The organism is Caballeronia sp. TF1N1 (genome assembly GCF_022878925.1).
Classification (GTDB): Bacteria; Pseudomonadota; Gammaproteobacteria; order Burkholderiales; family Burkholderiaceae; genus Caballeronia.
Map to the genome: position 1 here is coordinate 1 of NZ_CP084628.1, position 115,343 is coordinate 115,343.

The window sequence follows — 115,343 nt, forward strand, 5'->3', positions numbered from 1 at the left end:
AATGTAGGTCCCAAGTTCAAATGTCGTGTTTTAGCAAGATAGAAATGCCCGGTTTTGCCCTGCGAGGCGCACGCTTAAAACCACGCGTCTGCAAGTGACTCACCATGAACAAGCATGGTTTCATCACAGCGACTATGCACGAACTGGAAGTGAAATCAGCCCTCAATTCTGCAAAATCTTCGACCCTTTCATCACAATATCCCCACCCGCCTTCACGCTGATCTTGCCGCTGCCATCTATCGTGATGTCCTTACCCTTGATCTGAATCGTGCCGTCCTTCTTCATGACGATGCTCGCATCGCCCGTGAGCAGCGTGATCGATTCCTGCGCCTTGAGGGTGAAATTCTTGCCAACGCTCAGTGCATCGTCTTCCTTGATCGATGTCGTTCGCCCCTTCTCGACCGTGCTCGATTGCGCGCCCTTGATCGTCTCGCCCGCGTCCTTGCCCACGGTGACGGTCTGCCCGCCGGTGACATCGTTCGATTGATCGCCACCCACCGTCGTCGCTTGAGTTCCCGTTACCCGCACGGTCTGATCAGCGCCCACGGTCACGTTCTGATAAGCCATGACAGTCACCGCCTGAAACGCCCCGACCGTCACTTCCTGTGCCGCGCCCACGGTGATCGTCTCGTTGATGCCAACTGAATGCGTACGCTGCAGCAGCACGGTCGCCGTCTCCATCGCCTTGACCAGGATCGTGCGCTTGCCATCGATCGTGATGGTCTCGTTTCCACCCACGGTTTCGGTCCGGTTCGCACCAATCGAAATCTTCTCGTTGTTGTTCACGCGCTCGCCACGATCGACGCCAATCGTAATGGTTTCGTTATTGCCCACCGACTCGGTGCGATCGTGCTTCACGACGGTGGTTTCGTCGTTGTCGATATTCTTCTTGCGGTCATGTCCGACCCAATGCGTCTCGTCCTTCTCGACCTCGATATCCTGGTTGCGCTCCGCATGCAGCAGCACCTGCTCGGCGCCTTTCTTGTCCTCAAAGCGGAATTCGTTGCAATTGGCGCCGCTTCCGCCTTTGCTCGACCGGCTCTTGATGCCTGTCTGCGTCATGTTGGCCGGCAGATCGTAAGGCGGCATCTGCTCGGCGTTGTACACGCGGCCCGTGATGATCGGCCGGTCCGGGTCGCCCTCCAGAAAATCGACGATCACTTCCTGCCCCATGCGAGGAATCGCAATCGCGCCGTAGCCCTTGCCTGCCCACGGCTGCGACACGCGTATCCAGCAAGAACTGTTTTCGTCGCGCTTGCCAAGGCGGTCCCAGAAGAACTGCACTTTCACGCGCCCGTACTGGTCCGTGTAGATCTCGTCGCCGCCCGGTCCCACGACCACCGCCGTCTGCGGTCCTTGCACGAAGGGCTTGCGCGCCGTGCGGCCCGGCGCGAACGGCTGTTTCGCGTCGATCGCGGAGAACCAGCATTCGCAGCGATTCTGCTGCGCGCCGTCGAAGGCTTCATAGTCGGAAAAGTCGATCTCGTAGCGCGCACGCGTGACGAGATATTGCGTGTTCTGATCGGCGCGCGGATGCCGCGTGAGCTTGAGCAATGCCCCCGTGCGCACGCTCCTGCCATTGGTGCGCGCATCGATCCGATGCCAGTTGATGTCAGGATCTTCCGGCACGCTCGCCTCAACGCGCCATTCGTCCGCGCGCGACTTCGTGCGGCTGTCGCCGTGTCCGGCATCGACGAAGCCGCCCGGATAATCGAAGTTCTCCAGCTTGGCGAAGGCATCGAAGCCCGGTGTGTCTTTCGTCGCCTGCTTTTGCAACGGACGTGAAGGGTTCTTGAAGTCGTAATCGGTGAGGAGCCACTTGCGCGTCTCGATTGCATGATGCACGCGCCATTCGCTCACGTATTCGATATCCGGCGCGGCGGCCATCGCCGCGCCATAGGGCAAGGACTCGCAGCCAGCAACGCTCTCGTGCGATGCAGGCGTATCGGTCAGAATCAGGGATTCCATGCCGTCCTTGTCCTCGAACCAATAGTAGATGCCTTCGTCTTCGAGCAGGCGGCTTACGAAGTTGAAGTCCGACTCGCGGTACTGCACGCAATACTCGCGCGGCGGATGCGAGCGCGCATTCGCCTTCCATTTTATTTCGCCGAATTCGAGGCCTTGATAGATCGGGTCCGCGAATATTGATTTGACGATCTCCTCGACCGTCTTGTTCTGAAAGATGCGGCAGTTGCTGCGACGCGTAAGCAGCCATAACCATGGCCGCACGGCGGCCTCGTAGACATAGAGACGCCCGCGCATGCCCGTTTGCCGAAAGCCGGCCACGTAGCCGCCGAACACGCGCGGCTTTGCTTTCGGCACGGTGAGCGACACCGTCACGCGCTTGCCGAGAATGCGGCCAATATCGAGATCCGCGCGCTTCGACACGAGCGTGAGTTCGCAACGCGGCATGCGCCCGAGCTCCGCGCTTGCGCCAAGGTTCAGGAAACGCAGGTCGTCGCCAAGCGGCGTCTCGATCTTGACGAGCGGGTCTTTCGAAGCAACATCGTTGCCGGCCATCGTCGCACCCGGTCAGTGGAGGACAGCGTGATCGGCGAGCAACATCACCGCACTTCGGTGCTGCGCACGTCCCAGCCGAACTTCACGGCGCCGCCCATCGCGCCCTTGTCATCTTGCGGCTTGTACTCGAACTCGATATCCGCATACGCAAGGTTCACGCTCTCGTGCAGTTCGCCGCCCGTGTCGCCCTGCACGGTGACGTTGGACACGGTGACCTGCTTCATCGTGACCGTGAGGAATTCTTTCTGGCCTTCGCCTGCCTTGCTCGCAGTGAGCTTCGCATTTGCAATGTGCTTGCCGCTCGCGCAACTCTTGGCGAGTGTCGGAGAAGCCTTGTCGTAGAGATGCGAAAACGTGAAGAAGCCCGGATGCGCCTTGCCAACGCCACTGCCGCCGCCCACACCCGGATTGCTTGCGTTCTGCGCATCCCAGGCCCAGCTAAGCACTTCGATCTGCCCTTCCGCGCCCTTGTGTTTCGACTCGCCGTCGATTCCATCAATCTTGAGATAGCTGTCGATCGTCGCCATGTGGTCCTCCGTCGTGTTTCCGGCATCCGCCGCGTGTGCATCGCGCATGCGATCCATATGCGTTCCGCTAAGTAGAACGAATGCGCGACGGCCTTTTTAAATTCAAAAATCGCGCGGCATCGGCCGTCTTGTGTAGAGCTTCCCGCTCAACCGGACCAGAACGATGCCTAGCACCGATCATCGCGAGCCGCGCCCCGACAGCACTCTCTCGCTCGATGCGCTGCCGCTGTTCGAGACGCTCGCGCTGACGGAATCGGACGACATGTTTCTGCAGATCGTCCCGAAGCGCAGCAACACGCCGGTCAAGGGCGAAGCCAGCAAGCGCGGCGACTGGGACACGCCCATGCAGATCCAGGGCTGGCGCTGGGCGCAGGGTTTTGACGCCGCGCCCCACGCCGCCGCGCTCAATGCCAACGACATGCGCGTGACTGCGCTTGCCGTGATCAAATCGGTCGATTCGGCATCGCCCGTCATCGCGAAACTCTGCGCGCAAGCGGAACTGTTGTCGCTCGCGCACATCAAGTGCTTCAAGGCCGCAGGCCCCGATCACGACGTGCAGATCGAGTTCCTTTCCATGAAGCTCGAACAGGCGTATGTCCGCAACTACCACATTTTCACGAGCGCGCGCTTTCTCCGGCCGTGCGAAATCTTCGAGTTTTCCGCGCAGAAGCTGACGATGGTCTGCGCGCCGCAAACCGCGACCGGCAGCCGTGGCGCGGAAGTGACGTTCGCGCTCGATGTATCGACGCGCCGCGTGACTTGAGATGCGCCACGCCAGGGGAACGCGACGATGAACGAACCGCGCAACGACGAGCGCCTGCAGCCCACCCTGCTCGACCGCCTTCTCGACGACGATCCTTCGAACCGCAAGCCCGAAGCCGCGAGCGAGCGCTTCGTGTCGAATAGGCGGTTGCGCGCGGCCGTTTTGCGCGACGTGTCATGGCTCTTCAACACGACCGATCTCGGCGATGCCATTTCACAGGAACGGTATCCGCATGCGTACGCCTCGGTGTTGAATTACGGCTTGCCGTGCCTTTCGGGACGCTTTGCATCGACTATCGATACGGTGCTGCTCGAACAGGCGATCCGAAAGGCCATCGAGCGCTTCGAGCCGCGTATCGATCCATCGACGCTCGAGATCGAACCCGTGCTCGACCGCTCCGTGCTCGACATGCACAACCAGATCGCGCTGGTCATCCGCGGCTTTTTGTCGGCGCAGCCGGTGCCGCTCGAATTCGCGCTGCGCACGCAGATCGACCTCGAGGAAGGCGGCATCACCGTAACGGAACTTCCGCGCTGACCTGCGGCTCAATCGGGCAACCAACGGGCAACCAACGGGCAATCAAAGGGCAACGATAACGACATGGATCCACGCCTGCTTCGTCACTACAACACCGAGCTTGCGCATCTGCGGGAGATGGGCGCGGAATTCGCCGGGCACTTTCCGAAGATCGCGTCGCGGCTCGGCATGAGCGGTATCGATGTCGCCGATCCGTATGTCGAGCGCCTGCTCGAAGGCACGGCGTTTCTCGCGGCGCGTGTGCAGTTGAAGATCGAGGAAGAGTTTCCGCGCTTCACGCAGCAGCTTACACATGTGGTCTTGCCGCAAGCCGCCTGTCCGACGCCTTCGATGCTGATCGCGCGCTTCGCGCCCGATCTCGCCAATCCGAATCTCGCGGAAGGCTTCACGGTGCCGCGCCATACCGCGCTTATCGCGAGTCATCCGCCCGAAGCATTGACGCCGTGCGAATTCCGCACCGGCGCGGACCTGACGCTGTGGCCAATCGAGCTGACCAGTGCGCACTATCTCGCACAGGTGCGCGATCTGCCGCTCGCCGCGTCGTCGTTGACGCAGTCGCTTGGCGCACGGGTGAAAGGCGCGCTGCGTCTGCGCTTGACGACGCCGGATGGCATGTCGTTCGATGCACTGAGTCTCGATACCCTGAGTCTGTTTTTTGCGGGCGGCGGCGACACGGCGTCGCGGCTGCTCGAACTCGTCGCAGGCAACACGCTCGCGATCGTCGTGACGACGCCCGAGCGGCCGAGCCGGGCATTCGAGGTGTTGCCCGCCGATGCGGTTTCGCTGCCCGGCTTCGGCGACCACGAAGCGTTGCTGCCCGTGACGCCAAACGCGTTTCAGGGTTACCGCGTGCTGCATGAATACTTCGCGCTACCGGAGCGCTTTCGCTTCGCGCGCATCGAGGGGCTCGCCAATGTGCTGCGCGCATTCGCCGGCAGCGCGATCGAACTGACGCTGCTGTTCGGTTCCGGCGATGCATCGCTCGAACGCATCGTCACGAAAGAGCACGTGCTGCTCGACTGCGTCCCGGCGATCAATCTCTTTCCGAAGCAGGCGGATCGCGCGTTGGTGTCGGCAGGCGCGGCGCGTTTTCATGTGGTGCCCGACCGCACGCATCCGCTCGACTTCGAAGTGCATTCGGTCTCGGCCGTGTCGGGTTTCGGTGCGCACGACGACAGCGAGCAGACGTTTCATCCCTTCTACGCGGACTTTCTCTCCGATCGCCCAGGTGACAGCGCCTACTTCACGACCGAACGCGAGCCGCGCGTCGTGTCGGCCGGAAGGCGCAAGAGCGGTGCGCGCACCGAGTATGTCGGCAGCGAGACGTATGTGTCTATCGTCGATCCGAACGCGGCGCCGTTTCGCGGCTCGCTGCGGCAACTGTCCTTCACGACGCTCTGCACGAATCGCGACCTGCCGCTAATGACGCCGACCGGCAATGCGCGGGGCGACTTCTCGCTCGACATCGCCGCGCCCGTGACGGCCGTGCGCTGCGTGAGCGGCCCTTCGCGGCCCGCGCCCGCGACTTTCGAAGGCACACAGAGCTGGCGTCTCATCGACCAGTTGTCGCTGCACTACTTGTCGCTCTGCAACGGTCCCCGCGAAGCTGCCGCCGCGTTGCGCGCCTTGCTGATGCTGCATGTCACGCCCGTCGATCAGGCCGGACGCAGTCAGGTCGCGGGTGTCGTATCCGTCGATGCGCGGCCCGTCGTGCGACGCCTGCCCATGCCCGGACCGATCGCGTTCGGGCGCGGCCTGCAAATCGACATCGTCGTGGACGATCTCGCCTTCGAAGGCGCCAGCGCGTGGCTGTTTGGCTGCGTGCTCGATCGCTTCTTCGCGCGCTATGTGTCGATCAATTCGTTCGTGCAGACGGTGCTGCGCACGAGCGCACGCGGCGAAATCCTGCGTGAGACTCCGCGATGCGGCACGCGACAGATCTTCTGAGCGCGGCCTCGCGCGACGAGTTGCCGGCCGCGAATGCCGAGGCGGCGCCCGAGATCGACCGCGCGCGCGCGCTGCTCGATCTGTTCGATGCGGTCGCCGCCGCGCCTCATCAACACGACTTCTATCTGCTGATGCGGCATGTCGAGGCATTGACGCCGCATTTGCCGCGTCTGGGCTGCGGGGTGCGTCCCGCCGATGAAGCGCTGCGTCTCGCTCAGGATGTTTCGCTCACGTTCGCGCCCGCGCCGCTGGCCGCGCTTACCTGCGATGGCCGCGATCGTGCGCCGCGTCTCGCACAACGTTTCTTTGGCTTACTCGGGCCGAACGGTCCGCTGCCGTTGCATCTGACGGATTTCACGCGCGAGCGGGCTCTGCATCACGGCGACACGACCTTCGCGCGGCTTCTCGATGTGCTGCTGCATCGTTTTCTGCTGCTGTTCTATCGGGCATGGGCGCAGGGACGGCCGGTCAACGGGCTCGATCGTCCAGGACACGACCGCTTCGCGTTCTATACCGGCGCGCTGATCGGGCTGGCGGATGACACGCAGCATCGGCGCGACGCTGTCTCCCGCCATGCGAAGCTGCATTTCGCGGGCCTCTTGAACATGCAGACACGGCCCGCCGATGTGCTGCAGGCCATCGCCTCCGCCATGCTGCGTCTGCCCGTGCGGATCGAACCGTTTCGCGGACATTGGATGACCCTGCAACGCGACGAACGCACTGTCCTGCGCCAGCGTCCGCATGGCGCTCTCGCGGCGCGGCTCGGACGGGGCGCCGTGCTCGGTTCGTCCGTCTGGGATCGTCAGCACGCGTTTCGCATGGTCATCGGTCCGCTGACGCTCACGCAGTACGAATCGCTGCTGCCGGGCGGCGAGGCGCTGCGCACGCTGGTTGCCATCGTCCGGCAGCATCTGAACGGCGAACTGGCGTGGGATGCGCAACTCGTGCTCGTCGCCGATGAAGTGCCGACAGCACAGATTGGCCGCTATGGGCGGCTTGGCTATTGCGCGTGGCTCGGCCTCGAACGAAATCACGCCAACCGGGCCGACCTCGCCCTCGATGCCGAAGCGCGTGCCGTATGAAACGAGCATCGCGATGCGCCGTTGAAAAATCTCCGCATAGCGCCGTCTTATCCGATGAGGATGCACGCGTATCGATGAAGGAGTCGGACGATGGCCGAAATCAGTCGTGTGGCGCTGTTCAGCAAGCTGAACCGTGTCGGCTATAAGACCGTCGAAAGCGCGACGGTGTACTGCAAGATGCGCGGCAATCCCTATGTCGAGCTTGCACACTGGCTCATGCAGATTCTGGAGACGCCGCGCTCGGACGTGCAGCGTATCGTCGCCCACTATGGCATCGACGCCGCCGTGCTCGCGCGCGAGATGACCGCCGCGCTGGATCGGCTGCCGCGCGGCGCGACGTCGATCTCCGATATCTCCGAGCACATCACGGACGCCATCGAACGCGGCTGGGTCTACGGCACGCTGCTTTACGGCACGGCGACGGTGCGCACGGGACATCTTCTTATCGGCATGCTCAAGACGCAGCGCTTGCGCAATGTGCTCTTTAGCATCTCGCGTCAGTTCGAGCGTATCAAGCCGGAGGACTTGTCCGATAACTTCGCGCGGCTGGTCGCGGATTCGATCGAGGAAGAGGAAGCCGGGACAGAGCCACCGGCTAGTGCGGACGGCGACGCGCATCCCGCGCCCGCCAGCATGGGCAAGCAGGAAGCGCTGCGCAGATACGCGACCGATCTCACGGAGAAAGCGCGCAAGGGCGAGCTCGATCCCGTCACCGGGCGCGATGAAGAGATTCGCCAGCTCGTCGATATCCTCATGCGCCGGCGGCAGAACAATCCGCTTTTGACGGGCGAGGCGGGCGTCGGCAAGACCGCCGTGGTCGAAGGCTTCGCGCAGCGGCTCGTGCGCGGCGACGTGCCCCCGCCCTTGCGCGAAGTCTCGCTTTTGTCGCTCGATCTCGGTTTGCTGCAGGCGGGCGCGAGCATGAAGGGCGAATTCGAACAGCGGCTGCGCCAGGTGGTCGAGGAAGTGCAGGCGAGCCCGAAACCCGTGATTCTGTTCATCGACGAAGTGCATACGTTGGTTGGCGCGGGCGGCGCGGCGGGCACCGGCGATGCGGCCAATCTGCTCAAACCGGCGCTCGCGCGCGGCGACCTGCGCACCATCGGCGCGACGACGTGGGCGGAATACAAGAAGCACATCGAAAAGGACCCCGCGCTCACGCGGCGCTTTCAGGTCGTGCAAGTTCACGAACCGAACGAACAAAAGGCGGTGCGCATGCTGCGCGGCGTGGCGACGATGCTCGAAGCGCACCACCGCGTTCAGTTGCTCGACGAGGCGATCGAGGCGGCCGTGCGGCTTTCGCATCGCTACATTCCGGCGCGGCAGTTGCCTGACAAGGCCGTCTCGCTGCTCGATACCGCGTGCGCGCGCGTCGCCGTGAGCCAGCATGCGACGCCGCCGCAGGTCGACGATTGCCGCCGCCGTATCGACGCGCTCGATGTCGAAGCGCGGATCATCGCGCGTGAGGCGAACGTCGGCGTCGATGTCGGCTCGCGCGCGGCGGATGTCGAAGCGGCGCTAGCGCGCGAACGCGATGCGCTCAGCGGTCTGGATTCGCGCTGGCAAGAAGAGAAAACCGTCGTTGACGAACTGCTGACGCTGCGCGCGTCGCTGCGCGAGCAAGGCGAAGCCGTCGATACGGCCGGCAATGCGCGCTCAGCCGACGTCCCGCCGTCACGCGTCACGCGCCTGGCGCGTCTTGCCGAACTCAAAGCGCGCCTCGCGCAACTCCAGGGCGACGCGCCGCTGATCCTGCCGAGCGTGGATGCGGGCGTCGTTGCTGGCGTGGTCGCGGACTGGACCGGCATTCCCGTCGGCAAGATGCTGAAGAACGAACTGGCCGCCGTGCTCAACCTGGCCGATGCCCTCGACCGCCGCGTGATCGGTCAGCGCCACGCGCTCGACATGATCGCGAAACGCATCCAGACCTCTCGCGCGCGCCTCGACAATCCCGACAAGCCCATCGGCGTGTTTCTGCTCGCCGGCACCTCGGGCGTCGGCAAGACCGAGACGGCGCTTGCGCTCGCCGAGACGCTTTATGGCGGCGAGCAGAACGTCATCACCATCAACATGAGCGAGTTTCAGGAAGCGCATACGGTCTCGACGCTCAAGGGCGCGCCGCCCGGCTACGTGGGTTATGGCGAGGGCGGCATTCTCACCGAGGCCGTGCGCCGCCGACCGTACAGCGTCGTGCTGCTCGACGAGGTGGAGAAGGCGCACCCGGACGTCCACGAAATCTTCTTTCAGGTGTTCGACAAGGGCTGGATGGAAGACGGCGAAGGACGTTACATCGACTTCAAGAACACGATCATCCTGCTCACGTCGAACGTCGGTTCGGACGTCATCATGGCCGCCTGCCGCGACGCGGCTCACGCTCCCGCGCCGGAAGATCTCGCGCGCGCATTGCGCGGTCCTTTGCTCGACGTGTTCCCCGCCGCGCTCCTGGGAAGGCTCGTCACGGTGCCCTACTACCCGCTGTCGGACGCGATGATGGCCGACATCGTGCGGCTGCAGCTCGAACGCATCCGCCGCCGCGTCGCCGAGAATCACGGCATTCCGTTCGACTATGACGACGACGCGGTGCGGCTCATCGTGTCGCGCTGTACGGAAGCCGAATCGGGCGGCCGCGTGATCGACGCGCTCCTGACCAACACCGTGCTGCCGCGCATTTCAACGGAATACCTGACACGGCTCACCAAGGGCGGCGCGCTCACGCGCATCGGGCTGTCGGCGAGCGCGGGCGAATTCGTCTATGCGTTCGACTGACCCGGCTCTACAACCCGAACCCGACCGCCGATGCTCACACTCACGGTGATACGCCACAACGGCCAGCCGCCTCGTCATCCGCTCGCGGCGAGCTTCGACTTGGCGGGCGGCACAATCGGCCGCGCGGTGACGAACCGGCTCGTGCTCGACGACGCGGAGCGCACGGTGTCGCGCCTGCATGTGCAGATCGTATGGCGCGACGGACGGTTCAGCCTTATCGACCGGGGCAGCAATCCCGCGCTCGTGAACGGCGCGCCGCTCGATCCCGGTCAGGAAGTGCCGCTTGCCAATGGCGATGAAGTGCAGATCGGCGGCTATCAACTGCGCGCGGATGTGTCAGTCGACGACGACACCGTGACGAACGGCGAGCCGCCAGCGAACGCGCATGCGGACGATCCTTTCGCAGGACTCTTCGACGCCGCGCCTTCTCCTTCGTCTCCGCTTTCGCCCGCACCGCCATCTTCCGAAGCGGAAGATACGTTCGACGACCTGCTCGGCCCGCCGCCGCATCAGCCCGCGCCGGCCGTCCACACATCCGCCGATGACTTCGACTTCGGCTTCGACGATCCGGAGTCGAAGCGCTCCATCGACGAACTGTTCGGCCTCGATTCGGCGAAAGAGGTGCGCGGCGCTTCGCCCTTGCTCGATCCGCTCGTCGATCCACTGACCCAGCCCAATACCGCGCACGACGCCGACCCGTTCGCGAGCCTGACAGGCAATGCGCGCCCCGCGGTTCCGGCCGCGACGCAAGCGGACGCAGGTTCCGAGCTGCACGCCGCGTTCACGCCGCCGAGGGCGCGCGCGGTCGCGCAGCCTGCGCCCGCGCCGACGCCGACGCCGACTTCGGCGAACAACGGCGAGCAAACGCTCATCGACGCATTCCTGCGCGGTCTGTCCGCGCCCAACGTGCGGCTCGAAGCGCTCACGCCCGAACTAATGCAGCTCGTCGGCGAACTGTTGCGCGAGGCGACACAAGGCACGCTCGATCTGCTGGCCGCGCGTGCCGCTCTCAAACGCGAGATGCGCACTGGCGCGACCATGATCGCCGCAGCCGATAACAACCCGCTCAAGTTCTCACCGAACGCCGACGCCGCGCTCGCGCATCTGCTCAATCCGCCGATGCGCGGCTTCATGCCGCCCGCCGCCGCCCTCGACGATGCCTACACGGACTTGCGCGCGCATCAGGTCGGCGTCGTGGCGGGCATGCGCGCGGCGCTCGACGGCGTGTTCGAGCGCTTCGAGCCGCGTCATATCGAAGCGCGCCTGTCGGGACGTTCCTTGCTCGATGGCCTTTTGCCCGGCATCAACCGGCGCGCGCGCTGCTGGGACCTGTTCGCGGATATGTACGGCCAGCTCTCGCGCGAAGCCGCCGAGGATTTTCAGACGTTGTTCGGCCGCGCCTTCGTTGCCGCCTACGAAGCGCAGATCGACGAATTGAAGCGACGCAGCCGCGCCTGACGCGCGAATCGAGAGAGACGACATGCAACTGCAAACCGCAAGCGTAAGCGATGCCGGCGGCCGTTCGCGCAACGAGGACGCATACGGTCAATGGCGGCAAGGCGCGCTCTTCGTGAGCGTGGTCGCGGACGGCGCGGGCGGCCACGGCGGCGGCGATACGGCGTCGCGCATCGCGGTGGCTACCGTCATCGGCGAACTGACTCGTGTCGCGGCCGCGAGCGGCGTCGCGCTTACCGGGGCCAATCTGCTGCGCGTGCTGCTGCGCGCCAACGACGCCATTGTCGATGCGCAGGAACACGACCGCGAACTCGCGCAGATGCGTTCGACCGCCGCGCTGCTCGGCATCGACCGGGACACCGGCATGGCCGCGTGGGCGCATTGCGGCGATACGCGTCTGTACTGTTTCCGGCGCGGGGCGACCGTCGTTCAGACTCAGGATCACAGCCTCGTGCAAAGCATGATCGACGCGAATCTGCTCGACACGCGCGATGCGCGCGGTCATCCGCGCCGCAACGTGCTGTTCTCGGCGCTCGGCACGGCGGACGACCTGTCTATCGCGGCCTCGGACGACCCGTTTCCGGTCGCCGATGGCGACGCCTTCCTGCTGTGCACCGACGGTTTCTGGGAGTATCTGGACGAGTCCGCGATGATCGCGGCGATAGGCCGTGCCCAAACGCCCGCCGACTGGCTCGACGTCATGGTGACGCATCTGCGCGAAAACGCGCGCCCGAATCACGACAACTTCACGGCAAGCGCGGTGTGGATCGGCGATGCATCGCAGACGACTATATTGCAAATGCCCGCGGAGTGAGCGCGGGCATCGTCGTGAACAACTGCGAGATCAGGCGGCTTGCTTGGCCGACGGCAGCCGCGACACGAGACGCAGCGACACCGTGAGCCCTTCGAGCTGATAGTGTGGCCGCAAAAAGAACTGCGACGTGTAGTAACCCGGCGCGCCCGGCACTTCCTGCACCTTGACCTCGGCGGCCGCGAGCGGTTTCTGCGCCTTGGTGTGCTCGGACGAGTTCGCGGGGTCGCCATCGACGTATTGCGTGATCCACTTGTTGAGCCACGTCTCCATGTCGGAGCGCTCCTTGAAGGTGCCGATCTTGTCGCGCACGATGCACTTCAGATAGTGCGCGAAGCGGTTGCACGCGAACAGATACGGCAGGCGCGCGGCGAGCGCGGCGTTGGCGGTCGCGTCGGGGTCTTCGTATTCGAACGGCTTTTGCAGCGACTGCGCGCCGATGAATGCCGCGAAGTCCGAGTTCTTGCGATGGATCAGCGGCATGAAGCCGTTCTTCGCGAGTTCGGCCTCGCGCCGGTCGGATATCGCGATCTCCGTCGGACACTTCATGTCCACGCCGCCGTCGTCGGTCGGAAAGCTATGCACGGGCAAGCCTTCCACCGAACCGCCCGACTCCACGCCGCGAATGCGTGAGCACCAGTTGTAGAGCTTGAACGAGCGATTGATGTTCACCGCCATCGCATACGCCGAGTTCGCCCACGTGTACTTGCTGTGATCGGCGGAATGCGTGTCTTCCTCGAAATCGAATTCGTCGACGGGTTCGGTGCGCGCGCCGTAAGGCACCCGCGCGAGAAAGCGCGGCATCGCGAGACCAATGTAGCGTGCATCTTCGGACTCGCGCAGCGAGCGCCAGCTCGCATACTCCGGCGTCCCGAAAATTTTCGTCAGATCGCGCGGATTGGCAAGCTCCTGCCACGAATCCATCTGCAGGAGACTCGGGTCCGCCGCCGCGATGAAAGGCGCATGTGCCGATGCGGCGACCTTCGAGATTTCACCGAGCAGTTCGACATCCGGCGGCGTCTGGTTGAAGTAGTAGTCGCCGATCAGCGCACCATAGGGCTCGCCGCCGAGCTGACCGTATTCGTGCTCGTAAATCTGCTTGAAAAGCGGGCTCTGGTCCCACGCGACGCCCTTGAAACGCTTGAGCGTCTTGCCTAAGTCCTTCTTCGAGATGTTCATCACGCGAATCTTGAGCATCTCGTCGGTTTCGGTGTTGTTGATGAGATAACGCAAGCCGCGCCAGGACCCTTCCAGCTTCTGGAAATCGCCGTGATGCATGATCTCGTTGACCTGCTCGGTGAGCTTGGCGTCGATCTCGGCGATCATCGCCTGAATCGAACGGATCGCGTCGCCGGAGACGAGCGTGGTCTGCGCAAGCGCCTGTTGCGCGAGTGTCTGCACCGCGGCCTGCACGGCGGTTTTCGCTTCGTCGCTCTTCGGGCGGAATTCCTTGTTCAGCAGCGTGGAGAGTTCACTGCCTTCGAACATCGCGCTCTGTGTGTCGGGCTTCGATTCGGCAGACTGAGGAATGTCGGACATGATCGTTTCCTTGGTCGTTCCTTGGTCGTTCCCTGAGATCCTGCGTTCAGGGCCTGGTCGTGCGGGTCACTCGGCGGCCGCTTCGGGCGGCGGTTCGACGCCATCGGCGGGTTTGGCGGATGCGAGCGTCTGCAGCAGCGCGGGATCGTCGAGCACGCGCGCGATCAGTTCTTCCGCGCCCGTCTTGCCGTCCATGAAGATGACGAGATTGGCGAGTTGCGTGCGCGCTTCGAGCAGTTTTGAAAGCGCATCGACCTTGCGCGCGACCGATGCGGGCGAGAAGTCGTCCATGGTCTCGAACGTGATGTCGACACTCAGGTTGCCTTCGCCCGTCAGTTTGTTCGGCACCTGAAACGCGACACGAGGATTCATCGCCTTCATGCGGCTGTCGAAGTTGTCGATGTCGATTTCCTGGAACTTGCGCAGCTCGACCGGAGCCAACGCCACCGCCGGCTTGCCTGAGAGATCCGCCATCACGCCCATCACGAACGGAAGCTGGATTTTCTTTTCGCTGCCGTAGGTCTCGACGTCATACTCGATCTGCACGCGCGGCGCGCGATTGCGGCCGATGAACTTCTGACTGCTGGTTGCCATGACGCCTCCCTCCATCGCTTGAATGCGGGCTACGTTTGAAGACGATTGAGCGCCGGCGGAATTAAAAGCGCTTACGCCGCTGTCCGCAGAAGCCGTTCTTGACGCCGTGAGGGCGCGGCGCAATTGAAGAGCGCGCGGCCGGGCTCGATGAGACACAAATGCCGCGCGGCCGCCATGCGCTGCCGTTGATAACCGTCCTTCAACACGCCGATGCATTGCGTCTTCGCAGGCGCCGCGCCGCAGAGATGCCGCTCGCCTTCCCGGAAGCGCGGCGCATTCGCTTGCCACCATTGGGCGATCTTGTCGGCATCGGGCCAGGGCGCGCCTTCGTCTTCGTCCATCGCGACGCCGGTATCGGCGGGATCGTCGGCCGGGTTGGCCGGAAGCGCTTGCGGCGGCTCGCGGTCGAGATCGAGCCGCGCGAGGTCGGCGCCGGTAATGAAGCTGAAGCTCTCGCCGGCAAGCTGCGCGAGCCTGTCGTCGGACATGTGGCCGATGAGCCACGGAATGTAGTGCGGATCGCCCGCGTGGCCCATGGTGCGGATCAGGAGACGCTTGTCCGGTTGACGCGCGGCGATGGCTTCGAGCAGCGGATGCACGTGCGGCGACGGCAGCGCGCTCGCCGCGAGGGCCGCGGCTTCGGCATGCGCCGGCGCAAGCGCCTTGAGCGCGGCAAGCGACGCGCCACGGTCGCCAAGGAGCAGCGCGGCCCGGGCGGCCTGAAAACGGCAGGCGTCGTCAGCGTCATCCAGATGATCGATGCATGCCGCAAGCAAATCGACCCGGCCGACTTCTCCCGCGCAACGCAGGCTGCGCTCGCGCAGTGTCGTGTCGTCCGAGGCGATGCACGCATCGAGGAAACGTTTCGGATCGGCGCGATGCAGCGCGCATGCGACGATGCCCGCACGTCGCACACCGGGGACGCCGCTGGCGAGCCACGTGCCGACTGTCTCTTGCAGGCGGCTCGCGGATACCCAGCCGAACGCCGAGTAAAGGCCGTGCGCCGCATGCGGCACGGCTTCGGCAAGCGCAATGAGCCGCAGAAGCGCTTTCTCCGCACGTGCCTCGATGCAGCCGACCGCCACCGTGAAAAGCTCGCCGCACGCGGTTCGATCGAGCGCGCGCAAGCTCATCTGCGCGCCGACGCGTCCGGCTATCGCGATGCCATCGAGATGCGCCACGATGCGCTCGTCAAGGCGGGCGAGGTGCTTTAGCCTGACGTGCGGCGCGCGCACGAGCGACGTTCGGACGTTGCGAAGGCACGCGGCATCCTCGATATGTTGATCGAGGATCGGGAGAATGACGCGATTCTCGGCGCCCATGTCGGTCAGGTACGGAAGTAAAAAAATTAGTTGAGTTGCACCGAGCCGCCCTTGATGCGATTCACGCCCGAGGACCGGCTCGATACATACGTGCCGTTTATCAGCACTTTGCCGGCCTTCGTCAGTGTGATGCTCGCTTGCCCGCAACGCAGCACGATCTCTTCCTTCGCGACGACGACGAGTCGCCGGCCATCGGCATCGACCTCGACTTCGGCGGGAACGGTATCGAGCGGCCACGCTTCGTCCGTCTGCAGGCAACCGATGATGATCGGCCGCGCCGGATCGTTGGCCTCGAACATCAGCAGAACCTCGCGTCCTATATGCATGCCGCGAACATCGACGATGGTGCGCGCCGCGAGCGCGGCGTTGCCCGGCTGCCGCGGATAGACCACGAGCGGCCGCGCGCCATCGCCGGCAAAACCGATCAACTCGCCGATGCACACGCCTTCAATGGCCGGCGACATCGCCGGTTCCAGGAAATCCCGTCCGCTCATCGCACTCTCCCCTGTCTGACCGACCAAAGACGAACGACGCCCGCGTAATTGCAAAGGCTCATTGCGGACGCGTCCCCGCGATCAGGTGGATGTGCGACAGGCTGTCGGGCGCAAGATCCTGCATCACGGCCATGAAGTCCTTGCCCAAGAGCCCGCGTGCGCGGCGGATCAAAAGCGGCGCCGGGTTGGTCGGCTCGGTGCGTTCGAGGAAGGCGCACACGGCATCGAGCAGTGCGATGGCATCCTCGCGCGAGGCGAGCTCGCCGGGACGCGCCATCGCTCGATGCGGCGCGGGCGGAGAATCTTCGGGCATGGCGCCGGCTCCCGGCGAGGGCGCGTTCCGTGGCGCGGCGGCGCGGAATTGCGCGGCGATCTGACCGGCGGTTGCCGTCATCTGAATGAGCAACGGCGTGCGCTCGGCTCCGAGCCTGTCCGTCATGCATGCACCGAGCGCCTGCACCGCACGCGGCAGATCGAGACCCTCGACGAGCAGCGCGGCGTTTTGCGCAAGCGCGTCGGCGAGCACGCCTTCGACGCGCGACAGCGTCTTCACGCCTGCGCCTTCGGGCGGCGCGAGCTTGCCTTGCGCCACGAGGATGTCGCGCACCGTAAGGCGCTCCCCATGCACGCGGCAGACCTCGGACTCGCGCAAATCGTTGAGCAGCGTCTCGGCTTCGGCATACGGCGTGTAGGGATCGGCGAGCGGCGCGAGAGCATTGACGCGCAGCGCGGGATCGTTGCCCTCGTCGGCATCGAGCGGCGGATAAAGCGTGTCCCAGTAGCGCTCGAAAAGCCCCATCAGCAGACGCAACCCCGCATGAAAACCCGCCACGCCGTGCACATGCGACGCCGCGCGCGTGTACACCACCGCGATGCGCAGATCCTTCGACCGCTCCAAAAGCGCCGTTGCCTGTTCGAGCACGTCGCCCCACGGCGGCGCTTCGGCGAGCGTGTCGAACTGGCGCGCCGGCATGCCTCGCGCGAGCGCCTCGAATTCGAGAAAGGCTGCGTCGTATTCCAGATCGATGCCGGCGGGCGGCATCGTCCGGGTTGGCGCGAGTAGCGGTTCGATGTCGATCATCGCGGCTCCGTTCTCATGTCAGAATTCTCCGCAGCCGTGCTGCCCATTCACGACGAGGCAGTTATTCAGGTTCGGCCGCGAGCGCACGCGCTTCCATTCGGAGGCGAGCGAATCGGCCGGACCTTCGGACTGCTGCAACGCGAGGACCGGTTCGTTGGTGCCCACGCAGACGTTGATCGCGCCGAGGTTGCTCTCGTAGACGAAACTGTCTTCCTGCGCGGTGAACAACGGTTGCAGGCCGGAGCGCGCAAAGACCGCGCCTTGCAGCGGCATCGACGGGTCGATGGTGAGCGTGCCGGGAATCACCACGACCTTGTAACCGTCAGGCGACGTGAAGGTGCCCGTGATCGCGTAGCTTCCCGGGCCGGAGTTCGTCGTCGCCGTCGATCCGGGCGGACCACCCGCGAGCGATTGACCTTGAGTGTCGCCGTTTTGCAGGCCCGCCACGGTGAATGTGAATGCCGGGTTGGACAGACCCTGAGGCCGCTTCTGGTTGCCGACATTGATCGTAAGCGTGGGCTGCTCGGCGTAGACGAAGTGATTGCCGTTGTCCGTCACGACTACGTTCGACAACTGACCGTTCCAGCAATTGCCGCCATGGACGCAGCCATAGAAGTTGGGCCGCGCGCCGCCCGGTTCGATACCGCCGCGGGTTTCGTTGTCGCGATTCAGCGCCCACACGCGCCACGCGTTACCCGCGCTGATCGTGCCGCCGTTCGGGTTCTGAAACTGCGTGCCTTGCTGCACGAGATCGATGCTGCCGCTCGCCGTAAGATGCATCGGCGTGGCTGGCGTGCCAAGCGTGATGCCGCCGCTGTCGGCGATCACGGTGAGATCGCCGGTTGCCGTGCCCGGCTGGCCGCCGATCGGCGCGGCGTTGCCGCTTGCCGCATCGAAACCGGTGGCGCTGGCCGTGCCTATCGTCAAGGCGCCTGCATTGCGAAAGTTCACCGTGCCCGTCCCGGCGACGGCGAGCGTGTTCACGCTGTTGACATCCGGAAGGTTGAACACGCCGCCACCGGCAAGCAGCAGCGTGCCTGTCTGAATGCCGCCCGGATCGCTTGCCGTGCCATTCGTGTCGATGGCGAGCGTGGCGCTCAAAGGCATCGCAATGCCCGAGGGCAAGTCGACGCCCTGACTGCCCGCGCCCGGGTTCTGCAGCGTCAGGCTCGTCGCCACGAACGGCCGCGCCGCGCAATTCGTGCCGCCTGCGCACGGACCTTCGACGGTGATCTTCCCGGTCTGTGTGAGCGAGCCGAGCGCGAGCGTGCGGATGTTCGTCGAGAACGACTGGTACGTGGTGGCGTCGATCGACAAGCCCGGCGTTGCTGCCGTGCCGAACAGCGTGATCGGCATGCCGTTGCGCGGCGTGAGGGCGAAGCTCGTCGGATCGACCGATACCGGATAGATGCCGAGCGTCGCCGCCGAGATCGAACCCGGCGCGCCGCGCCCGATCAGACTGGTGGCGCTTGCGTCATTGGCCGAGCCGAGCACGACAGTGTCCGGTGCCGCGATGGTGAAGTTGCCGCCCGTCTCGCCCGTGGTGGCGATACCCACGCCCGCCGTCGCCGAGTTGCTGTAACCCGCGATCGCGACATTCCGGCCCGTAACCGAGCCGGAGCCGAGCAACACGCCATAACCGGTTGTGTTGGCGCTGCCGCGGATATCGGCAGTACCGTTCGTTGCCCGCACGGACGAGCCGTCAAGGACCGCGACGCCATTGTTGCCGCCGCCGCTCGCGCTGCCGAAGACCCGCACGGCATGGCTGTCGCTGTCGCTTGCGGTGGAAACGAGTTGCGTCGATGCGGGCTGACGAGCGGGCGCGGTGCCTGCATTGCGCAATACGACGCCGCCGCCAGGATCCGTTGCGGCGTTCAGGCTGCGTCCCGCCACTTCTATCTGTCCCGTGCCGCTAAAAATCCTGACGTCGTTCAGATCGACGCCGTAGGGCGTGATCGTATTCGGAAAGCTCGAACTGGCGAGCACTGCGGGCGTGGGCGCGATGCCGTGCAGCGTGACGTTGCCGCCGGCTCCGGATGCGCCGGTCGTGTCGATATCGACCGATTCCAGCATCGCCGACGCGCCGTCGTAGCCGCTCGCGCCACCGCCTTGCGTGCCCGCAACCAGCGACCCGCCGTTGGTCGCAAAGCGGATGCGGTACTCCGCCCCTTCCCCGGCATTGCCGAGCGCGATGATCGCGTTGCGCGCGTCTGCGGCGACGTCGAGCGCTCCCGCCGTCGATGTTATGTCGTTCTGCAGAAACAGCAGGTTGTTCGCGTGCAGCCCGAGCGTCGATACACCCGTGGCGTTTTCGACGACGGGCGCCGTGACGTAGATCGTGCCCTTCCCGCCTTCGCCGCCGTCGAGCGTCTGCACATTCAGGTTGCCGAGCAGGGTTGCCTGCGCGCTTTCCAGAGGCGTGACTTTCGCGGACGCGGAATCGAACGTCTGCCCGGCTACGCCCGTGATGCGAAGATCGCCCTGGCTTACGAGCGTCACGTTGCCCGTTCCGGCGAGACCGAGTGAACCGACAAAGTTAGCCGGATTGGTGAAATTGAAGCTGCCCGGTCCGACGAGATTCAACTGCCCGACCTGAATGCCGGAGGCGCCTTGCGTCACGATTCCGGGCGTCTGCAGCGTGAGCGTATCGACGTTGATGAGCGATGCAAGAGCGATGCCCTTGCTGCCCGTGCCCCCGCTTGCGAGCGTCAACCCGTCGAGCTGGCCGGTTCCAAAGAAAGGCTGCGCAACGGTTACTAGACCGCTATAGCTATTCGAACCGATTATGAGGTTCGACACCGCCGGCGCAATCGCACCGAGCATCGACTGCGTGACGCTGAAGCCCGCCGCCGTGCCGCCGACGTTGATGGGCGTGAGGTTATCCGCGGCAATGTTGAATGAGCCGGCATCGAACTTGCCGGGCAGCATGACCACGGTTCCCGACGGCGCGTAGAAAGTGCTGGCCGGGGGCGCGGGCGCGTCGACGGCGGCGGTCACGGCATCGTCGCCACGTAGATTGACCGCCTCGTCCAACACGGGCGGACGCGTCGCGGCGACCGTCTGGATTTGCGCCACGATGGGTGGCGTCGTGCCGTTGTTGTCGGCGCGCAAAACCACCGTGCCGCCCGTGTCGAAGAAGCCCGGAAAGAGCGCGGGATCGCGTCCCGCCGACAGCGTCGAGTTGTAGAGCGCGATGCCTGCCTGGCTACTAGGCGTGTAACCGGTCACCGACACGGTCAACCCCGAACCTTGCGCGGTGATTCCGGCGTTATCGAGTTCGACGCCCGGATAAAGGTTGCCCGCAACCGCGAGTCCGTTGTTGTAGCCGCGAATATCGATCGGGCCGCCCACGCTGTGAATGTCGATGTCCTGCGTGATCGTGTACGGAAAACCGCCGTTCATCGCGACGCCCTGATACCCGTTGCCCGAACCGGAAATCTGTATGCCTCCCGCGCCGGCCGAGATGGCGGTTGGCGTGGTGCTGCCTGAAGTGATCGTAACGCCTGCGCCCGGTATGTAGCCCGACGCCGTGGTTCCCGTCATGCTGAGCGCATTGCCCGCACTCAGTGTGGAACTATCGATGCCGACTCCGTCGCTCCTCCCGGCAAAGTCGCCGCTCATTGCCCGGGGCAGGCCCGGTGCGTTGCCGGTGATGAAGATGGAGCCGGTCTGCGTGGCAAGCGCGGCGCCGACGATGGACACGCCCGTACCGTCGAGCAAGTATCTGTCGGTGGTGTTGTTCACGTAAGGCGCCGTGCCCACGATACTGATGTTCCCCGACTCCGACTGCGCGATCTGGCGCCCGAGATCCGGCTGTATTGATACACCCACGCCCGACACCGTGCTGAGTGCGGCCGGCACGACGGCCGCCGCGCCGCTCACGCTGATGTTGCCCGAGACGGTCTTCAAAAGCGGCGTGGTCACGGTGCTCGCAGACGTCGGCGTGAGCGCTACACCCGTGGTGTTCAAGTTCGCGAAGTCATTCGCACGAGTGCCCACGGTGCCGTTGATGCCGATGTTCCCCGTCTGCGTGGCGATGCCCGACAAGCCGCCGATCGACACGGCGAGTGGCGCCGCTTGCCCGGCTATCGAGACATCGCCCGTCGATGTGGCGATGGTCGAGTCGATCATGGTGAACGCGGCGAGCGGAGTCGCGTTCGGAGCAACGACTGCAGCGAGGGCGCTGGGAAGCGTCGGCGCGCCTTGTCCGTTGAGCGTCACCGAACCGCCGGACTGCGCGCCCGGCAATGCCACGGTCGTGTCGATTTTCGTGTTGTTGCCGATCACGACCGCCGCGCCGTCGAATTGGGTGGCGGCGGCAGGCGTGCCCGCCGCTGCCGCGGGCACGCCTGCGGTGAAATAACCGCCGTTCGTGTCGATCACCGCGCGGTTGAGCACGATCCAGTTGGTCCCCGCCGCCGCTTTGCCCTGATTCGCATCGAGCACGACGTTCAGCGCGCCCACGGGCGCGTCGCCTTCCGCGGACGGACCGCCGATGGTCCCCTCCACCGTGATCGATCCTGCGGCGCTGAGCGTCAGCGTGGCGGGCGTCGTGGTTCGGGTCTTGGCCAGACGGACGCCGTTTTCCACGATGATGGCGCCCGTGCCTCGCTCACTGAGATTGCCGGCATCGGTCGAGAGCGTCACCGATATGCCGCTGCCGAGCTTGTTGCTGATGTCGTCGTCGACCACGACGCTGTTTGAGGTCGGACTCGACGAAAACGTCGCCACGTTCGGATTGCTGGTGGTCGTGGTGGAGATGCTCGTCCCGCTGTTGACCGTGGTGCTGGGTGTGGTGCTGAGCGTGGCCGGAATGACCGTCAAATTGGTTGGGTCCAGCAACCATTCTCCGCCGCGCCCGAGCGCCGCGGTCGCATCGATCGTGGCGCCGTGGGTATCGAGATAGCCGCCCGAGGTTTCGATCAGGCCGCCGTTGCCGCCGTGCGCGCCGCCCTTGGCCGACAACGTGCCGTAAATGCGCGCCGCTTCTGTCCCGTACATCACGATGTTGCCGCCGTCGCCGCTGACGAGCGCATCGGCGCCGACCTGCGCCGTGGGGCTCATCCACACCGCATCCGCATTGCGGATATCCGCCGCCTTCCCCGCCGCGCCGCCGCCGACCCGCACGCGCCCGCCGCCTGCCGCGCCGTTCGCATCGACGCGCGCACCGTCGTTTACCGCGACACGAAAGCCCGTCACGTCGATGCCGCCGCCCTTCATACCCGCGCCGCCCGTTGCATCGACGGCGCCCGCGACCTCCGTCACGCCCGCCGCGCCGCCATCGAGCACGATGCGCCCGTTGCGTTCCGCCACGCTCCGCGCGCGCACCGTGCCGGTCTGATTGAGCACAGTCGCGGCGAGCGCGTCGGCGGTTTGCACGGACATCACCACTTGCCCGCCGTCCGCCTGCACTACGCCGGAATTGCTCACGAGCGCCTGTGCCGCCGCGCCGTCCACCTTCAGCATCGTGAGGCCGTCGCCAGCGAAGTCGAGCGTGATGTCGCTGCCCGCGCCCATCGCGACCGTGCCGAGCTTGGCGCTCACCACGCCGCTGTTATCGACCTGCCCGCCCAGCAGCGCCACCGTTCCGCCCTCGCCTGCGGTAATCGCGCCTTGATTGACCACCTTGCCGCTCGCATTCGGCGAAGCGATGAAGTGATACTTGCCCGCCAGAAAGTCACTGTCCGAAATGCCCAGTGTCGATGCCACCAGCGAGCCGACATTCACCGACGCCCCCTTCGCGAACAACACGCCCGCCGGATTGACGAGAAACACCTGACCGTTGGCATTGAGCCGCCCGGCGATGGTGCTCGCATTGCTGCCGACGACGCGGTTCAGCAACACGGCCTGCGGCGACGGCTGCGTGATATTCACCGTCTCGTTGCCGCCGATCGAAAACGAATTCCAGTTGACGATGCCCTTTTGCGATCCTTGCGTGATCGCCATCGTACTGTTCGCAGGCGCGCCGATCGAGACGTTGCCGCTCACCACCTGAGCGCCTGTCGGAAACGCGAGCGCGCCGGGCGCCGCCACGAGCGCAATCAGCGGCAGCAGTGCCGCCGGACGCAGATCGATACCGGCATGACGCGCCGCGCGCCGCGCGAGCCGCCGGATCGCGCGCGCCCACGCCCGCCGGTCTCTGCGGGTCCGAAGGCTATGGATATCGCTCATGTCGACCTCCCTCATTGCTGCTGATTGCTGCATGGTTCGCTCGCGGCATCGCGCCGGCTAGAACGATTTGGAAACCTGCACGTACACGCGTGGCACCTTGTCGTCGCCGGTGGTGTCGGCGCGCGTGGTGCGCCACGCCACGCTCGCATCCACGGTGACGCCCCACGGCCCGTTCCAGAAAAGCCCAAGTCCCGCGCCGCTGCGCGTCACGGTGTTGGCGCCCTGGCCGGAAATGGAGCGCGCGTTGTAACGACCCACGCCGATATCGAAGAACGCGGACGCGGTGAGCGTCGGCAGCACGGCGTAGCGCAACGCGGCCGTGCCGATCAATCCTTCGTCGACCACCGATTCCGATGGCGAATAAGCCCGCACCGCACGCGGCCCGCCGAGCGTAATGCGCGACGAACTGTCGAGATTCTGATTCGCCCACTGCCCGGATACGCCCACGAAGAAACTCGTCTTCTGCGTGATCGCGTTCAGCCGGTTCGCCTGCATCGTCAGGCGCACGCTGTTGCCTTGCGTGTTGCGTCCGGCCGGTCCCTGATCGATGGCGGCCGCTACGCTCGAATCGATATTCAGATGCGCCAGCGCCAGTTGCACGTCCGCGCTGTTGAAGCCGCCGCCGAGAAACGCGTCGCGGCTTTCGTAGGAGAGTCCGACACTTGCCACATAGAGCTTCTGCGGGTTGTCGAAGCTCACGGTGTCGATCTTGTCGGTGAGCGAGCGATACTCGAACGCGCCGCGCAGCAACAGGTTCTGACTGCGCGAGCGGATCAGCGGATGCGTCACGGACGCGGTCACCACGTCGGCGTCGCCGTGCGCATTGAGCGAGGAGAAGTTCTCGCCGAGGTAGTAGTACAGATGCGAATACGCGATGCCCGCGCGCGTGCCGTATGCATTCACCGGCGCGTCGTAGCCGACCCGGCCGTAGACCGTATCCGCCCGTTCGGCGGCAAGCAGATTCAAGTCGAGGTTGTCGCCAATGCCGAATGGCGACGCGAGCCGCCCCACGGAGCCGAGCCGCCAGCGTCCGGCGGGTGCTGCGCCATAGTCATCGGCGGATACGGCGAAGTCCCAGCGCCGCGTGGGCTCGACGGTCACGGTCAGATCCACGGTGCCCGGCGCGCTGCCCGTCTCCAGCGCGGACGTGACGCGAATGCCCGGCAGATCGGACAGGAGCAGCATGGTGCGCTCCAGTTCGCCTTGCCTGAGCGGCTTGCCCGGTTCGATCGAAGCAAGCCGCGCGCGCACGAGCGATTCCTTGATCGGCGCGCCCGGCGCCATGGTCAGGCGAACGCGGCCGATCTTGCCTTCGAGCACGGTAAAGGTGACGTCGCCGCTCGTCACGTCCTGCGGCGGAATCACGACCTGTGCGAGCGGATAACCGCGATCGCGATACGCCTGCGCAATGCGCGCGCTCATCGCGTTGAGATCGTTGATCGAGACTTCCTGGCCGATCTTCTCCGAGACGAGCGCGAGCAACGTGTCGGTCGACAGCGTCTCGTTGCCCGCGAAGCGGATATCGCGCAACACGAACTTCTTGCCCTCTGGCACGGCAGGCGGCGCGGCGGGCGGCGCGGGCAGCACGTTTGCGCCGCCCGGCGCGGGCGCACCCGGCGACGGACGCGGTTGTTGGTTGAGCAGCGTGCCGGCGTTCGGCGTCTGTTGCGTGCCTGCGTTCGGCAAGTTCGGTACGGCCGGCAGCTGTTGCGCCCAGGCCGGCAGCGCACTCGCGCAGGCGAGGCCCACGCCCGCCACGCGCGCCGCGCCGGACACACGCGCCGCGCCGGCGACGCTTCGTCCACGGCGTTTGGCTACGCGTGAACTCAATGCGAGGAATGTCGTTGTCATGGCGTGATTCACTGCACCGTCCTCATCGGGACCGGCGACGGATCGGCGCCGGCTTCGTTTGCGTCATCGAAAGCGGACGCGCTGATCAGCGGGCCACCGAAAGCCGCCAGTTGCCCATCAGATCGAACGGCGCCCAGTAAAACGGATGAGCGAACTTGCTGTTCGAAAGCACCGCGAGCTGCGCGTCGCGCATCGCGTCGATGGCTTCTTCGCCCTTGGTCAGCGCACCGTAGAACGTGCGCATGGTGAGCGCGGTCGAGTCGTCGGCGACCGGCCACATCGACACGAGCAAAGCCGACGCGCCCGCATAGAAGAACGCGCGCGTGAAGCCCATGATTTCGTCGCCGCGTTCGACGCGCCCGAGCGCCGTCTCACAGGCGGACAGCGTCACGAGCGCCACCGAATCGAACTTGAGGTTGTAGATGTCCTCGGCGAGCATGGGATCGGGCCCGTCGGCGGGCTGGGCCGCGGGCGCGAGCAGCACGCGCGAATGCAGCGGATCGATGGTGTCCGCCTGCGCGTGCGTCGCCACATGGACGATGCGTCCTTCGGGCGCGTTGTCACTGAATGCCTTGCGCGTGACGTCGCCGCGCACGAAGGTCTCGTTCCTGGCGAACAACGGGCCGATCGCGCGGACTTCGGCTTCGGCGCCGGGCAGATCGAACTCGGGCGCAATACGCGGATTGCCGAAGGCGACCAGATTGCTCGCGATGCGCTGCTGCCGCCGCACGAGCTGCACCGCGACGCTTGCCGACGGCGCGAGCGCCAGCGCGTGCCGCTGGATCAGAAAGCCCTGCGCATTCCTGAGCGCCTGAAAGGGCATGTAGTGCAGCGCGCCGTTCGGCACGATGATGAGCCGCTCGTTCGGCCGCAAGTCGAGCGGCTGGATCAAGAGCGCGTCGAGCTTCGCGCCGTAAGTGAGCGCCTGCGGTCGTCCGCGGATGATCGCGTTGCGAAAGTCGGTCACGGCAAGCGTCATGTCGCGCCGTTTGATCGGCAGCGTGAAGCCCTGAAGACCGCCGGCGCGCACGACCCACGCGATCATGCGATCCGGCAGTCCGTGAAATTCGACGATCGCCTCGCCAGGCTTGAGCGTGCCGCGCACCTCGTCGAGCGAGAGCGTGCGGCCGTTGAGCTGCGCCTCGTCGACATTCGATGCAAGCCGGTTGCGCACGACATCGAGCAGCGCGCGGCTGCGGCTCTTCTCCGAGAGCGTCCAGCCGAGCGAGTAGTCGCCGTCCTCGACGACGAGCGCAATCGTTTCCTCGAAAACCGTCTGAACGTCGGAGAACAAGCCGGTCTTGAACTCGTCGCTGCGAAAGCGCGCGCGGATCGATTCGGAATCGTCGAGCGCGGCGAGCCATGCATCGCGCGCCTCTTTTCGCTTGCCGAGCGCGAGATAAGCGCGGCCCATGCCTTCGTGCGCCCACAGGTTGTCGTAGCTCGCGTCCGAGCCGCTTTTCACGGCGCTGGCGGCGAACGCGTCCAGCGCGGCTTGCGGATTGTTTTCCGCGAGCAGCAGATTGCCTTCGATGCGCTTGCGCAAGGGCGCCAGCAACGAATCGGTCAGGCCGCTCGTCGCTTCGAAGGTCGCGCGCGCGCCGGGCGCGTCGCCGTTGGCAATCTGCGCGTTGGTGATCGACAGCAGCACGAGCGGCCGATAACGCGGCGACGCCGAATCGAGCGCCGCGTGATATTCGATGAGCGCGGCTTTCGCATCGCCGCGTCGCGCCGCGATATCCCCGAGGACCTTGTGCGCCGGAGCGAGCACTTGCTGCGGATTTTTTTCGCCGGCGGCGATGGCTTCGCGCGCGTACTTTTCGGCATCGTCGAGATCGCCTGCGTAGCTGTAGGCAATCGCCAGATCGCGCCGCGAGAGCGCCGCGAGATTGGCGTTGTCGGTCTGACGCGCGACGACGAGCGCCCGTGACGCCGCCTCGATGCTCTCGCGAAAATCGCCGCGCTCGGCCGCCGCGACGGACATGCTGCAGTAGGCGTAACCGTCGAGCTTGACCTGATCGCGCGCCAGCAAGAGCCGCCCTTCCTGCGTCAGCGTGGCGATGGTTTCGGCATCGCGCACGCGGGCTTCGGCCTGGCGTGCCGCGGGCGTGAGGGATTCGTCGGCGGTGCTCGCCGGCGCTTGCGGCGCTGTGGCGGATCTGTTTTGCGCCTTTAGCGGGATGGACGGCGCCTTTCGCTCCGGCATCGCTTGCACGTCTTGTGTGCTTTGCGCACGCAGGCATGGCGTCGTCAGAAGCAGTGTCATTGCCGCGCACAGCGCGCACATCGCGCCAGGCCGTTTCGTAGCACCGCGCTTAAGCGCAGCAGCGTCGGCCTCGATGCGGGCCGACCACATCCGCTCTGTCGTTTCCACGAATGCGCTCCTCGATGACCATCGCCGCGCACCGGCGCAAGCGGTGTGGAGCCGCCGCGGTGCCACGACAAGACGAAACGTCGCGGCGCATTTGAAAACACGCGGCGATGGTTCGTCTGCCGCTGTGTTGGCACTCACACACATTGGTCATGCCAGGCATCGAATCGATCACTGACGGCGAACGCTCACCGTGGCGGATGCAGACGCGGTCGCGGCTCTGTGCGGCGCGCGTCGTCTTTCTGAGCGCGCTCTTCGTCGCTGCGTGCAAGTCGGCGCCGCCCGCGCCTCCGCCGCCGACCATCGTGCGCGTCAGCGTAAGCGCACTCCCAACCGCGAATCCCGATCACATGGGCCGGCCGTCTCCCGTGCTCGTGCGCGTGTACGAACTCAAGACGACCGCCGCCTTCGATAGCGCCGACTTCTTCACGCTCTACGGCAAGGATCAGGCGACGCTCGGCGGCGATCTCAACGCGAAGAACGAATTTCTGCTGAAGCCGGGCGACAGCCGCATCGTCGAGCAGCCCGTGCAGCCGGGCACGAAGTTCGTCGCGGTGGTGGCCGCGTATCGCGACATAGAACGCTCGCGCTGGCGCTCGACCGTGCCGGTGCCGCCGAATCAGACGACGTTGATCGACGTGCGCATCGATGCAGCGGACGTGAGCATCGGCGCCAGCCGTGCGCCGCCGCCAAAAGCCGCCAGGGAGTAGCGGCGGCGCCGCATCGGCACTTGCAAATTCGAACGCGTCGTTCGTTCTAGAAGCGCAGCGCCTCGTGTGCGCGATCCACGCGCGATTCACACGGCGCCGCGTCGAACCCAGAGGCGGATACGAGCCATGACCTGGCATCAACGCATGATCTGGTCCGAGGGACTGTTTCTCGAACCGCAGCATTTTCAGCAGCATGACCGCTTCATCGAGCATTTGGTGTGCTCGCATTTGCGCGCAACCGAAGCTTGGTCGTGGGGCTGGGCCGCCGTCATGCTCGACGAAGTCGCGCTCGGGCTCGGCAAGATCGCGCTCGCTTCCGCATTCGGCGTCTTGCCCGATGGCGCCGCGTTCTCGTTTCCCGACGATGCCGCCGCGCCTCCCCCGCTCGAAATCCCCGCAGGCACGCGCGACGAACTCGTGCTGCTCGCGTTACCTCTGGCCCGCGCGGGCGCGAAGGAGTTCGAAGCCGGCGGCCAGGCGGACGGCCAGGCCGACACGCTGCGCTACCGCACCGCCGACACCTCCGTCACCGATGTGACGACGAGCACCGACCGCATCGCGCAAATCCGCGTCGGCACGCCGAATTTGCGGCTCATGCTGGAGCGCGACGTCACCGGCGCCTTCGCGACCATTGCCGTGGCGCGAGTCCTCGAAAAGCGCGCGGACAATCGCGTGCTGCTCGACATGAGCTATATCCCGCCGATGCTCCACGCCCACGCCGATCCGCGTCTGCTCGGCCTGGCGCAAGAGCTTGCCGGCCTCTTGCATCAGCATGCCGACCGGCTTGCAAGCCATCTCGCCAATCCGGGGCGCGGCGGCGTTGCGGAGATCGCGGACTTTCTGTTGCTGCAGACGCTCAACCGCTTCGAGCCGCAATACCTGCATCTATTGCAAGTGCCGCTGCTGCATCCCGAGCGTTTGTATCAGACGACGCTCGCGCTTGCGGGCGACCTCGCCGCCTTCGATGAACGGCGCCGCGTGCTCGCGTATCCGCCGTATCGGCACGACGATGTAGCCACTTCGTTCGAGCCGCTCATGCGCGACGTGCGCCAGCTTCTCGCCCAAGTGCGCGAGCCGGACGCGGTATCGATCGAATTGCAAAGCCGCAAGCCCGGCGTGCGCGTCGCGCTGATCAACGATCTCGAGCTCGTGCGCAGCGCGGGCTTCGTGCTGGCCGCCAATGCGCAGATGTCCGGCGAGGCGCTGCGCACGCGCTTTCCGACGCAGGTCAAGATCGCGCCCGCCGAAAAGCTGCGCGATCTCGTCAATCTTGCGCTGCCGGGCATCGGCTTGCGCGCGATGTCGGTCGCGCCGCGGCAGATTCCGTTTCACGCCGGCTTCTCCTACTTCGAGCTGGACCGCGGCGGCGAGCTATGGAAGGAGCTGGAGCAGACCGGCAATCTGGCCATGTATATCGCCGGCGAGTTTCCCGCGCTCGAGCTCGAGTTCTGGGCCATCCGTCACTGAGGCGCGGACATGACGAACGACGACGATCCCTTCGCCGGATTCGAATCCGATTCGACGATGATCAAACCCAATCCCGGCGCGCGCCGACGCGCCGGAAAAGGCGCGACGGAAAACCCGCACATGGCGGACGCAGCGGGAGGCGGCGACGCGCGCGCCATCGACGCCGCGTTCGCGCAAGGCGGCGCGGTTAATCCGCTGGTCGCGGCTTGCGCGCCGCTTCTGCAACTCGCGCCGCGCATCCGCACGATGAGCGCTTGCGCCGACCCGGCCGCGTTGCGCGAGTCGCTCGCGGCCGGCGTGCGCCGCTTCGAGGCGCAAGCGCGCGCGAACGGCGTCGCGACGGAACAAGTGACGGCGGCGCGCTACATGGTCTGCACGATGCTCGACGAAGCCGCCTCCGGCACGCCTTGGGGCGCGGGCGTGTGGGCGCGTCAGAGTTTGCTCGTGACTTTTCATAACGAGGCATGGGGCGGCGAGAAGGTCTTTCAGTTGCTGGGGCGGTTGGCGCAAAAGCCCGCGTTGCATCTGCATCTGCTGGAACTCGCGAGCATGGTGCTGGCGCTCGGTTTCGAGGGACGTTATCGCGTCGCGGCGCAGGGCAAGCAGACGCTCGACGCAATCCGCGCGCGGCTCTATCAACTGATCCGCAAGGAACGCGGCGAACCGGAGCGCGCGCTGTCGCCGCATTGGGAAGGCGCACCGACCGCGCGCCGCCGCGCAACCGACGTGTTGCCGGTGTGGGTGGCCGGCGCCTTCGCGCTGCTGGTGCTCGCCAGCGCCTATTTGGCGATGAGCTTTCGCCTCGGCCAGTTGTCCGATCCGGCGTTCGACACGCTGGCATCGATCCGCGCGGGCGTGCAGCGGCCGTTCGTCGTGCAGCAGGCGGCGAAACCGCGTCTCGCGGAGTTTCTCGCATCCGAGATTCGCGACGGCCTGGTATCGGTCGACGATCGGGTCGACCGTTCCGTCGTCACGCTGCATGGCGATAATGTTTTCAAGCCCGGCAGCGCGGAAGTATCCGCGCAAGTGCGCCCGCTGATCGACCGGATCGCGCAGGCGCTCAAGGCCGTGCCGGGCAACGTGTTGGTGACGGGCCATACCGACGACCGGCCGATCCGCTCGGCGCGTTTTCCGTCGAACTGGGAGCTGTCGCAGGAACGCGCCGCGAATGTGCGCGACTTGCTCGCGTCGAGCTTGCCGCCTGCGCGCCTCAAGGCCGAAGGCAAGGGAGACGCCGACCCGGTCGCGCCCAACGACTCGCCCGCCGGACGCGCGCAGAATCGCCGCGTCGAAGTGGTGCTGTTCGCCAGGCCGGGCGCGTGATCATGAAGAAGATTCTGTCGATCGTCTTCCATCCGCTCCTGTTGCTGATCCTCGGACTGGCGCTGGTCGCGGGCGCCATCTGGATCGCCGGACCGCTGGTGTCGTTCGCGGGCACGTATCCGCTCGAGCCGGGCATGGCGCGCTTCATCGCCATCGGCTGCATTGCGCTGCTGCTGGTGCTGCGGCACGTGTGGGTCGCGTGGCGGGCGAAACGCACGCAGGCCGCGCTTGTGGCCGGACTCGCCGCGCATGACTACGCGCCGCGTCGCGAAGCCGCCGCGCCGAGTGCCGGCGAAGCCGAAGTCGCGACGCTCGGCAAACGCTTCGAGGAAGCCCTTGGCGTGCTGCGCGAGGCGCGCATCGCCGCATCCGGCAGACAACCCGGCTGGCGCGACTGGCTCACGCTTTCCGGCAAGCAGTATCTCTACCAGTTGCCTTGGTACATGTTCATCGGCGCGCCGGGTGCGGGCAAGACGACGGCGCTCGTGCATTCGGGCTTGCGCTTTCCGCTTGCCGAGCGCTTCGGCACGGACAAGATTCGCGGTGTCGGCGGCACGCGCAACTGCGACTGGTGGTTCACCGACGAAGCCGTGCTCATCGATACCGCCGGCCGCTACACCACCCACGAAAGCGACCGCGACGCTGACCAGACCGCGTGGCAAGGCTTTCTCGCGCTGCTGAAGAAGACACGTCCGCGCCAGCCGATCAACGGCGTGATGATGACGCTCGCCGTGCCCGATCTGCTGAACGCGTCGCCCGCGTCCGGCGAGGAAATGGCGGCGACGCTGCGCGCCCGCATGCGCGAACTGATGCAGGCGTTCGGCACGCGCTTTCCGGTGTACGTGCTCGTCACCAAGACGGATCTGCTCGCGGGCTTCACGGAGTTCTTCGCGGATATGTCGAAGGACGAGCGCGCGCAGATTTTCGGCTTCACGTTTCCGTACGACCCGAAGCGTCCGCTCACCGAAGCCGAGTTCGGCGCACGTCTCGAGGCCGAACTGGACACGCTCGAAGCGCATCTCGTGGCGCGCCTGCCCGACCGCCTGAACGCCGAAACGGGCCTCGCTCAACGCGCCGCGATTCTGAGCTTTCCGCGGCAATTCGCGGCGCTCAAGCCGCTCGTCGCCGAGGCGCTGCGCGCGACCTTCGTACAGTCGAAGCACGACGATATCCCGCTCGTGCGCGGCGTCTACTTCACGAGCGGCACACAGGAAGGCACGCCGATCGATCGCGTGATGGGTTCGCTCGCGCGTGCGTTCGGCATCGAGCGGGGCATAGAGCCGCCGCGTCCTTCGAGCGGGCGCAGCTATTTCATCCAGCGCCTGCTCACGCAGGTCGTATTCGCGGAGCAAGGGCTCGCGGGATCGAATCTGCAATGGGTGCGGCGGCGGCATCTGCGGAGGCTCTCGGCATATGCGGCGCTCGCGGCCGTCGTGGCGTGCGTACTCGCGCTGTGGAGCACAAGCTATTTGCGCAACCGCGCCTATGTCGAAAGCGTGGATCAGACCGCGCGCGCCGCGAAGCAGATCGTTGCGGGGACTTCCGCCGCGAACACGAGTCTCGTCGCGCTGCTGCCGGTGCTGTCGGCGGTGCGCAAGCTCGCATACACACCGCAGGTCGATGCCACGAATCCGCCGCTCGCGATGAAATGGGGCCTGTGGCAAGGCGCGAAGCTTACCGCCGCCGCGAACGACGCTTACGAGCGCCTTCTCACCGACCTGTTCCTGCCGAAGCTCGCCGCGCGTATCGAGGAACAGGCTCGCAGCGCGAACGCATCGAACCCCGGCTATGCCTACGAAGCGCTGAAAGCGTATCTGATGCTCAACCAGCCCGATCGTCAGGACCCGGATGCGCTCAAAACGTGGATCGTCACCGACTGGGACCGCACCTTGCCGCGCGACATCGGCAATGCGGAACGCGTCGCGCTCGCCGGTCACCTCGACGCGCTGTTCGCGCGTGGCGTCGTGCATCCGAATCTTCCGTTCGACGAGCGCCTCGTCGCCAGCCTGCGCGCGACGCTCGCCGCCAGCACGCTGTCGCAACGCGTCTACGGCCGCGTGCGGCAGCAAGGTGTCGGCGCGGAGTTTCCCGAGTTCACGGCCGCGCGCGCGGGCGGACCGAACGCGTCGCTCGTGTTCGTGCGGGCGAGCGGCGCGCCGCTCACGCGCGGCGTGCCCGGACTTTATTCGTTCGACGGCTATCACAACGCGTTCATCAAGGCGGTCGATCAGGTCGCGCGGCAGCTCGCCGAGGAAGAACCGTGGGTGCTCGGCGTTCGCGATCAAAGCGGCCTGCCGCGTGGCGATCCCGCGAGGACGCAGCGCCTCACGGAGGACGTGCGGCTGCTCTACTTGCAGGACTATGCGCGCATCTGGACCGAGTTTCTGGCCGATATCCGCGTCGTGCGCGCAGACACGCTGACGCAATCGGCGCAGATCGCGCGCATTCTCTCGGCGCCGGATTCGCCGCTCGCGATGCTTGCAAAAGCGGCATCGCGCGAAACGACGCTCGGCACGCGGCCGGAGAACGAAACCACGGTCGTCGACCGCGCCAACGACAAGATCAGCGCGGCGCGTGAACAATTGCTGAAGATCATCGGCGGGCCGGACCCGACGAAGATCGCGCCGGTCGCGCCGGGCGCACGGCTGGAGAGCATCGTCGACGACCGATTCACGGGGCTGCGCGCGCTGGTGACGAGCCCGGGCGGCGGGCAGCCCGCGCCGATCGTGCAGACACTCGCGCTCATCAACGATGTCTACACGAACCTGAGCGCCACCGACGAAGCCTTGCAGCAGAAAACGGCGCCACCGCCTTCCGATGCTCCCGCCAGGCTGCGCACGCAGGCTGCGCGTCTGCCCGAACCGATCCGGACAGCGCTGCTCGACCTCGGCAGTCAGGGCGCGGCGCAGACGCAACAGGCACGGCGCGTGAATCTGTCGGCGGACCTGAAGGAATCGATATCCGCATTCTGCGAGCGCGCGTTGAACGGACGCTATCCGTTCACGCCGAACGCTGCGCGCGACGTGCTGCCCGAAGATTTCGGCTCGCTTTTCGCGCCGGGCGGCAAGTTCGACGACTTCTTCCAGAAGAACCTCGCGCCCGACGTGGATGTCTCCGCGAAACCGTGGGCCTTCAAGAAGTCGGATTCGTCGGCGTCGCAGATCAGTCCGGCGGGGCTCGCGCAGTTCGAGCGTGCCGCGACCATCCGCGGCGTGTTCTTTCGCGCGGGCGGCAAGACGCCGGGGCTGGCGCTCCAGTTCAAGCCGCTCGACATGGACCCGACGATCCTTTCCTTTACGCTCGATGTCGACGGCCAGATTCTCACCTATGCGCACGGTCCGCAGATCGCGACGGCCATCCAGTGGCCCGGCACGCGCGGTTCTCAGCGCGTGAGCTTGCAACTGACGCCGCCGCCGTCGAGCGGCGCGGCCAACCTTGTGTTCGAAGGACCGTGGGCGCTGTTCCGTATGTTCGACCGGCTCGACGTGCAGCCCACCGACGAGCCCGAACGCTTTATCGTGACCTTCGAGGTGGAAGGCCGCAAGGCGCGCTTCGAGGTGACGGCGAACAGCGTGGAAAACCCCTTCCGGCTCTCGGAACTGCGCGCGTTCGCCTGTCCGGAGCGCCTATGAGCGACGCCCTCGGCGATAGCTTCGGCGACGACGGCGCGGCTATCGCCGGCTGGTACGGCAAGCTCCCGTCGCTCGGCGATTTCGCGGCACGACGCCTGTCCGATGCGTTCGTCGCGCCGTGGGATGCGTGGCTCGCGCAGCGCGTCGCGGAGACACAGCACGCGCTGGGCGCGGACTGGCTGTCGCTGTATCTGACGTGCCCGGTGTGGCGCTTCTTCGCGATGCCGGGCGCCATCGCGCCGACGCTCGCGCATTGCTGGACGGGCGTCGTGATGGCGTCGGTGGATCGCGTCGGCAGGCATTTTCCGTTGACGATTGCGGCAGCGCTGCCGAACGCGCCCGCGACCGGCAGCGAGATCGCCGCGCTGTGGGAATGGCTCTCGGCGATAGAGAGCGTGGCGCTCGCCGCGCTCGATTTCGATCACACCGTCGAGCGGCTCGATGCGCAGCTCGCCGCCCTGCCCTTGCCGCTGCCGCCGTCCGCGCGCGAGGTCGCGCCCGCGGCGTTCCTGCGCGAGCCCTGGATCGTCGGCTCGGCCAGCGCGCTGCCGGACGCGCTCACACGCCTCTTTGCGCCCGTCTGGCAGGCGGAGATTCACGGCATGAGCATGTGGACGTCCGCGCAAGCCGCGCCCGATCCTCCCGATCCTCCCGATCCTCCCGATTCACTCGTGCCCGGCACGCCACCGCCTCCCTCCGCGCTCGACACCGCGCCGCGTCCGTTCACGATCTGGCCGACCTTCGGCCTGCCGGACACCGCTCTCTTCACGACCATGCTGCGGGACGGCGCACCATGACGGCCAACGGCGATCCTTCGCACGACGACCGCACGAGCGCTGCCGGCAAGGCCGATGACATCGGCGAGGACGACAAGACGGTGATCGTGGGCGGCGCGCGTGTCTCGGGCAATGCCGCCGACCCTGCACTCTCCGGCCTCGACGACAACCGCGCGAGCCGCAACATTCTGCCGCCCGGCACGCGGCTCGGCGAATTCGAGATTGTCGAGCTGATCGGCGAAGGCGGCTTCGGCATCGTCTATCTGGCGTTCGATACGTCCTTGGACCGGCACGTCGCGCTGAAGGAATACATGCCGTCGGCGCTGGCCTCGCGCATCGGCGCCACGCAGGTGCAGGTGAAATCCGAGCGCTACGAACACATGTTCCGCGCGGGTCTCAAGAGCTTCATCAACGACGAAGCGAGGCTGCTCGCGCGTTTCGATCATCAGTCGCTCGTGAAGGTGTACCGATTCTGGGAGGCGAACGGGACCGCGTACATGGTGATGCCCTACTACAAGGGCACGACGCTCAAGGACACGCTACGGGCCCTGAAGAAGCCGCCCGACGAAGCGTGGCTGCGCGCGCTGCTGACGCCGCTCGTCGATGCGCTCGCCGTGTTGCACGCGTCGGACTGCTTTCACCGAGACATCGCGCCGGACAATATCATCCTGCTGGACGAGAGCCAGCGTCCCGTGCTGCTCGATTTCGGCGCGGCGCGGCGCGTGATCGGCGACATGACACAGGCGCTCACGGTGATTCTGAAGCCCGGCTATGCGCCGATCGAACAGTACGCCGAAGTGCCGTCGCTCAGGCAAGGTCCGTGGACCGATCACTACGCGCTCGCCGCGATGGTGTACTTTGCGATCGCCGGGAAGACGCCGCCGCCCGCGGTCGGCCGCATGGTGAGCGACAGCTATCAGCCGCTTGCAAAGCTGGCGGCGGGCCGCTACTCCGAGCGCTTTCTGAAGGCGATCGATCACGCGCTCGCGGTGCAGCCGTCGAACCGGCCGCAGACTGACCGGCAATTCGCCGCCGAACTGGGTATATCGCTGCACGATGGTTCGTCCGGGCGCAACAAGGGCGACGGCGCCGCCGCGGTAAGCGGCGCGAGCGGACTAAAACGCGTTGGCCGGATAGCTGGCGTGATCGTGGCAGCGGCTGCGCTCGGCGTGTTGCTGCCCAGGTATCTGCCGCATGCGCCATCGGCCGTGCAGGAAGTGAAATCGGAACGCGCAGCGGCCTCGTCCTCCGTGCCGTCGATTCCTGCTCCCGCGGCGCCTGCAATCGCGCCCGCAAGCGAAACACGCCCTGTGCTGCCACCCTATACGCCCGCCGATGAATTCGCACGCATCGCCACGTTCGCCGACCCGTCCTACGCGGTCAAGGTCGACGTGCCCGTCGCGCGCGCGGTGGTCGACCGCGACCGGCTTCTGTTCTCGATCACGAGCAATCGCGATGGCTACGTGTACGTCTTCGTCGTCGATCCCGCGAATCAATACTTGCAGCTCTTTCCGAACGAACTGGACCGCGACAATCGCATCGGCGCGAAGAAACGGCTGACGCTGCCGCGCGCAAAGTGGCCGATGCTGGCGGGCGAACCGCTTGGCACGAATCACTTCGTCGCCATCGTATCGGCGGCGCCGCGCGATTTTCCGGCGCTCGACATGACGCACGATTCCGTGTTCGGAAGCGTGTCGTCCGAGGCTCAGGCAAGCGCTGCCGCCCAGCGGACCGCGACCGCCTCGCCGTTCGCGGGCGTTCCGGCATGTGACACGAAGACGTCGTCGTGCCCCGTCGCTTATGGCGCCGCCACCTTCAAAATAGATGTCGTCCGTTCGTCTAAATGATGCACAGCGCATCGCCTGCATGGGGATGCGTATCGCAAAGGCAAGACGCTAGCGCGCAAGCAGTGCGAGGACACACCATGGCACCACGAACGAGCGGCGTCGCGGCGCAGCCGGACAGCACGCCTGGCCAGTTCATTTCGAAATCGGGCGAACGCGTGCCGTGCGCAACAAGCGCAGTAAGCGCATCGAAACGCGCAACGAAACCTGCATCGACGCCCGCGGCGGCATGGGCGAACTCCACCATGCGCGTGCTCTGTGTGCTGACAGCCGGCGCCATCGCGGCTTGTGCGAGCGCGCCCGATGCCGGGACGCAAGCGAAGGACGCAACGCGCGAGCCGGTCATCGCGGCCGCGCCCGCGGGAGCCGTCTTGGCACTGCCTGGCGAACAAGGCCTGGAAGAGGCGCGCATGGTCAGTTCGGCGGCTTCGGGCGCCGAGCCGGGCGTAGCCAATCCGCTGCCCGCGAGTCCATCCGCTTCGCTCGCGGGCACAGCCACGCCTTTCGCCACCAAAAATGCGCTCTACACGCCCGTTGCCTTTGCAAGCGTTCCGGGCTGGGCAACCGATAACGTCGCCGAGTCGTGGGATGCGTTTCGCCGCAGCTGCGGCGTGCTTTCAGCCAAGCCTGCGTGGGCCGCGCCGTGCGCGGCATCGCGCGGCATCGACGCGAGCAACGGCGTCGCGGTGCGCCGCTTCTTCGAAGACAACTTCACGGTCTATCAAATCCGCAATGTCGACAAATCGCCGCGCGGAGTGCTCACCGGCTATTACGAACCCATATTGAAAGGTAGTCGCCGCTTTGGCGCGCCGTATGTCTATCCCGTCTACGGCGTGCCGCGCGACATGCTGTTTCTGGATTCGCGCAGGCTTGCGCCGGACGCGCGGTCATCGGCGATTGCAGCGCGAATCGACGGCCGCTCGGTGATTCCGCTCACGACGGTCCCGATGGGCGGCGCCAAGGGTGTGTATGCGCTCGAACTCGGCGACAGCCTTCCCGATATCCGCGACAAGCGGCTGCGCTTGCGGCTCGAAGGCAACCGTATCGTGCCGTATTACTCGCGCGCGGAAATCGAGCGAGGAAAGCTCAATGCGCCGATTCTTGCCTATGTGGAAGACCCCGCGATGCTCTATTCTATGCAGTTGCAGGGCGCTGGAAAAATACGCCTGCCGGATGGCGCAGTCATGCGGCTCGCGTACGCGGAACAGAACGGGCTCGCCTTCAATCCGCCCGTTGCCAGCGCGGGCAGCAAGGGCCGCAAAGTCCTGGTTCGGGGCGTCGAGATCGACCTGGAAGAAGGCACCGTGAGTACGCAAATGACGCAAGCCGACGCGTCGGCATCCGACGATGCCCCGCAATCCGCGCTTCTGCGCGGAGCGCAGGAAGATGCGTCGCCTGATGGCGCATCGGCGCCCGCGGGCGGCGACGCAGGCGCGCAAGCCGATTCCGAGGCCGCTTCGCCCCTTTTGCGCGGCTTCAATCTCGCGAAGGGCGCAACGCCTGCCGTGCGGCCGGCACGTGTGAGCGCGCCATCGTCGATGGTTTCATCCGCACATGCCGACAATAAACCCGGTTCCCTTGCCGGCACGCCGCCGCTTGGCTACACGTTCGCCTCGTCCGATCCAAGCTACGTCTTCTTCCGCGCCATCCCCGATTCGCCGATGGGACCCATCGGCGCGCTGGGCGTGCCGCTGTCGGCGGGGCGCTCGGCCGCCATCGACCCGCGCACGACGCCGCTCGGCGCGCCGGTGTTCATCAATGCGAGCGACGGCGCGGCGCAGGCCACGTCGGTGACGCGTCTTCTGATGGCGCAGGACGCAGGCGGCGCGATTCGCGGCGCCGTGCGCGCCGACTATTTCTTCGGTACGGGCCCGCAGGCGCAACAGCAGGCGAGCCGCATGAAGCAGCCCGCGCAGATGTGGGTGCTGTTGCCGAAGGGACTGCGCATCTCGGCGAGAGAAAGCGGCGTGCGTGTGCGCGGCGGCCCTTCGTTGCCGAGCGCCGATTGCGTCGTCTCCGATCCCGATCTGTGCGTGGACGAAACTCCATGAAACCGCGAGAGCAACCATGAAGTTCCTCGTCGCGGACGATCACGAACTGATCCGCCGGGCGGTCAAGTCACTGTTGCGCGGTATCGACCCCGACGCGCAGTTCGACGAAGCCGACAACTGGGACACGCTCGCCGCCGCCGCGCGGCCCGAGGCGAATCACGATCTCGCTATCGTCGATCTGCGCATGTCGGGCATGGAAGGCGCGGCGTCGCTGACCGCGCTGCTGAAAGCGCATCCCGCGCTGCCGCTCGTGGTGCTCTCCGCGGAAGAGTCTGTCGAGGAGATGCGCGCGGTGCTCGCGGCCGGCGCGCTCGGTTTCGTGCCCAAGCGAGAGCCTGCCAACGTCATGCTCAAGGCGATCGAACTGGTGTTGTCGGGCGGCGCGTATGTGCCTATCGAGGCGCTGTGTCTGGTCGAGCCGCATACCGCCGCGCCCGCGCGCGCGCCGGCCGCCGATCGTGCGCGTCCTTCCGTCAGCGCGCCACCCGTCGCGCTGGCGCCGCATCATATGCACTTGATGAAAAACCTTTCGCCGCGTCAGCGCGAGATCATGCGGCTCGTGCATCGCGGTTGCACGAACAAGATGATCGCGCGCGAGCTTCTAGTGGCGGAAGGCACCGTGAAGGTCCATTTGTCGGTGATCTTCCGGGCGCTGGGGGTGCATAACCGTTCCTCGGCCATCGCGCTGATCAACGGGTGGCTGGAGACGGGGCGCGAGCTGTGAGGCAGCGCGAGCGTCGCGTGTCCATCGCCATGCGTTCTGGTTTTTTATCGAAGCCGCGCACGCTCGATGACGTGCCCGGCTTTCCGACGATACGGGCGCGTGTCCGCATGCGTGGCTTGTCCGCGGCTACTTCGACAGAGAGCAGCGTTCCAGGTCAAGCCGCCGCATTCTCCCCGTGCGGTTGAAGCAGCGAGTCCAGTGTGCGGCGCAGACGCGTCGCGGTAACAGGCTTGTGCAGCACCGGCACGCCCTCGGCGGCGAGCGCCGCGAGTTCCGGCGATGCCACATCGCCCGTCATCATCACGCTGACAAGCTGCGTATGGCCGCGCCGCCGCAGCGCCTCGCGCACGGCGCGCAACGCTTCGATGCCGGTTTGACGACGGTCGATCTGGTAATCGCATAACAGCACGTCCGGCATGAACCCTTCGGAGATCGCACGCACCGCGGCTAGCTCGTCGCGGCAAACGCGCACGACGCAACCCCAACGCGCAAGCAACGCACCGAGCGCCTCGAGATTGGCGGGGTCGTCGTCCACACACAAGATGCGCCGATGCTCGATAAACGCGCTCATCGAGAGCGGCGCCGTGATGCTGGACGTGATGAGACGCTCATCGCCTGTCGTCAAGGGAATGCAAACGGTCGTGCCGCGTCCGGTGTCCGAGCGCAGCGACGGTTCGCCGCCAAGAAGACGTGAAAGACGTCGCACCGTCGAGAGACCCAGTCCGTGACCGATCTGGCGCGATTGAGGCCCGAGCGGCACTTGATAGAAGTCCTCGAAGATGAGTTCGTGCTCGTGCGGCGCGATGCCGATACCCGAATCGCGCACCTCGATACGACAACGCGCGGGATCCGCGTTATGTCGCACGCCAACCCAGATCGAGCCGCGCTCGGTGTAACGCACGGCATTCGACACGAGGTTCATGAGCACACGCTCGAGCAAGACGGGATCGGTATAGGCAATGCAGGTCGTCGGCGCGACACGCAATGCAAGCCCCTTCGCGGCGGCGGCCGGACGGAACTGCCGCTCGATGCGCATCAGCAATTCGGACATACGGAAGTGCTGCGAGATCACCTGCGTCACGCCGCTCTCTATGCGCGCCAGATCGAGCACCTGATTGAACAAATGATTCAGCGATTCGATATTGTTGATAATGTGCTCGGCGGTTTCATCGCGCTCCTGCGCACTCGTGGTCCGGTCTGTCAGCACATGTGCCAGCAGGCCGATGGCATGCAGCGGCTGACGCAGATCATGACTCGCTGCCGCGAAGAAACGTGTCTTCGCGAGGCTCGCTTCCTCGATTACGACGTTCTGCCGCGCCACCGTTTCAGCAAGCCGTTCCTGCGCGACGCGCGCCTTGACGATGCCGCGAAATAGCCCGCGATATTGCGCCGAGAATAGGTAGATGCCAACGATGAACACCGCCAGCACGACACCCAGCGCAAACCCGTTGTGCCGCGGCTGCAAGAGATGCAGCACAGTAGCGGGCAACAGCAGCGTGGGCACCGCGCCGGACAAATTAGCGAGACTCAGCCCGTTGGCGACGTAGGCGAGTGCCGCGAGCGCGACGAGCAGCACGGTATGCGCGGTCGCGAGGTCCGTGGAATCGTTCTGAAAGGCAAGCCAGATGGAGAGGCCAGGCGCGCTGTGCAGCGCCAGGTTTCTCATGGCATGCAGATCGATCCACCGGCGCGCGGAGAATGCCAGCGGCTTGTAGCGGCGCCAGGCCCATAGCGCGATCGCCAAACAATTCGCAATGCCATGGAAGGCCACGTAAAGCACTGCCAGCGCGCCGGCGCCAGGTCGCGTCAGATAAACCGCGCCTAGCAGTGCAACCGAAAATCCATGCGCCAGGAAAGAGGCGGGATCCGCCGCGTAGAGCGCGCCTGCGAGATCGTTGTCGATCTCCCACTGCCCTTGATCGCCTTGCATTTTGTCATCCCCTGCTTATGTTGAAACTTCGGGCGACATCAGGAAACGACGGACGGTTCGACTCGCACGACGGCTATCCGCGCGCATACGACCGGTAAGACCGGTCAGCTGTCCGAGGTGGTTTACCCGAAAGTTAGACAACGGCTATGACTAAATCAATATTGGCCCTTTCGTCCGAGAAAACCATACTCACCACGTTGCCACCGCATTGGGGGGATTGACAACATGGAGACCTTAACGATCGACGCCGCAGCACAGGCCGGCGCCACTTCCACGCTAACCGACCTGTGGAGACGCCGCACGCATCTGTCGCATGACGAAATGATCTCGATCTACAACCTCGTGAAAGGCGCGTTGCGGACCTATCATCCGCCCGAGCTGCAGTCGCTTCGCGAGGACAAGGAGGAACTGGTTGCACAGTTCATCTACTCGAAAGTGCTGCGCCTGGAGCCAGGCCACACGGAGTCGCACGCCAGCGAGCAGAGCGCGCCGTCGAGCGGATATGCGGTGTGTACCTACTTCAGGCGATTTCTGATCGACTGCCTGCGCAGCGCGAGTTTTCAGCGCGATGTCTCGATGGAGATCGAAGGTATCGGACAACAGGTCGATGAGCACGCTCACGCGGTCGACGATCCGATTGAATCCGTGCTGATGCAGTACGGTCTCGACGAAGCGCGCGTGCGGCATCGCGCGCGCGCGTTTATCGCTTCGCTCGACAAGTACGAGCAACTCGTGCTTGCGGGTACGCTCGGCTGGTGCTCCGGCGGCAAGGGTGGCTTGTTCGGCATCGCCTCGCGGCATCACATTCCGTCGTATCACTATCGAGCGGTGAAGCTCGGCGTGACGCTCAAGAAGTCCGCGCAAAGCGAGGACTTCGCGATGACCAAGATCGGCCGCTGGATCGCCGATACGCTCGGCATCGAGATCAGCGCGGACAACCAGGTCGCGATTCTGCTCGTGCTGAATCTGCTCGCGCTGGAGTCGAGTCAGACGACGGTTTGAGTGCGAACGTTCATGACAGCACTCGTCAAGTTGTCATGGCCGCTTGCGGCACGCAAATCGATCCGGATGTTTTGTCGAATCTGAACACGCTGTTGGACGATATGAGGCGATAAGGAGGGGACTTGTGCCGCGTGATCCGGACCGCGCCGACGCGGGCGAGGAAGGGCCAGAGGTTCATTCCGCATCCGACGCTCGAACTGACCGCCCTTTCTCATCGGCCTGGTTCGCTCTTGCGCGATGGACGAAACGCGTCGTTGCCGTTGCCACGGTTTGTTCGTCAGCGATATTCGTCGTCTGGCTTGGCGGCTTGCTCGTCTCGTCCACGCTGCGCGAGCGAACGCTCGACCTGCAACTCATCTCCGTACCCAAGGCCCTTGCGGACGATGGCTACACCTCCTCCGTCGTCACCGACCGACTGAGCGACGCGATCAATGCGATCTACAGACACACGGGTGAGCGGGCAGCACGCTCGGCGCTTGTATTGCGTCAATCGCCTCCCGAGATCGCGATCCCGAAGGCCGGCATATCGATAGAAGGACTCGCGAATTGGATGCGCGGCATGTTGCCATCCGCATGGCGCCACGACATCGCGGGCGAATTCACGCAATCGGGCCGCACGCTGACTCTGCGAGTACGGTTGAACGGCAACGTGCTGTTCTCGGATTCGGCAAGCGGAGAAAGCGCTGTCGACACGTTGATCGATAAAGGCGCGTTTGTGCTGGTCGATAAAACTCAACCCGTTTTGAGCGCACTGTATTTTTATCTGGGTGCTCATGATTTCGCACGCGCCGAATCGGCGAGTGAGCAGATCATTCAGGCGCCCTCTTCCGATCGATTGTCGGTCTCGGTCGCGCATTCGTTGAAGGCGACGATTGCCGATGATCGGTATCGCTCTGATCAGCGCAGCAAATACCAAAAGGAGCGCATGGCGTATCTGACGACCGCCATCGCCGAGTGGCGTGAGGCGATCTCCGCGGCACCCGACTATCCCGTGGCGCATGTCGGTCTGGGCAACGAGTGGCATTCACTCAGACAGGACGCCACGGCGCAGTCCGAATATCGTGAGGCGATACGGCTGGACCCTGCGTATTCGCTGGCACATACCGGTCTTGCCAACGTGTTGGCGCAGATGGACCGAAAGGACGAAGCTATCGCGGAGTACCGCAGGGCCCTTGCTCTTGCTCCCGACGACGAGAATCCGCATCTGGGTCTTGGCGACTTGCTGCATAAGATGCTCAAGAATGATGAGGCGCTCAACGAATATCGAATCGCTACGAGACTTGCGCCGCAGGAGGCATCACCTCATCAAGGTATCGCGATCGTCCTGGGAGATTTGAACAGGCAAGATGAAGCGATTGCGGAATGCAAACTGGCGATCAGTCTCGCCCCGACGCGTGCTTCGCTGCATGAAACGTTGGGAGAAGCCTTGAGAAAGATGAAGAGATTCGATGATGCGCTCAAAGAGTTTCGCACCGCGATGTCGCTCGACCCGGACGCGTCTTCGCCACATGTCGGCATGGGTGCGATTCTTTACGACGAGGGTAAGCGGGAAGACGCGCGCGCTGAATATCTGACGGCGTTGCAACTCGATCCCGCGGATATCAATGCGCATATAAACATGGGCATTCTCGAGTACGCGCAAGACAAGATAGACAAAGCTCAGGCAGAAATCCTTGCCGCATTAGCGGGCGATCCACGTTCCGCAAAGGCACACAATGCCCTTGCGCTGATCGATGAACGCACGGGCAAGACAGACGCCGCCGCAGCCGAGTACCGCACGGCGATCATGCTTGACCCGAATGACGCGGAGGCGCAAAACAACTTCGGCCAGTTGCTGCGAGACGAAGGCCGCGACGACGAAGCGATGGAACATTTCCGGACGGCTATCGCCTTTGCCCCGGCCTTTGGAGAACCGCACAATGGCCTTGGCAGCGTCTGGGACGATAGAGGCAGAAGCGATCTTGCCATCGAGGAATACCGTCAGGCAATCCGTCTTGAGCCCGCCAATGCAGGGGCACATAACAACCTGGGTAATGCGCTTCGAAAAGACGGACGGCTGGATGAAGCCGTGGTGGAATTCCTCACATCGGAGCAGCTTGCGCCCAGCATGGCGGAGCCGCACGACGGGCTTGGCCTCGTGCGCGCAGATCAGGGGCGGCAGCAGAGCGCCATCGCCGAATATCACACGGCAATTCGCCTCAACCCTCGCCTTGCGTCCGCACATAACAACCTCGGCAATATCAGGCTTCAACAGGGCAACATCGACGGCGCGGTGGCCGAGTACCGGGTTGCCATCCGGCTTAAACCAGGGCTTGCTGCGCCGCATAACGGGTTGGGCAATGCGTGGCATGCGCTAGGCATGGATGAGGACGCCATCGCTGAGTACAAGCGCGCGATTCAACTCGATCCGATGTCGGTCGATGCGCATACGGGTCTGGGAATCGTCCATGGGGCGCACGGTAGGACGGACGCTGCAGCGGGCGAATTTGAATTAGCTATCCGGCTTGCACCGCGCAACGATCTGGCGCATTACAGCCTGAGCCTCGTCTATCAGGAACAGGGGAAGTTTGACGCTGCCATCGTGGAATATTGCACGGCGGTGCGTTTAAACCCGAAGTGGGCAAGGATGCGAATGAGTCGATATGCGTTTCGCGGGGAATAAGTGTTTTTGCGCGGAGTTTCCGTGAGCGCTTCAGTTGTAGTGGGTCGAGGTCGGGAATGCAGAACGTTTTCATAGCGATGATATTGAAGAGAGGTGTCACGCTACAAAATCAAAGCAATGTTTCTAACGTAATACGCCAAAAACTTAATTTTACTCAGGGCTTTGTTTGACATTAACATCATAATGTCGATTGATATATGGCGGTATCTTGAGGGAAATCGTTAGCAAAGACCATCTCTACCAACTTGACAAAGCCGTCCGAAGCACAGGCGCCCATTCTCGATAGTGTGACCGGCGGAACGAGCGGCGTTTTCTCCGAGAACGATCTGCTCAACGGTCCTGGGGCGCGGACGCAACTCGGCTGGGTCGGTGGACGAATCGTCGCCGAGGTCATTTACGGCGTCCTTGACTCGGACACGCAGTCTTTCGTGCGCAACATGAAGGTCCCGGAGTGGAAGCCGCGCTTCGCGCCAACCGGGCCGATCTACATGAAACGTTTGCTCGATTTCATTAAACCTTAGGCACACGCGCACTCGCTTGTCTTGCGGGCGAGTGCGGATTGATCTTGTTGACACGTGTACTCTTTCGACCTTTCATGCGTGGGTGAAGCCGGCGTCGGCGATGCCGCTTCACGAAGCCGTTTCTGGTTCCGCTTGTTGCGCCGGAACATCGGCATCCGTCAGCGATGCGCGCAGCGCCGATTCAAGAATCACCGAATACCCGCAAATTTTGTCCGCCTGGTCCTGTCCGTTGATAATGCGGCGCGCGCCCAGATAGTCCGCGCCATTCGCATTGATAAAGTCGGCGAGTTTCTTGCGCGTGAAGAAGCCCTTGCGCATGCCGAGCGACATGACGCGATAGGCTGTCAACGGATCGAGCGCGCGGTCGGGATCGTCGATCAGCGCGTTGCCGAGGCCCATTTGCGATCCCATCGACGCATAGTTCGCGCGTCCAGTGAGTTGCACGTACCCCCGGCCCTTGTAGCGTGCGCCGTCGCCAGGCTGCGTATTGCCGAGCCGTTTCGCTTTGGCGGACGGCATTTCGTATTGCTTGAACCAGGTGTCATTCCCGCGTTCTGGTATGGGCTGCCATGTATCCGCGCATTCATGCTTCACCGTGGCAAACATGTAGGCCACCCATCTCACGTCGAATACGTCCGGGTCGAGTTGCACGAAGCCAAGCAGCCGATCAAGTCCGGAAACTTGCGGCGCCGAGAGCCGAACATTGAAGCCGTTTTCGTACTCGGTGAAAAACGTTTGATGATTGAACCACATGATGCGACTCTCCTTCGAATTCCGCTCGCTCGATCATTCAAGCGAACCGCGCCGCATACGCAGATCGGTCCGCTTAAAGGTTAGGCGTTGCTCGAAGGGATGCCGGAAAAAGACTGAGGATGTGTGTGAAAACGCACATGCTATGGCGGACACAATGTTAAGCGCTTATTTCACCCGCTTATTGGTGCAAGTGCCTGCGAAGACGGTTCTTTCCTCCTCCGCTGCCTTGACTTCATCAAGGCGCCCGCCTGCGTTGAAGTGCATAAGCCGAGCAACGCCGTTCAACTCGTCATCGCTTCGAGCAGGTTTGCTTACCGCAATCGGCAAAAGCCTGGACTGCGTCCGACCGACGTCGGCGTAGTGATGACCATTTACGCATGGACGGTGTCCGTCGCGTCATTACCGTTGACCTTGTTCGTCCGCGAAGTAGAACGCCGCAACCCTGCTGATGCGCGTCTTTATCGTGTTCATACTCAGTCATATCGTGACTGGACTAGCGCCGAACTTCGAGATATTTGTACTGGGTAAAACCGGCATTGCGTTTGCACATGCGGTCTTTTGGTCGATGCAAGCCTCACTCCCTCCCCTGAACCCGTCGCATGATCCGGTCAAGCGCCTCCGAATAACTTGCGAAAGCCCCCTTCTGCTGCAACTCCGCGTGAAGCTGCTCGTTGATGCCGCCGGGCGTGCTTGACTCCTTTATCATCTTCGAGAACGGTTGATCGCCTCGCGTCGTATCGTGTGCCAAGCCGACGTGATAGCCCGACAAAAACGATCGGGCCGCCTCATACGGCAGCCCTTGGCGAACGAGCCATGCAGCCTGCTCTTCCAATAGCGCATAGAAACTGGCCATGGTTGCCGTGACTGCCGACAGTGCATCGAACTGATGTTCGCTGTCTACATCGACCGCCTTACCCAATGGTCCAAAGAGCGCTCGCGCGAGTTCGCTCGGCGGACAGATGGCCGTGCTGCCCTTGCCTTCCGCGACGGCCGGCAAAGGAACCGCGCGCGCGACACTCGCGGCCGTGCGCACCATGTTGAATACTCGCTCGATCGACACGCCCGCCATGAAGCTGATGACCTGATGCCGCGCATCGAACTCGAGTTCGCCAAGCACCGTCGACGCAATTTGCGGCACGACCGCGAGACACACGACGTCGCTGGTGTCGAGCACCTCCTGATTGCTGCTGCACACCGCGACGCGCGCGTCGAGACTCGCAAGTTCGCGGCGATTTCGACATTGCGCGGCGAAAGCGCAATGTGTTCAAAAGGAACGTCGAACCGAATCATTCCGGTCACAACGGCTCGCGTGATCGTGCCGGTGCCAATGAATCCAATGCGCATAGTGCCTCGTATGGTCTGAGATGAACGGTTCAATCGAGCCCGAGCCACGTGACCTCGGGCTACATATACCGTATCGTGCCGCAACCTGCGTTGTCATGCCGCGAGCGAAAATAGCAGCCAAGCGCAGTGGCCAATGCCGCAACAACGAGCCGTCGCGACAATGAATCGGTCATCGATCGATGCGCCTAACGAACGTGCGATGCTCATCGTGCAAGCGCGCGATCGCCCGCCAAACAACGGTCCGTGGCGCGAATGGCTCCGCTTCATTTGACCAACTCGACGCCCGACGAAAACTCACTCAGTCTCGCTGCCGTTGCACAAGGCGGTGCTCGATGCCATTATCGGCGGCGATGGCCCGCGCGCGAGCGCCGCCATGCTGGAACATCTCGTCGATACGGAAGCGCGCCGTCGACGTTCCGCACGGCTGCAAGGAGACAGCGGCTCAGAGGCGTAAGCGCGCAGTGGTGCCGCGCATCATCTTTCGTTTGATCAATCGTGAGGACGTGTCATGGCGATCATCAGTGATGTCAGTAGCGACTACTTCCGCATTCCCCTGCCGGTGCCGTTGTCCGACAGCACACACGGCCTCATTCCCAATTTCGAGCTGGTCACGGTAACCGTTCGCGATGCCGATGGCGCCCAAGGCGTCGGCTACACCTACACCGTCGGGCGCAACGGCCGTTCGGTTCAGGCGGCGGCAAACGAGATCGCCGAACTGGCCCGGCATCAGGATGCGGACTTGGCCGAAGCGCTCTGGAAATCGATCTGGTGGGCCATGCATTACGGTGGGCGCGGCGGCCCGACTGTCCTCGCGCTATCCGCTTTCGACATGGCGATCTGGGACCTGAAGTCGAAGCGCGCGAACCTGCCGCTCTGGCGCATGCTCGGCGGCTACGATCCCAAGGTGCCGGTCTATGCGGGTGGTGTCGATCTGGACTTTCCACTCGATCAGTTGTTGCGCCAGGCGGAAGGTTTCATCGACCAAGGCTTTCGCGCCATCAAGATGAAAGTGGGACGCAAGAATCTGGCGGAGGACGTGGCGCGCGTCGCGGCCATGCGCGAGATGCTCGGCGACAGCTTCCCGCTGATGGTCGACGCCAACATGAAATGGTCCGTCGATGAAGCCATCCGCGCCGCGCGCGCACTTGCACCGTTCAACCCCGGCTGGCTCGAAGAGCCGACCATTCCCGACGATATCGCGGGTCACGCGAGGATCGTCAGCGAAGGCGGCTTGCCGGTCGCGACAGGGGAAAACATGCGCACGATCTGGGAGTTCCAGCAGATGATCACCATCGGTCGTGTGTCGTACCCGGAGCCCGATGTCACGAATTGCGGGGGCATCACGCCGTTCATGAAGATCGCCCATCTTGCGGAAGCGCACAACCTTCCCGTCACCAGCCACGGCGCCCATGACGTGACCGTGCATTTGCTCGCGGCGGTTCCGAATCGCTCTTATCTCGAAGCGCACGGTTTCGGGCTGGAGAAGTATCTGGCCGAACCGCTTCGTATCGAAGACGGTTTTGCTATCGCTCCGGAAAGGCCGGGGCATGGAATCGAGTTCGACTGGAATAGGCTGAAGGCGCTGAAGGCTTGAGCTGGCTGTCGCCTGCTCAAGCGAGCGTCGCGCATGTCTTCGCCAAACGATCGCATATCCCGCGATGCCCCGGCAAGCGACGCGTACGCGACGTTCACTTCTGGTTCGGCAACCGGCCACGCCTTTCTAACCTGGTTACCTTGAAGGTCACCGGACCACGCACACAGTCCGCGCCCGCGCCGAAACCTCACATCACCTTATCCAACGTGATTGGCAGATCCCGAACCCGCTTGCCGGTGGCATTGAAAACCGCATTCGCCACGGCCGCACCCACGCCAGTGATACCGATCTCGCCGACGCCACGCGCGCCCATCGGCGTGTGCGGATCGGCTTCATCGTTCCAGATGACATCGATTCTCGGGACATCGAGATGAACTGGGACATGGTAATCGGCAAGCGATGGATTGATCACGCGGCCGCTTCTCTCGTCGAATTGAGTCTCTTCCATGAGCGCAAGGCCGAGTCCCATGATGATGCCGCCGCGAAACTGGCTTGCAGCCGTCTTGGCATTGATGATGCGGCCGCAATCGAACGAACCAAGAAAACGGCTTACGCGAATCTCGCCTGTGACGACATTCACACGCACTTCGCAGAAGAGCGCGCTATGGCTGTGCATCGACCAGTGCTGCAATTCGAAAGGCATCGGGGCTTCGGCCTCTACGGTCACTTCATCGCGCTGACCGCGAGCGAGTATGGCGCCGTAGCGTTCGTGCCGGGTTTCGTCGTCGAGCGCGCAAAGGCCGCCGTCGTGGCCGCCAACATCGTCGGGCAAAAGACCGGATAGCGGCGAACTGTTGCCCGCAAGACGGAGCAGTTCCTTCACGAGCTTGTGATGCGCCGCGATCACCGCCGCGCCAATGGCCGCCGTCTGCTGCGAACCGCCCGCGAGCACCGCGCCGGGCAAGTGTGAATCGGCGTACTTGAACTCGATGTCCTCCATGGCGAGTCCAAGGCGTTCGGCCACGATTTGCGTCTGCGCGGTCGACGTTCCCATGCCCATTTCGTGCGCGGCGATGCTGACCGTCGCACGCCCCGCGCTATTGAGCGTGATGCGCGCCGCACCGCCGGGCATCCGATAGTACGGATACGTTCCCGTTGCGCAGCCCACGCCAACGAGCCAGTCGCCGTCGCGGCGTGCGCCCGGCTCGCCACGCTCGGCCCAACCGAATCGTTCACGGCCGGTCTTCCATGCCTCGACGATTCCGCGCTGGGAAAATGGCAGTCCCGTCGTCGGATCTTTCTCCGGCTCGTTCTTGAGTCGCAACTCGATAGGGTCCATGCCCATGGCGTGCGCGAGTTCGTCGATGCCGCATTCGAGCCCGAAGGTGCCGACCGCCTCGCCGGGCGCGCGCATGAACGTATTGGCCGTCATGTTCATCTTGACGGTCTCGACATCGAGCAGAAAACTGCGCGACGCATATGCGCTCTTTGCCGGCAAGATGAACGGCTCCGGCATGTTGTTATGAGGCGTCATGGCGACCGTGCCGGTATGAATCAACGCGTCCAGGGTTCCATCCGCCTGGGCACCGAGCGCCACGCGTTGCTCGGTGAGCGTGCGTCCACCGACGATGCGATATACGCCCTCGCGCGTCAACATGATCCGCACCGGGCGTTTCACGAGTTTCGATGCAGCCGCGGCCAAAACCTGGTGTTGCCAAATGGTCTTGGAACCGAATCCGCCGCCGACATACGGTGACGTGACATGCACGTCCTTCTCGTCGATGCCGAACACCTGCGCAATGGTCCACGCTTCGTGCGCGACCGCCTGCACGGTATCGTGGATACGCAGCGTCTCGTCCTTCCAATAGAGCGTCGCCGCATGCAGTTCGATTGGATTGTGATTGTGACGCGGCGTCGTGTAGCGCACGTCGATCTTGTGCGGCGCGGCGGCGAGCATTGCCTCGGCATCCTTGATCTCGAGCTTGAGCGGCTCGCCCTGAAACACGCCCGGCTCCGAGCCGTGCGCCTTCGCTGCCGCCAAGGACGTCACCGCATCGCCTGAGGTCTCGTACGTCACCTGTATCAGCGACTGCGCGTGGTCCGCCTGCTCTTGCGTATCGGCCAGCACGAGCGCAACCGGTTGACCGTTCCAGTGAACCTGATCGTCCTGCATGATCGGCACATCGTCGCCACCCGCGGCCTTGGGCTTCGTCATGAACGCGGGCATCGGCTTGAGACGCGGCGCGTTCTTGTACGTCATCACGAGCACGACGCCCGGCGCGGCGTCCGCCGCCGACGTATCGATCTGCACGATGCGGCCGCGCGCTATCGATGCGTACTTGAGTGCCGCGTACGTCATGCCATCGACTGGAAACTCGGCCGAGAAGGTCGCCTGACCGGACACCTTCAACGGTCCGTCGATACGGCTAACCGGTGCGCCGATCAGCCCGTGCTTGTGAAGGATCAAAGGGTCCGGCTTGCCGCCGGGAATGAAGCTATCGGGTGCGAGGGCGATGGCTTTTTTCATGACCGCCTGCGCGGCGTCCTTGAGGATAGGCATTAGCGGATCTCCTTGCGAGCGGTCAGTTTGACCAGTGTGTCGGCGATCACGCGCTGACCCAGTTCGATTTTGAAGGCGTTGTCGCGAAGACCTCGAGCGGACGCGAATTCCGCCGCTGCGGCAGCGCGATACGCGGCTTCGGTCGCGGGTTCATCCTTGAGCGCCGCTTCGAGCGCGAAGGCGCGCCACGGCTTGTGCGCGACACCGCCCAGGGCGACCTTCACCTCCTTGACCATGCCGCCCTGCACGTCGAGAACCGCCGCCACGGAAACGAGCGCGAAGGCATAGGAAGATCGATCACGGACTTTGCGATAGGCGGATCGGCCCGCCGATTCAGGCGGCAACGTAACGGCCGTAATCAGTTCGCCTGCTTCGAGCACCGTTTCGATGTTCGGTGTGTCGCCGGGCAGGACGTGAAGATCGACCAGGGGAATACGACGCGCGCCATTGAGGCCTTCGACTTCCACGTTCGCGCCGAGTGCGGCGAGCGCTACCGCCATGTCCGAGGGATGCGTGGCCACGCACGCGGAGGACGCGCCGAAGATGGCGTGCATGCGGTTGAATCCGTCCATTGCATCGCAGCCCGAACCCGGCTCGCGCTTGTTGCAGCGGGCGGCATCATCGTAAAAGTAGCCGCAGCGGGTACGTTGCAGGAGATTGCCGCCGACCGTTGCCATGTTGCGAATCTGCGCGGAAGCGCCTGCAAGGATTGCCTCGGACAATAGCGGGTAGCGTTCGCGCACGCGCCGGTCAGCGGCCACGGCGGTGTTCTTTACGCCGGCGCCGATTCTCAGGCCGCCGTCATCCGTGTCGTCGATGGCGCATGAGAGGCCCGTGATATCGATTAGCATCGTCGGATGTTCGATCGTCTCTCGCATCAGATCGACGAGATTGGTGCCGCCGCCTAAGTACTTTGCATCCGAACGGGCGCCGGACGTCAACGCCGCCTGCTGATCCAGGGCGCGTTCATAGGTGAAGGGATTCATTGTTCGACCCCTTGCTCGACGGACTCTTTCTGCGTCTGAACCTTTCCGAACGTGATCTGAATGGCGTCGACGATACCGTTATACGCACCGCAGCGGCACAGGTTTCCGCTCATCCGTTCGCGCAGTTCCGCATCGGTCAGTGAGAAGCCTTCCGCACTCACGTCCTCGCTGACATAGCTCGGCACGCCGCCTCTCAACTCCTTTTCCATTCCGATAGCCGAACAGATTTGACCGGGCGTACAGTAGCCGCACTGAAAACCGTCATGCTCGACGAAGGCTTCCTGAAGTGGATGAAGCGCGCCCGGTGCGCCGAGTCCCTCGACGCTGGTGATCTCGCGGTCCTGATATTGAACGGCCAACGCGAGGCAACTGTTGATGCGCGTGCCATCGACCAGCACCGTGCAAGCGCCACATGCGCCTTGATTGCAGCCTTTTTTAGCGCCGAAAAAATGGAGATGTTCACGCAGCAGATCGAGCAGCGACGTTCTTGGATCGAAGTCCAGGTCGACTGCCTTGCCGTTGATAACGAAATGCATGATTGCTCCCGTTGAATTAGAGCTCGCGCCGAGAGGCGGTGTACTGGCTATTGAAGCGAAATGAGGTGCGCCCGGCGACCCTCGTCGAGCTTGCCCGGACCATTAGGCAAGCGCTTGTCTTCCGTCGATCAGAACTGTTTGATCAGACGCGTCCTTCGGCAAGATCTCGGCTGTTGAATATCCGAATAACGCTTGAGACGCCTGTTAGCAATTCATGGACCTCATCTGTCGCAACGGTGCTGGGGCTCTAGGAAACAACCAGTCGCCTTTGGCAGCCGCTTGGCGGATTTTGTCCCCATCCTGACCGCAAGCATTCTCGTTTCCCGCAAAAAGCCCGCTTATGATGGGACTTTCCAATCAAGGAGCGTCAAAAATGTCCGCCACCCTTCCCCGCTCGGCTCTGATCATCATCGACGTACAGGAATCGTTTCGTCAGACCCCCGACTGGTCGGATGCCGATCTGCCTGCCTTCAAGAGCGCCATCCTGCGTCTGGACCGTGGCGCGCGCGAAGCCGGCATTCCAGTCGTCCATATCTTTCACATCGGCAAGGCTGGTCCGTTCACCAGGGAATCCGGCTTTGCCGTGCCGCAGGAGTGGTTGCCGGGCGCGCCCTCCGTGGTCTTCGAAAAACACACGCACAACGCGTTCACCGATACCGGCCTCGATCTCTGGTTGCGTCGCCGGCAGATCGATCATCTCGTCATCACCGGCATCCGCACCGAGCAATGCTGCGAGACCACGACGCGCGTAGCCTCCGACATCGGCTATACGGTCGACTATGTGACCGACGCCACGCTCACCTTCCCGATGACTCACGCGACGAGCGGACGCGTCTATTCGCCGGCGGAAATCAAGGCGCACACGGAACTGGTCTTGCAGAATCGCTTTGCACGCATCGCCAGCGTCGACGATGCGCTCGCCAATTGGCAAACGCCACGCGCGGCATGAAGCCCGCGACATCCGTATGGTTCGTGCTGACGCCCTCCGTGCTGATGCTCGATTATGCGGGCCCCGCCGAGGCTTTTCGCATGGCGGCCGAATCCGGCGCTTCGTTCGACTTGCATCACTGCGGCCCGCTGCCTCGCGTCGCGACCTCCATCGGCACGTTTGTCGATGGCCTCGAACCGCTGCCCGACAAGCTGCCGCCGAATAGCCTCGTCATGGTCGTCGGCACCACGGAATCGCCCGAGCCCGGCACGAGCGCGCCCTTCGATGCGGTCGCGCATTGGCTGCGAACCGCGCCGCGCGACGACACGCGCATCGCCAGCATTTGTTCCGGCGCCGTGCTGCTCGCGCGCGCGGGCTTGCTCGCCGGGCGCCGCTGCACCACGCACTTTGCGTTAATCGATCTGCTCAAGCGCGAGGAACCCACGGCGCGCGTGCAGGACGACTGCCTGTTCGTCGATGACACCGACGTGCTGACGAGCGCCGGCATCACGGCGGGCATCGACTTGGCGCTTCATGTGATCGAGCAGATCGAGGGGGCGGAACTGGCTGCGTCAGTGGCGCGACGTCAGGTGATGTACCAGCGCCGCGCAGGCGACGAATCGCAACTGTCGCCGTGGCTTGCGCATCGAAATCACATGCATCCGGCGGTACACAGGGCACAGGACGTCATCGCGCGGGACCCCGCGCGCGCGTGGAGCGTGGCCGAGCTTGCGCAGGCCGCGCATGTCAGCCCGCGGCATTTGAGCCGGTTGTTCGCGGAGCATGCGGGCGTCACCGTGCTGGCGTATCAGCAAAGTCTTCGCGTGGCTCGCGCGCAAAGATTGCTGACGAGCCCGGAGCTGTCGATAGAACGCGTGGCCGAGCAATCGGGGTTCGCGTCGGTACGCGACTTTCGCCGTGTCTGGAGGCGATATCACGATACGGCACCGCGCGAGTACCGGAGTGCAAGCGCAGTCTGAGCAGCACGTCGAACGATCGCTTACTGCGCGACGGACCGCTTTCTGTAATCACGCCCACAGATCGCAACGGCTCCCCGATGCACAATCGATCCGGAAAACGCGGCGCCATTCGGCGCCCACCGCGTGCACGGAGGAGCAATGGGTTGGAAGAGTCTGCTGACGGAATTGCCGGTCTGGACGATTGGACGCTTGAACCCGGCACGGCATGATCCGCATCGCGACGTGCCGCGCGAAATCCTCGTGCTGCGCCCGAACGATTTCGGTGAATTGCTGACCACCACGCCGATCTTCGAGGCGCTCAAGAAGCGTTTTCCGACGACGCGCCTTGTTGCGGGCATCGGCAGTTGGGGGCGGCCGATTCTGGAAAACAATCCGTTCATCGACGAGATCGTCGAGATCGATGCGCCTTGGAACAACAAGCTCGTCCAGGACCGTTCACCGCGTAACGTCCTGCGCTTTCTACTGTCGTCGCCGCAAGTCGCCGCGCTGCGCAGGCGTGGCGGCTTCGATGTCGGCATCGACGTGCTCGGCAGCTACATGGGCGCGCTTTTGATGATGCGCTTAGGCGTGCGCTACCGCATCGGCGTGCGCGGCTATCGCGGCGGTCACAGCGGATGCCAGGAATTTATCGACTTCGCGCGTCGCCAAAGTGGACGCGCCGCGCTTGCGCAGGCCGAACTGCTGGGCGCGACCGATCTGCCCGAAGCGCGGCCGCAACTCTTTCTTACCGCGGATGAGCGCGCGCAGGCCGCGAACGTCTGGCACGCCGCCGAGTCTGGCAATCGCCCGGTGCGCGTGCTGATCGGCATCGGGGCAGGCGTGCCGACCAAGGTCTGGGACCCAAAACAGGTCGGCGCGGCGCTCGCGCGGATTGCGTCGGCGCTCAACCGAACCGACGACGCCTGCGACATCCTGATCGTGGGCAGCGCCGATGACAAGGCGCGCGCCGCCGAAGCGATCGCCGCCGCCGGTCCGGGCGTGCCGGTTCGTTCGGTGGCGGGAACGTTGTCGATGCGAACGGTTTTCGCGCTTGCCGAATCGGCGGATGTCGTGCTGACGAACTCTTCCATGCTCATGCACGTGGCGGCCGCGTTTCGTCGGCCGACGGTCGCGGTTATCGGCGGCAGCATCACGAGGCCGAACGTTCACGACGCGATCTGGGGCTATCCGGAGCATTATCGGAGTGTCTCGCCGGATAGCTATGTCGAACATGCACCGGATAAAAACTGGCCTTCTGTCGACCGGGTCGTCGAGGCAGTACTGGACTCCGTGCGCGAGCGGCGCCCTGCTGCAACGCAGAACTGAACTTCGCCAGCGATAACGCCGCGCCGCCTACAGACGGCGGCGCGTGAGAATCTCGTCGTCGCCTCGGCACCTCATTTCAAAGGGTAAATCCCGATCCAATCAGCGACCGGAAGGACGCTCGCATCTTTTATACTCGGTTTCGATTTGACGAAACTCTTTTCGAACATACGAAATTGAAGCCGACTGACCGTGCTCTAAGCATCTTCGAGGCATTCGAAGCCGCATGCCGCCCGATGACGCTGTCGGAACTCGCATCGGCGTCGGGCATGCCGGTGAGCACCAGTCACGGCATCGTGAAAGTGCTGACCGAGCGCGGCTATCTCTACGTCACCGGGCGTCGCAAAGACTTGTTTCCAACGCGGCGGCTGCTCGACATGGCGCTCGAGATCGCCTCGCACGACCCGTTTCTCGAACGCATCGAGCCGTCGTTGCTGGCGTTGCGCGAGGCCACGCAAGAGACCGTGATCCTCGGCAAACGTCAGGGCGATCACATCGTCTATCTCGCCGTGTACGAAGGTCCGCAGACCATTCGATACAGCGCGCCGGCCGGTGCGCTCAAACCGCTCTACTCGACGTCGATCGGCAAGGCGATGCTCGGTCAACTGGACGATGCAACGCTTTCCGAGTGGCTCGCGCGCACGACGCTCGCGCCGGTCACCGCGCACACTTTGACCGCTGCAAACGCGTTGATGGCCGACCTCGCGGAATCGAAGCAACGCGGCTTTTTTCTCACGCGCGGTGAAAGCGTGAGCGATGTCTTTGCACTTGCCATGCCCGTGCATGTGAACCGGGAAGTGCTCGGCATCGCGGTCGCGGGGCCACGGTATCGGATGGAAGGCGCGCTCGACGGCATCGCGGCGCGCATACGCGCGGCTATCGTCGAGATTCAGGAAGAACAGACGCGCTGAAACGATGGTTCGATAAATAGAAAATCAGGAGACGGAAGATGCAGGCAAAGCGCTGGACCCGCATGTTCACCGCCATGTTCGCGCTCGCCGCGATATCGACAGCGGCACACGCCGACGACGTCGTGACGCTCAAGATGGCACATCAATGGCCCGACGACCCGAACGATTATGTGGTGCAGACCGGCAAGAAGTTCGCGCAGCAGGTCGAGCAGAAGTCGGGCGGCAAGATACACATCAACATCTTTCCGGCCGAGTCGCTCGTCAAGTCGCTGAACACCCACACGGCCTTGAAGAACGGCAGCGCCGATCTCGCAATCTATCCGTACATCTATTCGGCGGGCGCGATCCCGCAGATGAACCTCATCCTCCTGCCCGGCCTCTGGAAAACGCCCGAGGACGTCTTCAAATTCCGCACCTCCGCGCCCTGGAAAGAACTCGAAGCGAAGATAGAAGCATATGGCTTCAAGACGCTCTGCTGGATTCAAATCTCGGGCGGCATGGCATCCAAGTCCAAGCCCATCAACGTGCCCGCGGATCTGCCGCAACAGAAGGTGCGCGGCGCCGGAAAGATGATGGAGGCGGCCTTGCAGAGCGCCGGTGCGAGTACCGTGTCGATGGCGTCGTCGGAAACCTATAGCGCGATGCAACTCGGCTTGCTCGATGGCTTGTGGACGTCGTCCGGCACCTTCGGTTCGTATCGGCTCTACGAAGTGGCGAAGTACTACAACTCGCCCGAGGACTACAGCATCTACTACACGATCGAGCCGATCGCGATCAGCATGAAGACGTGGAACAAGCTCACGCCCGAGCAGCAAAAGATCATGACGGACGTGGGTCGAAGCCTCGAGCAGAGCGCGTTCGAAGGGGCGAAAGCGGACGATCGCCGCGTCGCGCAACTTTTTGCGAGCCATAACGCGAAGATCCACAAGATGACGCTCGATGAGTGGAACCAGTGGCAGACCTTGTTCCAGAAAGTCAGCTTCGCTAAGTTCCGCGCCGAAGTGCCCGACGGTGGACGTCTGCTCGATCAGAGCACGGCGTTCTACAAATAAGAGGCCGCGATGCGCCACGCATTGGACCGCTTCTCGCGCGGGCTCGACGCCTTTTGCCGGGGCGTCGCGTTGTCCGTCGGCGCGGCGGTCATCGCGACCGTGCTCGTCATTTCGTATGGCGTGCTCGCGCGCGAAGCGCTGCATCTTTCCGATGTCTGGGTCACGGAAGTCACGACTTACCTCATGGCCTACATGACCTTCGTGGGCACCGCGGCGCTGGCGTGGCAAGGCCGGCATCTCAAGGTCGACGTTCTCAGCGCACATCTCGGCGAACGTGGCAAGCGCGCGCTCGCGTTCATATCGACGGCCATCGTCACGGCGGTCGCGTTCGCGCTCGCATGCCTCGCATTCGACTTCTGGTGGGAGGCGTACACGAGTGGTGAACGTTCGTGGGGCATGTTCTCGCTATCGCTGTGGATTCCTTATTCGGGCTTCTTCGCGGGCATGCTGCTTTTGTGCATCGCGCAGATCGTACGCTTGCTGACCATCGTATTCGCACGCGAACCGGCAGGCCGTGAAGTCGCCATCGACGACATGCTGCTCGGGAGAGAAGAATGAATCAGCTCGTCATCGGTGCGGGGATGTTCGGCGGCTTGCTCGCGGTGTTGTCGATGGGCGTGCCCATTGCGTTCGCGTTGCTGTTCGTCGCCCTCGCCTCGCTGTTCGTCACGGGCGGCGGATGGGATGCACTGAGTCTCGTACCGAGCACGTACTGGGGATCGGTTGCCACCTTCACGCTGACTTCCGTGCCGATGTTCATGTTCATGGGCGCGATCGTCTCCGCGTCGGGCATGGGCGCGCGTCTTTATGCGGCGCTGGCGACGATCCTCGACGGCGTGCCCGGCGGCCTCGCCGTTGCGACGACGCTTGCATGCGGCGTGATGGCGGCCGTATCCGGTTCGAGCGTGGCGACGGCGGCGGCCATCGGCGGCTTCGCTGTGTCGGAGATGCGCCGGCACCGCGTTCCCGAAGCGCGTGCATGCGGCGCGGTTGCGGCGGGCGGCACGCTCGGCATTCTGTTGCCGCCGAGCATACCGTTGATCGTGTATAGCGTGATCGCGGAGCAAAGTATCGGCAAACTGTTCGTCGCGACACTCATCCCCGGCGCGATCATGGCTTCTGCTTTCGGCATCTATCAGATACTGCTCGCCATGCGCGATCGTGCGCGCGGCAGCGAGAGCGAAAGGCGCACGAGGCCGCTCGCGAGCATGCGCGAACGTGTCGTCGCATTGAAAGACGTCGGCCCGTTCGCTCTGTTGATTCTCATCATTCTCGGCTCGCTGTATCGCGGGCTTGCAACGCCTCAGGAAGCGGCGTCGCTCGGTATCGTCGCAAGTCTGGTGCTTGCGGGCGTCGTGTACCGGGAGCTTTCGTGGAGCAAATTCCGGCAAATCTTGATCAGCGCGGCCCAAAGCAGCGTGATGATCCTCGCGGTGATTTCATCGGCCATCGTGTTCGGCTATGTGATGACGACGAGCCAGGTTGCGGCGTCGCTCACGCAAACCGTCGCGGGCGCGCACGTCGAACCGTGGGTGCTGTTCGTGAGCATCAACGTGTTGCTGATCTTTCTCGGCTGCTTCATGGAGACGATCGCGATCATCGTCGTGACCATGCCCGTGCTCGTGCCGGTCGTGGAGGCGTATCACTGGAATCTGATCTGGTTCGGCGTGGTCGTCGTCATCAACATGGAGATGGCGCTCATCCATCCGCCGGTGGGACTCAACCTCTTTGTCGTGCAGAGCGTCGCGCCCGATGTCCCGTTGCGACGGATCGTGCTCGGCACGTTGCCTTATGTGTTCATCATGATGGGCGTTCTCGCGCTCATCGGTATTTTTCCTTCGCTTTCGACAATGCTGCTCGGCGCGAACTGACACACGCCCGGCTACGAGGAGTTCGCATGGACATTCGCAAAGTGGCGGGCGCGCTGGGCGCCGAAATCTCCGGCATCGATCTGTCGCGAGGCGTGACGCGCGAACAAGCGAGCGTTTTGCGCGCGGCGCTCAACGAGCATCTCGTCATCTTTCTGCGTGACCAGAACCTCGCTCCCCGGCAGTTCCTGGATTTTGCGGAGGCGATGGGCGAGCCTATCGAATATCCCTTTGTGAAGAGCCTCGAAGGTTTTCCGACCATCATCGAAGTCAAGAAACTGGAAACGGAGCGCGTGAATTTCGGCGGCATCTGGCATTCGGACACGACCTATCTCGACGTGCCGCCCATGGGCTCGATGCTGCTCTCGCGCGAGATTCCGCCCTATGGCGGCGACACCCTGTTCGCGAACCAGCAGCTTGCGTACGACGCGTTGTCCGACACCATGAAGCGGCTCCTCGAAGGACTGAAGGGCATCAGTTCGTCGGCCAAGGCGGATGTGTCGCGTACCCGAGAGGATCGCATTCGAACGGACGGCGCGGGCAAGAAGCCGGACGATTTCGTGGCGAAGCATCCCGTCGTGCGCACGCATCCGGAGACGGGACGCAAGGGGCTTTACGTGAACATTGCGCATACGGTCGGCATCGACGGCATGACCACCGACGAAAGCGCGCCGCTGCTCGACTTCCTGTTTCGACATCAGGTGAAACCGGAGTTCACGTGCCGGTTCGTCTGGTCGAACAACGCGATTGCTTTCTGGGACAATCGCGCGGCTCAGCATAATCCGGTGAACGATTATCACGGGTTTCGGCGGGTGATGCAGCGGATCACGCTCAAGGGGGACGTGCCGCGATGAGGGGGGTGGGGGCGACGTGGGATTGGCCACGTCGATCAGGCAGCATGACGCCTAAACCTTTGCGCTCACCCCAGACCCGATGCATACTTTCTCTTCGGAAGCAGCGCTGCGGCGAAAAGACCGCACCCCGGAGACTCGATGCGATTCGACCTGCAATCGTTGAAACTGTTCATCGCCGTGTGCGAGCACGGCAGCATTGCCCGCGCGGCGGAAGCCGAAAACATTGCGCCTTCCGCGCTCAGCAAGCGCATGTCCCATCTTGAAGACACGCTCAAGAACGCGCTCTTCGTGCGCAGCAACAAGGGACTCGAACTGACGACCGCCGCTGCGGCACTCCTGCAGCACGCCCGCGTGCTGTTGCGAGACATCGCCCAAATGGAGAGCGAGTTACTGGACCACGCCGAAGGCGTGCGCGGTCAGATTCGCTTACATGCGAGCCTCTCGACCATCGTTCAGTACATCGCCAACGACATACGCGTTTTTCTGGAGATGCACCCCGGGCTGCGCATCGATCTTCAGGAAAGCCTGAGCCCCGCGGTGGTCCGCGCCGTGGCGGAAAACGCGGCGGATATCGGCGTGTTCGGCGGCACGACGGTTACCACCGGCCTGCAGGTCTTCCCTTATCGCAGCGACCGGCTGGTGGTCATCATGCCGCCCGATCATCCGCTCGGCCGCGCCGAACGGGTCACGTTCCGCGAAGTCGCCGAGTATCCGCTCGTGGGGCCGCAAGTGGGCAGCTATCTGAATTCGTTGGTGCTGCGCGCGGCGGCGGATCTCGATCACCCGCTCAAGCTGTCGATTCGCGTCAACGGTTTCGAACCGGTGCGCAGCATGGTGGAAGCGCGGCTTGGCATCGGGCTCGTGCCGGAGCATCACGCCGAACGGTACGTCAGTTCCGCGCCGCTGATCGCCGTGCATCTGGATGAAGCTTGGGCGGAGCGCCACTGGAAAATCTGCGTGCGCGAAGCCGAGTCGCTTCCCGTGCCGGTGCAACTGTTTCTCAAGCATCTGCTTGCAAGTCAGGATGCGGCACACCATTAGGCGCCGGCAATCGGTCAATCACGAATAAGCCAGCTTCAATCCTGCTTGCGGCCATTGCAGCCTGGCCAGGCGGCCCGTGCCGGAGAGCGTCACGTAGGCCGTCTTCATGTCGGCGCCGCCGAAGCAGATGTTGGTCACCATGCCATCGGGCACCGGCACCTGTCGCAGCACTTCACCGGATGGCGCGACGACCGTGATGCAACCGGTCACGAGCGTGGCCACGCAAATGTTGCCCTCGGCGTCCAGCGCCAGGCTGTCGAAGCGCTGATAACCCGGCAAGCCGCAAACCAGACGCCCGCCATGCGGCGACGGATAAGGATGCCTGCGCGCCCGGCCGGGCGCTTCCAGATCGAATGCCCAGAGCCGCGCGGTCTCGGTCTCCGCCACATAGACGATGCTGTCGTCGGGCGACAAACCGACGCCATTGGCCGTGGTGAGCGGATACGCCACCTCGACGATGGCCGAACCATCGGCGCGAGCGTAATAGAGGCCCGCGTGATCGCGCTCGCGCAGCCGGTTCTTTCCGAAGTCGGTGAAGTAGAAGCCGCCGTCGTGGTCGAACACGATGTCGTTCGGACCGCACAGCGGATGATCGCCGCAGTGGTCATACAGCGTCGTGAGCAAGCCCGACTGCGGGTCGAAGCGCTCGATACGCCCGCTCGTATAACGCGGATGCACGCCCGGTTTCGTGCGATTCAGTCCGGCAACGGTACGAAACAGAAAACCGCCGTTATTGCAGATGTAGAAGGCGCCATCCGGCCCGAGCGCCAGACCGTTGGGGCCGCCGTCCACCGCCGCCAGCACGCTCACTTTACCGTCGGGCGAAACGCGGCTGATGGTCTCCCGCTCGATCTCGACGAGCACCACGGAGCCATCGGGCATCGCCACCGGCCCTTCCGGGAACTTCAAGCCTTCCGCCAGGATTTGTATTGCGCTTTCCATCGCTGTCGTCCTCCCTTCAGCGCTTGTCGGCATGCTCGACAAAACGATTGTCGTAAGTCGCCTTCAGGTCGATGGACGCCTTGCCGATGTCGGGATCGAACGCGGCCAGCACGTCGTGCACGGTGTGGGCCGCCGCATCGGTCATCAGGCCATCGCGCGAAATGCAGTCATGCATGTTGGCGTAGGCTTGCGCGAAGACATCCTTGTCGGCTAAAGCGTATTGCGCCGGCACGGCGGCGGCGACTTGTTCGGGCGTCGCCTGCGCCATCCAGCGTTCGGCTTCCAGAATCGCATTGGTCACCGCCTGCACCGTGTTGGGATATTTGGCCGCGAACGCCCGCGTGGTGTAGATGGAGGCTTCCGGATAATCGCCGCCGAGCGTCGCTCGGGTGCCGGCCGGGTCGCGCATCACGGCAAGCGGGAAGAGGTCGCCGCTCGTCTGCAGCACGGTTGCGACCGGGTCGTTGCTCATCAAGGCGTCGATCTGCCCGCTGCGCGCGGCGGCAATCGCGCCTGCCGACGAGCCCACGCCGATGATCGAAACATCGCCCGGTTTCACGCCCGCCTTGTTCAGCAGATAGTTCGCGCCCATATGAAAGCTCGACCCCGGCGAACTCACACCGATGCGCATGCCCTTCAGATCGGCGTAGGTCTTGACCTTGTCGTGACTCGCTCGCGTCACGCCGAACACCCAGCCGGGGCACGAAGCCAGCGTGACGAACGACACGAGCTTCTGGCCTTTCGCGGCCATCGTGATGGTGTTCGAATACGCGCCCGCGACGATATCGGCGCTGCCGCCCATCATCGCCTGAAGCGCTTTCGCGCCGCCGCTGAAGACGCCGATTTCGACTTCCAGCCCGGCCTGTTTGAAGTATCCGCGGCTGTCCGCAATGACGAACGGCAGATACGGAAAGCCCACACCCGCCGCGGCCAGATGAAGCCTGGGCTTTTCCGGCACGGGAGCGGCGCTGCTCGCCGACTGGCTGGCCAGTGCCGCACAGATGGCGAGCGCTGGCAACGACAGGCGCCTGAGCGTTCTCACGATGATGCTCCCTCTTCCCAGGCTGACGTTGCTAGTAAGTGGCCCGACCGCCGGACAGATCGAAAACCGCTCCGGTGGTGAATGAGTTTTCCTCGCTGGCGAGCCACGCGATCATCGCGGCGGCTTCGTCGAGTTCGAGAAAACGGCCGCGCGGAATCTTGCCGAGCATGTAGCGGATATGCTCGGGCGATTGCTCCATCGCGCCGGGCGTTCGCGCCACGGCGGGTGTCACGCAGTTCACCGCGATATTGTGGCTTGCCAGTTCCTTGCCGAGCGACTTGGTCATGGCGATGACGGCCGCCTTCGCCGAGCTATACGCGGCCGCATTCGGATTGCCTTCCTTGCCGGCGACCGAGGACAGATTGACGATGCGCCCATAGTTCTGGTCGATCATCACCGGGGCCACGGCACGGCAGGAGTGGAAAGTGCCGTTGACATCGATATCCATCACCTGCTTCCAGATATCGATCGGATACTCGATCAGCGTGGCGTTCGGGCCCACGATCGCCGCGTTGTTGATGAGAATATCGATGCGCCCCGCGGCCTTCAGCGTGCCCGCCACGGCGGCCTGCACGCTGGCGTAATCGGCAATGTCGACACGCTCGAAGTGGACATCGTGCTCGCCCAGTTGCTCGCGCGCCTCGTCCATGCCGGCGGGGTTGATATCCCAGATGGCAAGCCGCGCGCCGGAAGCAAGCAGCCTGCGGCCGACCGCGAAGCCGATCCCCTGCGCGCCGCCCGTCACCACGGCAACGCGGCCCCTCAAATCGATTGCATTGGTCTGCAAAACGGTCTCCTCTAGTGATCTTCGATTGCGCCGGGGGTTTAAGCGCTCGTGGCCACCGTCTGTCCGGCGACAGGACGCCAGCGCAGCAAATGATCCTCGACCATCGACACGGCGGTATCGAGTATCAAGGCGAACACGGTCAGCACCAGAATGCCGGCGATCACCGAGTTGATATCGAATACGCCTTCGGCCAGCAGGATCAGGTAACCCACGCCCTTTTCCGAGCCGAGATATTCGCCCACCACGCTGCCCACGAAGGCGATGCCGATTGCGTTATGCAGGCTGGAAAAGACCCAGCTCGTCGCCGATGGCAAGTACACATGCCGCAACAATTGACGTGAGTTGGCGCCCAGCATCCGCGTGTTGGACAACACCGTCGGGCTGACCTCGCGCACGCCCTGAAAGACGTTGAAGAACACGACGAAGAAGACGAGCGTCACGCCCAGCGCCACCTTGGACCAGATGCCGAGTCCGAACCAGAGCGCGAAGATCGGCGCGAAGATCAGGCGCGGCATCGAGTTCATCGCCTTGATGAACGGATCGAAGACCGTGGCGAGGAACGGGCTGAGCGCAAGCCACAGGCCGCATGCCAACCCGAGAACCGTGCCGATCACGAACGCCAGCATGGTTTCGACGAGCGTCGTGTACAGATGACGGTAGATCGAGCCCGTCACGAACCAGTCGACGATACGCACCGCCACCCCGAGCGGATCGCCGAAGAAGAACGGCGACAGCCACTTCTGATGCGTGCCGAGCCACCACAGGAACAAGACACCGAACAGGATCAGAAGCCGCGTGACCAGGACGGTGAAGCGATTGTTTGAGTCAAACTCGATTGCGCGCATAGCTTTTCAGAACCTCGCCTCTGAGCACGTCCCAGATCTGGGTGTGCAGTTGCAGGAAACGCTGCGTCATGCGGATTTCCGACATCTCGCGTGGACGTTCGAGGTCAATCTTGAACTCGGCGATAGGCCGCGTTCCAGGCCCGGCCGAGAGCACGATGACGCGGTCCGACAACGAGATGGCCTCCTCCAAATCGTGCGTCACGAACATCACGGACTTGCGGTCGTGCGACCACAGTTGCAGCAACTCGTTTTCCATCAGGTGCCGCGTCTGGATATCCAGCGCGCTGAACGGCTCGTCCATCAGAATGATGCGAGGGTTGAGCGCGAGCGCCTGCGCGAGACCGGCACGCTTGCGCATGCCGCCGGACAACTGATGCGGATACTTCTTGCCGTGTCCTTGAAGTCCCACGCGATCGAGCCAGCCGCGCGCCACGCTGAGCGCCTGTTCGCGCGGCGTTCCCCGAAAGATCAGACCCATCGCGATGTTGTCTTCGGTCGTCTTCCAGGGCATGAGCGCATCGACTTGAAAAAGATAGGCCGCCTGCGTATTCAAGCCGTGCGTCAGCTTCTTGTCGAAGACGCTGATGCTGCCCGACGAGGGCCGCGTAAGCCCGGCAGCAACGTTGAGCAAGGTGGATTTGCCGCAACCCGTGGGACCGACGATCGACACGAACTCGCCGTCGCCGATCGACAACGTGGCCTCCGAAACGGCGGTGTAGGTCTGCGCCCTCTTGCCGTTGCCGGCGAAGGTGCAGGTTACATTGTCGAAACGCAGGGCTTCGCGCACTTCGATTTTTTCGCTGTCGAGGGGGACGCTCGGGGTGCCCTTGATTCCATACGTTGCCGTGCTCATGGCTGGATCTCCGCCGCTTTCCTGACGAACCGGTTGTCATACGTCGATGCAAGATCGATCTTCGCCGATGCCACTGCAGGGTCGAATGCCGCCAGCACCTCGCGCACCGTCTGCGCGCCCTTCGGCGTGATCTCGCCGTTCTGCGCAATGCAACGGCGGCTGTTCGTGAAGGCCTCCGCATAGAGCGCCTTGTTCTCGCCGATATATTGCGGGGGCACGTTGTCGGCGACTTCCTGCGGCGTCGCCTTGGCGATCCACTTCTCGGCGCGCACGATCGCATTGGCGACGGCCTGCACCGTCTTGGGATTCTTGCCGATGAACTCCTGCGTCGCGAAGAGGCTCGACTCGGGGTAATCGGAACCGAACACCTTGACGTTCCCTTCAGCCGTGCGCATGTTCTCCAGCGGCTTGAGGCTGCCATCCTTCATGAGGATAGTGGCGCTCGGGTCGTTGACGATCAGCGCATCGATCTGCCCGGCCCGCACGGCCGCCACCGCGCCGGCCGCTTGTCCCACGCCGATGATCGACACATCGGAAGACTGCAGCCCCGCCTTGTGCAGAATGAAATTGAGTGCCATGTGCGTGCTGGAACCCGGCGCGCTCACGCCGATTCGCATGCCCTTCAGGTCCTTGGCCGATTTCACTTCGCCCTCGCGTTTCTGCGACACCCCGAAGATCCATCCCGGACAGATGACTTGCGCCGCGACCACCACGAGATGCTGTCCCTTGGTGGCCATGGTGATGGTGTTCGAATACGCGCCCGCCACCATGTCGGAGCTGCCGCCGAGCAGCGCTTCCAGTGTCTTCGATCCGCCGGAGAATGCGGCGATGGTCACGTCGAGCCCTTCGTCCTTGAAATAGCCGCGCTGTTTGGCGACGAGCATGGGCAGGTAGGTGATGCCCACCGAAGCCGCCGCGATGTGCAGTTCGGGCTTCTCAGGCACATCCTTGGCTGCGGCCGTCAAGGAACCGCAGGCGAGCGCGAACGCGGCACACAGCGCGATGGCGAGTTTCAGCTTCATGGTTGTCTCCTCCCTTTTTAGGGATTTTTAGGTACTTCAGGGACGACAGAGTGTCAATTGCGGACCGGCTTATGAATATCCTGGTATCTCCCGCGACTGCTGATTATCGACATAGCGGAGCCGGTCCGCGCAACGCGATCTTCTTAGGCCGCCTGTTTGCGCAGCGCCTCGACCACGGCATCGCCCATGTCGCGGGTGCCGACGCGCTGCGTGCCTTCCTGCTGGATATCCGCGGTCCGGTAACCGGCCGCGAGCACCGTGCGCACGGCCTGCTCGACCCGGCGCGCGTCGTCTTCCATTTCGAAGCTCTCGCGCAGCATCATCGCGCACGACAGAATCGCGGCAAGCGGATTGGCAATGTCCTTTCCGGCAATATCCGGCGCCGACCCGTGGACCGGCTCGTACAAGCCCTTGCGGTTATAGCCTAGCGAGGCCGAAGGCAACATGCCGATCGAGCCGGTCAGCATGGCGGCCGCGTCCGACAGAATATCGCCGAAGAGATTGCCCGTGACGATCACATCGAATTGCTTGGGGCGCCGCATCAGCATCATCGCGGCGGCGTCCACGAAGAGATGGCTCAGTTCGACGTCCGGGTATTCCCGCCCGACGCGCGTGACGACCTCGCGCCACAACTGACTTGCTTCAAGCACGTTGGCCTTGTCCACCGAGCAGAGCTTGTGATGACGGCGCTGCGCGGCCTTGAAGGCAGCATGCGCGACGCGCTCCACTTCCGACTCCGAGTAACGCATGGTGTTGAACCCCACACGCTCGCCCGCCTGATTGGTCTCGAAGCCGCGCGGCTGGCCGAAGTAGGCGTCGCCGTTCAACTCGCGCACGATCACGATGTCGAGTCCATTCACCACTTCCGGACGCAACGTCGAAGCGCCGATCAGCTCCGGGAACATGAAGGCCGGGCGAAAGTTGGCATAGAGCGTCAGTGCCTCGCGCAATTGCAATAACCCGGTGCCGGGACGCTCCTCGCGCGGGATATCGGCTTCGTCGGCCACGCCTACCGCGCCGAAGAGAATCGCATCGGCCTTGCGCGCCACTTCGAGCGTGGGCGGCGGCAGCGGCACGCCGTGCGCCTGAATGCCGGCATCGCCGATGGCAGCCTCCTGCGTCTCGGCGTGCGGCGCCACGATTCGCAGCACCTTGAGCGCCTCCGCGACAACTTCGGGGCCAATACCATCGCCGGGCATGACTGCAATCTTCATCTGTAATCTCCTTGGTCGTTATTGGAAACAGCGCGCCGTGTGCGCGCCGTCAAAAGGTTTCGGCACGGTCGCGCTCGAATGCCACGATGCGGTCCAGATGCGAAAGCGTGTAGTCGATCTCGTCCATGCCGCGCAACAGGCAATCCTTGGCGAAGGGCTCCAGCTCGAACGCGTGCGAGGACCCGTCGGGCAAGGTGACGGTCTGCGCGGGCAAGTCGATGGCGATGCGGCTGCCCGGACTCTCCGACAACCTATCGAGCAACGGCAGCACCACGGCCTCGGGCAACACGATCGGCAGCAGTCCGTTCTTCAGGCAGTTGATGAAAAAGATGTCGCCGAAGCTCGGTGCAATCGCCGCGCGGATGCCGTAGTCATAGAGCGCCCAGACCGCATGCTCGCGCGACGAACCGCAACCGAAGTTATGGTTGGCCACGACGATGCGCGACTCCCGCAAAGGCGCCTGGTTGAGCAGGAAGTCGGGACGTTCCGCGCCATTTGCATCGAAGCGCAGCGCACGAAACAGGAACTGGCCGAAGTCGTCGGAGCGGGGTTTTTGCAGATAGCGCGCGGGCAGAATCTGGTCGGTATCGCAGTTGATCGCGACGATCGGCGCCGCGACTGCATCGAGGTACTCCAGTCGTTCCATGTTCACACTCCCAGGAGACGGCGGACATCGGTGAGACGTCCGGTCACCGCCGCGGCGGCCGCCATCGCCGGGCTCATCAGATGCGTGCGCACGCCGGGTCCCTGACGGCCCACGAAATTCCGGTTGGATGTCGAAGCGCAGCGCTGGCCGGGTTCGGCAATATCGCCGTTGGTCGCGAGACACATCGAACAGCCGGGATAGCGCCACTGAAAACCCGCTTCCATGAAGATGCGGTCGAGCCCTTCCGCTTCCGCCTGCGCACGCACTTCATGCGAACCCGGCACGACCCACGCTTCCACGCTCGGCGCGATATGACGGCCGCGCGCCACTTCCGCCGCGCTGCGCATGTCCTCGATGCGCCCGTTGGTGCACGAGCCGATGAACACCCGGTCGATCGCGACGCCTTCGAGCGACTCGTTCGCCGCGAGGCCCATGTAGTCGAGCGCACGCGACATCGCCGCGCGCAGGTCGGGATCGGGCTGCTCCATGGGGTCCGGTACGCGGCCGTCGATGGCGCAGGCATAGCCGGGCGTGGTGCCCCATGTGACCATCGGGACGATCTCGGTCACGTCGATATGCACTTCGCGATCGAACACCGCGCCTGGGTCCGTGAACAAGCCGCGCCAAGACGCGAGCGCCCTTTGCCACCGGTCGCCCGTGGGCGCGTAGTGCCGTCCGGCAAGATAAGCGAAGGTGGTTTCGTCCGGGGCGATCATGCCGGCGCGACCGCCCGCCTCGATGGTCATGTTGCAGAGCGTCAACCGCCCTTCCATCGACAAGCCGGCGATGGCGGAGCCGGCATATTCGATCACGTGTCCCGTCGCGCCAGCCACGCCGATTCGCGCGATGACCGCGAGAATCAGGTCCTTTGCGGTGACGCCCGAACCTGGCATGCCGTCGAGCGTAATACGCATGTTGCGCGACTTGCGCTGCCACAGGCATTGCGTGGCGAGCACGTGAGCCACTTCGGTGGCGCCGATACCGAAGGCCAGCGCGCCCATCGCGCCATGCGTGGACGTGTGGCTGTCGGCGCAAACGACGGTCATGCCGGGCAGACTCAGGCCCTGCTCCGGCCCGACCACGTGGACGATGCCGCGCCGCGTGTCGTTCATGTCGAACAGGGTGATGCGCGATTCGTTGGCGTCGCGTTGCAGCGACTCGATCATGGCGCGCCGTTCGAGGTCGGTCACCGCCGCGATATCGTTCGCCGTGCTGGAAACGTAGTGATCCGGCGTGCCGAAAATGCGCTCGGGCGAACGCGGCTTGAGCCCGCGCTGGCGCAACAGGTCGAACGACTGCGCGGTGACATCGTGAATGTAATGACGATCGACGTAGAGGAGATCCTGCCCGTCGTCGCGGGACATCACGCGGTGGCTGTCCCAGATCTTGTCGTAAAGCGTGCGTGGACCCGCGCTAACCTGATCGAGTTGCATTGCTTCGTCTCGCTCCGTCAAATGACCGCCTCGTCAGGCGCGGTGCAGTTTTGTTGTCGGTGGCTGTTTGAGAAGCATCTTGCATCAGGCCGGCTGGCTTGGACGTGGTCATTTGGCAAGGCACCATCGCCAATGGCGATGACAAAGCTACGTCGAACGGCTGACGCCATGCGCGTTCAGCACGTCGCGCAGGATCTCGACGAAGCGCCGGGCCGCGTTCGACAGCGGCTCGACGTGCGAATAGATGAGACTCGCGGTCAGCCGATGCTCGGCTTCGGCGCGCAACGGCACGACATCGAGCAGGTCTCGCATGGCGGAATCGATGCAGAACGGATCGACCACCGCCACGCCGACGCCTTCCCTCGCGAGCGTGCAGGCGCTGATGGCCGAGCGCACGCGCACGACCGGCTCCGGCCGCCGCTCGTTCCTGAATACGTGCCCGACGATCCGTCCGAGCGGCGTGTCCTGCTCGTAATCGATCCACGGCATGGCGGCGACCTGTTTCGGGTCGAGCGCACGCCGCCGGGCCAGCGCGCCTTTTTTCGCGACACAGAGAAGCCGTCCGCTTGCAATCGGCATGGTGACGAGGTTCGGGTGCTCGACGGCGAACATCGATACGCCGATGCAGTTCTTGCCGAACAGCACGCGAGGCACGAGATGGTTGTGCGTGAGCGGTTCGAACTGAATGGGCAACTGCTGGAATTCGGCGTGGAATCGTGCAATGGCGAGCGGCACGAGATGCACGCCGAGACTCGGGCTGCATACGATGTTGAGCTTGCCGCTCGTGCCGTCGGCGAGAGAACGGACGAGATTATCGACGCGCTCGATGCCTTCATACGCGCGCATGACTTCGTCGAAGATACGTTTTGCCTCGGGCGTCGGATAGAGCCGGCCGCGCATGCGTTCGAAGAGCAAGAACCCGAGTCGGCTTTCCGTCACCTGCAAGACACGGCTCACGGAGGGCTGCGCCACATACAGCGAACGCGCGGCCTCGCTGATGGAACCCGTCATCATGATCGCGCGGAATACCTCGATCTGCCGCAGGCTCATGGTGCGCGTGTTGGGAATTTCCTCGTCGTAGTTCATGGGCTTGGTCGTTGTTCATCGCGCCGTCATGTTGCCGCGCCGCCGCTTTCGGATGTAAGTGAACCGCCCGCAGTGTAGCGCGGGCACCGCCGCGCGACGAATCCATGCAGCGCGTCTATGGGATACGAAATTTGAACTATTTCACGGCGAATATCGACGTTGCTATGGTTCGTTCTAGTCGAGCCCCGCGAAGAGAGTCGATCCGAGCCATGCCCAAGCTTATCCATTTCCTGAATCCGAACGGTCTCGCCACCGTCACGCGCGAGATCGAAAAGACCGTGTGCGCGCTTCGAGGCGCGGACGACGCGCCCGTTTGCTTCGAGACGCTTTTCGCGGTCGACGGCGGCATCGAAACCCAGCGCGATGCCGACCGCGCCGCCGTCGCCGTGGCCGAGTACGTCGCGCGGCATGAAGCGTCGGCGAGTGCGTTCGTCATCGCGTGCTACAGCGATCCCGGCTTGCACGCCGCGCGCGAACTCACGCAACAGCCGGTGCTAGGCATCGGTGCCGCGGCCATGGGCGTCGCGCTTGCGCGCGGGTCGCGCATCGGCGTGATCGCGGCGAGCACGCACGGCATGCCGCGTCACTGGCGGTCTTATCATGCGGCGCGCATCGCACAGACGGTCGCGGGAGAGCGCGCCGTGAATCTTGGCGTGGCCGAATCGGGCAACCGAGACGCCGCGCTCGACAAGCTCATCGCGACCGGCCGCGCGCTGTGTGACGAAGATGGCGCCGATGTCATCGTGCTCGGCTGCGCGGGCATGACGCCGCTTCGCGCCGATATCGAAGCGGCGCTCGGCGTGCCGGTAATCGATCCGTGCTCGACGGCCGCCTCGCTCGCCTTCGCCATCTGTCGCGAGCGGCAGGACCCATGGCGTCCGACATGAACGCCGCACTCATTGCGCTTCCGCGTCTCGGTGTGCTTGGCGGCATGGGGCCGCTCGCCACCGCCGACTTTCTCGTCAAGCTGATTCAGGCGACGCCCGCCGCGTCCGATCAAGAGCATATGCCGGTCATCGTGCATAACGTGCCGCAAGTACCCGATCGCAGCACGGCCTTTCTCGCGGGATCGGACGCGCCCTGGCCGCATCTGCTCGACGGCCTGCGCACGCTCGAAGCGGCCGGTTGCGCGGCCATCGCGATTCCTTGCAATACGGCGCACGTCTGGCACGAGCGGCTCGCGCAGGAGACGGCACGGCCGGTGCTGCATATCGGCGAGGCAGCGCTTCGAGCGCTTGCGGTGAAGTGCCCCGGTGCGCGGCGAGTCGGCATGCTCGCGACGACAGCGACGCTCAAAGCGCGCATCTATCACGATCAACTGGCTGCAAGCGGCATAGACGCGATCGAACCGGGTCAGATGTCGCAGACGACGCAGGTCATGGGCGCAATCGCCGCCGTGAAAGGCGGGAGAATCGACGAAGCGCGTGCGTGGCTCAAAAGCGCCGCTCATGCACTGATCGATCGCGGCGCCGACGCGTTGCTCATGGCGTGCACGGAAATTCCGGTGGCGCTGGCGGGCGTTGCGCTCGACGTACCCGCAATCGACCCGACCGAAGCGCTCGCGCGTGCAAGCGTCGACTGGTGGCTCGCCGCGCGCGAGCGAACCAACACCTCTGAATTCTCAAGCGGACAAAAGACATGCAGCAATTTGATCTGACCATACGTCATGGACTCGTCGCGTCGGACGAGGCAGTCTTCGAGGCGGACGTCGGCGTGGTCGGCGACCGGATCGTCGAAGTGGCGCGCGGCCTGCCCGCAGGCAAACGCGATATCGACGCGACCGGACGCTACGTGCTGCCGGGCGGTATCGACACGCACTGTCACGTCGAGCAACGCTCGGGCATGGGAATCATGGGCGCCGACGACTGGTACTCCGCAAGCGTCGCGGCGGCCCACGGCGGCACCACCATGATCGTACCGTTCGCCGCGCAGCATCGCGGACAATCGCTCAAACAAGTGGCCGAAGACTACGCGGCGCTCGCGCGGGCAAAGTCGGTGATCGACTATAGCTATCACCTGATTGTCTCGGAGACGGACCACCGCACGCTTCAGGAAGATCTCGTCGAGCAGATTCGCCGGGGCATCACGTCGTTCAAGGTCTACATGACCTACGATCAATTGAAGATCGACGACTACCAGATGCTCGACGTGCTGGCTCTCGCCGCACGCGAACGCGCGCTCGTGATGGTACATGCCGAAAACAACGACGTGATCCGCTGGGTCTCGCAAAAGCTGCTCGAAAGCGGCCGCACCGCGCCGAAGTACCACGCGACGAGTCACGTGGCGCTGGCGGAATCCGAAGCGACGAATCGCGTGATCCAGCTCGCCAGGCTTTTCGACGCGCCCGTGCTCATCGTTCACGTGTCCGCGCAGGACGCGCTCGCGACCATCGGCGCGGCGCAGCGCATGGGCGCGCAAGTGTACGGCGAGACCTGTCCGCACTATCTGCTGCTCACCGAAGACGCGATGGACCTTCCCGGAGTCGAAGGCGCGAAATATTGCTGCAGCCCACCGCTGCGCGACGCGAACGCTCAGCAAGCCTTGTGGGCGGCGCTGAAGGCGGGCGTGTTGCAGACGGTGTCGTCGGATCATGCGCCGTATCGCTTCGACGAATCCGGCAAGCTGCCGCATGGCGAAGCCACCACGTTCAAGCAGATGGCCAACGGCATGCCCGGACTCGAAGTGCGCCTGCCGCTGCTGTTCTCCGAAGGCGTTCACAAGGGGCGCATGACGCTGCCCGAGTTCGTCGCGCTGAGTTCGACGAATCATGCGCGCATGTACGGCATCGCGCCGCGCAAAGGGCTGATCGAAGCGGGCGCGGATGCGGACATGGCGGTTTGGGACCCACACCATGAAGTCGTGCTGACAGCCTCCGCATTGCACGATCGCGTGGGCTACACGCCCTACGAGGGGACGAAGGTAACGGGCTGGCCGCGCACGGTGGTGAGCGCGGGCCGCGTGATCGTCGATGACGCCGGCTTTCATGCCGAACCCGGCAGCGGCCGCTTCATTGCACGCTCGACGCCGTTGCCCTATCAGGCCACGCGCGAAGTCTCCGCGAGCGGCCGGTTTTTCCGCGCGCTTGCCGACGCCGGGACAGGCGCTCTCCACCCGTCTTTCGGATACCCCGAACATCAACACCCGGAACAAAAGAGGAAGTCATGAGCAAGTCACGCAAAATCGGCCTGGCCGTCGCGCAAATGGGACCGGTCCATCTCGCAGATGACCGTCGGGCGGTCGTCGAGCGGCTCGTCGCCATGCTGCACGAAGCGAAAGCGCGCAGTGCAAAGCTGGTCGTGTTCCCGGAGCTCGCGCTCACCACGTTTTTTCCGCGCTACTGGATGAGCGAGGAAGCGGCCATGGAACGCTTCTTCGAGCGATCGATGCCGAATCCCGACGTACAGCCGCTCTTCGACGCCGCGCGCGACGCGGGCATCGGCTTCTATCTCGGCTATGCGGAACTGACGGCGCAAGGCGAGCGCTTCAATACGTCGATCATCGTCGATGACAGCGGCAAGATCGTCGCGAAGTATCGCAAGACGCATTTGCCGGGGCATTCGGAGCACAAGCCGGACGCGCCTTTCCAGCATCTGGAAAAGAAGTTTTTCGCGGTGGGCAACTCGGGTTTTCCTGTCGTCGACACGATGGGCGCGCGCCTCGGCATGTGTATCTGCAACGACCGCCGCTGGCCGGAAACATGGCGCGCGATGTCGCTGCAAGGCGCGGAACTCGGCGTGCTCGGCTACAACACGCCGTCCGAGAACATTCATTGGCCCGAACCGGTCCATTTGCGCATGCATACCCATCTCGTCACGTTGCAGGCGAGCGCTTATCAGAATGCGATGTGGATTGCCGCGGCCGCCAAATGCGGCAAGGAAGACGGCTTTCATATGATCGGCGGCTCGGTGATTGTCGCGCCTTCGGGCGAGATCGCCGCGCAAAGCATGAGCGAAGACGACGAGGTGATCTTCGCGAACGTCGATCTCGCGCTCGGCGACACGTTCCGCGAGCACGTCTTCAACTTCGCGAAGCATCGGCGGCCGGAACATTACGGGCTGATCGTCGAGCGCACCGGCGCGGGCGCGCCGCTGCCGCACGATCCAGACGCGCTCAATTAAGGCGTCCACGGGGAGACCACACATGAACGACGACATCACGCAAGATGCATCGGCGTCGGCACGGCCGGCGTCTTACGGCAGCTCGCCACAAAGCGCCACGGACAAATCGATATTCGGACCGCCGCACGTGCGCGCGCTCGTCGCATCGATTTCCGGCTACGCCATGGACGGCTTCGACCTGCTGATCCTCGGCTTCATGCTGAGCCTCATCTCGGCGGACCTTGGACTCAGCTCCGCGCAGGCGGGCTCGCTCGTTACGTGGACGCTAGTCGGCGGCGTCGCGGGTGGCATCGGCTTCGGAATACTCAGCGATTATCTCGGCCGCGTGCGCGTGCTCACTTACACCATTTTGCTCTTTGCGCTGTTCACCGGTCTGTGCGCTTTCGCGACCGGATACCACGACCTGCTAGCGTATCGCTTCGTGGCGGGCCTGGGACTTGGCGGCGAGTTCGGTATCGGCATGGCGCTCGCCATCGAGGCGTGGCCCGCCGAAAAGCGCGGACGCGTCTCCTCGTATGTCGGCATGGGCTGGCAGATCGGCGTGCTGATCGCGGCGCTGCTGACGCCGGTATTGTTGCCGCATATCCGCTGGCGCGGCATGTTTCTCGTGGGACTCGCGCCCGCCGTGTTGTCGTTCGTCATCCGCAAGGCGATTGGCGAACCGAAGATCTTCATCGAGAAAGCAATCAGGAGGCGGCACGAATTTCCCCTCAAGACGCTGTTTCGCGATCGGGAAACGCGACGCCGCAGCATCGGCATGATCATCATGTGTTCGGTGCAGAACTTCGGCTACTACGGTCTCATCATCTGGATGCCGGGCTATCTGACGAAGGCGTTCGGCTTCACGCTCGCCAAGTCGGCGACATGGACGGCGGCGTCGATTCTCGGCATGCTGGTCGGCATCTGGATCTTCGGGCAGCTCGCGGACAGAATCGGCAGGAAGCCTACCTTCGTGATCTATCAGTTGGGCGCGCTCGTCATGGTGTTCGTCTACTCGCGCATGACGACGCCCGAGGCGCTACTGATTGGCGGCATGGTGGTCGGCGTGTTCGTAAACGGCATGATGGGCGGCTATGGCGCGCTCATGGCCGAGTTGTATCCGACTCATGCACGCGGCACCGCGCAGAATGTGCTGTGGAGCATCGGTCGCGCGGTCGGCGGGTTCGGACCGCTCGCGATCGGCGCGGTGGCGAGCTATTACTCGTTCGGCACGGCCATCGCGGCGCTGGCTTGTATCTATATCGTCGATGTCGTCGCGACTGTCGTGCTGATTCCGGAGTTGAAGGGCGTGGAGTTGGAGTGAGCGGACGTGACAGGCGGAAAACGCTGGCCGGCGGTCGGGATGCATCGCGAGACCGATCACACCCCGACGAGGGCTAGCGTTTGCCACGCCCGCCAGCCGGCTTACCTGCAACCGCGGCTGGCTTGCTGCCGGATTTGCTACGCGGCTTCTTCACGCTAAACGGATTGACGCCGGACAATCCTGTGTCTTGTTGCGCCACAGGCTTGCGCTTGTTTTCACCACCCTGCGGGCGCGACTTCTTGCCGGGCACCGGCGCCGCGCCCGGCGTAACCTGCGGCACTTTCGGCTTTTTGGGCTTTTTAGGTTTTTTGACGATCTCGCCCGTCGCGCTGGTTTGCGGCACGCGATGCTTCGCTTCGAAGCCTGGCTCTTCCCGACGCACCAGCGTTTGCCGGATCAGCGCTTCGATCGCGGCCAGTTGCGGCGCTTCATCGGCACATACGAGCGACACCGCCACGCCGCTCGCGCCCGCGCGACCGGTGCGGCCTATGCGGTGCACATAGTCTTGCGCCACGATCGGCAGATCGACGTTGATGACCAAAGGCAGGTCGTCGATATCCAGTCCGCGCGCAGCCACATCGGTGGCGACCAGCATATGGACTTCGCCAGTCTTGAAGCGTTCGAGTGCATGCAAACGCGCGGGTTGCGGCTTGTCGCCGTGGATGGTGTCGACCGAATAACCCGCTTCATCCAGCACGGCCGCCAGATAGTCGACGCCATTACGGGTCTTGACGAACACCAGCGCGTGCTCCCACTTGTTCTCGGCCACGAGGTGCATGAAGAGTTCAGGCTTGTTCCTCTTATCCACCGTCACCACCCACTGCTTGATATTGCTGGCCGTGGCATTGGGCGGGCTGACGCTGATGTTGACCGGGTCGCGCAGAATGCTCGCGGCCATGGCGCGGATTTCATCGGAGAACGTGGCGGAGAACAGCAGCGTCTGACGCTTTGCGGGCAAGGCGGCGAACACGGCGTTGAGTTCGCGTGCGAAGCCCAGATCGAGCATGCGGTCGGCTTCATCCAGCACTAGCGTCTGTACTCGATCGAACTGCACCGCATTTTGGCGATTCAGATCCAGCAAACGGCCCGGTGTGGCAACCAGCACATCGACGCCTTTGCGCAAGGCCATCATCTGCGGATTGATGCTCACGCCGCCATACGCGGCCAGGAATCGCAGGTCCAGGCCTTCGCCGTAATCGATAAAGCTTTGCAGCACTTGTTCAGCCAGTTCGCGCGTGGGCACGAGAACCAGAACGCGCGCGCGATTGCTCGACACGGCCGGCCCGTGTTGCACCAGCCGTTGCAGCAGCGGCAGCGCAAAACCCGCGGTCTTGCCCGTGCCGGTCTGCGCGGCGGCCATGACGTCCTGGCCACCGAGCACAGCAGGAATCGCCTTGACCTGCACCGGCGTGGGTGTCTGGTAATTGAGCTTCTGCAGGTTGCGCAGCAACGGATCGATCAGGCCAAGCGAGGCAAAAGACATGCAGGTATTCCGGGCTAAAACCGCAATTTTAGCGGTTACGGCGCTCGTTGCATGCGCTGAGCCATATCGACAGCGAGCAGCGTCGGCAGTCTCTTACAGGACGTCGACGGAATCCAACGGTAAGGAGCGCTCATGCAGCAGGAAGCGCCTTGAGTGACGCCCTTCACTTCTCGGTGCGTGGTTTCTCGATGGTGACTTTCGCCATGGCCGACCAGTCTCGCTCGCCCAATCCCGCCGCGACGGTTTCAGTCATCCGTTCGTAGACGGCGGCAAGCATCGGCAACGCGGCGCCCAGTTCTTGCGCGGCTTCAGACGCGAGTCGCAGATCCTTCAGTCCGAGCGATGCCTTGAACCCCGGTTCGTAGTGTCCATCCGCGATATTCGCCGAATAGACTTGATACGACCGGCTGCCGAACGACGTATTTAGATCGTGAGGTTTGCCGCTGCCGGCATCAGGGCGCTCGTCGCGACAAGTCCGGACGCTGTGCCGAAACTCGCTGCGAAACCGCCGGCGGCGAAGCGTTCGAAGCGCGTGGAGCAGTCGGGTTCAGCATGACGGGAGCCTGGAGGAACGATCATGCAAGATGTCGGGGCACGTGCAACGCCTGACCGCGACGCGAACGTGTTGGCTATCCGGTCGTTTCCATTCCCGCAGAACATTCGGACGGCCGCGTCTCTGTTCGTCATCGCACAGTTCGTGTATGGGAGTACGTAGTCAGTCCCGCCTTCCTAACTTATATTTGCATCGGCACCGCAAAAAACGTCCCCGCCCTGATCACCCGCGACCGATGTCCGGTCAAATGCTTCCTCCAAGCGGCGACTCTCAACGCATTGCGCTACAACCAAAAAGGATACGACGCAATGATGTCTTTCCGCTCGGCAATCAAGCCTTTGATGGAACCGACCCTCACGCGCTGCATGGCGCTGGCGTCCGCCGTGTTGCTGGCATCGTGCGGCGGCTCGGACCATACCGATACCACGGTGCCCGACACCATCATGCAGGTGATGAAAAAGCCTGCGTACAGCGGCGCGACGTGGACCATGCAGGTCGTCGATCTGGATTCCGGACATGTCATCTACGATCTCGACTCGGGCTCACAGGTGTTCATCGCGTCCGTGCGTAAGCTCTTCTCCACAGCCAATGCGCTCGACGTCATCGGTGCGCAGCATCGACTGGTGACGCCGGTCTACAAGCAAGGCACCGTCGATGCAAACGGCACGCTCACCGGCAATCTCGTACTCGTCGCGAGCGGCGATCTCACCATGGGCGGTCGCGCGAATCCGGACGGGACGATCGCGCTCACCGCGTTCGATCACAACGAAGCCAATAGTGTCGGCAACGCGCAACTGACCACGCCCGATCCGCTCGCCGGTTACAATGCGCTGGCCGCGCAGGTCGCCGCCTCGGGCATCAAGACGGTCAATGGCGATGTGGTGATCGACGATCGTCTGTTCGACGCGTTCGACTTCCGCGATGAATTCAACGTGACGCCGATCCTGGTCAACGACGATCTCGTGGATGTCGCCTTCAACGCGAGCGCGCAAGGTGCGCTGCTGCCGTTCGTGTACCGGCCTCAGTCGGCGGCGTTCACGGTGCAATCGACGCTCACCACGGGCGCGCCGACGTCGGACTTCGCCGTCGTGCTCAATCAGGCATTCCCGGATGAGCCGCTCGACTGTATCGGCCAGGCTACCTGTGTCGGCGAAGTGAGCGGCACGGTGCCGGCGGGGGTTCCGCCCGCGCTGACCGGCGTGTATCCGCTGGTGCAGACGTTTCGCATCACCGATCCCTCCACGTATGCGCGCACGGTGCTGATCGAAGCGCTCGCACGCGCGGGCGTAACCGTGACGGCCGCGCCCGTCAAGGCGAATCCGGTTGCATCCTTGCCGGCGCAAGGTTCTTATTCGAGCGCGCAACGGGTCGCCCAACTCACCGCCGCTCCGTATGCGCAGGATCTGCGTTTCGTGAACAAGGTGAGCTACAACATCGGCGCGGACATTACGCTGATGCAATACGGACTGGCGAAGAACGGCTCGCGCACCATGGCCACGGCGCTTACGACCGAACAAGGCGAACTGTCTTCGACCTTCGGCATTTCGCCGGACCAGTATCACTTCATCGACGGCAGCGGCGGCGGCGATACCACCGCGAACGCGAAGGCTGTCATCACGCTGCTGCGCGCCATGCGGCTCAAGCCCGACTATGCGACATACGTCGATACTTTGCCGGTACTCGGCGTCGATGGCTCGCTCACGACCGTCACCGGCTTCGAGGCCGATCCGACGCTAGCCGGTGCCAAGGGTCGTGTCTACGCCAAGACCGGCACGTATGGCGGTTTGAGCAACACCACACCGCCCGTGCCGCTTCTCAAGTCACAGGCGCTTGCGGGGTATATCGATGCAAGGAGCGGCCGGCGGCTTGCCTTCTTCCTGACCGTGAATAACGTGCCGTTCGTGGGGCTGGAAACCATCCTCGATGCTTTCCAGGACGAAGGCGAGATTGCGGCGCAAATCTGGAAACTGCAATGATGCGACATATGCCGTGGGTCGCTGACTTCGTCGGCGGCCTCACGCTGCCGAAAGATCGATCATTGTCAGCATTGTCAGAACAGATGATGAATCCCGGCGAGACACACCACCTGCTTCCTGCCCGAAGCCGCCCCGATGCCAAGCGTATTGGCCACCGCGCCGCCGCCCGCCGTTTCGAACATCACATCGGCATAAAGCTGGGTTGTCTTCGATAGCGAATACACATTGGCCGCCGTGAATTGCGTCCAGCGACGCGCGCCGAGCGTCGCCGTCCATGCGCCCACGCCGATTTCCTCCGCGGGTGTCACGCGCAGATTCGCACCGCCGTCGATGCTGCGAAAATGTTCGCTGCCGCCCTTGGACGCGATGCGCATATCGGTTGCGAGCGCATGCAGCGTGACGCGCTCGAACCGGTACGAGCCACCAATACCCATCTCCCGCACCTGGCTCGCATTGAACGTGGCGCCGGGCGCGAGCGTCTGACCTTCGAACGAAGTCAGCCCGAGCCCGCTGGATAGCGGCAGCAGCCGGTCGCGGTACTCCGAATACACCGCCACCAGTTTGAGCGGACCCTTGGTATAGTTCCCACCGAAACTGATCGTCCGCCCGTTGGTATTGCTGGCCGATGCACCCGGAAATCCATAAAGCGCGCCGACGCTCAGGCCGCGATATGCAGCGCTCTTCCACTTGACCGTGCTCGATAACTGCACGGGAAGCGTGCTGCCGAGACCATCGAGATTGCCTGGATGAAACGCGGAAAAGTCGCCGAGCAACTGAGCTGTCGAAACCGAGCCGAGCCAGTCGAAGTTCCAGTCGGTCTGACGCCCGAGCGTGACCGTGCCGAGCGTCGCGTCGGACATTCCGACATAGGCTTGTCGATTGAAGAACGTCGTGCTGCTGGCGGATGCACCCGTCGTCGTGACAAAACCGCTTTCGAGCCTGAACAGCACCGAGCGCCCCGCGCCGATATCCTCGACACCCTGAAAGCCGAAGCGGTCCGCCTGCAAGGTCCCCTGCTGCGCGATATAAGCCGACGAGCCGCGCAAATTGCTCACGTATCCAATACCCGAATCGATGCTGCCGTATAACGTGACGCTGCTTTGCGCGAATGCCAGCGGCGAAACGACGAGCGTGGTCAAACCCGCGACGAGTGTCGCGCGATGAATTTTTGTTGTCATGCTGTCTGGGAGGAGCGTTAGAAGGAGAACTGCCTGAGCTCGAAAGTCCGGAAATCAGGTTGACTGAACCTTCTCCACCGGCGCGAGACGCCACGCGCCGAATATGAGATTGACGATGATCGCCGTCAGCGTGCCCGCCGCCATGCCGTTACCCATCACGATCTGCAGCGAGCCGGGAAGCGCTGCATAGACGTTGGGCACGAGTATCGGTAACAGACCCATCACGAGCGCCGCAGCCAGCGTGTACTGATTGCCGCGCGCGTGCAGATCGACCTTGCCGAGCAGGTTGATCCCCATCACGCCGATCATCGCGAAGACGATCAGCGCGGTGCCGCCGACCACGGGCGCCGGAATCGCGTAGGCAAGGCGTCCGAGCGGCACGAACAGCGCGATGAGCATCAGCATCACGCCCGCCGTCGCGGTGACGTAGCGAGACCGCACACGCGTGGTCTGCACGACGCCGATATTCTCCGCGCTCGTGATGATGAGCGACGTGCCGAGCAACGAGCCGATCAGCGACGCCAGCGCATCGCCGCGAATCGTGCGCGGTACGTCGCGGCGAACGTCGATCTTCCTGCCCGTGATCTCGCCGACGGCAACCGTCTGCCCAGTGGCTTCGGCCATCGAAATGACACTGAAGATCAGCATGGGAAGCGCGGCCAGCACGTCGAAGCGCGGCATGCCGAAGGGCAATAGCATCGGCCACGTGAAGAGCGGGCCGCTCCAGAGGCCGCTTAGGGACATCGAACCCATTGCCCAGGCGGCGAACGTGCCGATGACAAGACCCAGCAGCACCGCGAGCCTGCCCAGCGTGCCCTTGAAGAGACGCGCGACCGCGAGCGTGGCCACGATGGTCAGCAGCGCAAGTCCGAGCGCCTCGGGCCGCGCAAAGCCCGGCGTCCCCGGCTGCCCGACGACGATTCCGGCGTAAATCCTGATGAGACTGACCGAGACGAGCAGCAGCATGGCGCCCACGACCACGCGCGGAAAGAAGCGCAGACAGCGCGCGAATACCGGCAGCACGATCCAGTAGAAGAGACTGGTGAGGATCGCCGCGCCCGCCGCGGTACGCAGATCCGTTTGCATCGCGATGACGGCGAAGAGCATCGCGGGCGCGCCGCCCGGCACCATCACGAATGGCAGCCGCGCGCCCACCGGCCCCGCGCCGAGCGACTGTAAGATCGTGCCGGCGCCGCACACGAAGAACGTCGCGCCGATCAAATGCACGGTCATCTCGGCTGGCAGCGACAACATGCGCGACATCAGAAAGACCGCCGTAACGGGCGATGCGGCCATGGACAGCACATGTTGCAAACCGAACAGCGCGAGTTGCCATGCGGGCAAACGCGCGTCGACATCATGCGTGGCGGATTCAGCTTTCACGAGACCCCCATGGTTTCGAAGCGCGTGGCGCACGGCGCTCAAGCAGGCAACCACGGCAATTGCTCGCGGCGGTAGCGGAAGGTTTGAAAGACGCTGTTCAATTGCCCCGGACCTGTCTTGCGGGCCGCTTCGTCCGGGTATTCGGCGAACCACGGAATCACGTATTCCCATACCACTTCGCCTGCGGGCGTGACTTCGAAAAGACGCCCCGTCGCCGATTCGGTGATGTGCGTGTTGCCGTTCGCGAGCCGCTGCGCGTTGCCCATGAACGCGCTGTAGAACATATTGACCATGTCGTCGGCGTAAGACCATACGATTTCGTGCGTCGACGGATCGATCTCCAACACACGCGAGAACGCCACGTGCGCGCCTGCGCGAAAGTTGCCGTTGTCGAACGTGAGGATGTTGCCGTTGGCGAGCGCGACCGGCGCATGCTGATGCGAAACCACGTCCGGTGGGATATGCATGGTCACGTGGCCCGTTCGACGGTCGACCGCGATAATGCCCGACGTGGTGCGCAAGCTCATCAGCACCTCGCCTTGCGCGTTCACACCGAGCCCGTTCACGAGCGGCCAGTGATAACGGCCGAAGCCCGGCGCGATAGGAAAGTCTTTCGGATCGAGATGCTCCCAGGCTTTCCATTCCCACACGAGTTCGCCCGCGCGATTCACTTCGCGGATCACGTCCGCGGACATGGGCTCGTCCGGACCATGCGCCGTGCCGCCCGGCACGCGATCGGCGAAACCCGCGGGCACCGGCGCGCACGCGGCGTACAGCAGGTTTCCGTTCGGCAGCCACTGCGCGTCGTGATGATGCGCCGGGTCCTGGTACCGCCACACTACCTCGCCCTCCGGCGATACTTCGTAGAAATCGCCGCCGTGCCACATCGACCAAGGCGCATATCGATCTTCCGAATCCGCATGATTGCCGTTGTAACCGAGATTGCCGTTCGGGAGAATCACCGCATGACGGCCGGGGCGCACCGGCATCTGCCATTCATGCACGACTTCGCCGCGCATATCGACGAGAAACACGCGCCCGCCTGCCGTTTGCGGCGCGATCAGCGTATAGCCGCCAGCGGACAGGTTCGGGTCGTGCGCTATGAGCCCGACGCCACGGCGACGCTGGGTGATTTGATCGACGGTGGTAGTCACGGTTTGCTCCGTTAAGATGATGGAGCAAAATTTAGGCTATTCCACGCGTCAGTAAAACCTGATTGTTTTAAACGGGTCGTCAGAAAAATCCATACGGTAAGCCATGCGTCCGATATCACAGACCTTCCGTTGCTTCGACGAAGTCGTCAGGCGCGGTTCCATCCGCAAGGCGGCCGAATCGCTGCATCTGACCGCGGCTGCGGTGCATCAGCAGATCCTCAATCTGGAAGAACAGGTCGGCTCGCCGCTCTTCGACCGCTTGCCGCGCGGCATGCAGCTCACCACGGCGGGCGAGATCATCATCGCGGCCGTGCGGCGCGGTCAGCGCGATTTCGACAACGCGATGACTCAGGTCGAGGACTTGCGCTCGCTGCGGCGCGGACACGTCAATCTGGCCGTGTCGCCTTCGTCGGCGGAGTATCTGGTGCCCGGCGCGATTCAGGCCGCGATGACGCGCTATCCGGGCGTCACCTACAGCGTGCGTTCGGGTAACGGCGAAAACATCTTGAAGTGGGTGGAGACCGGTGAGGCCGACATTGGCTACGGCCTGCGTCGCAAGCCGCCGCCCGGCGTCGTGGAAGTGCGCGCATACGTGCAGCACCTCGGCGTGGTCACGCCACCGGGACATCCGCTCACGAAACTCCAGCGACGTCCGCGACTACGCGACTGCCTTGGCTATCCGCTCATCCTGATGTCGCCGGATACCGAATTGCGCGCGATGGTCGATCAAATCGATCACCGCGACCGGCGCAATGCGCGACCGCTCGTCGAAACCAGTTCGGTCGCCATGGTGCGCCGGCTGGTGGCGGATGGCATCGGCATCGGCTTTCTGATTGCGGAGAATGTCGCGGAAGACGTCGCCGGGGGCAAGCTCGCATGGACGCCGCTCGCCGATGCGGGCGCGCAATCGTCCAGTTGCCTGTATCAACGCTCCGATCTGACGACCACGGTCGCGATGGGCATGTTCCTGCAATTTCTCGGACAGGCTATCGAGCAAACCGAGGACCGCTTTCACACGTCGACGCGCCCCGTGCGCAAGCGCGGCGCACGGGTCTAGCGAGCACTATCCTAGCGATGATACTTGTCGTCGAGCTCGTTGATCGCGTTCACATTGCCCGCGCTGCGTCCATTCTCGTCGAAGGTATTGGCGAGAAACGAATCGGCTATGGTCTTCGCGACTTCAGGTCCGATCACGCGCGAGCCCATCGTGATGATCTGCGCGTTGTTGGAAAGCGCCGCGCGTTCCGCCGAATAAGTATCGTGGCACAGCGCGGCGCGAATGCCCGGCACCTTGTTCGCCGAGATGCTTACACCAATGCCCGTCCCGCACACGAGAATCGCGCGATCGTATTCGCCGCTCATCACACCAGAGGCCACGCGGTCCGAGAGATTGGCGTAAAACTCGTTCGGGCTCGCCTCATTGTGCGACACCTCGAATACCTCGAAGCGGTCCTTCAAATAATCCGCCAGCACGCGTGCAAGTCCCACTCCGGCGCTGTCTCCACCAATTGCTAGCTTCATGAGTATCTCCGTCGATTGTTCGATGCAGGTGGCGCATGCCAAGTCAAAGCACCGCGCCGACGCGTTTCAAAATATCCAGATAGCCGCTCACGCTCCACGCCGAACGGCCGATGAAAAGTCCATCGATGTGCGGGCACGCGGCCAGTTCCGCGCAGTTGCCCGGATTGACGGAGCCGCCGTACAAACAGGGAATGCTTCGCCCGAGCGTTTCCTCCGCCACTTTGCTGATCTCGGCTTGACGCGCATCCGCATATTCGGGACTAGCCGGAATGCCGCTCTCGCCGATAGCCCATACAGGCTCGTACGCGAGCAGAATCGGCGCCGTTCGTTGTTCTGGAGAAAGACGCGCCAACGCGCCGCGCACCTCGGTGGCCAATACGTCCGCAGCGCGTCCGCTCTCTTTGTCGGCGAGCGTTTCGCCAATGCAGATCAGCGGCGTCAATCCGTGACGCACGGCGGCCTCGACCTTGCGTCCGACGGTGTCGTCGGTTTCGCCGAAGTGCTCGCGCCGTTCGGAATGGCCGAGTTCGACGAGATCCATGCCGCAATCGACCAGCATCGGCGGGGAAATCTCGCCGGTCCACGCGCCCTCTTCGGCCCAATGCATGTTTTGCGCGCCGACCTTGACATTGGTCTCGGCGAGAATCGACTTCACTTCGCGAATCGCGGTGAACGGCGGAATCACGAAGCACTGGATTCGCGGGTCGTCAGGGCTCGCGAGCAAACCCTCGGCGAAAGCGATCGCTTGCGCCAGGGTCTTGTTCATCTTCCAGCTCGTGCCAACCCAGAACGGGGTATCAGACATGGTTAGGTTGTCGGACAGTGTGTCTTGCAAATGAGGCCGCGTCATGCGCCGGACGTGCCTCATGCCCGCCCGGCGCGCGGATGAAAACGCCTGCTAGGTCACTTCGAAAGCACGAACGGCGCGGTGTATTTCGACACGTTCGCCTTCGTGATCAGCACGCAGTCGAACAACTGCTTTTCGCTGGCGGCGCCCGTCTTGCCGGTCTTCAGGAACTGATCGGCTTCCTGCACGGCCTTGGCGGAAAACTCCGCGACCGGTTGCAGCACGGTGTACTGCAACTCGCCCGCTTTCACTGCCTCGACCGCGGCCGGCGAGCCATCGAAACCACCGACTTTCACGTTCTTCAGCTTGCCCGATTGCTTGAGCGCCGCAATCGCGCCGAGCGCCATTTCATCGTTGCCGCTGATCACGCCGATCACATCCGGGTGCGCCTGGAGCAGGCTCTGCGTTGCATTGAAGCCTTGCGTACGATCCCAGTTGGCCACTTGCGAGCCGACCATCTTCAGATCCGGATACTGCGAGAGCACCGACTTGTAGCCGTTGGACCGCGTCGCGGCGTTGTTATCCGAAGGCGAGCCGAGCAATTCGACATAGTTGCCCTTCGACCCGACATCCTTCGTCCATTGCTGAGCACCGAGCGCCGCGCCTTGCGCGTTGTTCGACACGAGCTGCGCCTTCGCGAGCCCCGGCTGGTTGATTTCCGCGTTGACGAGGAACACCGGAATGTTCGCGGCAATCGCCTTCTTCACGGCGCCGACGGAGCCGCTCGCATTGGCCGGATCGAGAATGATCGCAACCGACTTGTTGGTGATGGCCGTGTCGATCTGCTGGCTTTCGGTGTTCGTGTCGCCTTTCGATGCCGACACGTTTGCGCTATAGCCTAGCTTCTTGGCTTCCGCCGCCGCGATGTTGCCTTCGGCGAGCCAGTAAGGATTGGCGGGATCGTTGACGATAATGCTGATCAGCCCGCCCGCCGCCTGAGCCTGGCTCGCAAACAAGGGCGCAGCCACGGCGAGGGCCGCAAGGATCAAGGTCTTTCTCTTCATAGTCATGGCGTGTCTCTTTCTTGGGTTGGTGTTGGCGCAGGACTTCGATATTCTTCTCGCGTGCCGGAGGTCGGGCTATGCCTTGCCGCCGCCTTGCGGAGAAGCCAGTGGGCCGCCGGTCGGCGTCGGACGCTTGACCTTGCGGCGATATTGAATGGCGTTGAGCAACACCGCGAGCACGATGACCGCGCCGGTGAATACCGTTTGCCAGTAAGACGAGATGCCGATAATCACGAGCCCGTCGGACAGAAAGCCGATCACGAACGCGCCGAGCAACGTGCCGCGAATGTTGCCGGTGCCGCCCATCAGCGATGCCCCGCCGATCACGACCGCCGCGATGGCCGTGAGTTCGTAGGTCGTGCCCGCGGTCGGCCCGGCGGACGTGAGCTGCGACGAAAGAATCAGTCCCGCGATAGCCGCGCACATTCCCGACAACATGTACACGCTGATCAGCACGCGCTTCACGGGCACGCCCGACAATTCCGCCGCGCGGTCGTTGCCGCCGGACGCATAGAGCCAGCGCCCGAAGGCCGAGCGATTGAGCGCGATACTGCCGAGAATCGCGATGATCGCGAGAATCAGCACGCCCACCGGCACGTTGAACAAGCGGTCGAAGCCCAGGTAGTCGAAGCCGGTATTGCCCAGGTCCGCCTGACCGCCCAGGTTGTTGTACGTGAGGCCATTGGTCATGAGAAGGGCGAAACCGCGCACCACGTACATCACGCCGAGCGTGGCGACGAAAGCCGGCACCTTGAAGCGCGCAATGAGAATGCCGTTCACGAGCCCGATGAACGCGCCGAGCGCGCAGCACAGCACCACCACGACCCAGACCGACGGGTACATGACGACCCCGAACATATTGAGCGTCACGCCTTGCATGAAAAATCCAGCGACGACGCCCGACAGCCCGAGCGTCGAACCCACCGACAAATCAATGCCGCCGTTGATGATCACGAGCAGCATGCCGATCGCGAGAATCCCGTAGATAGCCACGTGTGAGGCCATCGTAAGGAAATTTTCTACTGCGAAATAATTCGGCGAGAGAAACGAAAAGATGATGATGATGGCGATCAGCGCGAAGAACGCGCGTCCTTCGAGCAGCACTTTGCCGAGGTCGAACCCTTCGCCGGACGATCCGGAGCGAGTCGATGTTTTGGCAGCGTCGTTCATGTTCAATGTCTCCAGGCATGTTCTGATTCAGGCGACCACGGCTTCGCCGGAGGCGGCCATGATGTCGTCCTTGTTGGCGTCGGGGCCGAATTCCGCGGAAATCTTTCCGCGCCGCATGACGATGATGCGATGCGCAACGCTCAGGCATTCGCCCACTTCCGACGTCGAATACACCACGGCCAAACCCTTCTTCGCGTTCTCGGCGAGCAGACGAAAGACTTCCGACTTCGCACCGATGTCGATGCCGCGACTGGGTTCATCGAGCAGAATGACGCGCGGTCCGGTTGCCAGCATCTTGCCGATCACCACCTTCTGCTGATTTCCGCCCGACAGCGAACGGATCGAAGCGCCCGGGCCCGAGGTCTTCACGTGCACGTTGCGGATCGACTGGCCGACGAGTTCACGCTCGACCGGCGGCGACATCAAGATGCCCTTCACGAAAGAGCGGATGCTCGCGAGCGACAAGTTCGAGCCGACGCTCATCGTCGGCACGAGGCCGTCGCGCTGACGATCTTCCGGCACCAGCACGAGCCCACGGCCAATGCGCTGCGCAATACTCAGCCCCGCCATGCTCTCGCCTTCGAGCCGAATGGTTCCGCCCGTCACCGGCAGCCGCGTGCGTCCCGCGACCGCTTCGAGCAGTTCCGTGCGGCCCGCGCCCATCAGTCCGTAGATGCAGACGATCTCTCCCGCGCGCACCTTGAGCGACAGACGATCGACCACGGACACGCCTGAGCCGGATTCATCGGCAATGCTGACATCGTCGATATCGAGCGCGACTTCGCCGAACTCGTAGCCGGTCGGCGGCGAGCCGAGGTCGAAGTTCTCGCCGACCATGTTGCGCACGATCCATGCGAGGTCGATGTCCTTGCGCTCCGCCGTCGCAGTGATGCGGCCATCGCGCAGCACCACGGCATAGTCCGTGACCTGCAATGCTTCTTCCAAATGATGCGAGATGTAGACGATCGACACGCCCCGGCTCGTCAAGTCGCGAATCACCTTGAACAGCACCTCCACTTCGGATGCGCTCAGCGCCGAAGTCGGTTCGTCCATGATCAGAATGCGCGAATCGACCGACAACGCCCGCGCGATCTCGACGACCTGCTGCTGACCGAGGCGCAGATCGCGCACCAGCGTCATGGGGTCGACGTCTTCTTCGAGTTCCTCCATCAGCGCGCGCGTCTGCCGCGCTTCCTCGGCGAAGTTGACGCCGGTCGGCGTGCGCAGCTCGCGGCCCATGAAGACGTTGTCGCGCACGCTCAGGTTCGGCGCGAGACTCAGTTCCTGATGAATGATCGAGATGCCGTGATTGCGCGCATCCGTCGATGACGTGAACGCCACGCGTTCGCCATCCAGCTCGATTTCTCCGGAGGTCGGCTTTTCCACGCCGGAGAGGATTTTCATGAGCGTCGACTTGCCCGCGCCGTTTTCGCCGAAGAGCGTCGTGACCTTGCCGCGATGAATCTCGAAGTTCACGCCCTTGAGCGCATGCACGCCGCCATACGACTTGACGACATCGCGCGCGGACAGCAGCACGCCATCCTTCGCCGCGCCCTGTTCGTTGGTTGGATTGATGGTGCTCATTTCGCGTCCAGCTTCACAGGAGTGATGAGCCAGCCGTTCGGATTGATCAGCTGGAACACGCCGACGACATCGACTGTCTTGCCCGTCAACTTGGCGGTATCGACCTTCGACAGAACCTGTTTCTTCATCTCCGTGTTGATGGCGTAACCGGCGTTCTGGTAATCGATCTGATTCGTGAACTGGCCGAAGCTGATGTCGCCCGTGGCATCGCGCAAGTCGGTGCCGTTGATCGCCGGTCCCGTCTGCACGCGTATGACGAGCGAATCGGGCAGGCCCGGCACCTTGACTTCGTACACGCCGGAGTCTTCCTTGCCCGCGACACCCGAGAACTTCACCGACATCTCAGGACCGATGCCGCCGCCCGCGATGCCGTATTGCTTGCCCGCCGCGTCCTGATCCTTGGCAATGGCGGCGGCCAGCGTCGCCGCATCGACGGCGCGCTTTTCTATCGCGGCCTGCGTCTTCGGAAACTGCTTCTTGCCGTAGGCTTCCGGCTCGAACTCCTTGGTCTGCGTATCGGCGCCGGAACCGATCTTCACGATTTTGGTACTCATGGCCATCGCGATCAGCAAAATGGCCAGCAACACGATGCCGATCACAACGCGCATGCCGCGCTTGCCCTGATGCTTGATCGACGGAGTCATTGCGCTCATTGGCTCACCTCGCGGCTGTCCATTCGTTCAGTGCGTGTCATGTCTTCCCCAGTTTTCTGCAATCACGTTGATGACCATCGCGGCGGAGGCCGCGCCCGGATCGATGTGACCGATGCTGCGTTCACCGAGGCGCGCCGATCTTCCCTTGGTCGCCACCATCGCCTTCGTGGATTCCGCGCCCGCGTTCGCCGCTTCGCGAACGCGCGTCAGGATGTCGCTCACGGACAAGCCGTCCGCCATGCCTTCTTCGGCTGCCGAGGCGGCAGGCGCCCACGCATCGACCATGGTTTTTTCGCCGACTTCCGCCTTGCCGCGCGACCGGATGCCTTCGGCCATCGCGACGATCAACCCCGGCGCCTCGTTCAGCGGCAATGCCTGACGCGCACCCGCCGCCTTCGCCGCGCGCATGAACGCCGTTGCGTAAAGCGGCCCCGACGATGCGCCGACCGCGTTGAGAAAACTCTTGGCCGCGGCGTTCCACTGATCCGCGAACGTGCAGTCGGACGGCAACGCGTCGATGGCCCTGGACGCGGCAGAAAAGCCCTGCTCCATCGCGATGCCGTGGTCCGCGTCGCCGATCACGCCGTCGAGCCGGCACAGTTCGTCGCGCGCCGCCGCGATGGTGCTCGCGAGTTCGCGGAACAGTTGCGCGTTGTCGGCGGTGGAAAGCGCGGACATCATGCGGCCCTCTGCTGAAACATCGCGCACTCGCACGGATGATCGATGAGGCGCTGCAATTCATCGTCGAGATGCATGACGGTGATCGACGCGCCCGCCATTTCCAGCGATGTGCACAGCGGCCCCACGAGCGTGCGATGCACGACGAGTCCCGCCTCCTGCAAGCGCTGCGAAACGCGCCGGTTGAGAATGTAAAGCTCCATGAGCGGCGTCGAGCCGAGCGAATTCACGAGTACCGCCACGCGGTCGCCCTTGGCCGCGCCCATCTCGGCGAGGATCGCATCCATGATTTCGTCGGTGATGTCGTCGGCCGTGCGCAAGGCTTCCCGGCGCATGCCCGGTTCGCCGTGAATGCCCATGCCGATTTCCATGTCGCCGGCGGCAATCTCGAAGTTCGGTTGACGCGTCTGCGGCAGCGAGCAAGGCGCGAGCGCCACGCCGAGCGTGTACGTGCGCGCGTTGGCATGGCGCGCGACGCGCTCCACCTCGCCGAGCGGCATCATCAGGTCCGCCGCGGCGCCCGCTGCCTTGAAGATGAACACGTTGCCCGCCACGCCGCGCCGCGTCTCGCGCTTGTCGCGCGGCGCGGAGGCGATGTCGTCGGTGGTCAGCACGGTGCGCGCCTCGACGCCGTCGAGTTCGAGCAGTTCGGTCGCCATGTCGAAGTTCATGACATCGCCCGCGTAATTGCCGTACATGAACAGCACGCCCGCGTTGCCATGCGCGGCGAGCGCGGCATCGACGGCCGGTTGCGGCGGCGGCGAAGCGAAGACGTTGCCGATCACGGCGGCATCAGCGAGACCGCGGCCAACGAAGCCCAGAAACGTCGGCTCGTGTCCCGATCCTCCGCCGATGATCAACGCCACCTTGCCCTCACGCGGCCCGTTGCGCGCGATGATCGCCCGGGGCGCGCTGTCGCTGCGCGTCAGCAGATCGCCGTGCGCGGCCATGACGCCTTCGAGCATCTCGTCGACGGCGGCATCGCCATCGTTGATCAGCTTTTGTGTCATCGTGCCTGGCATGTCTGACTCCTCAGATGTTGAGATCGGCGATGCCGGTGTCGAAATGCGGCGCCCAGAACGCCACCGATTCGGCGATCTGCGCGACGACCTGCCGATCCGTCGGCTCGCGTTCCTTGAACGAGAGTTCCAGGCAGATTTCGTTGTCGCGCCCGCCGCCCGCGTGCAGCGCCTCGATGAGCGGTTCTGGCTGAATGCGGCCGCGCGCGTTGTACTCCGCGGTGAACGGGCGATGTCCGCCCTTGTCCATCAACGACTGCTTGATATGGATGATCGGCGACACGCGCGGCACGGCGCGCGCCCACGCATAGGGATCGAAGTCGTCGGGGTTGGAACTGGTGACGTCGCCGTGGTCGATGTCGGCCATCATCCACATGGGAATGGCCATGTTCGCGGCGCTCAGGCGGTCTTGCAGCGCCATGCACGTGGCGATGGTCTCGCCGAATTCGCGGCCAATGGACATCGGTTCCCAGAACACGTATTTCAAGCCGGCCGCTTTGGCATGCTCGGCGACTTCGGCCCAGCAATCGATCGCGGTTTGAAGCAGCGCGTCGCGCCGTTGCGGATCGTCGAAATCCCTGTAAGTGAAGATCGCGAACTGCGTGCCGATGGAGTCGCCGCCCAGATCGGCGGTGATATCCGCAAAGGACTTGAACCAGTCGATGTAGTAGCGGCGCACGTCTGCATCCGGATGACCGAAGTGATTCAGACGGCCATACGGCCCGGTCATGCCCGAGGTGATCCGCACGCCGGTGCGCGTCATCGCCGCGCGCATCTCGCGCGTGAGCCGCCGCGTGGTTGCCGCCGGCCACGACGGATTGATGAACTCGTGCGTCAACTGCACGTCGCGGATTTTCATGTCGTGCGCGATGGTGTCGATCAGGTCGCCCGGTTCGGCGAAGCGGTTCACCAGCGGATTCGTGTTCAGTGCAAGCGTGAATGCCATGTTCGTCTCGTGTCTTTAAGCGGATTTACGCACAAGGCCGTCGAGCCAGGCTTCGAACGCGGACTTCTGCGCGGCGCTCATGTGCAAGCCGTGCTTGGTGCGCCGCGTGAGCATGTCGTCCGCCGACTCGGCCCATTCGTGCGACATCAGGTAGCGCGCTTCCGCTTCGTGGAAGTTCGGTCCGAACTGCTGGCCGAGACCGGCGAGCGAGGTCGCGCCGTCGATCACCTGCGAGGTCAGCGTGCCGTAGGTTTGCGTGTAATAGCGCAGCAGATTGCGCGGCAGCCACTCGTAGCGGCTTTGCAGACTCGCCATGAAGCGCGGCACGTCGGCGCCTTCCATGTCGCCGCCCGGCAGCGTCGCCGATGAAGTCCAGTCGGGGCCCATCTTCGGGAAGGTCGGCTGCAGCTTTTGCAGCGCATGTTCGGCGAGCTTGCGAAACGTCGTGATCTTGCCGCCGAAGACATTCAGCAAGGGCGCGCCGCCGCTGGCGTCGAGATCGAACACGTAGTCGCGCGTGACCGCCGACGGATTGCCCTTGCCGTCGTCGTAGAGAGGACGCACGCCCGAGAACGTCTGCACGATGTCTTGCTTGCGTAACGGATGCTTGAAATAGCGATTCACCGCCGTCAGCAGATAGTCGATTTCCTCGTTCGATATCTGCACGGTTTCCGGCGCGCCGTCCCACGGCACATCGGTCGTGCCGATGAGCGCCTTGTCGCCCTCATAGGCGTTGATGAAGATCACGCGCTTGTCGTGGTTCTGCACGAGATACGAGTGCGGACCGTCCCAGAACTTCGGCGTAACGATATGACTGCCCTTCACGAGCCGCACCTTGCGCGTCGACTTCGCGCCCGCGCGCCCGATGACATCCGATACCCACGGTCCCGCCGCATTGACGAGCGCGCGTGCGTTCACGACGCGCGTCGATCCCGTTCGCGTGTCGCGCAGTTCGACGCGCCACGCATTGCCCTCGCGCCGCGCGCCGATGCATGCGGTGCGCGTGAGCACTTCGGCGCCGCGCTTGGCGGCATCGACGGCACTCAGTACGACCAGACGCGCGTCGTCGACCCAGCAATCGGAATACTCGAAGCCACGCCGGTACTCGTCCTTGATCGGCGCGCCTTCCGGATTGCGCCACAAGTCGAGCGAACGCGTGCCCGGCAGCTTCTTGCGGCCGCCCAGATGGTCGTACATGAAGAGGCCCGTGCGCACGAGCCATGCGGGACGATCACCCGGACTATGCGGCAGCACGAAGCGCAGCGGCCAGATGATATGCGGCGCGGCATTGAGCAGCACTTCGCGCTCGATCAGCGCCTCGCGCACGAGCCGGAATTCGTAGTATTCGAGGTAACGCAGCCCGCCATGCACGAGCTTGCCGGAACGCGACGACGTGCCCTGTGCGAGATCGTCCTTTTCGCACAGAATCACCGACAGTCCGCGGCCCGCCGCATCGCGCGCAATACCCGCGCCGTTGATGCCGCCGCCGATGACACACAGGTCCACCCTATCCTTCTCGCTCATCTCAGCGTTCCATGTTCGACGTTAGTTGAGGCCCGCGGCTAGCGCGTTCGGCCGATGCCGCGATTTCAGCAACCGCGCCGTTTCATCCCAGGTCGGTACGAGCGCCTCGCGCGCCTTCCGATACGCGGGAAAAAGCTGCGCATACAACTGCGTCAGTTCCGCATCGGGCGCTTCCACTTGTCCGAGCAGCGGCGTCACCCATTGCGCGATGCACGTGTTCATGTCGGGATACACGCCGAGCGCGACCGCCGCCATCATCGCCGCGCCCGCCGCGCCCGCTTCCTCGCGCAGCGAGATACGCACCGGCGCGCCGACCACCGCGCCGAGCACGCCGCGCAACGCGCGCGAACGCGTCGCGCCGCCGGTGAGGCGCAGTTCATCGGGCATTGGAATGCCCATCGACGTATAGCAATCGCGCGCGGCCATGCCGAGCCCTTCGACCACCGCGCGAAACAGATCCGGGTAGCGGCTCTCGCTCGTGAGCCCGATGAAATCCGCGCGCGCGTTCGGGTCCACGAAAGGACCGCGCTCGCCGGCATCGGAGATATAGGGGTGATACAGAAGCGCGCCGGGACGTCCCGACTGCAGCCATCCGTCGATACACTTCATCCGGTCGCCGTGCGAAAGGCTCGTGCCGAACTGCGCGAGCAGATCGCACGCGAGATTCAACACCCAGTCCACGTTCAGCGTCGCCGCCATGTTCGACTGCACTTGCGCCGACATGCCCGGCACCGGCAACGCGATCACGTACCCCGTGCCTTCCGCGTTCAGATGGATGTCGGCGTTGTGCATCGCGCGCATGTGCATGCCCGTGGAGCCGACGATCGAGCAACTCGCGCCCGTCGCGCCTTCCGTGTGAATGCCCGCGCCGAGCGCCGTCAGCACGATATCGACGAAGCCCAGACACACGGGCGTGCCTTCGAGCAGGCCGGTCGCGGCGGCGGCATCTGACGTCAGCGGATGCATGATCTCCGTGCCGTCGATGATTTCCGGCAACAGGTCGCGCCACGCGGTGAGGCCGAGCGCTTCGATCACCGTGTCGTCGTATTGGCGCGTGCGAAAGTCGCCGTAGGTGAAGCTCGCCTCGGACGGATCGGTGGCGCGCACACCGGTGAGATTGAGATACAGCCAGTCCTTGCAATGCAGTGCCACTTCGGTGCGTTCGAGCACTTCGGGCGTCGTCGCGGCCATGTGCGCGATCTGCGCGCCCTGACTGCACGCGGCGAGTCCCGTGCCGGTCGCCTGGAACCGCGCGCGGCTCGCCGATCCTTCCTGCAACAGCCGCACCGTGTTCGCGGCGCGCGCGTCGAGCCATAGCCATGCGTCGCTCGCCGGCTTGTTGCCTGCGCCGACGAGCCATGTGCCGTCGCCTTGACCCGTCACCGCCAGCGCGCGCGTGCGTTGCGCGAGACCTTCGATCTTCGCGCCCAGATCCCGCAAGGTCTTCGCGCAGTCGCCCCAAGTTTGATCGAGCGATTGAGTCGCCGCGCCATCGGGGCTCGTGGTGTAGCGGTTCGGCACCGAGGCGACGGCAATCTGCCGTCCCGTCATGTCGAAGGCCACGGCCTTGATGACCGAGGTCCCCGCGTCGATGCCGATGAGAAGATCGCGTGCGTTCTCGCTCATCACGCCGCCTCCGTCGCGACAGGTTCCATCTTCAGCGCCAGCGCCGAGGCTTCGTCGGTGATCAATCCGCTCAGAAGGCCGCTATTGAGCACCGCGCGAATCGCCGCGATCTTCGACGCGCCGCCCGCAATCGCGATGATGCGCCGGCCCTTGAGGTCGTCGAGTTCGGGCGCGACCGTGCGCGCCGCCAGCGATGTTTCGACGGATTGGCCGGTATCGCTGAAAAAATGTCCGAGCAATTCGCCTTGACCGCCCTTGTCGCGCACCTCCTGAATTTCGTCGGGCTCGATCATTTGCGATGCGACGAGTTGCGCGTCCGCATTCACCGATCCGATACCGACGACCATCAGATCCGCATGCGCCGCCATGTCGAACACTTCGCGCACGCCACGCTGCGCCAGCAACACTTCGCGATCCTCGGCCTTGTTGGCGAAAAACGGCAGCGGCAGCACATACGACACCGCGCCCGTCTGCTCGGCGAGCCGGTGAATCACGTCATACGGATTTGCCGTGTATTTGCGCGTGACGCCGCCAAGCAAGGACACGAAGCGCACCGTGCCCGCGTCCAGGCGCGGAATGTTCTCCACGACGGCCGCGAGCGTTCGCCCATGTCCTATGCCGATCACGCCGCCTTGCCGCGTCGCGATCTCGCGCTGCATGAAGTGCGCGCCAGCGACGCCAAGGGCGCGCAGCGGCAGATCGCCTTCGTTCAGATCGGGGACCACTTCGCAATAGCTAAGACCGAAGCGCTGCGCAAGCTCCGCTTCGAGCACGACGCATTCGGCGACATCGCCGTCGATGGTGAACTTGACCGCGCCGCTCTGATTCGCTCGCATGATCAGCCGATGCGCCTTGACACTGCTCACGCCGAGACGAGCCGCGACGTCGGCCTGCGTCTGACCGGCGGCGTAGTGCAGCCACGCCGCGCGAATCGCAAGACTGTCCTCGGCGTCACGCCTGTCGGCGGATTTCGTCATGTCGTCTCCGTGCGCACGTTGAAGTGATATTTTTTCTACGTGCTGAAATTTTTTTCACTGTAAGCACAATAGGCAACCCGATCCTCGATTACCATCCGCTATAACCCTAGATAAGCATCGCGCAATCCGAAGGCGAAATGTCGGCTTGACGCGATGCAACAAAAAATTCGGAGACACGATGGAGACGTATCTGCTCGGCGTCGACAGCGGTTCGACAGCCACGAAGGCGGTTGTTTTCGACACGGCCGGGCGCACCGTCGCGGTGGGCAGCCGGCGCGTCGAACAGCGGCAGCCGCGTGCGCGCCATGTCGAACGGGACATGCGAGAAACCTGGGATGCGGCCTGTGGCGCCATTCGCGATGCGTTGAGCGAGATCGCGCCCGGTTCCATTGCGGCCGTCGGCGTGACCGGACACGGCGACGGGCTCTATCTCGTGGATCGCGCGGGCGCGCCGCTCGGCGCCGGCATTCTCTCGCTCGACAGCCGCGCCTTCGACGTCCGGGAACGCTGGCGCGAGGAAGGCGTGCTGGAACGGGCGCTGTCATTGACCGGACAGCAGCCTTATCCGTACGCCGCCGTCAGCCTGCTGAAATGGATTCAGCTCAACGAGCCAGCGCGCTTCGCGCGGATCGGCCATGTCCTGTTTTGCAAGGACTGGCTGCGGCTCTGTCTCACGGGCGTCCCCGCCACCGATCCAACCGAAGCCAGTTCGTCCTTCACCGATGTCAACACGCAGCAGTACAGCGCCGAGGTCATGGCGCTGTACTGCCTGGGGACTATCGGCGAGGCGCTCGCACCCATCGTCGCGTCCACGGCGCAGGCCGGCCGCGTGACGGCGCTTGCCGCATCGCAAACCGGCTTGAAGGAAGGCACGCCCGTCGCAACCGGGCTGCACGACGTCACGTCGAGCGCCCTCGGCATGGGCAACGCCGAACCGGGCGTGTTGTCGGTGACGGCGGGAACGTTCAGCATCAACGAAATACTGTCGGATCGGCCGCAACTCGATCCGCGCTGGTCGTGCCGTAACGGCACACGGCCCGGCCAGTGGATGAACATGTCGATTTCGCCCGCTTCGTCGAGCAATGTCGATTGGGCTTTGCGCGAACTCTTTCAGCACGAAACGCACGAAGCGGCGCGGCGCGGATGCTCGCTGTTCGATCTCATCGGCGACGAAGTGCAGGCGGTGTCGGCCGAACCGAGTTCGGTCATGTTTCATCCCTTCCTGTTCGGTTCTCCGTTCGAGCAGCCGGCGAGCGCGTCGTTCTTCGGCTTGCGCTCGTGGCACCGGCGCGCGCATCTGGCGCGTGCGGTGCTCGAAGGCATGGTGTTCAATCACCGCTGGCACATCGAAGCGTTGACGAGCGCTTTTCCGGCGCATCGTGCGGGGTTGACGGGCGGTGGATCGTCGAGTCCGTTGCTTGCGCAGTCGTTCGCGGATGTGCTTGGCATCGCTATCGACATACCCGAAAGTCAGGAGGCGAGCGCGCTCGGCGCGGCGCTTTGCGCAGGCGTCAGCGTGGGCGTTTTCGATTCGCTTGCCGATGCCGTGGCGCGCGCCTGCCGCGTTGCGCGCACGCATGAGCCGGACCCGCAACGCCACGCGAAGCTCGACGACGCGTACGCGCTCTGGTCGCAACTCATCGCCGCAGTTCAGCCCTTGTGGCCCGCGCTCGACCGCGCGGCCACCTCGCATTGAAGCCGGAGAATCTCGATGACAGAACGAAACCGTAATTTCTTTCTCGACCGGTTGAAGCAGAGCCCGAAGATCGGCGTGTTGATCGTGGGCGGCGGCATCAACGGCGCGGGTGTGTTTCGCGATTTATCGCTGCAAGGCGTCGACTGCCTGTTGATCGACAAGACCGACTTTGCCGCCGGTGCGAGTAGCGCGCCATCGCGGCTCATACACGGCGGCGTGAAGTATCTGGAGACGGGCGAGTTTCGCCTCGTTGCCGAATCGACGTTGGAGCGCAACCTGTTGCTGAAGAACGCGCCGCATTACGTGCTGCCGCTCGAAACCGTGCTGCCGATTCACTCGTACTTCGGCGGCATGGTGGCGTCCGCTCGACGCTTCTTCGGCATGAAGGCCAAGCTTGCGGATCGCGGCGCGATCATCTCGAAGATCGGCCTTGCCATGTACGACTTCTTGGGACGGCACGACCGCACGATGCCGCGTCATCATCTCGCGACGCGAGCGCAATCGCTTAAAGACCTGCCGCTGCTCGATCCGGCAATCAAGGCGACCGCCACGTATTACGACGCCAAGGTGACGCAAGCCGAACGCCTGAATTTTGAACTCGTCGCGGACGGGCTTGCCGCGTGCAAGCAATCGGCGGCGGCCAATTACACGAGCGTGGAGCGCGTCGAGGGCGGCGTCGTGTGGTTGCGCGACCTCGTAACGGACGAGCTCGTCGCGGTGCGACCCGAGGTCGTCGTCAACGCGGGCGGTGCGTGGATCGACAGCGTGAATGCTTCGCTCGGCATAAAAAGCAAGTACATCGGCGGGACGAAGGGTTCGCATCTGATCGTCGATCACCCCGAGCTCCATGCGCAACTGCGCGGCCGCATGGTGTATTACGGCTCGAAGGACGGGCGCATCTCGCTCATCTATCCCTTCATGGACAAGTTGCTGATCGGCTCGACCGATATCCGCACAAGCGAGCCCGACGCCGTGCGCTGCGAGGACGATGAAGTCGCCTACATGCTCGGCGCGCTGCGGGAAGTTTTTCCACGCGTGGTGTTGAACGAATCGAACATTGCGTTCCGATACAGCGGCGTGCGTCCGCTGCCCTATTCCAATGCCGCCGATCCCGGCGATGTAAGCCGCGATCACGCGATGCATGTGGATCGTCTTGCCGGCACGCAAGTCCCGGTTTTATCGCTCGTCGGCGGCAAGTGGACGACGTTTCGCGGATTCGCCGAAACGGTCACCGACGACACGCTCGCACGCCTCGGACGCTCACGCGCGGTCCGCACGCGTCACACGGCGATCGGCGGAGGCCGCGATTTTCCGCGCGATGCGTATGCACGGGCCGAATGGATCGGCGATGTCGTTCGACAGTATGGGGTGTCGGCCGAGCGTGCCGACGGCTTGCTCACGCGCTATGGCACGACTGCTTCGGCAGTCGCGGCGTTTTGCGCGGGCGCACCGGATCGGCCCTTTGGCAGCGCATCGGACTTCACGGTGCGCGAGATCGAGTACCTGTGCGCGCATGACATGGTCACGCGTCTTGCGGACCTATTCTTCCGTCGCACGACGATCGCGATCTCCGGACATCTTACGAACGCGCTGTTGCTCGAAGGCGCGGAGATCGCGGCACAGGTGCTGGGTTGGGACGAACTTCGCAAGCAAAAGGAAATCGATGCGACGCGTCAAGCGGCTCGCGAGCGGCATGGCATTGCGCTGCCCAGAGTCGAACTCGCGCGACAGACTATAGATTGATGCGGAGCCTCCCGGTTATCGCATTGCGGACTAAGGTTAGCTCGATCAATCTGTTCCGCCCGCATGGATTGCGTTGATACGATTCCTGCTTTCGTTCAGCCCACTCATTCCCATGATTGCACCGGTAAAACTCAGGACGTTCCTGCTCGCGCTGACGTTGAGTCAAGCCGTCTTCATCTCGCCCGGCTTCGCCGCGGACAATGCCGCGCACACACTGCGCGTGGGCTTCGTGCCCGGCCCTTACGCGGACGAGTTTCGTCAGGGCGTCGAACCGCAACTCTCGAAGAAGGGCTACACCGTGCGCTACGTCGAGTTCAGCACCGGCCTGGAAGCGAACCAGGCGGTGTATCGCGGCGAGATAGCGGCCGACGTGATGCAGCACAGCGTGTATCTGAAGTCCTATAACGACCGCAACGGCACCGATCTCGTCGGCGTGGTGCAAGTGCCCACGCCACCGATGGGCCTTTTCTCCACGAAGCACCATGCGCTTGCCGAGGTCCGGAAAGGCGCTACGGTTGCAGTGCCCAACGATCCCGTCAATCTGGAACGCGCGCTCAAGATCCTTCAGCGTATCGGCTGGATTCGCATCCGTCCGAATCCGAATCCTGTCGATGTAACCGAGCGCGACGTGACCGATAATCCTGCCGGCATCAAGCTCGTGCTGCTCGAATCGGCACAGGCGCCGCGCGCGTTGGAAGACGTGGATTTTGCGGCGATTCAGGGCAACTTCGCGGTATCGAGCGGACACGCCCTGACAACGGCGCTGGCGCTCGAGGAGATGACTTCGCCCTACGTGAATCAGGTCGTGGTGAAAGCCGCGAACCAGCATTCGCAGACCACCGACGATATCGTCGAAGCGTATCGTTCGGATGCGTTCAGGCAAGCCATCGTCGGCAATCACGCGTATGACGGCTTTCGGCTGCCCGACTATTTTCCTCGATGACTTCGAGCGGCGCCCCCTTCACTGCTGTGCGCGACTGCTCGAAGCGAGCAATCGTTTGATCGAAGCAAGCCCACGTCCGTGCGCTGGCGGCATGGATGTCCACGCATCGGCTTGCATCGGAAATGTCGTCGAACGAGAAAGAACGGATGAACGTGACTTGCGGATGAGTTCACGCGAAACGCAGATTGCTCTCCTCGACCCCACCCGCGAGCCAGAGTTCGAGCTTGGCCGGCGGCAGCGGGCGGCTCAAATGAAATCCCTGCGCAAGATCGCATTGCAACTCCCGCGGGCGCGTCATCATTTGTTCGCTCTCGACATCTTCGGCCACGACCTTCAGTCCCATGTTGTGCCCGAGATCGATGGTCGAGCGCACGATGGTCTCGTCGTCTTTATGATCCGTGAAGCCCATGACGAAGGATCGATCGATCCTGATCTCGTCCACGGGCATGCGCTTCAGGTACGACAAAGAAGAGTATCCCGTGCCGAAGTCGTCGACAGACAGGCGAAGGCCGAGCGCATGCAGACGGTCAAGGGTTTCGATAGCATGGTTCGGGTCGTCCATGCGTTGGATTTCGATTCTGTGGTTAATGCCGCGCACCAAGCAGCAGCCAGCGAGCGGGCACCGACGCGACTGCGGAATACCGGCGCATGAGTATGAAGCGCCGTTTTCCCACATCGGTAAATCAGGCAGCCAGATTCACGGGCAAGTCCACGACATGCCAGTACGACGCATATTCTGGCCCTCGCGGCGCACTCGATAACTTTCTGGTGAAGCGCACATAAACCTTCAGCGCAGTGCCCGTGTAAGTGTCCGCGAGAGCGATCCTCAAGTAGACCTGCTTGCCATCGAGGACATTCGGCGTCGCAAGCGAGTTATTGACGTTCGGGCCGCCGCCGTTCGTCAAGTTCACCGTGCTCGGTCGGGCAATGGGCGCCGGGCTCGCCTGGTTCGTCAAGACGATGCTCGTAACCTGCCCCGCCATCACGGCCCATTCCACGGTCCAGTTCGCGTTGAAGGAGGCGAAGTCGTCCCCGTACGCACCGGTGTAGCCCTGAATGGTCATGCATAGCAATTGGCCGGACTTGAGACCCGCGGTTGCCGTCGTCGCGCTGTCATAGGTGGTCTGCGTTTCGTCGCCGATACGAAAGCGTCCGATCACATAGCCGCCGCTGCTCGTTCCGTTCACCGTGGGAACAGCAAGCCGGGTCTTGATGGTGTCCCAGGTCGGATTGTCCTGTGGCTCGGTCCACGTTGCGTACGGTACGTCGGTAGCCCAAGTCGGCACATCCGGTAATACCGAGCGGCCCGCCCACTGATACGCGGAGAACGGGCTGACCTCGGTAAGCACGGGGCCATCGAAGCCCACACCCTTCTTCTGCGTGAGGAGCCAGTCCTGCCACGGATAAACACTCGTAACGGGCGTGGCCGGGAAATACTGCGTGCCCGACAGCGCGTGCGTTCCCGTCACCACGTCCAGCTTGATGTTGCGTTTGCCGAGAGCGGACAAGTCGTTGTAGACCCGGTACGCTTCGTTCACTGGAATGTACTGATCCTGCGCCCCGTGCGCGATATAGAGGTTGACGTCCTTTAGCTTAGTCAGATCGGCTTCGTTGCCCCAGGTCGTATGGACGACCGTTCCTGAATTGATGAAGAGTGCCGCGAACAGATCGGGTTGCAACGATGCCGCTTCGTAGGACCATCCCGCGCCCTGCGAGATGCCTGTTGCGTATATGCGCGTCGAGTCGACATTGCCTACGCGCGTCGAGATGGCCTTCATCAACTCGCCGACGGCGTTCATATAGACCATCTCGGCGTCGTAGTTGACGCATGCTTCCCAAGGCACGGTCACCGTCACGATGTATGACGGATACTTCGCCTGCAAGGCCGCGTTTGCGAAATCCGCCGCGCCGTTGGAGGCGTAGAAGTTGGCCGTCATGTTGGCGTCGTTGCCCAACCCGCCCAGCACGGCCACGAGCGGGTATGTCGTCGATGCCACCGTTTTCGGCGTGTAAAGCCGCACGTACATCTGGCCGACGCCGTCGCTTGCTGTCCCGACTGCATCCAGCGTTTTGTCGATGGGAAACGTCCACTTGTACCATTCGAAGTCGGTGTAAGTGTCTGGATTCGCGGCTTTGGCCGTTGGATCGAGCGCCAACGTCCCTGAAGAATTGGATGAATCGTCTCCGCCCCCGCCGCACCCGACGAGCAACGCAAGCGGCGCGGCGCCGAGTAATCTGGCAAAGTCTCGCCGACTCATGCCTTCGCGACGCGCATCGCTCGCTTTTACGCCGTGCTTCTGGCTTGCGTCATCGTCCGGTTTCCTGAACATCGTCTCTCTCCTCGTTTGAATGCATGGATCGAACGCATGAGCTAACGTGCCTTCGGTCGATCGCGTCAGCCGTTTTGTTTTTGTAAATGTACTGACTAGTTCGCATGCGGATCAGTAGGAGAACACCTTACGATCGTTTTTTCTCTTTATGGTCTAGTGGTATGCGACGAAGGTAATTAGTGCTGTGACGCGCCGCACCAACGTAACGGCGGATAGGGACTTCGTAAGCGGAGCTTCGCGACGATCGCGCGACGACATGATCATCGCGCGAAGATTTCAGACCGGACCTTTGAGCGTCCGATCGAAGAATTCGATCATCGTGGACCATCCGCGCTCGGCGGCCTCTTGGTCGTAGACCGGAAAATCCGGCTTCATCCAGCCGTGCGCGGCGCCGGTAAAGGTCTCTGCGACATACCGAACGCCGGCCTGCTTCAATGCGTCTTCGAAGCGCTGCGCCATGGATGACGGGTAACTTCCATCGGCGTCGGCCGCTGCGATATAGAGTTCGGCCTTTAGTCGTGGCGCTGAAAGATGCGGGCTGTCAGGGGCATCGGTTGCGAGATTGCCGCCGTGAAAGCTTGCCACCGCCGCGAAGCGATCGGGATATTGGCCAGCGGCGGTGATAGCCATGCCGCCGCCCATGCAAAAACCGACCGCGCCGATACGTTCGGGTTCAACGTCCGTGCGCGTGTCGATGTAGGCAAGCAATGCTTCTGTATCTTCGGCCGCCTTCGCGTTACCCGTGGTGACCATCAGCGGCCCGAGGATCGCTCGCACATCGCCCTTGAATACTTCCACGGGATCGAAAGGCCCATACGAACCGTAGCGATAAAAAAGGTCTGGCAGCAGGACGACATAGCCCGCGTTCGCCAGCCGTTGCGCCATATCCGATACAGCTGGACGTATGCCGCCCGCATCCATGTAGAAGACGATGGCCGGCGAAGGCGTTGCCGTATCGTCGGTGAAAACGTGAACGGGACACGTCCCGTCGCGAGTGGAAACGCTCACCTTTTCATAAGCCATGATGTCGCGCCTTGAGTCGAGAGCCGTGCTTGGGAATTGTCGAGAGATCATGTGTGAGCAAGACGCTTCAATCCTTGACCAAACCGCCATCGACGACGAGGTTCTGTCCCGTCACCGCTCGCGCCCACGGTGAGAGAAAGAACAGCACTGCGTCGGCGAATTCTTCCGGCGTCGTGACACGGCGCAACGGCGTGAATCCGGCGACCATATCGAACACGGCTTCGGGCGTCGCGCTGCTGGCGTCGGTGGTGCGCAAGAGTCCGCCGGACACCATGTTCACCGTGATGCCGTCCGGTCCGAGATCGTTCGATGCAGTTCTCGTCAACGCGAGCAATGCCGCCTTGGCCGCCGTGTAGTCGTGATACGGCACCACGGGGTTCTGAAATAGGTTGGTGCCGACATTCACGATACGGCCAAAGCCAGCGGCACGCATTGCGGGCAACGCGGCTTGAATCGTATTGAGCGCGCCCTTGAGGGCGCCTTCGATCTGCTGCTGAAAGCGCGTCCATTCGATATCGCCGATCTTCGGTCGCGCGTCGCCATCGAAGCTGAATTCGGCAAGCGCGTTGTTCACGACGGCATGTATCGGCCGGCCGCTTTTAGCGAGCGCTTCGTCGAAGAGACGCGCGACGGATGCCTGATCCGTGATGTCGGCCTGAACCGCCACGACGCGCGGTCCAAGCTGCTCGACCAGCGCGTTCGCTTGCGCTTCGCTACGACGATAGTTGATGACGACACTGGCGCCTTCACGCGCGAGGGCTTCAGTGATCGCCGCGCCCAGTCCGCGCGCGCCGCCGGTGACGAGTACGTTTTGTTCAGACAGCAGCATCGACATCTCCAAGGTTTGTTCTGGAATAGCCGATGCATTATGCAGCATGGGGTTAAGCGGCGCGTAAGTACACACGCGCTTCAGGCGCGCCGCAGCCTCCGTTTAAGGCGTACGCAGTTGCGTCACGAGCAATCTTTGCGTCTAATTTAGCTAGACCATAGCGTGGCTTCGGACAGCGCCTGCGCGGCTATCAGCCTTCGCCAGAGCGCTCGAAAAAATTGCAAGCCACGCGCTTCTTGCCAGCAACCGTCAATGCAGCGACTAAACCCAATTCGCTCAGGCGAGATCGACTTGTCGCGGTCGCAGAATCTTTTCGAATTCTTTTCTTAAGATGCAATAGCAAGCGCACGCCTGCTTCTCCAGACCAACGCGATCGAGAATTTCAATGCTGCCTCGGCCGTGCCGAATCAAGCCTGCATCGTGAAGTTTGCCCGTCGCCTCGGTGACGCCTTCTCTTCGCACGCCAAGGCTGTCCGCGACGCCTTGTTGAGTGACGCGCAAAACCATTGACGGCGCCCGGTCCGCTTGCGTCAATAACCATCGGCACAATTGCTGGCGCAGCGAATGATGTCGGTTGCATGCGGCTGTCTGTGCAACCTGTGTCAGCAACGCCTGCGTGTATAGAAGCATTAAACGGCGCAAGAACGCCGAACGGCCAATAAGTTCACGCAACGCATGAGCCTTGATGCGGTACGCAGATCCGGGAAACTGGACCTGAACACGCGTTGGCATGAACTTGCCGCCCGTTAGCACCGGCAAACCTGTCATGCCCTCGCGCCCGACGGCGGCAATCTCGGTCGATGCACCGTCCTCCACCATGTGAAGAAGCGAGATGATCGACGTAGTCGGAAAATAGACATACTGCATTTGTTGGCCGGGATCATACAGGCGTTGTTCGCTACGCAGTTCGATCAACTCCAGATGGCGCGCGATCTCTTTCCACTCCGGCGCGGGAAGCGAACATAGCAAGGCATTACCATGCAGATCCGATGTCAAATTCAGCATGCTCTTCGCTCGTTTAAGCTATCGCATAACCTTAGCATTTTTTCGTTTGCAGGTTGCTTTTAGCCTTAAGCGGTTGTTGGTCTGGCAGCTGTCCTGTCAAGCGAAAGCTATAAGCGCTTAGCGTCTTAGCAGTCGTCTTGTTAAGGCGCCATCAGGGGTCTGATCTTAAGCCTTGAACGGCTTTTGTCGAAGTGGGACAGCCAGCTAAGAACCTGCTTCTTTAGACGTTAAGGCATTAATGGCTGAATTTCGCTCAAGCGTCTTTGAAGATCGCCACCGCTGATTCTTCTTCTTAGAATCGAACGAATCGCTCTGTTGCCAGCCATCGTCGTGAGTCAAAAATCCGGGCACGACTATCTGTTGTTTTAGGCAAAGTCAGCCACCCGACCTCTTCCACGCGCCGACCGCATCCTTGCTATCTTGCTGCCGATAGTGACTCTCGCATTTTCCACAAATGCTCGCCAACACGTGCATGAGCACAACCCAATGCTTTCTAAATAATTCTATTTTCCTGTCATATACATTTCATCATCCGGCCTTACATTCCTCTTTCGACGCTGCACGCGGGCCGAGTACCTATGCAGCCTGATCCCCCGATCATCGATAAAAACAGGAACTTCCCATGTCCGACCGGACGAATCTTTCCCGCCGCCGCACGCTTAAACTTCTTGCGGGGGCGCCGATGTTACCGCTCGGCGGATTCGCCGCCGCCACGACGCTCGCCGGCTGCGGCGGCAGTGATTCCAATGCGGCCCCGGCTGCCACCGCGGCGTTCGCAAGCGCGGCATTCACGTCGATGGCCGCACCCACGCTCAACGATCCCGCGTCGATGGCGACGACCACGGTGAAATCGTCACTCAACGTCACGTTCGCGGACGGCACCACGCAAGCGTACAAGCTCGCCTATCAACCGTTCTTCGTCACCGGCGACATGGTGCCGAACGGCAGTGGCGGCAACATCCTTGCAGGCGGTTATTACGATATCAACGGCCAGCCGATCATCGATACCTCGGTGCCGGGCAAGGAGCGTCAGTTCTATTCCGACTGCCCCGACGGCAGTTCGTTGCTCATGCTTGCCAATGCAACGGTGCCGGGCATCAAGGGCAAGACCGTATTCGCCGTGGTGCAGTTCGAATACACCACGCGGGATCAGAGCCTCGCGTCGCAGTACGGCCAGTTACCCTCGCCTATCGCGGTATTGACGCTCGAACAGAACCCGACGACGGGCCACCTCACGCTGGTGAAATATCACAACGTAGACACCTCGAAAGCAAACGGTCTGTGGATCACGTGCGGCGCGAGCCTTTCGCCCTGGAATACGCATTTGTCGAGCGAGGAGTACGAGCCGGACGCGTCGAGCATCGCGAAAAACGCGCAGTTCAAGGCCTTCAGCCTAGCGCTATATGGCGACGCGACGCGCGCCAATCCCTACCACTACGGGCACTTGCCGGAGGTCACGGTGAATCCGGACGGGACGGCATCGATCAAAAAGCATTACTGCCTCGGACGCATCTCACACGAATTGATCCAGGTGATGCCGGACCAACGCACCGTCATGATGGGCGACGACGCGACCAACGGCGGCTTGTTCATGTTCATCGCGGACAAAGCGGCGGACCTCTCGTCAGGCACGCTGTACGTCGCCAAGTGGACGCAGACCTCGTCGGCGGGCGCGGGATCGGCGAACCTCTCGTGGATTCGCATCGGCAATGCCACGAGCGCTGAAATCGAAGCACTCGCCGGATCACTCAAGGCAGCCGACATCATGGACATCGCCACCGCGGACCCGGCGGACGCCAGCTACACGAAGATCAATTTCAACGGCACGTTCAACTGGGTCCGCGTCAAGCCGGGCATGGACAAAGCGGCGGCGTATCTGGAAACGCACCGCTATGCGGCGCTCATCGGCGGCAGCATGGGATTCACGAAGCTCGAAGGCACGACGGTCAACGCGAAGGACAAGATCGTGTACACGGCGATGTCCCGAGTCGAGAAATCGATGGTCAAGGGAAACGCGGCCTCGCGCGATGTCGCGGTCGACAAGACCATCGTCGCAGGCGCCGTGTACGCGCTCAATCTCAAGGCCGGTCAGAAAGACGTGACGGGCGCGGCGATAGACAGCGAATGGGTGCCGGTCGACATGGCCGCGCCCGCCGCGCTTGTCGGCGAGGACCTGGCTGCGCCCGACGCGCTCGGCAACCTCGCGAACCCCAACAAGATCGCAAATCCGGACAACCTGAAGTTCTCGGAGAAGCTGCGCACGTTGTTCATCGGCGAAGATTCCAGCACACACGTGAACAACTTCCTTTGGGCCTATAACGTCGATACCCAAACGCTTGCACGCGTGCTTTCGTGCCCGTCGGCGGCGGAATCCACCGGATTACACGCGGTCGACGAGATCAACGGCTGGACCAACATCATGAGCAACTTCCAGCATGCGGGCGACTGGGAGAGTCCGCTGCATGACAAGGTCAAGGCGACCGTCGATCCTTTACTGCGCGCGAATTATAAAGATCGATTCGGCGCGACTGTCGGTTATCTCACTGGCGACGCGAGCAGCATCAGGCTGGCGAAAGCTTGAGAAGCGGCATGCCGGCACTTCGCCGCATCTGCAATAGATGAATCGAACTTGAATCTGCAGCCAGGCCCGCAGTGTCGCTCACGACCGTCGGGCCTGACGATAAAAACCGCTACGACGCGTTCGCCTCAAGCAAACTACTTGACGGCACCCGACGACATGTCCGAACTCTGCGGCATCGCTTGCGACGAAGCTTTATTGCCCGGCTCATAGGTTCGGTTCACATCGCCCGGATCTCTGTTCCACGGACTCGACACTGGTTCGCTGTGGTAGGTCCTTTCGGACGTAGCCGCGCCATGAGCACCACCGCTGCCGCTCCCGCCGTTACCGTTTCCGCCCGCCAGCGCGGGCATGGACACCAGCGCGGAAACGAGCGAAGCCAACACGCACGAAACCTGGACATGCGACGCAGTCTTTGCCATTTCGGAACTCCTTAAGGACCACAAGCCTCGACACCCGTGTTCGATTCGTCGGTCTGATTTTGATAGAGCCGCGACGGGTCAAACATGCCGCTGCAAAATCAAATACGTAGAAGCCTGGGTGTTGGATGCAGCATTTCTTTTATTCGTCAGAGTATGCAGTTGCTTTTCCGCCAACGAGCAAAGACGATCGACGGGTACAAATCTGGCTAAAGCGCTCACTTGGAGCGCTGATCGAGGAACGAATTCAGCGCTCGGTCCCGACCATCCAGAGAAACTCATGCTCCCTTACAGCAGACAGGGCCAAGGCGACGTCACCTTCGTGCTCATGCATTTTTTAGGCGGCTCACACCGTACTTGGTTTCCTACCTTGCCTTTTCTCGACCATGAACACCTTTGCGTCGCGCTCGATACCCCCGGCTTCGGCGATGCCGCGCATATCGAAGGCTACAGCGTGAGCGAGATGGCCGATCACATCGACGCGACCATCCGTGCATTGCAACTCGAACGTTGCGTGCTCGTCGGTCATTCGATGACGGGCAAAGTCGCGGTTGTGCTCGCGGCCCGCAAGCCGGACTATCTGGCAGGCTTGATCCTCGTCGCGCCCTCGCCTCCCGGACCGCAACCCATGAGCGAGCAGGACCGGGAACAGCAACGAGCGTATGGCAAGACTCGGCCGGAAGCGGAAGCGTTCGTGGATGAATCGAGCGCACACCGCTTGCCGGATGATGTTCGCGAAGTCGCAATCCACGATGCCCAACGCGTCGATCTCGTTGCCTGGCGCGCATGGGTGGATGGCGGCAGCAAGGAGGATTGGAGCGATCGCATCGGTACGCTCGATTATCCGGCGTTGCTCGTTTGCGGCGCGGACGATAAGCAAGTGCCCGGTCCGGACGAGCAACGCATGACAACATTGAAGCATTTTCCGAATGGCAGCGTGAGCGTGATCGATGGCGCAGGCCACCTCATGCCCTTGCAGACGCCGCGGATCTTGGCACAGGAGATGCTGAAATTCGCAAAGGCGCTTTAGCCACGACGACTTGCGTGGTTGCGGAATTAATCAACTAAGGGGAATTCATGGACTTGGGAATTAGGGGGCGCGTGGCGCTCATCACCGGCGCGAGCGGCGGCATCGGTCTCGCGGTTGCAAAACAATTGAGTGAGGAAGGCGTGCATCTGGTGCTGTCGGACGTGGATCAGCAAAAGCTCGAAAAGGAAAGCGGCGCGCTCGCGCAATCCAGCTTGTTGATTGCGGCCGATATGACCAGGCAACAAGAGGTAGACGATCTCGTCAAGCGAGGCACGGAACGATTCGGGCAGATCGATATCGTGGTTCATACGGCTGGCGTTACCGGCGCAAAAGGCGATCCGCTCGAACTGGCGGATGCAGACTACGAGGAAGCTTGGGCGACCGACTTTTTTTCGGCTGTACGTGTGGCTCGTGCGGCCATTCCGCCCATGCGTGCGAAAGGCTGGGGGCGCTTCGTTTGCATCACGTCCGAGAACGCGGTGCAGCCTTACTGGGAAGAGGCGGTGTACAACGTTGCCAAGGCCGCGCTTGCTGCATTCATCAAAAATCTGTCCTACAAAGAGGCTGCACACGGCGTGCTGTGCAATACCGTCTCGCCTGCATTCATCGAAACCGGCATGACGAACGGTATGATGGAAAAACGCGCCAAGCAAATGGGCGTGTCCTTCGACGAGGCGGTCAAGAGTTTTCTCGACGAGGAACGGCCGGGAATCGTTCAAAAGAGACGAGGTCAGCCCGAGGAAGTCGCGGCGGCCATCGCTTTGCTGGTTTCGGATCGTGCGTCCTTCATCAACGGTAGCAACGTTCGGGTGGATGGCGGCTCGGTTCAGGCAATCCAAAACTGATTTCGATTCGAAGCGCGCACGCTCGCCAGACATGCGCGCTTCAAAGCCAGCCCATTGCCGATGCCTTGAGCGTTGCCGCCGCGCGTGTCGAGCATTCGAGTTTGCGAAAAATATTCTCTACGTGTGTGCGCACCGTGCTTGGACTCAAGACGAGTTCGCGTGCGGCTTCCTTGTTACTCGCGCCGCGTGAGATCGCTTTCAAGACGTCGATCTCTCGCACGGAGAGCAGCGCACGCGACGGAGCATCGCTTACCTGATGTCTTACGGGAGCGTCGGCGTCGGTGAGCAGCGCATCGACCGCATTGGCATCGACGCGGCCTTTAGCGACTTCGTCGAGCATTCTCTGTGCGGCCTCATTGGGTGAAAGCGCCGCTCGCCACGGACGCAGTGAACGAAGCGCCACCCACGCAACAGACGCGGCCAGCACGCGCGCTTCCAACCCAAGCGCCTGATCGCGCACGCCGCGAAAATAGCCCGAGCCGTCGAGGCGTTCATAGGCATACGATGCGACCTCCGCCGCTTCACCTATCGCGCCCGCCAGACGTCCCGCACGCGACGTCCAGTACGGCACCAGACGCACCTTTTCCCACGCGCTTTCGCTCAAACGCTCCGGTTGATTCCACACCGCGTTAGGCACCGACGCGCGGCCAATGCCGTGGATCAACCCGGCGTGATAGACCCGGGCGCGCGATTCATCGCTCGAGGTGAGCCGGGCGCACGCCGCCAGTGCCGTCGATGCAACCGCGCGCGAGAAGCCCGTCATCCACGGAAGTTTGAGGTCGATGACGTCTGCGATCAACTCCGGCGAAGTGGTCTGCCGCATGTGCGCGGTTGAAAGAACCGCATCGATTTCGGCGGGCGTCAGGCAATTTAACTCCTTCAGCCAGTGCACCGCATGGCGCTTCGCATATCCTACAAGCACTGCCGGATAGCGCATGTCAGCGCGCTTCGCGATTTTAGCGAGCGCCCCGTCCACGCCATACACGCGGCTGTAAATTTCCAGATCGCCCGCTAGCGAGACGATGGACACAGGCACGGGAACCGCTTCGTGCGTGAGATGCGAAGGCAAGCCGCGACCGTCCCACGTCTCGAAGATGTGCCGCAACGCCGTTTCGGTCGCGCGCGCGAGTCCGAGCATGCGCGCCACTTCTCCCGCGACCTCGCAATGGGTCACGGCAAGCGGCGTGAGCGCCGCGCCAGCGTCGCCGAGCGC

Annotated in this window: 91 protein-coding genes (1 of these 91 running past the window's edge); 41 read left to right on the forward strand and 50 right to left on the reverse strand. The window is 63.4% G+C overall.

The genetic code is table 11. From position 1 onward, the window contains the following. Nucleotides 1-162: 162 nt before the first annotated feature. Nucleotides 163-2,520: a type VI secretion system Vgr family protein gene (locus LDZ28_RS20895; RefSeq protein WP_244830337.1), complete on the reverse strand. Its 2,358-nt coding sequence runs from the start codon at nucleotides 2,518-2,520 to the stop codon at nucleotides 163-165. A 44-nt stretch (nucleotides 2,521-2,564) separates the two neighbouring features. Beyond that, nucleotides 2,565-3,047: a type VI secretion system tube protein Hcp gene (locus tag LDZ28_RS20900; RefSeq protein WP_244830338.1), complete on the reverse strand. Its 483-nt coding sequence runs from the start codon at nucleotides 3,045-3,047 to the stop codon at nucleotides 2,565-2,567. 163 nt (nucleotides 3,048-3,210) lie between these two features. Between LDZ28_RS20900 and LDZ28_RS20905 the strand changes: the two genes are divergently transcribed. The 7 genes from LDZ28_RS20905 to LDZ28_RS20935 all read left to right on the forward strand — a co-directional run bounded on the left by LDZ28_RS20905 (nucleotide 3,211) and on the right by LDZ28_RS20935 (nucleotide 12,411). Continuing rightward, nucleotides 3,211-3,810 carry a type VI secretion system tube protein Hcp gene (locus LDZ28_RS20905; protein ID WP_244830339.1) on the forward strand — a complete coding sequence of 200 codons (600 nt, stop codon included), beginning with the start codon at nucleotides 3,211-3,213 and terminating at the stop codon, nucleotides 3,808-3,810. 27 nt (nucleotides 3,811-3,837) lie between these two features. After that, nucleotides 3,838-4,347 (forward strand): type VI secretion system baseplate subunit TssE, encoded by a 510-nt coding sequence (tssE, locus tag LDZ28_RS20910; RefSeq protein WP_244830340.1) that lies wholly within the window; start codon nucleotides 3,838-3,840, stop codon nucleotides 4,345-4,347. Nucleotides 4,348-4,410: 63 nt separating this feature from the next. Further along, nucleotides 4,411-6,294 carry a type VI secretion system baseplate subunit TssF gene (tssF, locus tag LDZ28_RS20915; protein WP_244830342.1) on the forward strand — a complete coding sequence of 628 codons (1,884 nt, stop codon included), beginning with the start codon at nucleotides 4,411-4,413 and terminating at the stop codon, nucleotides 6,292-6,294. Further along, complete coding sequence (tssG, locus tag LDZ28_RS20920; RefSeq protein WP_244830344.1) at nucleotides 6,270-7,376, forward strand: type VI secretion system baseplate subunit TssG; 1,107 nt, start codon at nucleotides 6,270-6,272, stop codon at nucleotides 7,374-7,376. The genes tssF and tssG overlap by 25 nt, the downstream gene beginning before the upstream one ends. 90 nt (nucleotides 7,377-7,466) lie before the next feature. Further along, nucleotides 7,467-10,142, forward strand: coding sequence for a type VI secretion system ATPase TssH (tssH, locus tag LDZ28_RS20925; RefSeq protein WP_244830346.1), 2,676 nt, complete (start codon nucleotides 7,467-7,469; stop codon nucleotides 10,140-10,142). A gap of 30 nt (nucleotides 10,143-10,172) precedes the next feature. Then, entirely contained in the window at nucleotides 10,173-11,600 is a 1,428-nt protein-coding gene (tagH, locus tag LDZ28_RS20930) for a type VI secretion system-associated FHA domain protein TagH (protein ID WP_244830347.1), read from the forward strand. A 22-nt stretch (nucleotides 11,601-11,622) separates the two neighbouring features. Beyond that, a complete protein-coding gene (locus LDZ28_RS20935; protein ID WP_244830349.1) occupies nucleotides 11,623-12,411 on the forward strand; it encodes a PP2C family serine/threonine-protein phosphatase in 789 nt (262 codons plus the stop codon). A 30-nt stretch (nucleotides 12,412-12,441) separates the two neighbouring features. Here LDZ28_RS20935 and tssC read toward each other — a convergent pair whose 3' ends face one another. The 8 genes from tssC to LDZ28_RS20975 all read right to left on the reverse strand — a co-directional run bounded on the left by tssC (nucleotide 12,442) and on the right by LDZ28_RS20975 (nucleotide 27,834). Next, entirely contained in the window at nucleotides 12,442-13,947 is a 1,506-nt protein-coding gene (gene tssC / locus LDZ28_RS20940; RefSeq protein ID WP_244830351.1) for a type VI secretion system contractile sheath large subunit, read from the reverse strand. A 66-nt stretch (nucleotides 13,948-14,013) separates the two neighbouring features. Then, nucleotides 14,014-14,541, reverse strand: a complete 528-nt coding sequence (gene tssB / locus LDZ28_RS20945; RefSeq protein WP_244830352.1) for a type VI secretion system contractile sheath small subunit — start codon at nucleotides 14,539-14,541, stop codon at nucleotides 14,014-14,016. A gap of 71 nt (nucleotides 14,542-14,612) precedes the next feature. Next, complete coding sequence (locus tag LDZ28_RS20950; protein WP_244830353.1) at nucleotides 14,613-15,863, reverse strand: TIGR02270 family protein; 1,251 nt, start codon at nucleotides 15,861-15,863, stop codon at nucleotides 14,613-14,615. 26 nt (nucleotides 15,864-15,889) lie between these two features. Then, nucleotides 15,890-16,357, reverse strand: coding sequence for a DUF6484 domain-containing protein (locus tag LDZ28_RS20955; protein ID WP_244830354.1), 468 nt, complete (start codon nucleotides 16,355-16,357; stop codon nucleotides 15,890-15,892). Between the two features lie 58 nt (nucleotides 16,358-16,415). Further along, nucleotides 16,416-17,438 (reverse strand): type VI secretion system protein TssA, encoded by a 1,023-nt coding sequence (gene tssA / locus LDZ28_RS20960; RefSeq protein ID WP_244830355.1) that lies wholly within the window; start codon nucleotides 17,436-17,438, stop codon nucleotides 16,416-16,418. A gap of 18 nt (nucleotides 17,439-17,456) precedes the next feature. After that, entirely contained in the window at nucleotides 17,457-23,609 is a 6,153-nt protein-coding gene (locus LDZ28_RS20965) for a filamentous hemagglutinin N-terminal domain-containing protein (RefSeq protein WP_244830356.1), read from the reverse strand. 57 nt (nucleotides 23,610-23,666) lie between these two features. Continuing rightward, nucleotides 23,667-25,460 (reverse strand): ShlB/FhaC/HecB family hemolysin secretion/activation protein, encoded by a 1,794-nt coding sequence (locus tag LDZ28_RS20970; protein WP_244830357.1) that lies wholly within the window; start codon nucleotides 25,458-25,460, stop codon nucleotides 23,667-23,669. An 85-nt stretch (nucleotides 25,461-25,545) separates the two neighbouring features. Then, nucleotides 25,546-27,834, reverse strand: coding sequence for a CHAT domain-containing protein (locus LDZ28_RS20975; RefSeq protein WP_244830358.1), 2,289 nt, complete (start codon nucleotides 27,832-27,834; stop codon nucleotides 25,546-25,548). 149 nt (nucleotides 27,835-27,983) lie between these two features. On the opposite strand from LDZ28_RS20975, the gene tssJ reads away from it, so the two are divergent. The 8 genes from tssJ (at nucleotide 27,984) to LDZ28_RS21015 (ending at nucleotide 40,358) form a co-directional block, all read left to right on the forward strand. Beyond that, entirely contained in the window at nucleotides 27,984-28,541 is a 558-nt protein-coding gene (gene tssJ, locus LDZ28_RS20980) for a type VI secretion system lipoprotein TssJ (protein WP_244830359.1), read from the forward strand. 126 nt (nucleotides 28,542-28,667) lie between these two features. Continuing rightward, entirely contained in the window at nucleotides 28,668-30,008 is a 1,341-nt protein-coding gene (gene tssK / locus LDZ28_RS20985; protein WP_244830361.1) for a type VI secretion system baseplate subunit TssK, read from the forward strand. A 9-nt stretch (nucleotides 30,009-30,017) separates the two neighbouring features. Continuing rightward, the gene (locus tag LDZ28_RS20990; protein ID WP_244830363.1) at nucleotides 30,018-31,331 is read left to right on the forward strand and encodes a DotU family type VI secretion system protein; all 1,314 of its coding nucleotides are present in this window, start codon (nucleotides 30,018-30,020) and stop codon (nucleotides 31,329-31,331) included. Nucleotides 31,332-31,333: 2 nt separating this feature from the next. Then, nucleotides 31,334-34,963 (forward strand): type VI secretion system membrane subunit TssM, encoded by a 3,630-nt coding sequence (gene tssM / locus LDZ28_RS20995; RefSeq protein ID WP_244830365.1) that lies wholly within the window; start codon nucleotides 31,334-31,336, stop codon nucleotides 34,961-34,963. Continuing rightward, nucleotides 34,960-35,760, forward strand: coding sequence for a type VI secretion system-associated protein TagF (gene tagF / locus LDZ28_RS21000; RefSeq protein WP_244830368.1), 801 nt, complete (start codon nucleotides 34,960-34,962; stop codon nucleotides 35,758-35,760). Before tssM ends, tagF begins: the two co-directional genes overlap by 4 nt. After that, nucleotides 35,757-37,586 (forward strand): serine/threonine-protein kinase, encoded by a 1,830-nt coding sequence (locus tag LDZ28_RS21005; RefSeq protein ID WP_244830369.1) that lies wholly within the window; start codon nucleotides 35,757-35,759, stop codon nucleotides 37,584-37,586. Before tagF ends, LDZ28_RS21005 begins: the two co-directional genes overlap by 4 nt. A 77-nt stretch (nucleotides 37,587-37,663) precedes the next feature. Then, nucleotides 37,664-39,634 (forward strand): murein transglycosylase A, encoded by a 1,971-nt coding sequence (locus LDZ28_RS21010; RefSeq protein ID WP_244830370.1) that lies wholly within the window; start codon nucleotides 37,664-37,666, stop codon nucleotides 39,632-39,634. A 16-nt stretch (nucleotides 39,635-39,650) separates the two neighbouring features. Next, nucleotides 39,651-40,358: a response regulator transcription factor gene (locus tag LDZ28_RS21015; protein ID WP_244830371.1), complete on the forward strand. Its 708-nt coding sequence runs from the start codon at nucleotides 39,651-39,653 to the stop codon at nucleotides 40,356-40,358. Nucleotides 40,359-40,512: 154 nt separating this feature from the next. Here the strand turns inward: LDZ28_RS21015 and LDZ28_RS21020 are convergent, their stop codons facing one another. Then, on the reverse strand, nucleotides 40,513-42,288 hold the full coding sequence (locus tag LDZ28_RS21020; RefSeq protein WP_244830373.1) for a hybrid sensor histidine kinase/response regulator: 1,776 nt from the start codon (nucleotides 42,286-42,288) through the stop codon (nucleotides 40,513-40,515). Nucleotides 42,289-42,513: 225 nt separating this feature from the next. On the opposite strand from LDZ28_RS21020, the gene LDZ28_RS21025 reads away from it, so the two are divergent. The 3 genes from LDZ28_RS21025 (at nucleotide 42,514) to LDZ28_RS21035 (ending at nucleotide 46,473) form a co-directional block, all read left to right on the forward strand. Next, nucleotides 42,514-43,290 carry a hypothetical protein gene (locus LDZ28_RS21025; RefSeq protein WP_244830374.1) on the forward strand — a complete coding sequence of 259 codons (777 nt, stop codon included), beginning with the start codon at nucleotides 42,514-42,516 and terminating at the stop codon, nucleotides 43,288-43,290. Between the two features lie 124 nt (nucleotides 43,291-43,414). Continuing rightward, on the forward strand, nucleotides 43,415-45,952 hold the full coding sequence (locus LDZ28_RS21030; RefSeq protein WP_244830375.1) for a tetratricopeptide repeat protein: 2,538 nt from the start codon (nucleotides 43,415-43,417) through the stop codon (nucleotides 45,950-45,952). A 245-nt stretch (nucleotides 45,953-46,197) separates the two neighbouring features. Next, nucleotides 46,198-46,473, forward strand: coding sequence for a hypothetical protein (locus LDZ28_RS21035; RefSeq protein WP_244830377.1), 276 nt, complete (start codon nucleotides 46,198-46,200; stop codon nucleotides 46,471-46,473). Nucleotides 46,474-46,581: 108 nt separating this feature from the next. On the opposite strand, the gene LDZ28_RS21040 is transcribed toward LDZ28_RS21035, so the two are convergent. Then, the gene (locus tag LDZ28_RS21040) at nucleotides 46,582-47,226 is read right to left on the reverse strand and encodes a hypothetical protein (RefSeq protein ID WP_244830378.1); all 645 of its coding nucleotides are present in this window, start codon (nucleotides 47,224-47,226) and stop codon (nucleotides 46,582-46,584) included. A gap of 574 nt (nucleotides 47,227-47,800) precedes the next feature. Next, nucleotides 47,801-48,421, reverse strand: a complete 621-nt coding sequence (locus LDZ28_RS21045) for a pyrroline-5-carboxylate reductase dimerization domain-containing protein (RefSeq protein ID WP_370652243.1) — start codon at nucleotides 48,419-48,421, stop codon at nucleotides 47,801-47,803. A gap of 657 nt (nucleotides 48,422-49,078) precedes the next feature. On the opposite strand from LDZ28_RS21045, the gene LDZ28_RS21050 reads away from it, so the two are divergent. Continuing rightward, nucleotides 49,079-50,164: a mandelate racemase/muconate lactonizing enzyme family protein gene (locus LDZ28_RS21050; protein WP_244830379.1), complete on the forward strand. Its 1,086-nt coding sequence runs from the start codon at nucleotides 49,079-49,081 to the stop codon at nucleotides 50,162-50,164. A gap of 187 nt (nucleotides 50,165-50,351) precedes the next feature. Here the strand turns inward: LDZ28_RS21050 and LDZ28_RS21055 are convergent, their stop codons facing one another. The 3 genes from LDZ28_RS21055 to LDZ28_RS21065 are packed head-to-tail and all read right to left on the reverse strand — an operon-like array spanning nucleotide 50,352 to nucleotide 54,186. Continuing rightward, complete coding sequence (locus LDZ28_RS21055; protein WP_244830380.1) at nucleotides 50,352-52,664, reverse strand: xanthine dehydrogenase family protein molybdopterin-binding subunit; 2,313 nt, start codon at nucleotides 52,662-52,664, stop codon at nucleotides 50,352-50,354. After that, the gene (locus LDZ28_RS21060; RefSeq protein ID WP_244830381.1) at nucleotides 52,664-53,650 is read right to left on the reverse strand and encodes a xanthine dehydrogenase family protein subunit M; all 987 of its coding nucleotides are present in this window, start codon (nucleotides 53,648-53,650) and stop codon (nucleotides 52,664-52,666) included. Before LDZ28_RS21060 ends, LDZ28_RS21055 begins: the two co-directional genes overlap by 1 nt. Continuing rightward, entirely contained in the window at nucleotides 53,647-54,186 is a 540-nt protein-coding gene (locus LDZ28_RS21065; protein WP_244830382.1) for a 2Fe-2S iron-sulfur cluster-binding protein, read from the reverse strand. The genes LDZ28_RS21060 and LDZ28_RS21065 overlap by 4 nt, the downstream gene beginning before the upstream one ends. Before the next feature lie 373 nt (nucleotides 54,187-54,559). Between LDZ28_RS21065 and LDZ28_RS21070 the strand changes: the two genes are divergently transcribed. From LDZ28_RS21070 to LDZ28_RS21110, 9 genes are all read left to right on the forward strand, one after another. Beyond that, nucleotides 54,560-55,135 carry an isochorismatase family protein gene (locus tag LDZ28_RS21070; RefSeq protein ID WP_244830383.1) on the forward strand — a complete coding sequence of 192 codons (576 nt, stop codon included), beginning with the start codon at nucleotides 54,560-54,562 and terminating at the stop codon, nucleotides 55,133-55,135. Then, complete coding sequence (locus LDZ28_RS21075) at nucleotides 55,132-56,094, forward strand: GlxA family transcriptional regulator (RefSeq protein WP_244830384.1); 963 nt, start codon at nucleotides 55,132-55,134, stop codon at nucleotides 56,092-56,094. Before LDZ28_RS21070 ends, LDZ28_RS21075 begins: the two co-directional genes overlap by 4 nt. A gap of 138 nt (nucleotides 56,095-56,232) precedes the next feature. Continuing rightward, on the forward strand, nucleotides 56,233-57,399 hold the full coding sequence (locus tag LDZ28_RS21080) for a glycosyltransferase family 9 protein (RefSeq protein ID WP_244830385.1): 1,167 nt from the start codon (nucleotides 56,233-56,235) through the stop codon (nucleotides 57,397-57,399). Between the two features lie 173 nt (nucleotides 57,400-57,572). After that, nucleotides 57,573-58,307 (forward strand): IclR family transcriptional regulator, encoded by a 735-nt coding sequence (locus tag LDZ28_RS21085; RefSeq protein WP_244830387.1) that lies wholly within the window; start codon nucleotides 57,573-57,575, stop codon nucleotides 58,305-58,307. Between the two features lie 38 nt (nucleotides 58,308-58,345). Then, nucleotides 58,346-59,359 (forward strand): TRAP transporter substrate-binding protein DctP, encoded by a 1,014-nt coding sequence (dctP, locus tag LDZ28_RS21090; RefSeq protein ID WP_244830389.1) that lies wholly within the window; start codon nucleotides 58,346-58,348, stop codon nucleotides 59,357-59,359. A gap of 9 nt (nucleotides 59,360-59,368) precedes the next feature. Further along, on the forward strand, nucleotides 59,369-59,917 hold the full coding sequence (locus LDZ28_RS21095) for a TRAP transporter small permease (protein ID WP_244830391.1): 549 nt from the start codon (nucleotides 59,369-59,371) through the stop codon (nucleotides 59,915-59,917). Further along, complete coding sequence (locus LDZ28_RS21100; protein WP_244830392.1) at nucleotides 59,914-61,230, forward strand: TRAP transporter large permease; 1,317 nt, start codon at nucleotides 59,914-59,916, stop codon at nucleotides 61,228-61,230. Before LDZ28_RS21095 ends, LDZ28_RS21100 begins: the two co-directional genes overlap by 4 nt. Before the next feature lie 26 nt (nucleotides 61,231-61,256). Further along, the gene (locus tag LDZ28_RS21105; protein ID WP_244830393.1) at nucleotides 61,257-62,081 is read left to right on the forward strand and encodes a TauD/TfdA family dioxygenase; all 825 of its coding nucleotides are present in this window, start codon (nucleotides 61,257-61,259) and stop codon (nucleotides 62,079-62,081) included. A gap of 138 nt (nucleotides 62,082-62,219) precedes the next feature. Further along, nucleotides 62,220-63,122, forward strand: coding sequence for a LysR substrate-binding domain-containing protein (locus LDZ28_RS21110; RefSeq protein ID WP_244830394.1), 903 nt, complete (start codon nucleotides 62,220-62,222; stop codon nucleotides 63,120-63,122). A gap of 18 nt (nucleotides 63,123-63,140) precedes the next feature. Here LDZ28_RS21110 and LDZ28_RS21115 read toward each other — a convergent pair whose 3' ends face one another. From LDZ28_RS21115 to LDZ28_RS21160, 10 genes are all read right to left on the reverse strand, one after another. Further along, nucleotides 63,141-64,064: an SMP-30/gluconolactonase/LRE family protein gene (locus tag LDZ28_RS21115; protein WP_244830395.1), complete on the reverse strand. Its 924-nt coding sequence runs from the start codon at nucleotides 64,062-64,064 to the stop codon at nucleotides 63,141-63,143. Nucleotides 64,065-64,080: 16 nt separating this feature from the next. Next, complete coding sequence (locus tag LDZ28_RS21120; protein WP_244830396.1) at nucleotides 64,081-65,106, reverse strand: ABC transporter substrate-binding protein; 1,026 nt, start codon at nucleotides 65,104-65,106, stop codon at nucleotides 64,081-64,083. 31 nt (nucleotides 65,107-65,137) lie between these two features. After that, nucleotides 65,138-65,893, reverse strand: a complete 756-nt coding sequence (locus LDZ28_RS21125) for an SDR family NAD(P)-dependent oxidoreductase (RefSeq protein ID WP_244830397.1) — start codon at nucleotides 65,891-65,893, stop codon at nucleotides 65,138-65,140. 38 nt (nucleotides 65,894-65,931) lie between these two features. Further along, a complete protein-coding gene (locus LDZ28_RS21130) occupies nucleotides 65,932-66,738 on the reverse strand; it encodes an ABC transporter permease (protein ID WP_244830399.1) in 807 nt (268 codons plus the stop codon). Beyond that, nucleotides 66,719-67,591: an ABC transporter ATP-binding protein gene (locus tag LDZ28_RS21135; RefSeq protein ID WP_370652244.1), complete on the reverse strand. Its 873-nt coding sequence runs from the start codon at nucleotides 67,589-67,591 to the stop codon at nucleotides 66,719-66,721. Before LDZ28_RS21135 ends, LDZ28_RS21130 begins: the two co-directional genes overlap by 20 nt. Beyond that, nucleotides 67,588-68,613, reverse strand: coding sequence for an ABC transporter substrate-binding protein (locus LDZ28_RS21140; RefSeq protein WP_244830401.1), 1,026 nt, complete (start codon nucleotides 68,611-68,613; stop codon nucleotides 67,588-67,590). Before LDZ28_RS21140 ends, LDZ28_RS21135 begins: the two co-directional genes overlap by 4 nt. A 143-nt stretch (nucleotides 68,614-68,756) precedes the next feature. Beyond that, a complete protein-coding gene (gene leuB / locus LDZ28_RS21145; RefSeq protein ID WP_244830403.1) occupies nucleotides 68,757-69,827 on the reverse strand; it encodes a 3-isopropylmalate dehydrogenase in 1,071 nt (356 codons plus the stop codon). 49 nt (nucleotides 69,828-69,876) lie between these two features. After that, nucleotides 69,877-70,473 carry a 3-isopropylmalate dehydratase small subunit gene (gene leuD, locus LDZ28_RS21150; protein WP_244830405.1) on the reverse strand — a complete coding sequence of 199 codons (597 nt, stop codon included), beginning with the start codon at nucleotides 70,471-70,473 and terminating at the stop codon, nucleotides 69,877-69,879. Between the two features lie 2 nt (nucleotides 70,474-70,475). Then, nucleotides 70,476-71,906 (reverse strand): 3-isopropylmalate dehydratase large subunit, encoded by a 1,431-nt coding sequence (gene leuC / locus LDZ28_RS21155; protein ID WP_244830406.1) that lies wholly within the window; start codon nucleotides 71,904-71,906, stop codon nucleotides 70,476-70,478. A gap of 147 nt (nucleotides 71,907-72,053) precedes the next feature. Continuing rightward, nucleotides 72,054-72,992: a LysR substrate-binding domain-containing protein gene (locus tag LDZ28_RS21160; protein ID WP_244830407.1), complete on the reverse strand. Its 939-nt coding sequence runs from the start codon at nucleotides 72,990-72,992 to the stop codon at nucleotides 72,054-72,056. Between the two features lie 209 nt (nucleotides 72,993-73,201). Between LDZ28_RS21160 and LDZ28_RS21165 the strand changes: the two genes are divergently transcribed. From LDZ28_RS21165 to LDZ28_RS21185, 5 genes are read left to right on the forward strand one after another with little or no spacing between them, the layout of a single operon-like run. Continuing rightward, nucleotides 73,202-73,879 carry an aspartate/glutamate racemase family protein gene (locus LDZ28_RS21165; RefSeq protein WP_244830408.1) on the forward strand — a complete coding sequence of 226 codons (678 nt, stop codon included), beginning with the start codon at nucleotides 73,202-73,204 and terminating at the stop codon, nucleotides 73,877-73,879. Further along, a complete protein-coding gene (locus LDZ28_RS21170; RefSeq protein ID WP_244830413.1) occupies nucleotides 73,876-74,649 on the forward strand; it encodes an aspartate/glutamate racemase family protein in 774 nt (257 codons plus the stop codon). The genes LDZ28_RS21165 and LDZ28_RS21170 overlap by 4 nt, the downstream gene beginning before the upstream one ends. Then, on the forward strand, nucleotides 74,631-76,157 hold the full coding sequence (gene hydA / locus LDZ28_RS21175) for a dihydropyrimidinase (protein ID WP_244830415.1): 1,527 nt from the start codon (nucleotides 74,631-74,633) through the stop codon (nucleotides 76,155-76,157). Before LDZ28_RS21170 ends, hydA begins: the two co-directional genes overlap by 19 nt. Beyond that, nucleotides 76,154-77,110 (forward strand): N-carbamoyl-D-amino-acid hydrolase, encoded by a 957-nt coding sequence (locus tag LDZ28_RS21180; RefSeq protein ID WP_244830417.1) that lies wholly within the window; start codon nucleotides 76,154-76,156, stop codon nucleotides 77,108-77,110. Before hydA ends, LDZ28_RS21180 begins: the two co-directional genes overlap by 4 nt. A 22-nt stretch (nucleotides 77,111-77,132) precedes the next feature. After that, nucleotides 77,133-78,413, forward strand: a complete 1,281-nt coding sequence (locus LDZ28_RS21185) for an MFS transporter (protein ID WP_244830418.1) — start codon at nucleotides 77,133-77,135, stop codon at nucleotides 78,411-78,413. Between the two features lie 73 nt (nucleotides 78,414-78,486). Here the strand turns inward: LDZ28_RS21185 and LDZ28_RS21190 are convergent, their stop codons facing one another. Both LDZ28_RS21190 and LDZ28_RS32700 read right to left on the reverse strand, forming a co-directional pair. Continuing rightward, nucleotides 78,487-79,896: a DEAD/DEAH box helicase gene (locus tag LDZ28_RS21190; protein WP_244830419.1), complete on the reverse strand. Its 1,410-nt coding sequence runs from the start codon at nucleotides 79,894-79,896 to the stop codon at nucleotides 78,487-78,489. Between the two features lie 163 nt (nucleotides 79,897-80,059). Next, nucleotides 80,060-80,437 carry an NAD-binding protein gene (locus LDZ28_RS32700; protein WP_255784900.1) on the reverse strand — a complete coding sequence of 126 codons (378 nt, stop codon included), beginning with the start codon at nucleotides 80,435-80,437 and terminating at the stop codon, nucleotides 80,060-80,062. A 320-nt stretch (nucleotides 80,438-80,757) separates the two neighbouring features. On the opposite strand from LDZ28_RS32700, the gene dacB reads away from it, so the two are divergent. Further along, a complete protein-coding gene (dacB, locus tag LDZ28_RS21200) occupies nucleotides 80,758-82,425 on the forward strand; it encodes a D-alanyl-D-alanine carboxypeptidase/D-alanyl-D-alanine-endopeptidase (protein ID WP_370652245.1) in 1,668 nt (555 codons plus the stop codon). Nucleotides 82,426-82,499: 74 nt separating this feature from the next. Here the strand turns inward: dacB and LDZ28_RS21205 are convergent, their stop codons facing one another. From LDZ28_RS21205 to LDZ28_RS21215, 3 genes are read right to left on the reverse strand one after another with little or no spacing between them, the layout of a single operon-like run. Beyond that, a complete protein-coding gene (locus LDZ28_RS21205) occupies nucleotides 82,500-83,603 on the reverse strand; it encodes a porin (protein WP_244830420.1) in 1,104 nt (367 codons plus the stop codon). Between the two features lie 54 nt (nucleotides 83,604-83,657). Further along, complete coding sequence (locus LDZ28_RS21210) at nucleotides 83,658-84,986, reverse strand: uracil-xanthine permease family protein (RefSeq protein ID WP_244830422.1); 1,329 nt, start codon at nucleotides 84,984-84,986, stop codon at nucleotides 83,658-83,660. A 38-nt stretch (nucleotides 84,987-85,024) separates the two neighbouring features. Further along, the gene (locus LDZ28_RS21215) at nucleotides 85,025-86,140 is read right to left on the reverse strand and encodes an aryl-sulfate sulfotransferase (RefSeq protein ID WP_244830424.1); all 1,116 of its coding nucleotides are present in this window, start codon (nucleotides 86,138-86,140) and stop codon (nucleotides 85,025-85,027) included. A gap of 103 nt (nucleotides 86,141-86,243) precedes the next feature. On the opposite strand from LDZ28_RS21215, the gene LDZ28_RS21220 reads away from it, so the two are divergent. Beyond that, nucleotides 86,244-87,197, forward strand: coding sequence for a LysR family transcriptional regulator (locus LDZ28_RS21220; protein ID WP_244830425.1), 954 nt, complete (start codon nucleotides 86,244-86,246; stop codon nucleotides 87,195-87,197). An 11-nt stretch (nucleotides 87,198-87,208) separates the two neighbouring features. Here LDZ28_RS21220 and LDZ28_RS21225 read toward each other — a convergent pair whose 3' ends face one another. The 12 genes from LDZ28_RS21225 to LDZ28_RS21280 form a co-directional block, all read right to left on the reverse strand. Further along, the gene (locus tag LDZ28_RS21225) at nucleotides 87,209-87,661 is read right to left on the reverse strand and encodes an RpiB/LacA/LacB family sugar-phosphate isomerase (RefSeq protein ID WP_244830427.1); all 453 of its coding nucleotides are present in this window, start codon (nucleotides 87,659-87,661) and stop codon (nucleotides 87,209-87,211) included. Nucleotides 87,662-87,704: 43 nt separating this feature from the next. Then, a complete protein-coding gene (locus LDZ28_RS21230; RefSeq protein ID WP_244830429.1) occupies nucleotides 87,705-88,466 on the reverse strand; it encodes a triose-phosphate isomerase in 762 nt (253 codons plus the stop codon). A 98-nt stretch (nucleotides 88,467-88,564) separates the two neighbouring features. Continuing rightward, a complete protein-coding gene (locus tag LDZ28_RS21235) occupies nucleotides 88,565-89,518 on the reverse strand; it encodes a D-ribose ABC transporter substrate-binding protein (RefSeq protein WP_244830431.1) in 954 nt (317 codons plus the stop codon). Between the two features lie 69 nt (nucleotides 89,519-89,587). Next, the gene (locus LDZ28_RS21240) at nucleotides 89,588-90,682 is read right to left on the reverse strand and encodes an ABC transporter permease (RefSeq protein ID WP_244830432.1); all 1,095 of its coding nucleotides are present in this window, start codon (nucleotides 90,680-90,682) and stop codon (nucleotides 89,588-89,590) included. A gap of 27 nt (nucleotides 90,683-90,709) precedes the next feature. Then, complete coding sequence (locus tag LDZ28_RS21245) at nucleotides 90,710-92,266, reverse strand: sugar ABC transporter ATP-binding protein (protein ID WP_244830434.1); 1,557 nt, start codon at nucleotides 92,264-92,266, stop codon at nucleotides 90,710-90,712. Next, entirely contained in the window at nucleotides 92,263-92,919 is a 657-nt protein-coding gene (locus LDZ28_RS21250) for a DUF2291 family protein (RefSeq protein WP_244830436.1), read from the reverse strand. Before LDZ28_RS21250 ends, LDZ28_RS21245 begins: the two co-directional genes overlap by 4 nt. A 27-nt stretch (nucleotides 92,920-92,946) precedes the next feature. Further along, complete coding sequence (dhaL, locus tag LDZ28_RS21255) at nucleotides 92,947-93,600, reverse strand: dihydroxyacetone kinase subunit DhaL (protein WP_244830438.1); 654 nt, start codon at nucleotides 93,598-93,600, stop codon at nucleotides 92,947-92,949. Then, nucleotides 93,597-94,619 (reverse strand): dihydroxyacetone kinase subunit DhaK, encoded by a 1,023-nt coding sequence (locus tag LDZ28_RS21260; RefSeq protein WP_244830439.1) that lies wholly within the window; start codon nucleotides 94,617-94,619, stop codon nucleotides 93,597-93,599. The genes dhaL and LDZ28_RS21260 overlap by 4 nt, the downstream gene beginning before the upstream one ends. A gap of 10 nt (nucleotides 94,620-94,629) precedes the next feature. Then, complete coding sequence (locus tag LDZ28_RS21265; RefSeq protein WP_244830441.1) at nucleotides 94,630-95,562, reverse strand: sugar phosphate isomerase/epimerase; 933 nt, start codon at nucleotides 95,560-95,562, stop codon at nucleotides 94,630-94,632. A 15-nt stretch (nucleotides 95,563-95,577) separates the two neighbouring features. Then, entirely contained in the window at nucleotides 95,578-97,086 is a 1,509-nt protein-coding gene (locus tag LDZ28_RS21270; protein ID WP_244830443.1) for a glycerol-3-phosphate dehydrogenase, read from the reverse strand. 21 nt (nucleotides 97,087-97,107) lie between these two features. Continuing rightward, a complete protein-coding gene (locus LDZ28_RS21275; protein ID WP_244830444.1) occupies nucleotides 97,108-98,712 on the reverse strand; it encodes an FGGY-family carbohydrate kinase in 1,605 nt (534 codons plus the stop codon). Then, on the reverse strand, nucleotides 98,712-99,689 hold the full coding sequence (locus LDZ28_RS21280) for a sugar-binding transcriptional regulator (protein WP_244830446.1): 978 nt from the start codon (nucleotides 99,687-99,689) through the stop codon (nucleotides 98,712-98,714). The genes LDZ28_RS21275 and LDZ28_RS21280 overlap by 1 nt, the downstream gene beginning before the upstream one ends. 178 nt (nucleotides 99,690-99,867) lie before the next feature. Here LDZ28_RS21280 and LDZ28_RS21285 point away from each other — a divergent pair, with 178 nt between their 5' ends. The 3 genes from LDZ28_RS21285 to LDZ28_RS21295 all read left to right on the forward strand — a co-directional run bounded on the left by LDZ28_RS21285 (nucleotide 99,868) and on the right by LDZ28_RS21295 (nucleotide 104,071). After that, a complete protein-coding gene (locus tag LDZ28_RS21285; protein ID WP_244830448.1) occupies nucleotides 99,868-101,385 on the forward strand; it encodes an FGGY-family carbohydrate kinase in 1,518 nt (505 codons plus the stop codon). A 15-nt stretch (nucleotides 101,386-101,400) separates the two neighbouring features. Further along, on the forward strand, nucleotides 101,401-103,128 hold the full coding sequence (locus LDZ28_RS21290; RefSeq protein WP_244830450.1) for a glycerol-3-phosphate dehydrogenase/oxidase: 1,728 nt from the start codon (nucleotides 101,401-101,403) through the stop codon (nucleotides 103,126-103,128). Between the two features lie 112 nt (nucleotides 103,129-103,240). After that, nucleotides 103,241-104,071 carry a MetQ/NlpA family ABC transporter substrate-binding protein gene (locus LDZ28_RS21295; protein WP_244830452.1) on the forward strand — a complete coding sequence of 277 codons (831 nt, stop codon included), beginning with the start codon at nucleotides 103,241-103,243 and terminating at the stop codon, nucleotides 104,069-104,071. Nucleotides 104,072-104,240: 169 nt separating this feature from the next. On the opposite strand, the gene LDZ28_RS21300 is transcribed toward LDZ28_RS21295, so the two are convergent. The 5 genes from LDZ28_RS21300 to LDZ28_RS21320 form a co-directional block, all read right to left on the reverse strand. Next, nucleotides 104,241-104,633, reverse strand: a complete 393-nt coding sequence (locus tag LDZ28_RS21300) for an EAL domain-containing protein (protein WP_370652246.1) — start codon at nucleotides 104,631-104,633, stop codon at nucleotides 104,241-104,243. A 121-nt stretch (nucleotides 104,634-104,754) separates the two neighbouring features. Beyond that, nucleotides 104,755-106,401, reverse strand: coding sequence for a PHB depolymerase family esterase (locus LDZ28_RS21305; protein ID WP_244830454.1), 1,647 nt, complete (start codon nucleotides 106,399-106,401; stop codon nucleotides 104,755-104,757). A gap of 276 nt (nucleotides 106,402-106,677) precedes the next feature. Continuing rightward, on the reverse strand, nucleotides 106,678-107,424 hold the full coding sequence (locus LDZ28_RS21310) for a dienelactone hydrolase family protein (protein WP_244830455.1): 747 nt from the start codon (nucleotides 107,422-107,424) through the stop codon (nucleotides 106,678-106,680). A gap of 67 nt (nucleotides 107,425-107,491) precedes the next feature. Further along, a complete protein-coding gene (locus LDZ28_RS21315; RefSeq protein WP_244830456.1) occupies nucleotides 107,492-108,253 on the reverse strand; it encodes a 3-oxoacyl-ACP reductase in 762 nt (253 codons plus the stop codon). A gap of 276 nt (nucleotides 108,254-108,529) precedes the next feature. Next, nucleotides 108,530-109,258: a Crp/Fnr family transcriptional regulator gene (locus tag LDZ28_RS21320; protein ID WP_244830457.1), complete on the reverse strand. Its 729-nt coding sequence runs from the start codon at nucleotides 109,256-109,258 to the stop codon at nucleotides 108,530-108,532. A 622-nt stretch (nucleotides 109,259-109,880) separates the two neighbouring features. Between LDZ28_RS21320 and LDZ28_RS21325 the strand changes: the two genes are divergently transcribed. After that, complete coding sequence (locus LDZ28_RS21325; protein ID WP_244830458.1) at nucleotides 109,881-111,839, forward strand: PhoX family phosphatase; 1,959 nt, start codon at nucleotides 109,881-109,883, stop codon at nucleotides 111,837-111,839. A 134-nt stretch (nucleotides 111,840-111,973) separates the two neighbouring features. On the opposite strand, the gene LDZ28_RS21330 is transcribed toward LDZ28_RS21325, so the two are convergent. Then, the gene (locus tag LDZ28_RS21330; RefSeq protein WP_244830459.1) at nucleotides 111,974-112,258 is read right to left on the reverse strand and encodes a hypothetical protein; all 285 of its coding nucleotides are present in this window, start codon (nucleotides 112,256-112,258) and stop codon (nucleotides 111,974-111,976) included. A 277-nt stretch (nucleotides 112,259-112,535) separates the two neighbouring features. Between LDZ28_RS21330 and LDZ28_RS21335 the strand changes: the two genes are divergently transcribed. Together LDZ28_RS21335 and LDZ28_RS21340 are read left to right on the forward strand one after the other, a co-directional pair. Further along, on the forward strand, nucleotides 112,536-113,285 hold the full coding sequence (locus tag LDZ28_RS21335; protein ID WP_244830460.1) for an alpha/beta fold hydrolase: 750 nt from the start codon (nucleotides 112,536-112,538) through the stop codon (nucleotides 113,283-113,285). A 47-nt stretch (nucleotides 113,286-113,332) separates the two neighbouring features. Further along, the gene (locus LDZ28_RS21340) at nucleotides 113,333-114,130 is read left to right on the forward strand and encodes an SDR family NAD(P)-dependent oxidoreductase (RefSeq protein ID WP_244830462.1); all 798 of its coding nucleotides are present in this window, start codon (nucleotides 113,333-113,335) and stop codon (nucleotides 114,128-114,130) included. 40 nt (nucleotides 114,131-114,170) lie between these two features. Here LDZ28_RS21340 and LDZ28_RS21345 read toward each other — a convergent pair whose 3' ends face one another. Beyond that, on the reverse strand, nucleotides 114,171-115,343 hold the 3' portion of the coding sequence (locus LDZ28_RS21345; protein WP_244830464.1) for an HD domain-containing phosphohydrolase. 309 nt of this gene lie beyond the right edge of the window; the window shows 1,173 of its 1,482 coding nt (coding positions 310-1,482); its start codon lies off the right edge, out of view; it ends in the stop codon at nucleotides 114,171-114,173.

What these genes read in the sequence shown, in the direction of transcription:
- tssK (WP_244830361.1), top strand. Translation starts at nt 28,668, where the DNA reads ATGACCTGGCATCAACGCATGATCTGGTCCGAGGGACTGTTTCTCGAA.
- LDZ28_RS21100 (WP_244830392.1), top strand. Translation starts at nt 59,914, where the DNA reads ATGAATCAGCTCGTCATCGGTGCGGGGATGTTCGGCGGCTTGCTCGCG.
- LDZ28_RS20895 (WP_244830337.1), bottom strand. Translation starts at nt 2,520, where the DNA reads ATGGCCGGCAACGATGTTGCTTCGAAAGACCCGCTCGTCAAGATCGAG.
- dhaL (WP_244830438.1), bottom strand. Translation starts at nt 93,600, where the DNA reads ATGATGTCCGCGCTTTCCACCGCCGACAACGCGCAACTGTTCCGCGAA.
- LDZ28_RS21070 (WP_244830383.1), top strand. Translation starts at nt 54,560, where the DNA reads ATGTCCGCCACCCTTCCCCGCTCGGCTCTGATCATCATCGACGTACAG.
- LDZ28_RS21025 (WP_244830374.1), top strand. Translation starts at nt 42,514, where the DNA reads ATGGAGACCTTAACGATCGACGCCGCAGCACAGGCCGGCGCCACTTCC.
- LDZ28_RS21135 (WP_370652244.1), bottom strand. Translation starts at nt 67,591, where the DNA reads ATGAGCACGGCAACGTATGGAATCAAGGGCACCCCGAGCGTCCCCCTC.
- LDZ28_RS21055 (WP_244830380.1), bottom strand. Translation starts at nt 52,664, where the DNA reads ATGCCTATCCTCAAGGACGCCGCGCAGGCGGTCATGAAAAAAGCCATC.
- dacB (WP_370652245.1), top strand. Translation starts at nt 80,758, where the DNA reads ATGATGTCTTTCCGCTCGGCAATCAAGCCTTTGATGGAACCGACCCTC.
- tssF (WP_244830342.1), top strand. Translation starts at nt 4,411, where the DNA reads ATGGATCCACGCCTGCTTCGTCACTACAACACCGAGCTTGCGCATCTG.
- LDZ28_RS21305 (WP_244830454.1), bottom strand. Translation starts at nt 106,401, where the DNA reads ATGTTCAGGAAACCGGACGATGACGCAAGCCAGAAGCACGGCGTAAAA.
- leuD (WP_244830405.1), bottom strand. Translation starts at nt 70,473, where the DNA reads ATGGAACGACTGGAGTACCTCGATGCAGTCGCGGCGCCGATCGTCGCG.
- LDZ28_RS20955 (WP_244830354.1), bottom strand. Translation starts at nt 16,357, where the DNA reads ATGAGCGGACGGGATTTCCTGGAACCGGCGATGTCGCCGGCCATTGAA.
- tssG (WP_244830344.1), top strand. Translation starts at nt 6,270, where the DNA reads ATGCGGCACGCGACAGATCTTCTGAGCGCGGCCTCGCGCGACGAGTTG.
- LDZ28_RS21140 (WP_244830401.1), bottom strand. Translation starts at nt 68,613, where the DNA reads ATGAAGCTGAAACTCGCCATCGCGCTGTGTGCCGCGTTCGCGCTCGCC.
- LDZ28_RS21235 (WP_244830431.1), bottom strand. Translation starts at nt 89,518, where the DNA reads ATGACTATGAAGAGAAAGACCTTGATCCTTGCGGCCCTCGCCGTGGCT.
- tssC (WP_244830351.1), bottom strand. Translation starts at nt 13,947, where the DNA reads ATGTCCGACATTCCTCAGTCTGCCGAATCGAAGCCCGACACACAGAGC.
- LDZ28_RS20935 (WP_244830349.1), top strand. Translation starts at nt 11,623, where the DNA reads ATGCAACTGCAAACCGCAAGCGTAAGCGATGCCGGCGGCCGTTCGCGC.
- LDZ28_RS20970 (WP_244830357.1), bottom strand. Translation starts at nt 25,460, where the DNA reads ATGACAACGACATTCCTCGCATTGAGTTCACGCGTAGCCAAACGCCGT.
- LDZ28_RS21015 (WP_244830371.1), top strand. Translation starts at nt 39,651, where the DNA reads ATGAAGTTCCTCGTCGCGGACGATCACGAACTGATCCGCCGGGCGGTC.
- LDZ28_RS21265 (WP_244830441.1), bottom strand. Translation starts at nt 95,562, where the DNA reads ATGGCATTCACGCTTGCACTGAACACGAATCCGCTGGTGAACCGCTTC.
- LDZ28_RS21080 (WP_244830385.1), top strand. Translation starts at nt 56,233, where the DNA reads ATGGGTTGGAAGAGTCTGCTGACGGAATTGCCGGTCTGGACGATTGGA.
- LDZ28_RS21240 (WP_244830432.1), bottom strand. Translation starts at nt 90,682, where the DNA reads ATGAACGACGCTGCCAAAACATCGACTCGCTCCGGATCGTCCGGCGAA.
- LDZ28_RS21230 (WP_244830429.1), bottom strand. Translation starts at nt 88,466, where the DNA reads ATGTCTGATACCCCGTTCTGGGTTGGCACGAGCTGGAAGATGAACAAG.
- LDZ28_RS21040 (WP_244830378.1), bottom strand. Translation starts at nt 47,226, where the DNA reads ATGTGGTTCAATCATCAAACGTTTTTCACCGAGTACGAAAACGGCTTC.
- tssH (WP_244830346.1), top strand. Translation starts at nt 7,467, where the DNA reads ATGGCCGAAATCAGTCGTGTGGCGCTGTTCAGCAAGCTGAACCGTGTC.
- LDZ28_RS21165 (WP_244830408.1), top strand. Translation starts at nt 73,202, where the DNA reads ATGCCCAAGCTTATCCATTTCCTGAATCCGAACGGTCTCGCCACCGTC.
- LDZ28_RS21115 (WP_244830395.1), bottom strand. Translation starts at nt 64,064, where the DNA reads ATGGAAAGCGCAATACAAATCCTGGCGGAAGGCTTGAAGTTCCCGGAA.
- tagF (WP_244830368.1), top strand. Translation starts at nt 34,960, where the DNA reads ATGAGCGACGCCCTCGGCGATAGCTTCGGCGACGACGGCGCGGCTATC.
- tssB (WP_244830352.1), bottom strand. Translation starts at nt 14,541, where the DNA reads ATGGCAACCAGCAGTCAGAAGTTCATCGGCCGCAATCGCGCGCCGCGC.
- tagH (WP_244830347.1), top strand. Translation starts at nt 10,173, where the DNA reads ATGCTCACACTCACGGTGATACGCCACAACGGCCAGCCGCCTCGTCAT.
- dctP (WP_244830389.1), top strand. Translation starts at nt 58,346, where the DNA reads ATGCAGGCAAAGCGCTGGACCCGCATGTTCACCGCCATGTTCGCGCTC.
- LDZ28_RS21075 (WP_244830384.1), top strand. Translation starts at nt 55,132, where the DNA reads ATGAAGCCCGCGACATCCGTATGGTTCGTGCTGACGCCCTCCGTGCTG.
- LDZ28_RS20905 (WP_244830339.1), top strand. Translation starts at nt 3,211, where the DNA reads ATGCCTAGCACCGATCATCGCGAGCCGCGCCCCGACAGCACTCTCTCG.
- LDZ28_RS21130 (WP_244830399.1), bottom strand. Translation starts at nt 66,738, where the DNA reads ATGCGCGCAATCGAGTTTGACTCAAACAATCGCTTCACCGTCCTGGTC.
- LDZ28_RS21020 (WP_244830373.1), bottom strand. Translation starts at nt 42,288, where the DNA reads ATGCAAGGCGATCAAGGGCAGTGGGAGATCGACAACGATCTCGCAGGC.
- LDZ28_RS21325 (WP_244830458.1), top strand. Translation starts at nt 109,881, where the DNA reads ATGTCCGACCGGACGAATCTTTCCCGCCGCCGCACGCTTAAACTTCTT.
- LDZ28_RS21225 (WP_244830427.1), bottom strand. Translation starts at nt 87,661, where the DNA reads ATGAAGCTAGCAATTGGTGGAGACAGCGCCGGAGTGGGACTTGCACGC.
- LDZ28_RS21110 (WP_244830394.1), top strand. Translation starts at nt 62,220, where the DNA reads ATGCGATTCGACCTGCAATCGTTGAAACTGTTCATCGCCGTGTGCGAG.
- LDZ28_RS21190 (WP_244830419.1), bottom strand. Translation starts at nt 79,896, where the DNA reads ATGTCTTTTGCCTCGCTTGGCCTGATCGATCCGTTGCTGCGCAACCTG.
- tssA (WP_244830355.1), bottom strand. Translation starts at nt 17,438, where the DNA reads ATGATCGACATCGAACCGCTACTCGCGCCAACCCGGACGATGCCGCCC.
- LDZ28_RS21270 (WP_244830443.1), bottom strand. Translation starts at nt 97,086, where the DNA reads ATGAGCGAGAAGGATAGGGTGGACCTGTGTGTCATCGGCGGCGGCATC.
- LDZ28_RS21290 (WP_244830450.1), top strand. Translation starts at nt 101,401, where the DNA reads ATGACAGAACGAAACCGTAATTTCTTTCTCGACCGGTTGAAGCAGAGC.
- LDZ28_RS21275 (WP_244830444.1), bottom strand. Translation starts at nt 98,712, where the DNA reads ATGAGCGAGAACGCACGCGATCTTCTCATCGGCATCGACGCGGGGACC.
- LDZ28_RS21095 (WP_244830391.1), top strand. Translation starts at nt 59,369, where the DNA reads ATGCGCCACGCATTGGACCGCTTCTCGCGCGGGCTCGACGCCTTTTGC.
- tssJ (WP_244830359.1), top strand. Translation starts at nt 27,984, where the DNA reads ATGCCAGGCATCGAATCGATCACTGACGGCGAACGCTCACCGTGGCGG.
- hydA (WP_244830415.1), top strand. Translation starts at nt 74,631, where the DNA reads ATGCAGCAATTTGATCTGACCATACGTCATGGACTCGTCGCGTCGGAC.
- LDZ28_RS21220 (WP_244830425.1), top strand. Translation starts at nt 86,244, where the DNA reads ATGCGTCCGATATCACAGACCTTCCGTTGCTTCGACGAAGTCGTCAGG.
- LDZ28_RS20900 (WP_244830338.1), bottom strand. Translation starts at nt 3,047, where the DNA reads ATGGCGACGATCGACAGCTATCTCAAGATTGATGGAATCGACGGCGAG.
- LDZ28_RS21340 (WP_244830462.1), top strand. Translation starts at nt 113,333, where the DNA reads ATGGACTTGGGAATTAGGGGGCGCGTGGCGCTCATCACCGGCGCGAGC.
- LDZ28_RS21315 (WP_244830456.1), bottom strand. Translation starts at nt 108,253, where the DNA reads ATGCTGCTGTCTGAACAAAACGTACTCGTCACCGGCGGCGCGCGCGGA.
- LDZ28_RS21245 (WP_244830434.1), bottom strand. Translation starts at nt 92,266, where the DNA reads ATGAGCACCATCAATCCAACCAACGAACAGGGCGCGGCGAAGGATGGC.
- tssM (WP_244830365.1), top strand. Translation starts at nt 31,334, where the DNA reads ATGAAGAAGATTCTGTCGATCGTCTTCCATCCGCTCCTGTTGCTGATC.
- LDZ28_RS21330 (WP_244830459.1), bottom strand. Translation starts at nt 112,258, where the DNA reads ATGGCAAAGACTGCGTCGCATGTCCAGGTTTCGTGCGTGTTGGCTTCG.
- LDZ28_RS21170 (WP_244830413.1), top strand. Translation starts at nt 73,876, where the DNA reads ATGAACGCCGCACTCATTGCGCTTCCGCGTCTCGGTGTGCTTGGCGGC.
- LDZ28_RS21160 (WP_244830407.1), bottom strand. Translation starts at nt 72,992, where the DNA reads ATGAACTACGACGAGGAAATTCCCAACACGCGCACCATGAGCCTGCGG.
- tssE (WP_244830340.1), top strand. Translation starts at nt 3,838, where the DNA reads ATGAACGAACCGCGCAACGACGAGCGCCTGCAGCCCACCCTGCTCGAC.
- LDZ28_RS21280 (WP_244830446.1), bottom strand. Translation starts at nt 99,689, where the DNA reads ATGACGAAATCCGCCGACAGGCGTGACGCCGAGGACAGTCTTGCGATT.
- LDZ28_RS20965 (WP_244830356.1), bottom strand. Translation starts at nt 23,609, where the DNA reads ATGAGCGATATCCATAGCCTTCGGACCCGCAGAGACCGGCGGGCGTGG.
- leuC (WP_244830406.1), bottom strand. Translation starts at nt 71,906, where the DNA reads ATGCAACTCGATCAGGTTAGCGCGGGTCCACGCACGCTTTACGACAAG.
- LDZ28_RS21205 (WP_244830420.1), bottom strand. Translation starts at nt 83,603, where the DNA reads ATGACAACAAAAATTCATCGCGCGACACTCGTCGCGGGTTTGACCACG.
- LDZ28_RS21285 (WP_244830448.1), top strand. Translation starts at nt 99,868, where the DNA reads ATGGAGACGTATCTGCTCGGCGTCGACAGCGGTTCGACAGCCACGAAG.
- LDZ28_RS21010 (WP_244830370.1), top strand. Translation starts at nt 37,664, where the DNA reads ATGGCACCACGAACGAGCGGCGTCGCGGCGCAGCCGGACAGCACGCCT.
- LDZ28_RS21260 (WP_244830439.1), bottom strand. Translation starts at nt 94,619, where the DNA reads ATGCCAGGCACGATGACACAAAAGCTGATCAACGATGGCGATGCCGCC.
- LDZ28_RS21060 (WP_244830381.1), bottom strand. Translation starts at nt 53,650, where the DNA reads ATGAATCCCTTCACCTATGAACGCGCCCTGGATCAGCAGGCGGCGTTG.
- LDZ28_RS21335 (WP_244830460.1), top strand. Translation starts at nt 112,536, where the DNA reads ATGCTCCCTTACAGCAGACAGGGCCAAGGCGACGTCACCTTCGTGCTC.
- LDZ28_RS21050 (WP_244830379.1), top strand. Translation starts at nt 49,079, where the DNA reads ATGGCGATCATCAGTGATGTCAGTAGCGACTACTTCCGCATTCCCCTG.
- LDZ28_RS21185 (WP_244830418.1), top strand. Translation starts at nt 77,133, where the DNA reads ATGAACGACGACATCACGCAAGATGCATCGGCGTCGGCACGGCCGGCG.
- LDZ28_RS21300 (WP_370652246.1), bottom strand. Translation starts at nt 104,633, where the DNA reads ATGGACGACCCGAACCATGCTATCGAAACCCTTGACCGTCTGCATGCG.
- LDZ28_RS20990 (WP_244830363.1), top strand. Translation starts at nt 30,018, where the DNA reads ATGACGAACGACGACGATCCCTTCGCCGGATTCGAATCCGATTCGACG.
- LDZ28_RS21250 (WP_244830436.1), bottom strand. Translation starts at nt 92,919, where the DNA reads ATGAGCGCAATGACTCCGTCGATCAAGCATCAGGGCAAGCGCGGCATG.
- LDZ28_RS21105 (WP_244830393.1), top strand. Translation starts at nt 61,257, where the DNA reads ATGGACATTCGCAAAGTGGCGGGCGCGCTGGGCGCCGAAATCTCCGGC.
- LDZ28_RS21180 (WP_244830417.1), top strand. Translation starts at nt 76,154, where the DNA reads ATGAGCAAGTCACGCAAAATCGGCCTGGCCGTCGCGCAAATGGGACCG.
- LDZ28_RS21320 (WP_244830457.1), bottom strand. Translation starts at nt 109,258, where the DNA reads ATGCTGAATTTGACATCGGATCTGCATGGTAATGCCTTGCTATGTTCG.
- LDZ28_RS20950 (WP_244830353.1), bottom strand. Translation starts at nt 15,863, where the DNA reads ATGGGCGCCGAGAATCGCGTCATTCTCCCGATCCTCGATCAACATATC.
- LDZ28_RS21065 (WP_244830382.1), bottom strand. Translation starts at nt 54,186, where the DNA reads ATGCATTTCGTTATCAACGGCAAGGCAGTCGACCTGGACTTCGATCCA.
- LDZ28_RS21310 (WP_244830455.1), bottom strand. Translation starts at nt 107,424, where the DNA reads ATGGCTTATGAAAAGGTGAGCGTTTCCACTCGCGACGGGACGTGTCCC.
- leuB (WP_244830403.1), bottom strand. Translation starts at nt 69,827, where the DNA reads ATGAAGATTGCAGTCATGCCCGGCGATGGTATTGGCCCCGAAGTTGTC.
- LDZ28_RS21005 (WP_244830369.1), top strand. Translation starts at nt 35,757, where the DNA reads ATGACGGCCAACGGCGATCCTTCGCACGACGACCGCACGAGCGCTGCC.
- LDZ28_RS21295 (WP_244830452.1), top strand. Translation starts at nt 103,241, where the DNA reads ATGATTGCACCGGTAAAACTCAGGACGTTCCTGCTCGCGCTGACGTTG.